General features: G+C 70.7%; 103 protein-coding genes and 1 tRNA gene (2 of these 104 only partly in view). 69 read left to right on the top strand and 35 right to left on the bottom strand.

Annotated elements, in window-relative coordinates; translation table 11 throughout:
- Window positions 1-60, bottom strand: partial view of a beta-class carbonic anhydrase gene (locus ACFQ6S_RS31050; protein WP_383416991.1) — the 5' end (the start) only. 489 nt of this gene lie to the left of the window's left edge; 60 of the gene's 549 nt are visible here — the first part of the coding sequence; its start codon is at window positions 58-60; the stop codon falls past the left edge of the window.
- 438 nt (window positions 61-498) lie between these two features.
- Here ACFQ6S_RS31050 and rsmH point away from each other — a divergent pair, with 438 nt between their 5' ends.
- From rsmH to ACFQ6S_RS30970, 16 genes are all read left to right on the top strand, one after another.
- Entirely contained in the window at window positions 499-1455 is a 957-nt protein-coding gene (gene rsmH, locus ACFQ6S_RS31045; RefSeq protein WP_383416988.1) for a 16S rRNA (cytosine(1402)-N(4))-methyltransferase RsmH, read from the top strand.
- Between the two features lie 78 nt (window positions 1456-1533).
- On the top strand, window positions 1534-2136 hold the full coding sequence (locus ACFQ6S_RS31040) for a septum formation initiator family protein (protein WP_383416985.1): 603 nt from the start codon (window positions 1534-1536) through the stop codon (window positions 2134-2136).
- 5 nt (window positions 2137-2141) lie between these two features.
- Window positions 2142-4106, top strand: a complete 1965-nt coding sequence (locus ACFQ6S_RS31035) for a peptidoglycan D,D-transpeptidase FtsI family protein (protein ID WP_383416982.1) — start codon at window positions 2142-2144, stop codon at window positions 4104-4106.
- A 172-nt stretch (window positions 4107-4278) separates the two neighbouring features.
- Window positions 4279-5808, top strand: a complete 1530-nt coding sequence (locus ACFQ6S_RS31030; RefSeq protein ID WP_383416979.1) for a UDP-N-acetylmuramoyl-L-alanyl-D-glutamate--2,6-diaminopimelate ligase — start codon at window positions 4279-4281, stop codon at window positions 5806-5808.
- Between the two features lie 4 nt (window positions 5809-5812).
- Window positions 5813-7219, top strand: coding sequence for a UDP-N-acetylmuramoyl-tripeptide--D-alanyl-D-alanine ligase (murF, locus tag ACFQ6S_RS31025; protein ID WP_383416976.1), 1407 nt, complete (start codon window positions 5813-5815; stop codon window positions 7217-7219).
- A complete protein-coding gene (mraY, locus tag ACFQ6S_RS31020) occupies window positions 7216-8289 on the top strand; it encodes a phospho-N-acetylmuramoyl-pentapeptide-transferase (protein WP_383416973.1) in 1074 nt (357 codons plus the stop codon). The genes murF and mraY overlap by 4 nt, the downstream gene beginning before the upstream one ends.
- A complete protein-coding gene (murD, locus tag ACFQ6S_RS31015) occupies window positions 8271-9695 on the top strand; it encodes a UDP-N-acetylmuramoyl-L-alanine--D-glutamate ligase (protein ID WP_383416970.1) in 1425 nt (474 codons plus the stop codon). Before mraY ends, murD begins: the two co-directional genes overlap by 19 nt.
- A 103-nt stretch (window positions 9696-9798) precedes the next feature.
- Window positions 9799-11160 carry a putative lipid II flippase FtsW gene (gene ftsW / locus ACFQ6S_RS31010; RefSeq protein WP_383416967.1) on the top strand — a complete coding sequence of 454 codons (1362 nt, stop codon included), beginning with the start codon at window positions 9799-9801 and terminating at the stop codon, window positions 11158-11160.
- 6 nt (window positions 11161-11166) lie between these two features.
- Complete coding sequence (murG, locus tag ACFQ6S_RS31005; protein ID WP_383416964.1) at window positions 11167-12258, top strand: undecaprenyldiphospho-muramoylpentapeptide beta-N-acetylglucosaminyltransferase; 1092 nt, start codon at window positions 11167-11169, stop codon at window positions 12256-12258.
- Window positions 12259-12284: 26 nt separating this feature from the next.
- Complete coding sequence (locus ACFQ6S_RS31000; RefSeq protein WP_383416961.1) at window positions 12285-13082, top strand: cell division protein FtsQ/DivIB; 798 nt, start codon at window positions 12285-12287, stop codon at window positions 13080-13082.
- 287 nt (window positions 13083-13369) lie between these two features.
- Window positions 13370-14566, top strand: a complete 1197-nt coding sequence (gene ftsZ / locus ACFQ6S_RS30995; RefSeq protein ID WP_383416958.1) for a cell division protein FtsZ — start codon at window positions 13370-13372, stop codon at window positions 14564-14566.
- Between the two features lie 10 nt (window positions 14567-14576).
- Window positions 14577-15305, top strand: a complete 729-nt coding sequence (gene pgeF, locus ACFQ6S_RS30990; RefSeq protein ID WP_383416956.1) for a peptidoglycan editing factor PgeF — start codon at window positions 14577-14579, stop codon at window positions 15303-15305.
- 6 nt (window positions 15306-15311) lie between these two features.
- Window positions 15312-16031: a YggS family pyridoxal phosphate-dependent enzyme gene (locus ACFQ6S_RS30985; protein WP_383416953.1), complete on the top strand. Its 720-nt coding sequence runs from the start codon at window positions 15312-15314 to the stop codon at window positions 16029-16031.
- Window positions 16032-16156: 125 nt separating this feature from the next.
- The gene (locus ACFQ6S_RS30980; protein ID WP_383416950.1) at window positions 16157-16798 is read left to right on the top strand and encodes a cell division protein SepF; all 642 of its coding nucleotides are present in this window, start codon (window positions 16157-16159) and stop codon (window positions 16796-16798) included.
- 58 nt (window positions 16799-16856) lie between these two features.
- Window positions 16857-17144 (top strand): YggT family protein, encoded by a 288-nt coding sequence (locus ACFQ6S_RS30975; protein WP_383416947.1) that lies wholly within the window; start codon window positions 16857-16859, stop codon window positions 17142-17144.
- Window positions 17145-17199: 55 nt separating this feature from the next.
- Window positions 17200-18378 carry a DivIVA domain-containing protein gene (locus tag ACFQ6S_RS30970; protein WP_383416944.1) on the top strand — a complete coding sequence of 393 codons (1179 nt, stop codon included), beginning with the start codon at window positions 17200-17202 and terminating at the stop codon, window positions 18376-18378.
- Window positions 18379-18587: 209 nt separating this feature from the next.
- On the opposite strand, the gene ileS is transcribed toward ACFQ6S_RS30970, so the two are convergent.
- Entirely contained in the window at window positions 18588-21725 is a 3138-nt protein-coding gene (gene ileS, locus ACFQ6S_RS30965; protein ID WP_383416941.1) for an isoleucine--tRNA ligase, read from the bottom strand.
- Window positions 21726-22343: 618 nt separating this feature from the next.
- Between ileS and ACFQ6S_RS30960 the strand changes: the two genes are divergently transcribed.
- The 6 genes from ACFQ6S_RS30960 to ACFQ6S_RS30935 all read left to right on the top strand — a co-directional run bounded on the left by ACFQ6S_RS30960 (window position 22344) and on the right by ACFQ6S_RS30935 (window position 28102).
- Window positions 22344-23486: a TraR/DksA family transcriptional regulator gene (locus ACFQ6S_RS30960; RefSeq protein ID WP_383416938.1), complete on the top strand. Its 1143-nt coding sequence runs from the start codon at window positions 22344-22346 to the stop codon at window positions 23484-23486.
- Between the two features lie 70 nt (window positions 23487-23556).
- Window positions 23557-24174: a signal peptidase II gene (gene lspA / locus ACFQ6S_RS30955; RefSeq protein WP_383416935.1), complete on the top strand. Its 618-nt coding sequence runs from the start codon at window positions 23557-23559 to the stop codon at window positions 24172-24174.
- A gap of 51 nt (window positions 24175-24225) precedes the next feature.
- Window positions 24226-25170: an RluA family pseudouridine synthase gene (locus ACFQ6S_RS30950; RefSeq protein ID WP_383416932.1), complete on the top strand. Its 945-nt coding sequence runs from the start codon at window positions 24226-24228 to the stop codon at window positions 25168-25170.
- Entirely contained in the window at window positions 25167-25649 is a 483-nt protein-coding gene (locus tag ACFQ6S_RS30945) for a GNAT family N-acetyltransferase (RefSeq protein ID WP_383416930.1), read from the top strand. The genes ACFQ6S_RS30950 and ACFQ6S_RS30945 overlap by 4 nt, the downstream gene beginning before the upstream one ends.
- 88 nt (window positions 25650-25737) lie before the next feature.
- A complete protein-coding gene (locus tag ACFQ6S_RS30940) occupies window positions 25738-27324 on the top strand; it encodes a Na+/H+ antiporter (RefSeq protein WP_383416927.1) in 1587 nt (528 codons plus the stop codon).
- Between the two features lie 37 nt (window positions 27325-27361).
- A complete protein-coding gene (locus ACFQ6S_RS30935; RefSeq protein WP_383416924.1) occupies window positions 27362-28102 on the top strand; it encodes an SDR family NAD(P)-dependent oxidoreductase in 741 nt (246 codons plus the stop codon).
- Between the two features lie 15 nt (window positions 28103-28117).
- On the opposite strand, the gene ACFQ6S_RS30930 is transcribed toward ACFQ6S_RS30935, so the two are convergent.
- Window positions 28118-29239 carry a mechanosensitive ion channel family protein gene (locus ACFQ6S_RS30930; protein ID WP_383416921.1) on the bottom strand — a complete coding sequence of 374 codons (1122 nt, stop codon included), beginning with the start codon at window positions 29237-29239 and terminating at the stop codon, window positions 28118-28120.
- Window positions 29240-29334: 95 nt separating this feature from the next.
- On the opposite strand from ACFQ6S_RS30930, the gene ACFQ6S_RS30925 reads away from it, so the two are divergent.
- Window positions 29335-29904 (top strand): dienelactone hydrolase family protein, encoded by a 570-nt coding sequence (locus tag ACFQ6S_RS30925; protein ID WP_383416918.1) that lies wholly within the window; start codon window positions 29335-29337, stop codon window positions 29902-29904.
- A gap of 26 nt (window positions 29905-29930) precedes the next feature.
- Here the strand turns inward: ACFQ6S_RS30925 and ACFQ6S_RS30920 are convergent, their stop codons facing one another.
- From ACFQ6S_RS30920 to ACFQ6S_RS30905, 4 genes are all read right to left on the bottom strand, one after another.
- Window positions 29931-31592, bottom strand: a complete 1662-nt coding sequence (locus tag ACFQ6S_RS30920) for an alkaline phosphatase D family protein (protein ID WP_383416916.1) — start codon at window positions 31590-31592, stop codon at window positions 29931-29933.
- A gap of 93 nt (window positions 31593-31685) precedes the next feature.
- Window positions 31686-32525, bottom strand: a complete 840-nt coding sequence (locus ACFQ6S_RS30915) for a thioredoxin domain-containing protein (RefSeq protein ID WP_383416913.1) — start codon at window positions 32523-32525, stop codon at window positions 31686-31688.
- Between the two features lie 76 nt (window positions 32526-32601).
- Window positions 32602-33300 (bottom strand): hypothetical protein, encoded by a 699-nt coding sequence (locus tag ACFQ6S_RS30910; protein ID WP_383416911.1) that lies wholly within the window; start codon window positions 33298-33300, stop codon window positions 32602-32604.
- 88 nt (window positions 33301-33388) lie between these two features.
- Window positions 33389-34714, bottom strand: coding sequence for a DUF2252 domain-containing protein (locus tag ACFQ6S_RS30905; protein ID WP_383416909.1), 1326 nt, complete (start codon window positions 34712-34714; stop codon window positions 33389-33391).
- Window positions 34715-34915: 201 nt separating this feature from the next.
- On the opposite strand from ACFQ6S_RS30905, the gene dnaE reads away from it, so the two are divergent.
- Window positions 34916-38455 (top strand): DNA polymerase III subunit alpha, encoded by a 3540-nt coding sequence (dnaE, locus tag ACFQ6S_RS30900; protein ID WP_383416906.1) that lies wholly within the window; start codon window positions 34916-34918, stop codon window positions 38453-38455.
- Window positions 38456-38540: 85 nt separating this feature from the next.
- Here dnaE and ACFQ6S_RS30895 read toward each other — a convergent pair whose 3' ends face one another.
- On the bottom strand, window positions 38541-38705 hold the full coding sequence (locus tag ACFQ6S_RS30895; protein WP_383416903.1) for a hypothetical protein: 165 nt from the start codon (window positions 38703-38705) through the stop codon (window positions 38541-38543).
- 247 nt (window positions 38706-38952) lie between these two features.
- On the opposite strand from ACFQ6S_RS30895, the gene ACFQ6S_RS30890 reads away from it, so the two are divergent.
- The 4 genes from ACFQ6S_RS30890 (at window position 38953) to ACFQ6S_RS30875 (ending at window position 43038) form a co-directional block, all read left to right on the top strand.
- Window positions 38953-40173: an NYN domain-containing protein gene (locus ACFQ6S_RS30890; protein WP_383416900.1), complete on the top strand. Its 1221-nt coding sequence runs from the start codon at window positions 38953-38955 to the stop codon at window positions 40171-40173.
- Between the two features lie 187 nt (window positions 40174-40360).
- Window positions 40361-41335 (top strand): ABC transporter ATP-binding protein, encoded by a 975-nt coding sequence (locus ACFQ6S_RS30885; RefSeq protein ID WP_383416897.1) that lies wholly within the window; start codon window positions 40361-40363, stop codon window positions 41333-41335.
- 88 nt (window positions 41336-41423) lie between these two features.
- Window positions 41424-42248 carry an ABC transporter permease gene (locus ACFQ6S_RS30880; RefSeq protein ID WP_383416894.1) on the top strand — a complete coding sequence of 275 codons (825 nt, stop codon included), beginning with the start codon at window positions 41424-41426 and terminating at the stop codon, window positions 42246-42248.
- 34 nt (window positions 42249-42282) lie between these two features.
- Entirely contained in the window at window positions 42283-43038 is a 756-nt protein-coding gene (locus ACFQ6S_RS30875) for an AAA family ATPase (RefSeq protein WP_383416891.1), read from the top strand.
- A gap of 170 nt (window positions 43039-43208) precedes the next feature.
- Here ACFQ6S_RS30875 and ybaK read toward each other — a convergent pair whose 3' ends face one another.
- The 4 genes from ybaK to ACFQ6S_RS30855 form a co-directional block, all read right to left on the bottom strand.
- Entirely contained in the window at window positions 43209-43712 is a 504-nt protein-coding gene (gene ybaK, locus ACFQ6S_RS30870) for a Cys-tRNA(Pro) deacylase (protein ID WP_383416888.1), read from the bottom strand.
- A 40-nt stretch (window positions 43713-43752) separates the two neighbouring features.
- Entirely contained in the window at window positions 43753-44490 is a 738-nt protein-coding gene (locus tag ACFQ6S_RS30865; protein ID WP_383416885.1) for an LON peptidase substrate-binding domain-containing protein, read from the bottom strand.
- A gap of 11 nt (window positions 44491-44501) precedes the next feature.
- Window positions 44502-45545 carry a hypothetical protein gene (locus ACFQ6S_RS30860; protein ID WP_383416882.1) on the bottom strand — a complete coding sequence of 348 codons (1044 nt, stop codon included), beginning with the start codon at window positions 45543-45545 and terminating at the stop codon, window positions 44502-44504.
- Window positions 45546-45705: 160 nt separating this feature from the next.
- On the bottom strand, window positions 45706-47283 hold the full coding sequence (locus ACFQ6S_RS30855) for an oxidoreductase (RefSeq protein ID WP_383416879.1): 1578 nt from the start codon (window positions 47281-47283) through the stop codon (window positions 45706-45708).
- A 171-nt stretch (window positions 47284-47454) separates the two neighbouring features.
- Here ACFQ6S_RS30855 and hisD point away from each other — a divergent pair, with 171 nt between their 5' ends.
- The 10 genes from hisD to ACFQ6S_RS30805 all read left to right on the top strand — a co-directional run bounded on the left by hisD (window position 47455) and on the right by ACFQ6S_RS30805 (window position 55186).
- Window positions 47455-48780: a histidinol dehydrogenase gene (gene hisD / locus ACFQ6S_RS30850; RefSeq protein ID WP_383416876.1), complete on the top strand. Its 1326-nt coding sequence runs from the start codon at window positions 47455-47457 to the stop codon at window positions 48778-48780.
- Window positions 48777-49913 carry a histidinol-phosphate transaminase gene (locus tag ACFQ6S_RS30845; RefSeq protein ID WP_383416874.1) on the top strand — a complete coding sequence of 379 codons (1137 nt, stop codon included), beginning with the start codon at window positions 48777-48779 and terminating at the stop codon, window positions 49911-49913. The genes hisD and ACFQ6S_RS30845 overlap by 4 nt, the downstream gene beginning before the upstream one ends.
- Complete coding sequence (gene hisB, locus ACFQ6S_RS30840) at window positions 49910-50503, top strand: imidazoleglycerol-phosphate dehydratase HisB (protein WP_026246354.1); 594 nt, start codon at window positions 49910-49912, stop codon at window positions 50501-50503. The genes ACFQ6S_RS30845 and hisB overlap by 4 nt, the downstream gene beginning before the upstream one ends.
- Before the next feature lie 3 nt (window positions 50504-50506).
- Window positions 50507-50671, top strand: a complete 165-nt coding sequence (locus tag ACFQ6S_RS30835) for a hypothetical protein (protein WP_320776246.1) — start codon at window positions 50507-50509, stop codon at window positions 50669-50671.
- Window positions 50668-51309: an imidazole glycerol phosphate synthase subunit HisH gene (gene hisH / locus ACFQ6S_RS30830; protein ID WP_383416869.1), complete on the top strand. Its 642-nt coding sequence runs from the start codon at window positions 50668-50670 to the stop codon at window positions 51307-51309. Before ACFQ6S_RS30835 ends, hisH begins: the two co-directional genes overlap by 4 nt.
- A gap of 4 nt (window positions 51310-51313) precedes the next feature.
- The gene (gene priA, locus ACFQ6S_RS30825; protein ID WP_383416866.1) at window positions 51314-52036 is read left to right on the top strand and encodes a bifunctional 1-(5-phosphoribosyl)-5-((5-phosphoribosylamino)methylideneamino)imidazole-4-carboxamide isomerase/phosphoribosylanthranilate isomerase PriA; all 723 of its coding nucleotides are present in this window, start codon (window positions 51314-51316) and stop codon (window positions 52034-52036) included.
- A gap of 16 nt (window positions 52037-52052) precedes the next feature.
- Window positions 52053-52448, top strand: coding sequence for a RidA family protein (locus ACFQ6S_RS30820; protein ID WP_383416864.1), 396 nt, complete (start codon window positions 52053-52055; stop codon window positions 52446-52448).
- A 13-nt stretch (window positions 52449-52461) separates the two neighbouring features.
- A complete protein-coding gene (gene hisF, locus ACFQ6S_RS30815) occupies window positions 52462-53217 on the top strand; it encodes an imidazole glycerol phosphate synthase subunit HisF (RefSeq protein WP_383416861.1) in 756 nt (251 codons plus the stop codon).
- 117 nt (window positions 53218-53334) lie between these two features.
- On the top strand, window positions 53335-53925 hold the full coding sequence (locus tag ACFQ6S_RS30810; RefSeq protein ID WP_383416858.1) for an ArsR/SmtB family transcription factor: 591 nt from the start codon (window positions 53335-53337) through the stop codon (window positions 53923-53925).
- Window positions 53926-53935: 10 nt separating this feature from the next.
- The gene (locus tag ACFQ6S_RS30805) at window positions 53936-55186 is read left to right on the top strand and encodes an MFS transporter (protein WP_383416855.1); all 1251 of its coding nucleotides are present in this window, start codon (window positions 53936-53938) and stop codon (window positions 55184-55186) included.
- 2 nt (window positions 55187-55188) lie between these two features.
- Here ACFQ6S_RS30805 and ACFQ6S_RS30800 read toward each other — a convergent pair whose 3' ends face one another.
- Window positions 55189-55824, bottom strand: a complete 636-nt coding sequence (locus ACFQ6S_RS30800; protein ID WP_383416852.1) for a TIGR03085 family metal-binding protein — start codon at window positions 55822-55824, stop codon at window positions 55189-55191.
- Between the two features lie 74 nt (window positions 55825-55898).
- On the opposite strand from ACFQ6S_RS30800, the gene hisI reads away from it, so the two are divergent.
- The 11 genes from hisI to lgt all read left to right on the top strand — a co-directional run bounded on the left by hisI (window position 55899) and on the right by lgt (window position 64694).
- Window positions 55899-56306 (top strand): phosphoribosyl-AMP cyclohydrolase, encoded by a 408-nt coding sequence (gene hisI, locus ACFQ6S_RS30795; RefSeq protein ID WP_383416849.1) that lies wholly within the window; start codon window positions 55899-55901, stop codon window positions 56304-56306.
- Window positions 56307-56317: 11 nt separating this feature from the next.
- Window positions 56318-57805, top strand: coding sequence for an anthranilate synthase component I (locus tag ACFQ6S_RS30790; RefSeq protein WP_383416846.1), 1488 nt, complete (start codon window positions 56318-56320; stop codon window positions 57803-57805).
- Window positions 57806-57871: 66 nt separating this feature from the next.
- Window positions 57872-58504, top strand: coding sequence for a TIGR02234 family membrane protein (locus ACFQ6S_RS30785; protein ID WP_383416844.1), 633 nt, complete (start codon window positions 57872-57874; stop codon window positions 58502-58504).
- A gap of 112 nt (window positions 58505-58616) precedes the next feature.
- Window positions 58617-58868, top strand: coding sequence for an HGxxPAAW family protein (locus ACFQ6S_RS30780; RefSeq protein ID WP_383416841.1), 252 nt, complete (start codon window positions 58617-58619; stop codon window positions 58866-58868).
- Window positions 58869-58946: 78 nt separating this feature from the next.
- Complete coding sequence (locus tag ACFQ6S_RS30775; RefSeq protein ID WP_383416838.1) at window positions 58947-59411, top strand: DUF2752 domain-containing protein; 465 nt, start codon at window positions 58947-58949, stop codon at window positions 59409-59411.
- A 133-nt stretch (window positions 59412-59544) separates the two neighbouring features.
- Window positions 59545-60354, top strand: a complete 810-nt coding sequence (gene trpC, locus ACFQ6S_RS30770) for an indole-3-glycerol phosphate synthase TrpC (protein ID WP_383416835.1) — start codon at window positions 59545-59547, stop codon at window positions 60352-60354.
- Between the two features lie 21 nt (window positions 60355-60375).
- Window positions 60376-60543 carry a tryptophan biosynthesis modulator TrpM gene (gene trpM, locus ACFQ6S_RS30765; RefSeq protein ID WP_164932276.1) on the top strand — a complete coding sequence of 56 codons (168 nt, stop codon included), beginning with the start codon at window positions 60376-60378 and terminating at the stop codon, window positions 60541-60543.
- Between the two features lie 108 nt (window positions 60544-60651).
- Complete coding sequence (trpB, locus tag ACFQ6S_RS30760; protein ID WP_383416832.1) at window positions 60652-61938, top strand: tryptophan synthase subunit beta; 1287 nt, start codon at window positions 60652-60654, stop codon at window positions 61936-61938.
- Window positions 61935-62753, top strand: a complete 819-nt coding sequence (gene trpA, locus ACFQ6S_RS30755; protein ID WP_383416830.1) for a tryptophan synthase subunit alpha — start codon at window positions 61935-61937, stop codon at window positions 62751-62753. The genes trpB and trpA overlap by 4 nt, the downstream gene beginning before the upstream one ends.
- Before the next feature lie 112 nt (window positions 62754-62865).
- Window positions 62866-63639, top strand: coding sequence for a DsbA family protein (locus tag ACFQ6S_RS30750; RefSeq protein ID WP_383416827.1), 774 nt, complete (start codon window positions 62866-62868; stop codon window positions 63637-63639).
- A gap of 98 nt (window positions 63640-63737) precedes the next feature.
- Window positions 63738-64694, top strand: a complete 957-nt coding sequence (gene lgt, locus ACFQ6S_RS30745) for a prolipoprotein diacylglyceryl transferase (protein ID WP_383416824.1) — start codon at window positions 63738-63740, stop codon at window positions 64692-64694.
- Between the two features lie 76 nt (window positions 64695-64770).
- On the opposite strand, the gene ACFQ6S_RS30740 is transcribed toward lgt, so the two are convergent.
- The 7 genes from ACFQ6S_RS30740 to ACFQ6S_RS30710 are packed head-to-tail and all read right to left on the bottom strand — an operon-like array spanning window position 64771 to window position 72597.
- On the bottom strand, window positions 64771-65622 hold the full coding sequence (locus ACFQ6S_RS30740; RefSeq protein WP_383416821.1) for an HpcH/HpaI aldolase/citrate lyase family protein: 852 nt from the start codon (window positions 65620-65622) through the stop codon (window positions 64771-64773).
- The gene (locus tag ACFQ6S_RS30735) at window positions 65619-66818 is read right to left on the bottom strand and encodes a CaiB/BaiF CoA transferase family protein (protein ID WP_383416818.1); all 1200 of its coding nucleotides are present in this window, start codon (window positions 66816-66818) and stop codon (window positions 65619-65621) included. Before ACFQ6S_RS30735 ends, ACFQ6S_RS30740 begins: the two co-directional genes overlap by 4 nt.
- The gene (gene rbsK / locus ACFQ6S_RS30730; RefSeq protein ID WP_383416815.1) at window positions 66815-67708 is read right to left on the bottom strand and encodes a ribokinase; all 894 of its coding nucleotides are present in this window, start codon (window positions 67706-67708) and stop codon (window positions 66815-66817) included. The genes ACFQ6S_RS30735 and rbsK overlap by 4 nt, the downstream gene beginning before the upstream one ends.
- Window positions 67705-69087 (bottom strand): ADP-ribosylglycohydrolase family protein, encoded by a 1383-nt coding sequence (locus ACFQ6S_RS30725; RefSeq protein ID WP_383416812.1) that lies wholly within the window; start codon window positions 69085-69087, stop codon window positions 67705-67707. Before ACFQ6S_RS30725 ends, rbsK begins: the two co-directional genes overlap by 4 nt.
- Window positions 69075-70250, bottom strand: a complete 1176-nt coding sequence (locus ACFQ6S_RS30720; RefSeq protein WP_383416810.1) for an ADP-ribosylglycohydrolase family protein — start codon at window positions 70248-70250, stop codon at window positions 69075-69077. Before ACFQ6S_RS30720 ends, ACFQ6S_RS30725 begins: the two co-directional genes overlap by 13 nt.
- Window positions 70251-70258: 8 nt before the next feature.
- A complete protein-coding gene (locus ACFQ6S_RS30715) occupies window positions 70259-71533 on the bottom strand; it encodes an ADP-ribosylglycohydrolase family protein (RefSeq protein ID WP_383416807.1) in 1275 nt (424 codons plus the stop codon).
- Window positions 71530-72597 carry an ADP-ribosylglycohydrolase family protein gene (locus tag ACFQ6S_RS30710; RefSeq protein ID WP_383416804.1) on the bottom strand — a complete coding sequence of 356 codons (1068 nt, stop codon included), beginning with the start codon at window positions 72595-72597 and terminating at the stop codon, window positions 71530-71532. Before ACFQ6S_RS30710 ends, ACFQ6S_RS30715 begins: the two co-directional genes overlap by 4 nt.
- A 271-nt stretch (window positions 72598-72868) precedes the next feature.
- Between ACFQ6S_RS30710 and ACFQ6S_RS30705 the strand changes: the two genes are divergently transcribed.
- The 3 genes from ACFQ6S_RS30705 to ACFQ6S_RS30695 all read left to right on the top strand — a co-directional run bounded on the left by ACFQ6S_RS30705 (window position 72869) and on the right by ACFQ6S_RS30695 (window position 80023).
- Window positions 72869-73600: a VIT1/CCC1 transporter family protein gene (locus tag ACFQ6S_RS30705; RefSeq protein ID WP_383416801.1), complete on the top strand. Its 732-nt coding sequence runs from the start codon at window positions 72869-72871 to the stop codon at window positions 73598-73600.
- Window positions 73601-73971: 371 nt separating this feature from the next.
- Window positions 73972-78570: a glutamate synthase large subunit gene (gene gltB, locus ACFQ6S_RS30700; protein ID WP_383417263.1), complete on the top strand. Its 4599-nt coding sequence runs from the start codon at window positions 73972-73974 to the stop codon at window positions 78568-78570.
- On the top strand, window positions 78563-80023 hold the full coding sequence (locus ACFQ6S_RS30695; RefSeq protein ID WP_383416799.1) for a glutamate synthase subunit beta: 1461 nt from the start codon (window positions 78563-78565) through the stop codon (window positions 80021-80023). The genes gltB and ACFQ6S_RS30695 overlap by 8 nt, the downstream gene beginning before the upstream one ends.
- Before the next feature lie 165 nt (window positions 80024-80188).
- Here ACFQ6S_RS30695 and ACFQ6S_RS30690 read toward each other — a convergent pair whose 3' ends face one another.
- Window positions 80189-81097, bottom strand: a complete 909-nt coding sequence (locus ACFQ6S_RS30690; protein ID WP_383416797.1) for a chitosanase — start codon at window positions 81095-81097, stop codon at window positions 80189-80191.
- Entirely contained in the window at window positions 81094-82032 is a 939-nt protein-coding gene (locus ACFQ6S_RS30685) for a rhomboid family intramembrane serine protease (protein ID WP_383416794.1), read from the bottom strand. Before ACFQ6S_RS30685 ends, ACFQ6S_RS30690 begins: the two co-directional genes overlap by 4 nt.
- 146 nt (window positions 82033-82178) lie before the next feature.
- On the opposite strand from ACFQ6S_RS30685, the gene ACFQ6S_RS30680 reads away from it, so the two are divergent.
- Both ACFQ6S_RS30680 and ACFQ6S_RS30675 read left to right on the top strand, forming a co-directional pair.
- Window positions 82179-82904 (top strand): vWA domain-containing protein, encoded by a 726-nt coding sequence (locus ACFQ6S_RS30680; protein WP_383416792.1) that lies wholly within the window; start codon window positions 82179-82181, stop codon window positions 82902-82904.
- A gap of 85 nt (window positions 82905-82989) precedes the next feature.
- Window positions 82990-84639 carry a cytochrome bc complex cytochrome b subunit gene (locus ACFQ6S_RS30675; RefSeq protein WP_383416789.1) on the top strand — a complete coding sequence of 550 codons (1650 nt, stop codon included), beginning with the start codon at window positions 82990-82992 and terminating at the stop codon, window positions 84637-84639.
- On the opposite strand, the gene ACFQ6S_RS30670 is transcribed toward ACFQ6S_RS30675, so the two are convergent.
- Window positions 84614-85588 carry an acyl-CoA dehydrogenase family protein gene (locus ACFQ6S_RS30670; protein ID WP_383416786.1) on the bottom strand — a complete coding sequence of 325 codons (975 nt, stop codon included), beginning with the start codon at window positions 85586-85588 and terminating at the stop codon, window positions 84614-84616. The genes ACFQ6S_RS30675 and ACFQ6S_RS30670 overlap by 26 nt on opposite strands.
- A complete protein-coding gene (locus ACFQ6S_RS30665) occupies window positions 85588-86763 on the bottom strand; it encodes an acyl-CoA dehydrogenase family protein (RefSeq protein ID WP_383416783.1) in 1176 nt (391 codons plus the stop codon). The genes ACFQ6S_RS30670 and ACFQ6S_RS30665 overlap by 1 nt, the downstream gene beginning before the upstream one ends.
- Before the next feature lie 65 nt (window positions 86764-86828).
- Between ACFQ6S_RS30665 and ACFQ6S_RS30660 the strand changes: the two genes are divergently transcribed.
- From ACFQ6S_RS30660 to ACFQ6S_RS30650, 3 genes are read left to right on the top strand one after another with little or no spacing between them, the layout of a single operon-like run.
- The gene (locus tag ACFQ6S_RS30660; protein ID WP_383416780.1) at window positions 86829-87614 is read left to right on the top strand and encodes an SDR family oxidoreductase; all 786 of its coding nucleotides are present in this window, start codon (window positions 86829-86831) and stop codon (window positions 87612-87614) included.
- A 15-nt stretch (window positions 87615-87629) separates the two neighbouring features.
- Window positions 87630-88241 (top strand): TetR/AcrR family transcriptional regulator, encoded by a 612-nt coding sequence (locus ACFQ6S_RS30655; RefSeq protein ID WP_383416777.1) that lies wholly within the window; start codon window positions 87630-87632, stop codon window positions 88239-88241.
- A gap of 26 nt (window positions 88242-88267) precedes the next feature.
- Window positions 88268-89425 carry an acetyl-CoA C-acetyltransferase gene (locus ACFQ6S_RS30650; RefSeq protein WP_383416774.1) on the top strand — a complete coding sequence of 386 codons (1158 nt, stop codon included), beginning with the start codon at window positions 88268-88270 and terminating at the stop codon, window positions 89423-89425.
- A gap of 64 nt (window positions 89426-89489) precedes the next feature.
- Here the strand turns inward: ACFQ6S_RS30650 and ACFQ6S_RS30645 are convergent, their stop codons facing one another.
- The 4 genes from ACFQ6S_RS30645 to ACFQ6S_RS30630 are packed head-to-tail and all read right to left on the bottom strand — an operon-like array spanning window position 89490 to window position 92856.
- Complete coding sequence (locus tag ACFQ6S_RS30645) at window positions 89490-90536, bottom strand: NAD(P)H-dependent flavin oxidoreductase (protein ID WP_383416771.1); 1047 nt, start codon at window positions 90534-90536, stop codon at window positions 89490-89492.
- On the bottom strand, window positions 90536-91255 hold the full coding sequence (locus ACFQ6S_RS30640) for a CoA-transferase subunit beta (RefSeq protein WP_383416769.1): 720 nt from the start codon (window positions 91253-91255) through the stop codon (window positions 90536-90538). The genes ACFQ6S_RS30645 and ACFQ6S_RS30640 overlap by 1 nt, the downstream gene beginning before the upstream one ends.
- A gap of 8 nt (window positions 91256-91263) precedes the next feature.
- The gene (locus tag ACFQ6S_RS30635; protein ID WP_383416766.1) at window positions 91264-92097 is read right to left on the bottom strand and encodes a CoA transferase subunit A; all 834 of its coding nucleotides are present in this window, start codon (window positions 92095-92097) and stop codon (window positions 91264-91266) included.
- Window positions 92098-92856: an enoyl-CoA hydratase family protein gene (locus tag ACFQ6S_RS30630; protein WP_383416763.1), complete on the bottom strand. Its 759-nt coding sequence runs from the start codon at window positions 92854-92856 to the stop codon at window positions 92098-92100. It abuts the gene before it with no gap.
- A 54-nt stretch (window positions 92857-92910) separates the two neighbouring features.
- On the opposite strand from ACFQ6S_RS30630, the gene ACFQ6S_RS30625 reads away from it, so the two are divergent.
- Window positions 92911-93651, top strand: a complete 741-nt coding sequence (locus tag ACFQ6S_RS30625; RefSeq protein ID WP_383416760.1) for an SDR family oxidoreductase — start codon at window positions 92911-92913, stop codon at window positions 93649-93651.
- 1 nt (window position 93652) lies between these two features.
- Window positions 93653-94558, top strand: coding sequence for an SDR family oxidoreductase (locus tag ACFQ6S_RS30620; protein WP_383416757.1), 906 nt, complete (start codon window positions 93653-93655; stop codon window positions 94556-94558).
- 93 nt (window positions 94559-94651) lie between these two features.
- On the opposite strand, the gene ACFQ6S_RS30615 is transcribed toward ACFQ6S_RS30620, so the two are convergent.
- On the bottom strand, window positions 94652-95545 hold the full coding sequence (locus ACFQ6S_RS30615) for a hypothetical protein (protein WP_383416754.1): 894 nt from the start codon (window positions 95543-95545) through the stop codon (window positions 94652-94654).
- A gap of 160 nt (window positions 95546-95705) precedes the next feature.
- On the opposite strand from ACFQ6S_RS30615, the gene ACFQ6S_RS30610 reads away from it, so the two are divergent.
- Window positions 95706-96503 (top strand): S1 family peptidase, encoded by a 798-nt coding sequence (locus ACFQ6S_RS30610; protein ID WP_383416751.1) that lies wholly within the window; start codon window positions 95706-95708, stop codon window positions 96501-96503.
- 22 nt (window positions 96504-96525) lie between these two features.
- On the opposite strand, the gene ACFQ6S_RS30605 is transcribed toward ACFQ6S_RS30610, so the two are convergent.
- Window positions 96526-98301 carry a beta-galactosidase family protein gene (locus tag ACFQ6S_RS30605; protein WP_383416748.1) on the bottom strand — a complete coding sequence of 592 codons (1776 nt, stop codon included), beginning with the start codon at window positions 98299-98301 and terminating at the stop codon, window positions 96526-96528.
- A gap of 103 nt (window positions 98302-98404) precedes the next feature.
- On the opposite strand from ACFQ6S_RS30605, the gene ACFQ6S_RS30600 reads away from it, so the two are divergent.
- The 6 genes from ACFQ6S_RS30600 (at window position 98405) to ACFQ6S_RS30575 (ending at window position 106060) form a co-directional block, all read left to right on the top strand.
- The gene (locus ACFQ6S_RS30600) at window positions 98405-99310 is read left to right on the top strand and encodes a helix-turn-helix domain-containing protein (protein ID WP_383416745.1); all 906 of its coding nucleotides are present in this window, start codon (window positions 98405-98407) and stop codon (window positions 99308-99310) included.
- A 6-nt stretch (window positions 99311-99316) separates the two neighbouring features.
- A complete protein-coding gene (locus ACFQ6S_RS30595; protein WP_383416742.1) occupies window positions 99317-99664 on the top strand; it encodes a chorismate mutase in 348 nt (115 codons plus the stop codon).
- Between the two features lie 139 nt (window positions 99665-99803).
- Complete coding sequence (locus tag ACFQ6S_RS30590; RefSeq protein ID WP_383416740.1) at window positions 99804-100349, top strand: two-component system response regulator; 546 nt, start codon at window positions 99804-99806, stop codon at window positions 100347-100349.
- Window positions 100350-100472: 123 nt separating this feature from the next.
- On the top strand, window positions 100473-102977 hold the full coding sequence (gene pepN / locus ACFQ6S_RS30585) for an aminopeptidase N (protein WP_383416737.1): 2505 nt from the start codon (window positions 100473-100475) through the stop codon (window positions 102975-102977).
- Window positions 102978-103169: 192 nt separating this feature from the next.
- Window positions 103170-104609 (top strand): pyridoxal phosphate-dependent decarboxylase family protein, encoded by a 1440-nt coding sequence (locus tag ACFQ6S_RS30580; protein WP_383416735.1) that lies wholly within the window; start codon window positions 103170-103172, stop codon window positions 104607-104609.
- Window positions 104606-106060 (top strand): lysine N(6)-hydroxylase/L-ornithine N(5)-oxygenase family protein, encoded by a 1455-nt coding sequence (locus tag ACFQ6S_RS30575; RefSeq protein ID WP_383416732.1) that lies wholly within the window; start codon window positions 104606-104608, stop codon window positions 106058-106060. The genes ACFQ6S_RS30580 and ACFQ6S_RS30575 overlap by 4 nt, the downstream gene beginning before the upstream one ends.
- 95 nt (window positions 106061-106155) lie before the next feature.
- On the opposite strand, the gene ACFQ6S_RS30570 is transcribed toward ACFQ6S_RS30575, so the two are convergent.
- Entirely contained in the window at window positions 106156-107961 is a 1806-nt protein-coding gene (locus tag ACFQ6S_RS30570) for a bifunctional metallophosphatase/5'-nucleotidase (protein WP_383416729.1), read from the bottom strand.
- Between the two features lie 150 nt (window positions 107962-108111).
- Between ACFQ6S_RS30570 and ACFQ6S_RS30565 the strand changes: the two genes are divergently transcribed.
- On the top strand, window positions 108112-108825 hold the full coding sequence (locus ACFQ6S_RS30565) for an SIMPL domain-containing protein (protein WP_383416726.1): 714 nt from the start codon (window positions 108112-108114) through the stop codon (window positions 108823-108825).
- 155 nt (window positions 108826-108980) lie between these two features.
- Window positions 108981-110417, top strand: a complete 1437-nt coding sequence (gene pyk / locus ACFQ6S_RS30560; protein ID WP_383416723.1) for a pyruvate kinase — start codon at window positions 108981-108983, stop codon at window positions 110415-110417.
- A gap of 88 nt (window positions 110418-110505) precedes the next feature.
- On the opposite strand, the gene ACFQ6S_RS30555 is transcribed toward pyk, so the two are convergent.
- Window positions 110506-110580, bottom strand: a tRNA-Leu gene (locus tag ACFQ6S_RS30555).
- Between the two features lie 101 nt (window positions 110581-110681).
- Between ACFQ6S_RS30555 and ACFQ6S_RS30550 the strand changes: the two genes are divergently transcribed.
- The gene (locus ACFQ6S_RS30550) at window positions 110682-111338 is read left to right on the top strand and encodes an ANTAR domain-containing response regulator (RefSeq protein ID WP_383416720.1); all 657 of its coding nucleotides are present in this window, start codon (window positions 110682-110684) and stop codon (window positions 111336-111338) included.
- A gap of 67 nt (window positions 111339-111405) precedes the next feature.
- Here ACFQ6S_RS30550 and ACFQ6S_RS30545 read toward each other — a convergent pair whose 3' ends face one another.
- The 3 genes in view from ACFQ6S_RS30545 to ACFQ6S_RS30535 are tightly spaced (at most 5 nt apart) and all read right to left on the bottom strand, a layout consistent with a single transcriptional unit that may run on beyond the window.
- Window positions 111406-112122, bottom strand: a complete 717-nt coding sequence (locus tag ACFQ6S_RS30545) for an ABC transporter ATP-binding protein (RefSeq protein WP_383416717.1) — start codon at window positions 112120-112122, stop codon at window positions 111406-111408.
- Window positions 112119-112988: an ABC transporter ATP-binding protein gene (locus ACFQ6S_RS30540; protein WP_383416714.1), complete on the bottom strand. Its 870-nt coding sequence runs from the start codon at window positions 112986-112988 to the stop codon at window positions 112119-112121. The genes ACFQ6S_RS30545 and ACFQ6S_RS30540 overlap by 4 nt, the downstream gene beginning before the upstream one ends.
- Window positions 112989-112993: 5 nt before the next feature.
- On the bottom strand, window positions 112994-113488 hold the final stretch of the coding sequence (locus ACFQ6S_RS30535) for a branched-chain amino acid ABC transporter permease (RefSeq protein WP_383417260.1). 1317 nt of this gene lie beyond the right edge of the window; only the last 495 of its 1812 coding nucleotides appear in the window; the start codon falls outside the window, past its right edge; the stop codon is at window positions 112994-112996.

Genomic DNA, 113488 nt, shown 5'->3' with positions numbered 1-113488 from the left:
CGTGCCGCGGTGGACTATCGCACTGTCGGGGCCTGTGGGAACCGATGCAGAAGTCGTCATAGCCATGACGTTACTGGTCACGTCCAGACCGGGCCTGTTGTGAGAGGGGACAAAGAACGCCATCGAGGCTTGTTGTGAGCTAACCCACAGGGGTGGTGTGACTACGCCCGTACGAGCCAATTTCGGCGCCGGACGCCTCCGGCGGAACCCGAAGCGGCGACGCGCAGGCCGGTTGATTGACCGCGCGACACCGTGGACTAAAGTGACGCGAAGCGGGAGGCGAGTCTCCCTGCTGGACTGTTTTCCCCGGAGACCCCGGCGATTTTTCCGGAGATCTCCCCGCGTGCGCGGCGCGTACGTACGGCTCGGCCTCCTCCCGCTCCCGGTCGGCTGACGCTTCCGGCGCCGGCAGGCCTCCCTTTCACTGGGGGTCCCCCAGTTTGTCGGGGGAGGGTGGGGACCCGGCGGTGCGTACGGCGCCGGATCAGAGAGGGTCCCTTGAGTCAGAGTCGACATGTCCCGGTGATGCTCCAGCGGTGCCTGGACCTGTTGGCCCCCGCCCTCAGGCGGCCGGGAGCGGTCGTCGTCGACTGCACGCTCGGGCTCGGCGGCCACAGCGCGGCGCTCCTCGATCAGTTCCCCGAGGCCCGGCTCGTCGCCCTCGACCGCGACAAGGAGGCCCTGCGCCTGTCCGGTGAGCGGCTCGCCCCGTACGGAGAGCGCGCGACCCTCGTGCACGCCGTCTACGACGAACTGCCGGACGTCCTGGCAAGGCTCGGCCTCCCGCGCGTGCAGGGCGTCCTGTTCGACCTCGGCGTCTCCTCCATGCAGCTCGACGAGGCCGACCGGGGGTTCGCGTACGCCCAGGACGCCCCGCTCGACATGCGCATGGACCAGACCACCGGGATGAGCGCCGCCGAGGTCCTCAACACCTACCCGCCCGGCGAGCTGGTCCGCATCCTGCGCGCGTACGGCGAGGAGAAGCAGGCCAAGCGGATCGTCTCGGCGGTCGTCCGGGAGCGCGAGAAGGAGCCCTTCAGCAACAGCGCCCGGCTGGTCGAGCTGATCCGCGACGCGCTCCCGCAGGCCGCCAAGCGCACCGGCGGCAACCCGGCCAAGCGCACCTTCCAGGCGCTGCGCATCGAGGTCAACGGCGAGCTCTCCGTGCTGGAGCGGGCGATCCCGGCCGCCGTGGCGGCACTCGACGTCGGCGGGCGGATCGCCGTCCTGTCGTACCACTCGCTGGAGGACCGGCTGGTCAAGCAGGTGTTCGCGGCCGGCGCCGCCAACACCGCGCCGCCCGGACTGCCGGTCGTGCCCGAGCAGTACCAGCCCCGGCTCAAGCTGCTGACGCGCGGTGCCGAACTTCCCACCGAGGAAGAGGTCGCCGAGAACCGGCGCGCGGCACCGGCGCGCCTGCGCGGTGCCGAGCGCATCAGGGAGTCCATCGAATGAGGGACGTGAGGCAGGGGCGGGCGTCCCGGTCCGGGATTCGAACCCGTGAGTTGGAGAACCGGACTCTGGGGAGGGTGAGTGAGTAGGAAACCCGAACTGAGGGGGCGGGCCGCCCGGCTCGCGCGGCTCTTCCCCCCGGGCGCCGGGCAGGCCGCCCGTGCCCCCTTCGTCCTCCTCGTCGTCCTGCTGCTCGGAGGCGGCCTCATCGGGCTCCTCGTGCTGAACTCGGCTCTCAGCGAGGGCGCGTTCCAACTCGACGACATCAAGCGGGAGACGAAGTCCCTCACCGACGAGGAACAGTCCCTCCAGCGGGACATCGACGCCTACTCCGCACCCGACGCCCTCCAGCGCCGGGCCCGTGAACTGGGCATGGTCCCGGGCGGTGACCCCGCCTTCCTGAACCCGGACGGCACGGTCAAGGGCGTCCCCAGTGCCGCGCCCACCGGGCAGCTCCTCGGGCGCAGCCCTCTCGTCCTCGCCCCCGAAGCCCTCGCAGGCGAGCCCGCGACAGCGACGGCGCCCAGCCCGACGTCCACCACGCCGGCCGCCGCGACCACGCCGGACGCGTCCCAGCCCACGGCCACCCAGGGCACCTCCCGGTCCGCGCCCGAGTACGCGCCCCCCGTCCAGCAGTCCGCCCCGTCCGCCCAGTCCTCCACGTACCCGACCCCCGGCAGGTGACGGAAGTGTCCGACAGGGAACCGCCGCGCCGCCGCGTGCCCGGACCCGCCAAGCCCGCCCGCTCCGGCGGCGGTGCCCAGCGGCGCCCGGGTCCCGGCGCACGCCCGGCCCGCCGCCCGGCACGACCCCGCCCCGGTGCCACCGGCACCCTCCGGCTCGGCAGTCCGCGTCCCCGGCTGCGGATGGTCGGCCTGGCCCTGACCCTCGTCCTGAGCGCCTTCGTCGTACGGCTGCTCCAGGTGCAGGGCGTCGACGCGAGCACCTATGCCGCCAAGGCCCAGAAGAACCGCTACGTCGGATACACCCTGGCCGCCGAGCGCGGCGGTATCACCGACCGCAACGGCGTGGCGCTCGCGGCCAGCGTGGACGCGTACGACATCACCGCGGACCCCACGCTCTTCTCCCGCGAGCAGCTGAAGATCGACGACGGCCCCGAGCAGGCGGCCGCCCTCCTCGCGCCGATCCTCGGCCAGGAGCAGGAGGCGATCGCCAAGAAGCTCCGGCCCGCGAACAAGAACCTGCGCTACACCCTGCTGGCCAGCCGCCAGACCCCGCAGGTCTGGAAGCAGATCAAGGACCTGAAGAGCGCGCTGGCCACCAAGGCCGAGACGGACAAGGGCACGGTCAACGTCCTCGGGGGCGTCCTGTCCGTCGCCAGCAGCAAGCGCGTGTACCCGAACGGCGATCTCGCCGCCGGGATACTGGGCTGGGTCAACGCGGACGGCAAGGGCGGCGGCGGGATCGAGCAGCAGCTGAACAAGGAGCTGTCCGGCAAGGACGGTGAGATCCGCTACGCCCAGTCCGGCGGCCGTCAGGTCCCCACCGTGGGCTCCACCGAGACGCCCGCCGTGCCCGGCAGCGACGTCGAGCTCACCATCGACCGCGACATCCAGTGGGCCGCGCAGAACGCGATCACCAAGCAGGTGGAGGAGTCCCGGGCGGACCGCGGCTACGTGATCGTCCAGGACACCCGCACCGGCGAGATCCTCGCCATGGCCAACTCACCCGGCTTCGACCCGAACGACCTCTCCGAGGCCAGCAGCGCCAACATGGGCAACGCGGCCCTCCAGGACGCCTACGAGCCCGGCTCCACCGCGAAGGTCATGTCGATGGCCGCCGTACTGGAGGAGGGCGTGGCCTCGCCCGGCACGCATGTCATCGTGCCCAACCGGCTGCACCGCGGCGACCGGCTCTTCAAGGACGACATCGACCACGACACCTGGTACCTCACGCTCAACGGCGTGCTCGCCAAGTCCAGCAACATCGGCACCATCCTCGCCACCGGCCAGCTCGGCAAGACCCAGCCGTCGTCCAACAAGGTCCTCTACGACTACCTGCGCAAGTTCGGTCTCGGCAGCTACACCGGCCTCGGCTTCCCCGGCGAGACGCGCGGCATCCTGGCCGCCCCGGACAAGTGGTCGACGTCGCAGCAGTACACGATTCCTTTCGGCCAGGGCCTGTCCCTCAACGCGCTGCAGGCGGCCTCGATCTACTCGACCATCGCCAACGGCGGCGTACGGATCGAACCCACGCTCGTGCGCGGGACCGAGGGGCCCGACGGGCAGTTCACCGAGACGGCGAAGCCCAAGAAGACGCGGGTCGTCAGCGCCGGGACGGCGAGAACCCTCGCCCAGATGCTGGAGTCGGTCGTGGACGACCGGGAGGGCACCGGCACCAAGGCGCGCATCCCCGGCTACCGAGTCGCGGGCAAGACGGGTACGGCGAACCGCGTGGATCCGGCCACCGGGAAGTACCGCGGCTACACGTCGTCGTTCGCCGGCTTCGCGCCCGCCGACAACCCCAGGGTCACGGTCTACTGCGCCATCCAGAACGCCACCCAGGGCAACTACTTCGGCGGCCAGATCTGTGGCCCGATCTACAAGCAGGTGATGGAGTTCGCGCTGAAGACCCTCCAGGTCCCGCCGACCGGGGCCAAGGCCGCCAAGCTCCCGGTCGCCTACAAACCCTGACCCCCCTGATCAGCACCGAGCAGCCAGGAACCACCTCGTGACAACGATCACCCCCGACTCCGGGAACCAGGGCGAGCCCCGCCCCTCACTTCGCTCTCATGCCGGTGCGCCCGGTACGCTCACCGCCGTGCCACACGCTGATCAGTCCCAAACCACCCAGAAGGGGCACCCCGTGACATATCCGGGACCGCCCAGGCCGGCCCAGGTCTCCGCCACACCCCTCGCGGAGCTCGCCGACCAGCTGGGTGCCCCCGCGCCTGCGGGCACCTACGGCTCCGCCGAGGTCACGGGCATCACCCATGACTCGCGCGCCGTCCGCCCCGGCGACCTGTACGCCGCCCTCCCGGGCGCCCGCCTGCACGGCGCCGACTTCGTCACGCAGGCCGCCGGCCTCGGCGCGGCCGCGGTGCTGACCGACCCGACCGGCGCCGAACGCGCCGCGGAGACCGGCCTGCCGGTCCTGGTCGTCGAGGACCCGCGCGGGCAGATGGGCGAACTGGCGGCCACGATCTACGGCCATCCCGGCCGCGATCTGCTCCAGATCGGCATCACCGGCACCTCCGGCAAGACCACCACCGCCTACCTCGTCGAGGGCGGCCTGAAGACCCTCAGGTCGACCGGCCTGATCGGCACCGTCGAGATGCGCATCGGCGACGAGCGCATCAAGTCCGAGCGCACCACGCCCGAAGCGACCGACCTGCAGGCCCTGTTCGCCGTCATGCGCGAACGCGGCGTCGACGCGGTCGCCATGGAGGTCTCCAGCCACGCGCTGGTCCTCGGCCGGGTCGACGGCTGCGTCTTCGACATCGCCGTGTTCACCAACCTCAGCCCGGAGCACATGGAGTTCCACTCCGACATGGAGGACTACTTCGGGGCCAAGGCGCAGCTGTTCACGCCGAACCGCAGCAGACTCGGCGTCGTCAACCTCGACGACGAGTACGGCCGCAGGCTCGCCGAGGAGGCCACCGTCCCGGTCGTCACCTTCTCCGCCGAGGGCCACCCCGACGCCGACTGGCGCGCCGAGGACGTCCAGGTCGGACCGATGGACGCCACGTTCACGGTGATCGGCCCCAAGGGCGAGCGGATCGCCGCCACTTCGCCGCTGCCGGGTCCCTTCAACGTGGCGAACACCCTCGCCGCCATCACCGCCCTGGCCGCCGCCGGCCTCGACGCCCAGACCGCCGCCGACGGCGTCGCCGCCGTGCCGGGTGTGCCGGGCCGCCTGGAGCGCGTGGACGCCGGGCAGCCGTATCTCGCGGTCGTGGACTACGCCCACAAGACCGACGCCGTCGAGTCGGTCCTCAAGGCGCTGCGCAAGGTCACCGAGGGCAAGGTGCACGTGGTGCTCGGCTGCGGAGGGGACCGCGACAAGACCAAGCGGGAGCCGATGGGCGCCGCCGCGGCGCGGCTCGCCGACACCGCCGTACTGACCTCCGACAACCCCCGCTCCGAGGACCCCCTCGCGATCCTTGCAACCATGCTCCAGGGCGCGGCGTCCGTGCCGGTACACGAGCGTGGCGAGGTCCAGGTCTTCGAGGACCGGGCCGCCGCGATCGCCGCCGCCGTCGCGCGCGCACAGCCCGGGGACACCGTGCTGGTCGCGGGCAAGGGCCATGAGCAGGGCCAGGACATCGCCGGAGTGGTCCGTCCCTTCGACGACCGCCAGGTACTTCGCGAAGCTATCCAGAAGACCCAGGGATGAACTTGTGATCGCCCTCTCTCTCGCCGAGATCGCAGAAGTCGTCGGCGGGCAGACGCACGACATACCGGATCCGTCGGTCCAGGTCACCGGATCCGTCGTCCGGGACTCCCGTGAGGTGGAACCCGGCAGCCTCTTCGTCGCCTTCGTCGGTGAGCGCGTGGACGGCCACGACTTCGCCGAGGCCGTCGTGGCGGCCGGCGCGGTAGCCGTCCTGGGCTCGCGTCCCGCGGGTGTCCCCACGATCGTCGTGGCGGACGTCCAGAAGGCCCTCGGCGCCCTCGCCCGGCATGTGGTCCAGCGGCTCGGCGCGACCCTCGTGGCCCTGACCGGCTCGGCGGGCAAGACCAGCACCAAGGACCTGATCGCCCAGGTGCTCCAGCGCAAGGCACCTACCGTCTGGACGCCGGGCTCGTTCAACAACGAGATCGGACTGCCGCTCACCGCCCTCAGCGCCACCGACGAGACGGGGTTCCTCGTCCTGGAGATGGGCGCCCGGGGTATCGGCCACATCCGCTACCTCACCGATCTGACGCCCCCGAAGATCGGCCTCGTGCTCAACGTCGGCACCGCCCACATCGGCGAGTTCGGCGGCCGTGAGCAGATCGCACAGGCCAAGGGCGAGCTGGTGGAGAGCCTTCCGGAGGACGGCGCGGCCATCCTCAACGCCGACGATCCCCTCGTACGGGCCATGGCGTCCCGTACGAAGGCGAAGGTGATCCTTTTCGGAGAGTCCGGCGAAGCGGACGTTCGCGCCGAGAACGTGCGACTCACGGACAGCGGACAGCCTTCCTTCATGCTTCACACACCCTCCGGGTGCAGCGATGTGACCATGCGCCTGTACGGTGAGCACCACGTGTCGAACGCGCTCGCCGCGGCCGCCGTCGCCCATGAGCTGGGCATGTCCGCAAGTGAGATCGCCACAGCGCTCTCCGAGGCGGGCTCCCTCTCCCGCTGGCGTATGGAGGTCACTGAGCGCCCGGACGGCGTGACCGTCGTCAACGACGCCTACAACGCGAACCCCGAGTCCATGCGGGCCGCCCTCAGGGCGCTGGCGGCCATGGGCAAGGGACGTCGCACGTGGGCGGTGCTCGGCAAGATGGCCGAGCTCGGGGACGAGGCGCTCGCCGAGCACGACGCGGTCGGACGGCTCGCCGTCCGGCTCAATGTCGGCAAGCTCGTCGCGGTCGGGGGCAGGGAAGCGTCCTGGCTGCAACTGGGCGCATATAACGAGGGTTCGTGGGGTGAGGAGTCGGTGCACGTGTCCGACGCACAGGCGGCGGTCGACCTGTTGCGCAGCGAGTTGCGCCCAGGGGACGTCGTGCTCGTGAAGGCGTCCCGTTCTGTCGGTCTGGAGGGCGTCGCCGAGGCGCTGCTCGCGGGCGGTACCGAGGGTGAGGTTGCCGCCCGATGATGAATCAGATCCTGTTCTCAGGAGTCATTGGCCTCTTCCTGACCCTGATCGGCACTCCGCTGCTGATCAAGCTGCTGGCCCGCAAGGGCTACGGCCAGTACATCCGTGACGACGGCCCGCGCGAGCACCATGCCAAGCGCGGTACGCCGACGATGGGCGGTATCGCCTTCATCCTGGCGACGATCGCCGCGTACTTCCTGTCCAAGCTGATCACCGGCAAGCCGCCGACGTTCTCCGGCGTCCTGGTCATCGGGCTGATGGCCGGCATGGGCCTGGTCGGCTTCCTGGACGACTACATCAAGATCGTCAAGCGCCGCTCGCTGGGTCTGCGGGCCAAGGCCAAGATGGCCGGCCAGCTGTTCGGCGGTATCGCCTTCGCGGTGCTCTCGCTCCAGTTCGCGGACAACCGTGGCAACACCCCGGCGTCCACGAAGCTCTCCTTCGTGCAGGACTTCGGCTGGTCCATCGGCCCGGTGCTGTTCGTGGTCTGGGCGCTGTTCATGATCCTCGCCATGTCGAACGGCGTGAACCTGACGGACGGTCTGGACGGCCTCGCCACCGGCGCCTCCGTGCTGGTCTTCGGCGCCTACACCTTCATCGGCGTGTGGCAGTTCCAGGAGTCCTGCGCCAACGCGCAGACGCTGACCAACCCGGGCGCCTGTTACGAGGTACGAGATCCACTCGACCTCGCCGTCGTCTCCTCGGCGCTGATGGGCGCCTGCCTCGGCTTCCTGTGGTGGAACACCTCGCCCGCCAAGATCTTCATGGGCGACACCGGTTCACTGGCCCTCGGCGGCGCGCTGGCCGGTCTCGCCATCTGCTCGCGCACCGAGCTGCTGCTCGCCATCCTCGGCGGCCTGTTCGTGCTGATCACCATGTCGGTGGTCATCCAGGTCGGCTCCTTCCGGCTCACCGGGAAGCGCGTCTTCCGCATGGCGCCACTCCAGCACCACTTCGAACTCAAGGGCTGGTCAGAAGTGCTCGTAGTGGTCCGCTTCTGGATCATTCAGGGCATCTGTGTGATCGTCGGACTGGGCCTCTTCTACGCGGGATGGGCAGCGGACAAGTGACCGACTGGCAGGGGAAGAACGTCACCGTCGCCGGGCTCGGCGTCTCCGGGATCCCGGCGGCCAAGGTGCTGCACGGCCTCGGCGCGAAGATCACCGTCGTCAACGACGGCGACGACGCAAGCGCGCGTGCCCAGGCCGCGGAACTGGAGGCGCTCGGTATCACCGTCCGCCTCGGCGACGGGGCGACCCTGCCCGAAGGCACCGAACTGATCGTCACCGCGCCCGGCTGGAAGCCGGACAAGCCGCTCTTCGCGGCGGCCCGGGAAGCGGGCCTCGAGATCTGGGGCGACGTCGAGCTCGCCTGGCGGCTGCGCGGCCCCGACGCCGCGCCCTGGCTCGCCGTCACCGGCACCAACGGCAAGACCACGACCGTCCAGATGCTGGCCTCGATCCTCAAGGCGGCGGGCCTGCGCACCGCCGCCGTAGGCAACATCGGCGTCTCGCTGCTCGACGCGGTGCTCGGCGAGGAGCAGTACGACGTCCTCGCCGTCGAGTTGTCCAGCTACCAGCTCCACTGGGCGCCTTCGCTGCGCGCCCACTCGGCCGCCGTGCTCAACCTCGCGCCCGACCACCTCGACTGGCACGGCTCCATGGAGGCGTACGCCGCCGACAAGGGCCGTATCTACGAGGGCAATCACGTCGCCTGTGTCTACAACGTCGCCGACAAGGCCACCGAGGACCTGGTGCGCGAGGCGGACGTCGAGGAGGGCTGCCGGGCCATCGGCTTCACGCTGGGCGCCCCGGCCCCGTCCCAACTCGGTGTCGTCGACGGCATCCTCGTCGACCGCGCATTCGTCGAGAACCGGCAGAAGAGCGCCCAGGAGCTCGCCGAGGTCTCCGACGTCAACCCGCCGGCCCCGCACAACATCGCCAACGCCCTTGCGGCGGCGGCCCTCGCCCGCGCCTACGGGGTGCCCCCCACGGCCGTACGGGACGGGCTGCGTGCCTTCACGCCGGACGCCCACCGCATCGCGCACGTGGCGGACGTGGACGGGGTCGCGTACGTCGACGACTCCAAGGCCACCAACACGCACGCGGCGGAAGCGTCGTTGGCTGCGTACGAGTCCATCGTGTGGATCGCGGGCGGGCTCGCCAAGGGTGCCGTCTTCGAGGAGCTGGTCGCCAAGTCGGCCGAGCGGCTGCGCGCGGTCGTCCTGATCGGCGCCGATCGTGGCCTGATCCGTGAAGCCCTGGCGCGACACGCGCCGGAAGTACCCGTCGTCGACCTCGACCGGACCGACACTGGGGCGATGCTCGCGGCAGTCCAGGAGGCCCGGCGACTCGCTGTTGCCGGAGACACGGTGCTCTTGGCACCTGCTTGTGCCTCGATGGACATGTTCGCCAACTACAACCAGCGCGGTGACGCGTTCGCGGAGGCGGTTCGCGAACTCGGCGCGGGCGCCTGACGGCGGGTCTCGGCCACAGCGGGTGCTTCGGGACCCTTGGAGGGACGCGTGACTCGGATGTGGCCGGACGGTTCGTACGCCCACGGCGAAGCGGTGAGCGCCGATGCCCGGTAGCCGTACAGGACGGCCGCCCGTTCAGCGAGCCGTTCGCCGGCCCGTCACTCCGGGGCCGTCGCGCGAGAACGCCGTACGACGGCTCCACACGCGTCTGCAGCGAGCCTGGGACCGGCCGCTGACCGCGTACTACCTCATCCTCGGCGGCAGTCTGCTGATCACGGTGCTCGGTCTGGTGATGGTCTACTCGGCCTCACAGATCACCGCGCTCCAGCTGTCCAAGCCGGGGTCGTACTTCTTCCGCAAGCAGCTCCTGGCGGCCGTGATCGGCAGCGTGCTGATGTTCGTGGCCTCGCGCATGCCGGTGAAGCTGCACCGTGCGCTGGCCTACCCGATCATCGCGGGCGCCGTCTTCCTGATGGCGCTGGTGCAGGTGCCCGGGATAGGAGTCGCGGTCAACGGCAACCAGAACTGGATCGCCCTCGGCGGCTCCTTTCAGATCCAGCCCAGTGAGTTCGGCAAGCTCGCGCTGGTGCTGTGGGGCGCCGACCTGATGGCCCGCAAACATGACAAGAAGCTGCTGACCCAGTGGAAGCACATGCTGGTGCCGCTGGTGCCGGTCGCCTTCATGCTGCTCGGGCTGATCATGCTCGGCGGTGACATGGGTACGGCGATCATCCTGTCGGCGATCCTGTTCGGCCTGTTGTGGCTGGCGGGGGCGCCGACCCGGCTGTTCGTGGGCGTGCTGTCGGTCGCCGGTCTGATCGGCCTGGTGCTGATCAAGACCAGCGCGAACCGGATGGCCCGCCTCCAGTGCCTCGGTGCCACCGAACCGCGCAGCGGCGCCGTCGACTGCTGGCAGGCCGTGCACGGCATCTACGCGCTCGCCTCCGGCGGAATTTTCGGTTCCGGGCTGGGTGCGAGTGTGGAGAAATGGGGCCAACTCCCCGAAGCCCATACCGACTTCATCTTCGCCGTCACCGGTGAGGAACTGGGCCTGTCAGGGACGCTGTCGGTGCTCGCCCTCTTCGCGGCTCTAGGCTATGCGGGTATCCGCGTGGCCGGACGCACGGAGGACCCCTTCGTGAGGTATGCCGCGGGAGGCGTGACCACCTGGATCACCGCGCAAGCAGTGATCAACATCGGTGCGGTGCTCGGTCTGCTGCCGATCGCCGGGGTCCCCCTCCCGCTGTTCTCATACGGAGGGTCAGCCCTGCTGCCGACCATGTTCGCCATCGGGCTGCTGATCGCCTTCGCACGCGACGAGCCCTCTGCGCGGGCAGCGCTTTCCGTGCGGCAACCCCGCTTTGGTAGAAAGCGTGCGGGAGGCGCCGCGCGAGACCGGGGGCCTCGGAGATGGAACACGATGCGACGGCGTGCCTCGGTGGCGCGCTCGTCCGGAGAGCGGTGAATTTCGGTGCATGTCGTACTCGCCGGTGGGGGGACCGCCGGCCACATCGAGCCCGCGCTCGCCCTCGCGGACGCCCTGCGCAGGCAGGATCCGACCGTGGGGATCACGGCCCTGGGCACGGAACGCGGCCTGGAGACCAAGCTCGTTCCACAGCGGGGTTATGAGCTCGCGCTGATCCCGGCGGTACCGCTGCCGCGCAAGCCCACCCCCGAACTGATCACCGTCCCGGGCCGGCTGCGCGGCACGATCAAGGCGACCGAGCAGATCCTGGAGCGGACCAAGGCGGACGCCGTCGTCGGCTTCGGCGGCTATGTCGCCCTGCCCGGCTACCTGGCCGCCAAGCGCCTGGGCGTGCCGATCATCATCCACGAGGCCAACGCCCGTCCGGGCCTGGCCAACAAGATCGGTTCGCGATACGCCAGCCAGGTCGCCGTCTCCACGCCGGACAGCAAGCTGCGCAACGCGCGTTACATCGGCATCCCGCTGCGCCGCACCATCGCCACCCTCGACCGGGCCGCCGCCCGCCCCGAGGCCCGCGCGATGTTCGGGCTCGACCCGAACCTGCCGACGCTGCTGGTCTCCGGCGGCTCGCAGGGCGCCCGCCGCCTCAACGAGGTCGTCCAGCAGGTCGCGCCCTGGCTCCAGCAGGCCGGGATCCAGATCCTGCACGCGGTCGGTCCGAAGAACGAACTGCCGCAGGTGCAGCAGATGCCGGGAATGCCCCCGTACATCCCGGTACCGTACGTGGACCGGATGGACCTCGCGTACGCCGCGGCCGACATGATGCTCTGCCGCGCGGGCGCGATGACCGTCGCCGAACTCTCCGCCGTCGGACTCCCGGCCGCCTATGTCCCGCTGCCCATCGGCAACGGCGAACAGCGGCTGAACGCCCAGCCGGTGGTCAAGGCCGGCGGCGGACTGCTCGTCGACGACGCGGAACTGACGCCCGACTGGGTGCGGACGAATGTCCTGCCCGTGCTCGCCGACCCGCACCGGCTGTACGAGATGTCCCGCGCCGCCGCCGAGTTCGGCCGCCGGGACGCCGACGACCTGCTCGTCGGCATGGTGTACGAGGCGATCGCCTCGCAGCGCCGTTAGGAACCGTATGACGGAGGGCAGGGAGCGTGGCCGGACCGACGACCGCCGAGCGCGGTGAACGCCAGCAGGAGTCGTCCGACCCGCCCCTCGCCCGGCGGAGGTTGAGACTGCGCCGTCTTCGTACGATGATCATTCTTCTCGGGGTCCTCGTACTCCTCGGCGCCGGCACCGTCTGGGCGCTCTACGGCTCCCAATGGCTGCGCGTCGAGCGCGTATCGGTCGCCGGGACCCGGGTTCTGACGCCGGAGCAGGTCCTCGAGGCGGCCGACGTCCCCGTCGGGGCACCGCTGATTTCCGTCGACACCGGTGCGATTGAAGCCCGACTGGGCCGGAAATTGCCGCGAATTGACGAGGTCGACGTCGTCCGCTCCTGGCCTCATGGAATCAGCCTGAAAGTGATGGAGCGTACTCCGGTTCTGGTCGTTCAAAACGGCGGAAAGTTCATCGAAGTAGACGATGAAGGTGTCCGTTTCGCCACGGTTTCTGCGGCCCCGAAAGGCGTTCCGTCACTGGAATTGACGGTGTCCCGGTCGAGCTCCGCCGCCGCGAGCCTGCGTCGTTTCGGCGAGGCCCGTCTGGTGCGCGAGGCCGTGCGGGTCGCCGACGCCCTTCCGGCCGCCGTCGCGCGAGGCACCCAGGTCGTCAAGGTCCGTTCCTACGACGACATCTCGCTGGTGTTGAGCGGTGGCACGACCGTCGACTGGGGAAGCGGGGAGAAGGGCGCCGCGAAAGCTCGCGCACTCAACGCTCTCATGAAAGCCTCGCCGGATGCTCGGCACTTCGACGTGAGCGTTCCCACCGCCCCTGCGTCAGCAGGGAGTTGACGCACATTCGCGCAGGCCAGCACCCTGGTTGGGCAGCGACATGGCTGATCACATAGGGTGAAAAGAAAAACGGGAGGTTCGGCGTGTTCGTTGAACGTGCGCCACTTGTCGACTTAGTGTCCTGTTCAGAAGACTTCAAGGAACAGACACACTGGTAACCCTAAACTTCAGGGTTAGGGTTCGGGTCGGCGCTACGGACCGTCCCATTCGGCATCAGTCGCCGGTTCGCGAAGCACATCGCTCCCCGCGTTCCGACGACCCGTAACTCGAGGCGAGAGGCCTTCGACGTGGCAGCACCGCAGAACTACCTCGCAGTCATCAAAGTCATCGGTGTCGGCGGCGGTGGTGTCAATGCCATCAACCGGATGATCGAGGTCGGTCTCAAGGGTGTCGAGTTCATCGCCATCAACACTGACGCGCAGGCGCTGTTGATGAGCGACGCCGACGTCAAGCTCGACGTCGGCCGCGAACTCACCCGCGGACTCGGCGCCGGAGCCAACCCGGCCGTCGGCCGCAAGGCCGCCGAGGACCACCGCGAGGAGATCGAGGAGGTCCTCAAGGGGGCCGACATGGTCTTCGTGACGGCCGGTGAAGGCGGCGGCACCGGCACCGGCGGCGCGCCCGTCGTGGCCAACATCGCCCGCTCCCTGGGTGCCCTCACCATCGGTGTGGTCACGCGGCCGTTCACCTTCGAGGGACGGCGCCGCGCCAACCAGGCCGAGGACGGCATCGCCGAGCTCCGCGAAGAGGTCGACACCCTCATCGTCATCCCGAACGACCGGCTGCTGTCCATCTCGGACCGCCAGGTCTCGGTCCTCGACGCCTTCAAGTCGGCCGACCAGGTCCTCCTCTCGGGTGTCCAGGGCATCACCGACCTCATCACCACCCCTGGCCTCATCAACCTCGACTTCGCCGACGTCAAGTCGGTCATGTCCGAGGCCGGTTCGGCGCTGATGGGCATCGGCTCGGCCCGCGGCGACGACCGCGCGGTGGCCGCGGCCGAGATGGCGATCTCCTCGCCGCTGCTGGAAGCCTCCATCGACGGCGCCCGGGGCGTGCTGCTCTCCATCTCCGGTGGCTCGGACCTCGGTCTGTTCGAGATCAACGAGGCCGCCCAGCTGGTCAGCGAGGCCGCCCACCCCGAGGCCAACATCATCTTCGGCGCCGTCATCGACGACGCCCTCGGCGACGAGGTCCGGGTCACGGTGATCGCGGCCGGCTTCGACGGCGGCCAGCCGCCGGCCCGCCGGGACACCGTCCTCGGCTCCACCTCGTCCTCGGCCCGCCGCGAGGAGCCCACTCCGGTACGGCAGCCCGAGAGCCGCCCGTCCTTCGGCTCGCTCGGAAGCGTCACGCCGAAGGAGGAGCCGGAGCCCGCGCCCGAGCCGGTGGCCGACATCCCGGTCGCCCCGCCGGTCCCGCCGTCGCGGAGCTACGCCGACAGCGCGGCCGAGGAACTGGACGTCCCGGACTTCCTTAAGTGATCCTTCAGACGTGATAGGACAGCGCGACACCGTGAGCGGCGCGCACTTCGCTTTCACCGACCGGTGGGGCGGGGTGAGCGCCGCTCCGTATGAGGAGCTCAACCTCGGCGGTGCGGTCGGCGACGACCCCGAGACGGTACGGACCAACCGCGAGCTGGCCGCCAAGTCGCTCGGGCTCGCTCCGGGCGACGTCGTCTGGATGAACCAGGTGCATGGCGACGACGTCGTCGTGGTCGACGAACCGTGGCGGGATCGTCCGGTGCCCGAAGTCGACGCGATCGTCACGGCGCGGCGGGGTCTCGCCCTCGCCGTTCTCACGGCCGACTGTGTGCCGGTCCTGCTGGCCGACCCGGTCGCCGGGATCGCCGCGGCGGCCCACGCGGGACGGCCCGGCATGATCGCCGGGGTCGTCCCGGCCGCGCTACGCGCGATGACCGAACTCGGCGCCGACCCGGCCCGGATCGTCGCCCGCACCGGCCCGGCCGTCTGCGGCCGGTGCTACGAGGTGCCGGAGGCGATGCGCGCCGAGGTGGCCGCCGTGGAGCCGACGGCGTACGCCGAGACGAGTTGGGGCACGCCCGCGGTGGACGTGGTCGCCGGTGTGCACGCCCAACTCGCGCGCCTCGGAGTGCACGACCGGGCACAGTCCCCGGTGTGCACCCTGGAGTCGAGCGATCACTTCTCGTACCGCCGCGAGCGCACCACAGGGCGACTCGCGGGATATGTCTGGTTGGACTGAGAGAGCATGACGGACCGCAAGGGCGAAATCGCCGCAAACCTGGCGAGGGTGGAGGAACGAATCGCCGCCGCGTGCACCGCCGCCGGGCGCAAGCGCGAGGAGGTGACCCTCATCGTGGTCACCAAGACCTACCCGGCGAGCGATGTACGGATCCTGTCGGAGCTCGGTGTGCGCCACGTCGCCGAGAACCGCGACCAGGACGCGGCACCGAAGGCCGCCGTCTGCTCGGATCTGCCCCTCGTCTGGCACTTCGTCGGCCAGCTGCAGACCAACAAGGTGCGATCCGTGGTCGGTTACGCGGGTCTCGTGCAGTCCGTCGACCGTTCCAAGCTGGTGACGGCCCTGTCGAAGGAGGCCGTGCGGCAGGAGCGTGAGCTGGGCTGCCTCCTCCAGGTGGCCCTGGACGCGGGAGCGAGCGAGCGGGGCGAGAGGGGCGGCGTGGCGCCCGGAGGCATCGAAGAGTTGGCCGACGTCGTCGCGTCGGCTCCGGGGCTGCGGCTCGACGGGCTGATGACCGTCGCTCCGCTCGCCGGGGAGTACGCGGGGCGCCAACAGGCGGCGTTCGAGCGGTTGATGGATTTGTCGACGGACCTGCGCCGGGGCCATCCGGCTGCGAACATGGTGTCGGCAGGAATGAGTGCGGATCTCGAAGAGGCGGTGGCGGCGGGTGCGACACATGTGCGCGTCGGCACTGCGGTACTCGGAGTCCGCCCCAGCCTCCGGTAACGTCGCCAAGAAGTCGGACCACAGCAGAAAATATGGTCAATGTCGCCGAAAGGCGGGCGTAACGACCGTGTGGATCACAGGCACTTGGCAGTCGCCGATCCACCACAGAGCGGAGGACTCAGAGCATGGCCGGCGCGATGCGCAAGATGGCGGTCTACCTCGGCCTCGTGGAGGACGATGGGTACGACGGCCGGGGGTTCGACCCCGATGACGACTTCGAGCCCGAACTGGACCCGGAGCCCGAGCGGGACCACCGACGGCACGAGCCGTCGCATCAGTCACACAGTGCACATCAGTCCCAAAGGGACGAAGACGTGCGAATCGTTCAGCCGCCCGCGCAGCGCGAACCGCTGGCTCGTGCGACTTCGCTACCCGCGGAATCCGGCCGCCCGGCGCGTATTGCGCCCGTGGCGTCCATCACACAAGAACGCGCAAGCCTGGAGAAGAACGCACCGGTGATCATGCCCAAGGTCGTGTCTGAACGAGAGCCGTACCGGATCACCACACTTCACCCGCGGACCTACAACGAGGCCCGTACCATCGGGGAACACTTCCGTGAAGGCACCCCGGTGATCATGAATCTGACTGAGATGGATGACACAGACGCGAAGCGACTTGTCGACTTTGCGGCCGGTTTGGTGTTTGGTCTTCACGGCAGCATCGAGCGGGTGACCCAGAAGGTGTTCCTGTTGTCTCCTGCTAACGTCGATGTCACGGCGGAGGACAAGGCCCGCATCGCAGAGGGCGGGTTCTTCAACCAGAGCTGAGACGCACCACCGGAAGAACAGCACGGAACTGGGAACAGGGGAGAGGGAAGCACCAGTCATGAGCGTGGTCATGCAAGTTCTCTATATCGCGCTGATGGTGTTCCTCATCGTGCTCATCTTCCGGTTGGTCATGGACTACGTCTTCCAGTTCGCCCGCTCATGGCAACCCGGCAAGCCGATGGTGGTCGTTCTTGAGGCCACCTACACTGTCACTGATCCACCGTTGAAGCTTCTGCGGCGGTTCATCCCGCCGCTGCGTCTCGGGGGCGTGGCGCTCGACCTGTCCTTCTTCGTACTGATGATCATCGTCTACATCCTGATCACCGTTGTACGGAGCGCGATGTGAACGATGTGACAGATACGGTCTTGCCGACTGCCGACGACTACGTTGAGGTGAAGAGATGCCGTTGACCCCCGAGGACGTGCGGAACAAGCAGTTCACGACCGTCCGCCTCCGAGAAGGCTATGACGAGGACGAGGTCGATGCCTTCCTCGATGAGGTCGAAGCCGAACTGACGCGCCTGCTCCGCGAGAACGAGGACCTGCGCGCCAAGCTGGCCGCGGCCACGCGTGCTGCTGCCCAGAACCAGCAGAACATGCGCAAGCCTCCGGAGGGTCCCGGCGGTCCGCAGGACCAGCAGCAGGGCGGCATGCCCCAGCAGGGCGGCATGCCCCAGGGCGGAATGCCTCAGCAGGGCGGTATGCCCCAGCAGGGCATGCGCGGTCCCGGGGCTCCCGTACCCGCCGGCATATCGGGCCCGCCGCAGCAGCAGATGGGTGGCCCCATGGGTGGTCCGCCCCAGCTGCCGAGCGGTGCCCCGCAGCTGCCCGCCGGTCCCGGCGGTCAGGGTGGCCATCAGGGTCCCGGTCCGATGGGCCAGGGTCCGGGGCCGATGGGCCAGCCCCCCATGCAGCAGATGGGCGGCCCCATGGGCGGTCCTATGGGTGGCCCGATGGGCGGTCCCGGTCAGGGCGGCCCCGGCGGCGACAGCGCCGCGCGCGTTCTGTCGCTCGCGCAGCAGACCGCCGACCAGGCGATCGCCGAGGCCCGTTCCGAGGCCAACAAGATCGTCGGCGAAGCGCGTTCGCGTGCCGAGGGTCTTGAGCGTGATGCCCGTGCCAAGGCCGACGCCCTGGAGCGGGACGCGCAGGAGAAGCACCGCGTCGCGATGGGCTCCCTGGAGTCCGCCCGCGCCACGCTGGAGCGCAAGGTCGAGGACCTGCGTGGCTTCGAGCGCGAGTACCGCACGCGGCTGAAGTCCTACCTCGAGTCCCAGCTGCGCCAGCTGGAGACCCAGGCGGACGACTCGCTCGCCCCGCCGCGCAACCCGGCCGCCGCGTCTCTCCCGCCGTCCCCGGCGCCCTCCATGGCACCGGCCGGCGCGAGCGCCCCGTCCTACGGTGGCGGCCAGACGATGGGCGGCGCCCCGTCCCCGGCTGCTCCGTCCTACGGCGGTCAGCAGCAGATGTCCCCGGCGATGACCCAGCCGATGGCTCCGGTCCGGCCGCAGGGTCCGGGCCCCATGGGTCAGGCCCCGTCGCCGATGCGCGGGTTCCTCATCGACGAGGACGACAACTGACGGTTGGTAGTACGCCTCAGGCGTCGGCAGCGTTCAGGGCGGGGCCCCGGATTTCGATCCGGGGCCCCGCCCTTTTGCCACGCGTGTGCACGGCGTCTGCGGTGTTTGTTCGGCGTTGAGTGGGGTGTCCGACGTACACAACGCCGAAGGCCCGGGACCACCAAGATTCTTTGGTGGTCCCGGGCCTTCGGTCGTCCGGCTGAGGCTCGCTACTGCTTGCGCAGGCGGAACGTCAGGGTCAGGCCCTCGTCCGTGAACGGGGAGCCGTAGCTGTCGTCCGCCTCGCCCTGGGCGAAGTCCGTCGCCAGGACCTCGTCGGCGATGAGCTCGGCGTGCTCGGTGAGCGCCGCGATCGTCGCCGGGTCCGTCGCCGTCCAGCGCAGGGCGATCCGGTCGGCCACGTCCAGGCCGCTGTTCTTGCGGGCCTCCTGGATCAGGCGGATCGCGTCACGGGCGAGGCCCGCCCGGCGGAGCTCCTCCGTGATCTCCAGGTCGAGGGCGACCGTCGCGCCGGCGTCCGACGCCACGGACCAGCCCTCGCGCGGGGTCTCGGTGATGATCACCTCGTCCGGAGCGAGGGTGACCGTCTCACCGTCGACCTCCACCGACGCCGTGCCCTCGCGCAGGGCCAGGGACAGCGCGGCCGCGTCCGCGTTCGCCACAGCCTTCGCCACGTCCTGGACGCGCTTGCCGAACCGCTTGCCCAGGGCACGGAAGTTGGCCTTGGCGGTGGTGTCCACCAGGCTGCCGCCGACCTCGGAGAGCGACGCGAGCGAACTCACGTTCAGCTCCTCCGTGATCTGTGCGTGCAGCTCACGGTCGAGGGCGCCGAAGCCCGTCGCCGCGATGAGCGCCCGGGACAGCGGCTGGCGGGTCTTCACGCCCGACTCCGCGCGGGTGGCGCGGCCCAGCTCGACCAGCCGGCGGACCAGGACCATCTGCTTGGACAGCTCCGGGTCGATCGCCGTCAGGTCGGCCTCCGGCCAGGAGGAGAGGTGAACCGACTCCGGGGCGCCGGGGGTCACGGGGACGATCAGGTCCTGCCACACCCGCTCGGTGATGAACGGGGTCAGCGGGGCCATCAGCTTCGTGACCGTCTCGACGACCTCGTGCAGCGTGCGCAGCGCCGCCTTGTCGCCCTGCCAGAAGCGGCGACGCGAGCGGCGTACGTACCAGTTCGAAAGATCGTCGACGAACGCCGAGAGGAGCTTGCCGGCGCGCTGGGTGTCGTACGCGTCCAGGGACTGGGTCATCTGGTCGACCAGCGCGTGCAGTTCGGACAGCAGCCAGCGGTCCAGGACCGGACGGTCGGCCGGGGCCGGGTCGGCCGCGGACGGCGCCCAGTTCGACGTGCGGGCGTACAGGGCCTGGAAGGCGACCGTGTTCCAGTACGTCAGGAGCGTCTTGCGGACGACCTCCTGGATGGTGCCGTGGCCCACGCGGCGTGCCGCCCACGGGGAGCCGCCGGCCGCCATGAACCAGCGCACCGCGTCAGCGCCGTGCTGATCCATCAGCGGGATCGGCTGCAGGATGTTGCCCAGGTGCTTGGACATCTTGCGGCCGTCCTCGGCGAGGATGTGGCCTAGGCAGACGACGTTCTCGTAAGAGGACTTGTCGAAGACCAGAGTGCCGATCGCCATCAGCGTGTAGAACCAGCCGCGGGTCTGGTCGATGGCCTCGCAGATGAACTGCGCCGGGTAGCGGGCCTCGAACAGCTCCTTGTTCTTGTACGGGTAGCCCCACTGCGCGAACGGCATGGAACCCGAGTCGTACCAGGCGTCGATGACCTCCGGCACGCGCGTGGCCGTCTTGGCGCACTGCGGGCAGGCGAAGGTGACGTCGTCGATGAACGGGCGGTGCGGGTCGAGGCCGGACTGGTCGGTGCCGGTCAGCTCGGTGAGCTCCGCGCGGGAGCCGACGACCGTGAGGTGGTCGTCCTCGCAGCGCCAGATCGGCAGCGGGGTGCCCCAGTAGCGGTTGCGGGACAGCGCCCAGTCGATGTTGTTGTTGAGCCAGTCGCCGTAGCGGCCGTTCTTGACCGTCTCCGGGAACCAGTTGGTGTCCTCGTTCTCCTGGAGGAGGCGGTCCTTGATGGCGGTGGTGCGGATGTACCAGGACGGCTGCGCGTAGTAGAGCAGCGCGGTGTGGCAGCGCCAGCAGTGCGGGTAGCTGTGCTCGTACGGGATGTGCTTGAAGAGGAGGCCGCGCTGCTGGAGGTCCTCGGTGAGCTTTTCGTCCGCCTTCTTGAAGAAGACGCCGCCGACCAGCGGGACGTCCTCCTCGAAGGTGCCGTCCGGGCGGACCGGGTTCACCACCGGCAGGCCGTACGCGCGGCAGACCTTGAGGTCGTCCTCACCGAAGGCGGGGGACTGGTGGACCAGACCCGTACCGTCCTCGGTCGTGACGTACTCGGCGTTGACCACGTAGTGGGCCTCGGCCGGGAACTCGACCAGCTCGAAGGGTCGTTGGTACGTCCAGCGCTCCATCTCGGCGCCCGTGAAGGACTGGCCGGTGGTCTCCCAGCCCTCGCCGAGCGCCTTGGCGACGAGCGGTTCGGCGACGACGAACTTCTCCTCGCCGTTCGTGGCGACGACGTAAGTGACCTCGGGGTGCGCGGCCACGGCCGTGTTGGAGACGAGCGTCCAGGGCGTGGTCGTCCACACCAGGAGCGCGGCCTCGCCGGCGAGCGGACCGGAGGTGAGCGGGAAGCGGACGAACACCGAGGGGTCGACGACCGTCTCGTAGCCCTGCGCCAGCTCGTGGTCGGACAGGCCGGTGCCGCAGCGCGGGCACCAGGGGGCGACGCGGTGGTCCTGGACCAGCAGGCCCTTGTTGAAGATCTCCTTCAGCGACCACCAGACGGACTCGATGTACTCGGGCTCCATCGTGACGTAGGCGTCGTCGAGGTCGACCCAGTAGCCCATGCGCGTCGTCAGGTCGGAGAAGGCGTCCGTGTGGCGCAGCACGGAGTCGCGGCACTTGGCGTTGAACTCGGCGATGCCGTACGCCTCGATGTCCTTCTTGCCGGAGAAGCCGAGCTCCTTCTCGACCGCCAGCTCCACCGGCAGACCGTGGCAGTCCCAGCCGGCCTTGCGGGCCACGTGGTAGCCGCGCATGGTGCGGAAGCGGGGGAAGACGTCCTTGAAGACGCGGGCCTCGATGTGGTGGGCGCCGGGCATGCCGTTGGCGGTGGGCGGGCCCTCGTAGAACACCCATTCGGGGCGGCCCTCGGACTGCTCCAGGCTCTTGGCGAAGATCTTCTGCTCGCGCCAGAAGTCGAGCACCGCGTGCTCGAGTGCGGGCAGGTCGACCTGGGCGGGCACCTGGCGGTACGTCGGCGTTGTCATCAGCGAGCTTCCTCCGGCGGACTTGCTGCCTTCCGTCCGGAGGGACGAGAGCCGAGTCATTCCCTACGCCGGTTTCGGCGCGCTCCCGCGGTACCACCCTCCTTGGCCCTCCGACGCGGGGTGTGCGTCGGCGAGCCCCCTCATTGGGGTCGCGATACCGGCTCTACTTGCCTGGAGCCTGTGGGCGGGGCCCACGGTCCAAGGCGTTCTTCCGGCGGCTCCGGGGTGATCTTCACGTCGCGCTCGCCCCCGGGCTTCCACCGTCCCCGGGTCGCTCTGGGCTGCGTACGTCGCTACTCGTCCCCATCCACGCTTTTCGCTCCGCCCAGTGTACGGCTCCCCACGGACAGCGGCCGACCGGATTTCCGGGGCCGTGCGGGCGGGGCGGGGCTTCGGGCTGCGGTGACCCGAATGGTGCGGTACGCCTGTTCGGATTCTGGGACGTCCGGCTCGGCGGCATACCCGGCGGGGAGCTGGGCACAACGCATGCAGGTCTGTCGCGCGACATGCGCGAGGCGGGCGAATCGGGCGGTGTGCCCCGTTGCCGCGGGACTCAAGTCGATTTATCGTCCCAGCACGATTCGCGAGCAAGATCACAATATGTGAAGGGGCCGCGGCATGGTGGCGAAGAAGACCGCCGTACAGCAGTCGGCGTCGAGCAGATCCACACATGCGCGTGCGGATGCCTCCGGCGGGGCGGCCAAGGATGCGGGTGCGAAGAAGGGCGCGCAGGGGGGTACGGAAGGGGCGCGGGACGGGAAGCCGGTGAAGACGGTCCAGCGGGCTGTCGTGGGCGGGACGGCCGGGAAGGGGGCCGCGAAGCCCTCCGGGAAGGCGGCTGGGAAGAAAGCGGTCGCTGCCGAGGCGGAGGCCGGCAAGGGGGCAGGGAGGAAGAAGGCCGCCGGATCGAAGAGCGCTTCCGGGGAAGCCCCTGCCGGGAAGGGCGGTGCCGAGAAGGCCGCCAAGAAGGCGACTGTGGCCAAGGGCGCTGCCAAGGACAAGGCGGCCGAGCCGGACAAGGAGAGCGTCGCCAAGAAGACGGCCGGCAAGAGGGCCTCCGGTGAAGAGGGCGCCGGCGCCTCCAAGCCGAGCGCAGCCAAGCAGAGCGCCTCCAAGCCGAGCGCGGCCAAGAAGAGCGTGGCCAAGAAGAGCGCCTCGAAGAAGAGCGCGGCCAGGAAGAGCGTGGGCGGGCACCAGGCGGCCGGGTCCGGTGCGGTCGCCGAGAGCAGGGTCAAGAAGGTGGGCGCGGCGCAGGCCGCGGAGCAGACAGGAGCCACGACCGTGGTTGCGAAGAAGACCCCTGGCACGGCCACGGCGGCGAAGACCGCTGTTCCCAAGGCACGCCTCGCCGCGGCGGTGGAGCCCGGCGAGCTCGCGGTGCGCCCCGGTGAGGACCCCTGGACCCCGGAGGAGGTCGAGGAGGCACGCGCCGAGCTGATGGCCGAGGTGATGCGGCTCCGCGAAGAGATCACGTCCTCCGAGCAGTCCCTGGTCGGCCTGATGCGGGATTCCGGGGACGGCGCGGGCGACGACCAGGCCGACACCGGCGCCAAGAACATCACGCGCGAGCACGAGCTGGCGCTCGCCGCCAATGCGCAGGAGATGCTCACCCAGACCGAGCGGGCCCTGGAGCGGCTGGACGCGGGCACCTACGGACTGTGCGAGAACTGCGGCAACCCGATCGGCAAGGCCCGGATGCAGGCCTTCCCGCGCGCGACCCTGTGCGTGGAGTGCAAGCAGAAGCAGGAGCGGCGGTACTGACCGGTACCCGTGTGCCGCGGGACGTGTCGTACTCTCGTCCTCAGTCAGGTACCTAGGTTGAGGGACTCACGTGGCAGAGGCGGAGCGCATCATCGGTACGCCGGATACCCCAGAGCCGGCGGGAGCCGAGCCGGAGCAGTCCGACGCGGGCGCGAAGGCCGACGGTGACGCCGCGCAGGCCGCTCCGGACGAGCGGCCCCGTGGCAAGCGCCGGATCGCAGTGCTGTTCTGGGTCGCCGTGTTCGCGTACGCCCTCGACCTGGTCAGCAAGATGATCGTGGTCGCCAAGCTGGAGCACCACCCGCCGATCGAGATCATCGGGGACTGGCTCCAGTTCGAGGCGATCCGCAACGCGGGCGCGGCCTTCGGCTTCGGCGAGGCCTTCACCGTGATCTTCACGGTGATCGCGGCGGCCGTGATCGTGGTGATCGCCCGGCTCGCCCGCAAGCTGTACAGCCTGCCCTGGGCCATCGCGCTCGGCCTGCTGCTGGGCGGCGCGCTCGGCAATCTCACCGACCGGATCTTCCGTTCGCCGGGTGTCTTCGAGGGCGCTGTCGTGGACTTCATCGCGCCCAAGCACTTCGCCGTGTTCAACCTCGCCGACTCGGCGATCGTGTGCGGCGGCATCCTGATCGTGCTGCTGTCGTTCCGGGGGCTGGACCCCGACGGCACCGTGCACAAGGACTGAGCGCACAGGCTGGCGTACGGCGTTGTCGGACCCGTCCGGCATACTCGTCGGGTGAGTACGATTCCCGAGATCCGCACCCTGCCCGTGCCCGACGGCCTGGAGGGCGAGCGCGTCGACGCCGCCATTTCCCGGATGTTCGGCTTCTCCCGTACGAAGGCCGCGGAGCTTGCCGCTGCGGGGAAGGTCACGGTCGACGGCTCGGTGGTCGGCAAGTCCGAGCGGGTGCACGGCGGGGCCTGGCTGGAGGTCGAGATGCCGGGCGCGCCCGCGCCGGTGCAGATCGTCGCCGAGCCGGTCGAGGGCATGGAGATCGTGCATGACGACGATGACGTGGTCGTGATCGTCAAGCCGGTCGGCGTCGCGGCCCACCCGAGCCCCGGCTGGTCCGGGCCGACGGTCATCGGCGGGCTGGCAGCTGCCGGGTACCGGATCTCGACGTCCGGGGCCGCCGAGCGCCAGGGCATCGTGCACCGGCTCGACGTGGGCACCTCCGGGCTGATGGCCGTCGCCAAGTCCGAGCGCGCGTACACCTCGCTCAAGCGCCAGTTCAAGGAGCGCACGGTCGACAAGCGGTACCACACGCTCGTCCAGGGCCACCCCGACCCGACCAGCGGCACCATCGACGCACCGATCGGCCGCCACCCCAACCACGACTACAAGTGGGCTGTCACGGCCGACGGCAAGCCGTCGATCACGCACTACGACCTCATCGAGGCCTTCCGCGCGGCCTCCCTGCTCGACGTGAAGCTGGAGACGGGCCGCACCCACCAGATCCGCGTCCACATGGCAGCCCACCGCCACCCCTGCGTCGGCGACCTGACCTACGGCGCCGACCCCACGCTCGCCAAGCGGCTCCGGCTGACCCGCCAGTGGCTGCACGCCGTGCGGCTCGGCTTCGAGCACCCGGGGGACGGGACATGGGTCGAGTTCGAGAGCGACTACCCGGCCGATCTCCAGAAGGCCCTGGACCAGGTCCGCGAGGAGACGTGGGCATGACCTCCGCGCCGAAGGTCCCGTCGTACGCCGTGCGGGTCGCCGAGGACCCGACCGACCGTGAGGCGTGCTTCGCCGTGCGCAAGGAGGTCTTCGTCGTCGAGCAGGGCGTCCCGCAGGAGATCGAGTACGACGCCCATGACGCCGATGCCGTGCATGTGCTGGCGGTCCGGGAGGACGGGCTGCCGCTCGGGACCGGACGGCTGCTGTACGGCGAGGCCGCCGCGGCCAAGGTCAACGGCGACCCGTCGGTCGGCTCGCTGGGCCGGCTCGCGGTGAACCAGGCCGCCCGTGGGCTCGGCGTCGGGGCGGCCCTGGTGCGGGCGATCGAGGAGGCGGCGCACGCGCGCGGCCTGAGGGCCGTGGATCTGCACGCGCAGACGCATGCGCTGGGGTTCTACGAGCGCCTGGGGTACGTGGCGTACGGGCCGGAGTTCCCCGACGCGGGGATGCCGCACCGGGCGATGCGGCGCGCTCTGTAGCCGAGGGGCCCGTACCCGTTGGTGAGAAGGGCGGCGTGGCAGGCTTGAGGCCTGCCTTGTGGATGCCGATGTCACCGGAGCGCTGACCGTGGATCAGTTGGCCCTGCTGTTCGTGCTGTTGCTCGGGGCCGTGGTGAGTGTCCCGGTGGGGGATCGGTTCGGGTTGCCCGCGCCGGTGTTGATGACCCTGCTCGGGATCGTCCTCGCGCTGCTCGACTTCGTGCCGAACGTCGACGTACCACCGGATCTGATCCTCCCGCTGCTGTTGCCGCCGTTGCTGTACGCGGCCGTGCGGCGGACCTCGTGGCGGCAGTTCGCGGCGAACGTACGGCCCATCTTCCTGCTGGCCGTGGCGCTGGTGTTCGTCACGACGCTGTGCGTGGCCGCGGTCGCCCATGCGATCGTGCCGGGGCTGCCGGTCGCCGCCGCGGTGGCGCTGGGCGCGCTCGTCGCGCCGCCCGATCCGGTCGCCGCGACCGCCGTCGCCGGGCAACTCGGGCTGCCCAGGCGCCTGGTGTCCATCCTGGAGGGCGAGGGGCTCTTCAACGACGTGACGGCCATCGTGCTGTACCACGTGGCCATCGCCGCAGCCGTCAGTGGCAGCTTCACCGCGTGGGAGGCGGGACTCGACCTCGTGCTGTCCGCCGTCGTCGCGCTGGCCGTCGGGCTCGCCCTCGGCTGGGGCGCCTACAAGCTGATGGACCTGCTGGGGGACGCCACCCTCCAGATCGGGCTCTCGCTGCTGGTGCCGTACGCCTCGTATGTGCTGGCGGAGGAACTGCACGGCTCCGGTGTGCTCGCCGTGCTCGTCACCGCCATGTTCCTCGCCGAGTACGCCACCGACGCCGACGACGTGATGACACGGCTCGCCGGGCACACCTTCTGGGACATCGTCGACACGCTGGTCACCGGCGTCGCGTTCGGGCTGATCGGGCTCGAACTGCACATCGCGCTGGGCACGGCGGCGGGGCGCTGGCAGGAGATGCTCGGGTGGGCGGCCACGGTGGTCGGGGTCGTCGTGGTGGTACGGCTGCTGTGGCTGCTGCCGGCCACCTGGCTCACCAAGCGGCTGCACGCCAAGCGGGACGTCGACGAGGAGATCCCGGTGAGCTGGCGCGAGACCGTCGTGATGTGGTGGTCGGGGATGCGCGGCGTGGCGTCCGTGGCCCTGGCGCTGGCCATCCCCCTGGAGACCGACTCGGGTGCCCCCTTCCCCGACCGGAACGAGATCGTGTTCATCGCGTTCGGGGTGATCATGGCGACGCTGGTGGTGCAGGGACTGACCTTGCCGTGGCTGGTGAAACGGCTCGGGGTGCGCGCCGACAGCGAGCGGGAGAAGGAGTTCGAGAAGCAGCTGGCGGTGCGCGCGGCCAAGGCGGCGAAGCGGAGGCTGCGGGAGATCGAGGCCGTCGAGGATCTGTCGGAGGAACTGTCCGAGCAGATGCTGCGGCGGGCGTTCGACATCGGGCTGCGGATCAGCCCGGACATGGGCGAGGACGAGCGGCGCGAGGCGCATCAGCAGCGGGCGCGGCGGCTGAAGCGGGTGCGGCGGATCCAGGGCGAGCTGCTGAGCGCGGCACGCCACGAGGTGCTGGCGGCGCGCAGCGAGCCGGGGGCCGACCCCGAGGTGGTGGACCGGGTGCTGCGGCATTTGGACGTGCGCAGCCTGAGGTGATCGCGCTGCCGGTGCCGCCCTTTCGTAGGATCTGATCATGGCTCGCAACGTGGTGATCAGTGGAGGCGGTACGGGAATCGGGCTCGCGGCGGCGCAGCTGTTCGCGGCGGACGGGGACCGGGTGCTGCTGCTCGGCAGACGTGCCGAGGTGCTGGAGCAGGCCGGCGTGCCGGGTGCCCTCATCTACGCGGCGGATCTGAGCAGGCCGCGTGGTGCGCGGGGCGTGGAGCGGTTCGTGGCGTCGGAGTTGGGCACCGTGGACGTACTGATCCACAGCGCGGGCGGTTCCGGATACCTGGAGCCCAAGGTGGACAGCGACGAACCCCTCGACGTCGTCCTGCACAACTGGACCCTGAACTTCGGTCTCAACACCCTGACGGCGGCCCTGCTCACCGAGGCCCTGAAGGACCGGCTCGCCGACCCCGGCGGGCGGGTGCTGTTCCTCAGCTCCATCGCCGCCTTCCGGGGGTCCGGCAGCGGGGCGTACGCGGCGTCCAAGGCGGCCCTGCATCCGTACGCCCATGATCTGGCCCGGCAGTTGGGGCCGCGCGGCATCACCGTGAACGTGGTCGCGCCCGGCTATGTCGAGGACACCGAGTTCTTCGGCGACGGCATGGACGAGGAGCGGCAGGCACGGCTCGTCGCGGAGACCTCGACCGGGCGGGCCGCTGCGCCGGGGGACGTCGCCGCGACTCTGCACTGGCTGGCGTCCCACGGCGCCGGGCACATCACCTCGCAGATCATCCAGGTCAACGGTGGGGCCGAGCGCGGCCACTGACTCGGTCGGAGGCGGTCAGGGGCGCTCCGGGCGGGCCACCGGCTGATGGTCGTGCTGATGGGTGCGGCGGGCCGTCGGTATCCGCCCGGGGACGGGGAAGCCCGGCGGCAGGGCCGCGTCCGTGGCGTTGACGCGCGGCAGCGCGTAGGGGTGCTTCTCGGTCAGCCAGCGGATCAGCTGCTCGCGCACCGCGACCCGCACGGTCCACAGGTCGTCCGCGTCCTTGGCGGTGACCAGCGCCCGCACCTCCATGGTGCTCGGCGTGGAGTCGGTGACGACCAGGCCGTAGTCGCGGCCGTCCCACGCCGGGCACTCGCGCAGGATGTCGCGCAGCTGCTCGCGCATCGCCTCCATCGGGGCCGAGTGGTCGACGTGGAGGAAGACGGTGCCGGTCATCTGGGCGCCGCCGCGCGACCAGTTCTCGAAGGCCTTCGACGTGAAGTACGACACGGGCATCGTGATCCGGCGCTCGTCCCACGTCCGCACGGTCAGGAACGTCAGCGTGATCTCCTCGACGGTGCCCCACTCGCCGTCCACCACGACCGTGTCCCCGATGCGCACCATGTCGCCGAAGGCGATCTGCAGCCCGGCGAACATGTTGCTCAGCGTGGACTGGGCCGCCACACCGGCGACGATGCCGAGGATGCCGGCCGAGGCCAGCAGCGAGGCGCCGGCCGCGCGCATCGCCGGGAACGTCAGCAGCATCGCCGCGACGGCCACCACGCCGACCACCGCCGACACGACGCGCATGATCAACGTCACCTGGGTGCGCACCCGTCGCACCCGCGCGGGATCCCGGTGAACACGGGCGTAGCGGCTGTACGTCGTCTCCACGATCGCCGCGGCGATGGCGATCGCCAGCCAGGCGGCCGCCCCGATCAGCACCAGCGTCAGCACCCGGCCGATCGCGACCCGGGACTCCTGGAACAGCTGGGCCTCGTCGTAGGACCCTCTGAGCAGGGCCGTGCACAGCACGAGCTGGTAGGGGACGCGGCCGCGGCGCAGCAGATCCCACAGCGGGGTCTCGCCGTGCCGTTCGTCGGCCTTGCGCAGCAGGCGGTCGGTGGCCCACCCGATGATCAGGGTGAGCAGGACCGAGCCGCCGATCACGATCAGCGGGCGGAGTATGTTCTCCATGCCTCCGAAAGTAACCACTCGAGAGGGGTCATGAACATCCGCGCTCGTGAGGCGGTGGTCACGGTGTTGTCGTACCCGGCTGGCACCATGGCCTCATGAACATCATGTTGTTTCACTCGACCTTCGGACTCAGGCCCGCGGTGCGCCAGGCCGCGGACCGGCTGCGCGCCGCCGGACACGAGGTGTGGACGCCGGACCTCTTCGAGGGGCGCACGTTCGAGACGGTCGAGGATGGCATGGAGTTCAACGAGTGGATCGGCAAGGACGAGCTGCTGAAGCGGGCGGTGCTCGCCGCCGCTCCCTACTCCGAGCGAGGCCTTGTGTACGCCGGGTTCTCGCTCGGCGCGTCCGTCGCCCAGACCCTCGCGCTCGGCGACGACAAGGCGCGCGGGCTGCTGCTCCTGCACGGCACTTCGGACATCGCGGCGAGCGCCTCGGTGGACGATCTGCCGGTGCAGTTGCATGTCGCCGAGCCGGACCCGTTCGAGACGGACGACTGGCTGAGCGCCTGGTATCTCCAGATGGGGAAAGCAGGCGCCGATGTCGAGGTGTACCGATACGCCGGGGCGGGCCACCTCTACACGGACCCCGATCTGCCGGACTACGACGAGGAGGCCGCCGAGGCCACCTGGCGGGTGGCGCTCGGCTTCCTCGAGACCCTGTAGATCCGAGGAGGGCTCCAGGGGAGCCCTCAGACGGGGTCGTACGTCCGCTCCACCTTCTGCGTGCCGCTGCGCGTGCGGTAGGAACGCGCCCAGGACGCGGTGGCGGTCTGCTTCGTCTTGTCGGACAGGACGTAGTAGTCCATCTGCGCGCGGTCGGCCGTGATGTCCAGGATGCCGTAGCCGTGGCGGTCGGTGTCGACCCAGTGGACGTGCCGGTTCGCGGCCCGGATGATCGGCGACGCGAGGGCGGAGACCGTGCCCTCGGGGAGCTTCACGATGTCGTCGAGGTTGTCGGAGGTGACCGACGTGACGACGAACTCCGTGGCGGCGGAGGCCGACAGCGGGTAGGTACCGGCGTCCACGGGCACGTCGTTGGCCCACGCCATGTGGATGTCGCCGGTCAGGAAGACGGTGTTGCGGATCGCGTTCGAGCGCAGGTGCGCCAGCAGCTCACGGCGGTCGTCCGTGTAGCCGTCCCACTGGTCGGGGTTGAGGGCGAGACCCTCCTGCGGCAGGCCCAGCAGCTTGGCGAGCGGCTTCAGCAGGTCCGCGGTGAGGGAGCCGACGGCGAACGGCGAGATCATCACCGAGTTGCCGACCAGCCGCCAGGTGGTGTCGGAGGACGTCAGCCCGGCCTTCAGCCAGTCGAGTTGGGCGCGGCCGGTGAGCGTACGGTTCGGGTCGTCGACGTCGCCGTTGCCGACGGACACCTGCTGCGAGCGGAACGAGCGCAGGTCGAGCAGGGAGAGGTCGGCGAGCTTGCCGAAGCGCAGGCGGCGGTAGGTGGTGCCGGCGATCGCCGGGCGCACCGGCATCCACTCGAAGTAGGCCTGCTTCGCGGCGGCCTGACGTGCGGCCCAGGCACCCTCGGCGCCCTCGGTGTGGTTCTCGGCGCCGCCCGACCAGGCGTCGTTGGCCACCTCGTGGTCGTCCCAGATCGCGATGGTGGGCGCCTTGGCGTGCAGGGCCTGCAGATCCGGGTCCGTCTTGTACTGGCCGTGCCGGATGCGGTAGTCGGCGAGCGTGAGGATCTCGTGGGCCGGCGAGGTCTGCCGTACGGACTTGCCGCGCGTGCCGTACTGGCCGGCGCCGTACTCGTAGATGTAGTCGCCGAGGTGCAGCCAGGCGTCCAGGTCGCCGCGGGCGGCGAGATGACGGTACGAGGCGAAGTAGCCGGCCTCCCAGTTGGCGCAGGAGACCACGCCGAAGCGCAGTCCCGCGACGGACGCGCTCGCCGCCGGCGCGGTGCGGGTGCGCGCCACCGGGGAGTCCGTGCCGCCGGCCGAGAAGCGGAACCAGTAGTCCGTGGCCGGTTCCAGGCCGCGTATGTCCGCCTTGACGGTGTGGTCGGAGGCGGCGGTCGCGGTGGTCGAGCCTTTGGCGACGATGTTCGTCAGCGCCTTGTCCCGGGCCACGATCCAGCTGACCTCGGTGTTCGGCCCGAGCCCGGAGCCGGGCGTCGCCTCGGCGCTCGGCGTCACCCGGGTCCACAGCAGGACGCCGTCGGGCAGCGGGTCACCGGAGGCGATGCCGTGCAGGAAGGCGGGAGCCGCTTCGGCGGCGCCGGCGGGCAGCGCGGCGGCGAGCGGACCGGCCAGGACAGCCGTCGCCGCCGCGGCCTTGACGACCGTACGGCGGCGCGGGGTAAGGGAGTTGTGCTGCTCGGATGATCTGTATCGACTGGTCACAGCCGATCAGGTTACTGACTGGTATGAACAAGAGCGGGCGAACTGGCAAAAGTTCGCCCGCTCTTCACGCGGTCGCTGGGTTCCCGGCCGGGGTCAGCCCTTGAGGGCCGCGTCGACCACCTGGTTGTACTCGGCCACCGTCATCGGCTGGCGGTCCTCGGAGGTCTTGAGGATCTTGCCGTCCATGACGAAGCTCGGGGTGCCCGTCACGCCGTCCTTGTTGGTGTCGAAGAGCTTCGACATGGACAGCGCCCAGGCGTCGTAGGTGCCCTTCTTCACGGCGTTCTCGAACTTGGCGTTGTTCTTCAGCGCGGGGACGGTGTTCGCGACCTCGATCAGGAAGCTGTCGTCCTTGAACTTGTCCTCCGTCTCCGCCGGGTGGTACTTCGCCGAGTAGAGCGCGCTCTTGTACTCCAGGAACGCCTCGGGGCTCACGTTCAGCGCGGCGCCCATGGCGCTCATCGCGTTCTTGGAACCCTCGCCGTTGGCGCCGATCTTGCCGTCCTTCAGCTGATCGCCGTCGATGAACGTGCCGCCGATGTACTCGAGCTTGTACTTGCCGTCCTCGACGTCCTTGTCGACGGTCGAACCGACGGCCTGCTCGAACGAGGCACAGACGGGGCAGCGCGGGTCCTCGTAGATCTTGAGGGTCTTCTTGGCGCTGCTCTTGCCGATGACGACGGTCGTGCCGTTGGTGCCGGTGGTGTTGGCCGGCGTGACGACCTTGTCGTCCTTCGCCGACTCCCAGTGGGTGGGCTTGTTGGCCTGGACGACGGCGTAGCCGATACCGCCGGCCGCCGCCAGGACGCCGACGACCGAGGCGGCGACGATGATCTGCCGCCTCGCCTTCGCCCGCTTCGCCTCGCGCTCGCGTTCGACGCGCAGCCGCTCTCGGGCCGCCGACTTCGCGGCCTGGCTGTTCCGCTTGCTCATGCTGATGATCTCCATGGGGACGCGCACAGGTCGTGTGCGCAATACGTACAGGTGGGCTGTGGTGCTCAGATGCTGTTCACGCGCCGGTGAAGGCGGGCGAGCACGGCGGTCCACGGCGTCCCAGGGAGTGCACGAGGAGGCGGCTGCGGGCGGAGGTCGTACGGCGGGCGGGGCGCAGCAGACGGCGGGCCGGCGCGGCCGTACGCACCGTCACCGCCGCGACCGCCAGCAGCAGCGGCCGGAACGTGGTGGCCGCGACCGCGCGCAGCAGTTGGGCCAGGGCCCGCTCGCCGCGGCGCAGCCAGGCGGCGGCGAGGAGGCCGACGCCGATGTGGGCGCCGAGCAGGAGCCAGGCGGTGACCGGGTCGACATGGGCGAGGAGACCGCCGAGCCGGTCGGGGTCGGTGCCGGTGACCTGGGCGAGCGGGGCGCCGACCTGGGTGCCGTCGCCGCACAGCACGTCCCAGCCGACGGAGGCCAGCGGGCCGGCCACCGGTCCGCCCGCCCTGCCGTAACAGACGTGCTGGCCCGTGGTGAGGATCGTGTCGGCGGCCAGCTCCAGCGGGATCAGCAGGGCGGCGATCCGCCCGAAGCTCCGCTCACGGCCGGCCAGGGCGTACGCGAGGGCGAACACGGCGGCCGTGAGCAGGGCCACCGTGTTCAGCGGCAGGGGCGCGCGGGACAGCAGCACGTGCGACGCGGTGCTGAGCGTCACGACGAGTGACGTGAACAGCGCCGCGCGTACGGCGCGCAGCTGGGTCCCGGATATGTCCATAGCGGTGAGAGTGTGTCACGTGCTCCTGTAAGAGACCCCTAAAGGTTGTCTGTGAGCGGACCAGGAGCGCCGGTGAGCGGCCCTTTCGTCACAGGCCCGGGATCCGGCCGTTGCGGAACAGGTCCACGAAGGTGTGGTGGTCGGCACGCGCGCGTGCGCCGTACTCGTGCGCGAAGTCGACCAGGAGCTCGGCGAAGCCGTCCTCGTCGGCCGCGATGGCCGCGTCGATGGCGCGCTCGGTGGAGAACGGCACCAGGGACTCGCCGGAGGTGTCGTCCGCCGCCGCGTGCATCGTGGCCGTGGCCCGGCCGAGGTCGGCGACGACCGCCGCGATCTCCTCAGGGTCGTCGATGTCGCCCCAGTCCAGGTCCACCGCGTACGGCGAGACCTCGGCGACCAGCTGGCCCGCGCCGTCCAGCTCGGTCCAGCCCAGCCACGGGTCGGCGTGGGCCTGGAGGGCGCGCTGCGAGATCACCGTGCGGTGGCCCTCGTGCTGGAAGTAGTCGCGGATCGCCTGGTCGGTGAGGTGGCGGGAGACGGCCGGGGTCTGGGCCTGCTTGATGTAGATCACGACGTCGTTCTCAAGAGCGTCGGTGTGGCCCTCCAGCAGGATGTTGTACGACGGCAGCCCGGCCGAGCCGATGCCGATGCCGCGGCGGCCGACGACGTCCTTCACGCGGTAGGAGTCCGGGCGGGCCAGGGACGCGTCCGGCAGCGTCTCCAGGTAGCCGTCGAAGGCCGCGAGCACCTTGTAGCGGGTGGCCGCGTCCAGCTCGATGGAGCCGCCGCCGGGGGCGAAGCGGCGCTCGAAGTCGCGGATCTCCGTCATCGAGTCCAGCAGCCCGAAGCGGGTCAGCGCGCGGGCGTCCCGCAGCGCGTCCAGGAGCGGGCCCTGAGCGCTGTCCAGCGTGAAGGGCGGCACCTCGTCGCTCTTGGCGCCGGTCGCCAGCGCGTGCACGCGCTCGCGGTACGCGCCGGCGTAGATCCGCACCAGCTCGGTGATCTGCTCGTCGCTGAACGCCTTGGCGTACCCGATGAGGGCGACGGAGGCGGCGAAGCGCTTGAGGTCCCAGGTGAAGGGGCCGACGTAGGCCTCGTCGAAGTCGTTGACGTTGAAGACCAGGCGGCCGTTGGCGTCCATGTACGTGCCGAAGTTCTCCGCGTGCAGGTCGCCGTGGATCCACACGCGCGAGGTGCGCTCGTCGAGGTACGGTCCGCCGCGCTTCTCGGCGTCGAGGTCGTGGTAGAAGAGGCACGCCGTGCCGCGGTAGAACGCGAACGCCGAGGCCGCCATCTTCCGGAACTTCACGCGGAACGCGGCCGGATCGGCGGCCAGGAGCTCGCCGAAGGCGGTGTCGAAGACGGCGAGGATCTCGTCGCCGCGCTGCTCGTCGTTGAGCTGGGGGACCGACATCGCTGGGTGCCTCCTGGTGCATGTGTACGACAGCGTTTCTGTCGTATTCAACGGGCGGGCCCGCGGGAAAGTGCCCGTGGCCCTCGCTGTGAAGGTACGCGGGGGAGCCCCGCGAGTGTCAGTACCGAGGCATAGACTTCGACGCTGTCCCCAGAAGTGTCCGTCCACCTGTCACCGAGCGTTTTCCATGGAGGCCAAGCCGTGTCAAAGCCGCCGTTCACGCACTTGCACGTCCACACCCAGTACTCCCTGCTGGACGGCGCCGCGCGGCTGAAGGACATGTTCGACGCGTGCAACGAGATGGGCATGACGCACATCGCCATGTCCGACCACGGCAACCTCCACGGGGCGTACGACTTCTTCCACACCGCGAAGAAGGCCGGGGTCACCCCGATCATCGGGATCGAGGCGTATGTCGCCCCCGAGTCCCGGCGCAACAAGCGCAAGATCCAGTGGGGCCAGCCGCACCAGAAGCGGGACGACGTCTCCGGTTCCGGTGGTTACACCCACAAGACGATGTGGGCGGTGAACAAGACGGGCCTGCACAACCTCTTCCGGCTGTCCTCGGACGCGTACGCCGAGGGCTGGCTCCAGAAGTGGCCCCGGATGGACAAGGAGACGATCTCCCAGTGGTCCGAGGGGATCGTCGCCTCGACCGGCTGCCCCTCCGGCGAGGTGCAGACCCGGCTGCGGCTCGGCCAGGAGGAGGAGGCCCTCAAGGCCGCCGCCGACTACCAGGACATCTTCGGCAAGGACCGCTACTTCCTGGAGCTGATGGACCACGGGATCGAGATCGAGCACCGGGTGCGCAAGGGCCTCCTGGAGATCGGCAAGAAGCTCGGCATCCCGCCGCTGGTCACCAACGACTCGCACTACACGTACGCGCACGAGGCGACCGCCCATGACGCGCTGCTGTGCATCCAGACCGGCAAGAACCTCTCCGACCCGGACCGCTTCAGGTTCGACGGCACCGGCTACTACCTGAAGTCCACGGACGAGATGTATGCCGTCGACTCCTCGGACGCCTGGCAGGAGGGGTGCGCCAACACGCTCCTGGTGGCGGAGATGGTCGACACCACCGGCATGTTCGAGGCGAAGAACCTCATGCCGAAGTTCGACATCCCCGACGGCTACACCGAGGTCACCTGGTTCAAGGAGGAGGTCCGGGTCGGCATGGAGCGCCGCTTCCCGGGCGGCGTCCCCGACGACCGCCAGAAGCAGGCGGACTACGAGATGGACGTCATCATCCAGATGGGGTTCCCGGGCTACTTCCTCGTCGTCGCCGACTTCATCATGTGGGCCAAGAACAACGGCATCGCGGTCGGCCCCGGCCGAGGCTCCGCGGCCGGCTCGATCGTCGCCTACGCGATGGGCATCACCGACCTCGACCCGATCCCGCACGGCCTGATCTTCGAGCGGTTCCTCAACCCCGAGCGCGTCTCCATGCCCGACGTCGACATCGACTTCGACGAGCGCAGGCGCGTCGAGGTGATCAGGTACGTGACGGAGAAGTACGGCGCCGACAAGGTCGCCATGATCGGCACCTACGGCAAGATCAAGGCGAAGAACGCCATCAAGGACTCCGCGCGCGTGCTGGGCTACCCGTACGCGATGGGCGACCGCCTCACCAAGGCGATGCCCGCCGACGTCCTCGGCAAGGGCATCGACCTCGACGGCATCACCAACCCCTCGCACCCGCGCTACAGCGAGGCCGGCGAGATCCGCGGGATGTACGAGAACGAGCCGGACGTCAAGAAGGTCATCGACACCGCGAAGGGCGTCGAGGGCCTGGTCAGGCAGATGGGCGTGCACGCCGCCGGCGTGATCATGTCCAGCGAGCCCATCGTCGACCACGCCCCGATCTGGGTGCGGCACACGGACGGCGTGACCATCACGCAGTGGGACTACCCGCAGTGCGAGTCGCTCGGCCTGCTGAAGATGGACTTCCTCGGCCTGCGCAACCTGACGATCATGGACGACGCCAACAAGATGGTGAAGTCCAACAAGGGCATCGATCTCGACCTGCTGTCCCTGCCGCTCGACGACCCGACGACCTTCGAACTCCTCCAGCGCGGCGACACCCTGGGCGTCTTCCAGTTCGACGGCGGTCCGATGCGTTCGCTGCTGCGGCTGATGAAGCCCGACAACTTCGAAGACATCTCCGCCGTGTCGGCGCTGTACCGTCCGGGCCCGATGGGCATGGACTCGCACACCAACTACGCCCTGCGCAAGAACAAGCTCCAGGAGATCACCCCGATCCACAAGGAGCTGGAGGAGCCCCTCGAAGAGGTCCTGGCCGTCACCTACGGCCTGATCGTCTACCAGGAGCAGGTGCAGAAGGCCGCCCAGATCATCGCCGGGTACTCGCTCGGCGAGGCCGACATCCTCCGCCGCGTGATGGGCAAGAAGAAGCCCGACGAGCTGGCGAAGAACTTCGTCCTCTTCCAGAAGGGCGCCCGCGACAAGGGCTACAGCGACGAGGCCATCCAGTCCCTGTGGGACGTGCTGGTCCCGTTCGCCGGCTACGCGTTCAACAAGGCGCACTCCGCCGCGTACGGCCTGGTGTCGTACTGGACCGCCTACCTCAAGGCGAACCACCCCGCCGAGTACATGGCCGCCCTTCTGACCTCCGTCAAGGACGACAAGGACAAGTCGGCCGTCTACCTCAACGAGTGCCGCCGCATGGGCATCCGGGTGCTCCCGCCGAACGTCAACGAGTCGGTGCACAACTTCGCCGCCCAGGGCGACGACGTGATCCTCTTCGGCCTCGAGGCCGTGCGCAACGTCGGCACGAACGTGGTCGAGTCGATCATCAAGAGCCGCAAGGCCAAGGGCAAGTACGGCTCCTTCCCCGACTACCTCGACAAGGTCGACGCGACCGCGTGCAACAAGCGCACCACGGAATCGCTGATCAAGGCGGGCGCGTTCGACAGCCTCGGACACACCCGCAAGGGCCTCACCGCGCACTTCGAGCCGATGATCGACAACGTGGTCGCGGTCAAGCGCAAGGAGGCCGAGGGCCAGTTCGACCTCTTCGGCGGCATGGGCGAGGAGGAGAGCGACGAGCCCGGCTTCGGACTCGACGTCGTCTTCACCGACGAGGAGTGGGACAAGACCTATCTGCTCGCCCAGGAGCGGGAGATGCTCGGTCTGTACGTCTCCGACCACCCGCTCTTCGGTCTGGAGCACGTGCTGTCCGACAAGGCGGACGCGGGTATCGCCCAGCTCACCGGCGGTGAGCACGCGGACGGCGCGGTCGTCACCATCGGCGGCATCATCTCGGGCCTGCAGCGCAAGATGACCAAGCAGGGCAACGCCTGGGCCATCGCCACCGTCGAGGACCTCGCCGGTTCCATCGAGTGCATGTTCTTCCCGGCGACGTACCAGCTCGTGTCGACCCAACTCGTCGAGGACGCCGTCGTGTTCGTCAAGGGCCGCCTCGACAAGCGCGAGGACGTGCCGCGGCTGGTCGCGATGGAGCTCCAGGTCCCCGACCTGTCCAACGCGGGCACCAACGCGCCCGTGATCCTCACGATCCCGGCCACCCGGGTCACCCCGCCGATGGTCAGCCGCCTCGGCGAGATCCTCACCCATCACAAGGGCGAGAGCGAGGTCCGCATCAAGCTCCAGGGCCCGACCAGGACGACGGTGCTCCGGCTGGACCGGCACCGGGTGAAGCCCGACCCGGCGCTGTTCGGTGACCTGAAGGTGCTGCTCGGACCGTCCTGCCTGGCCGGCTGAGCCAAGTCGTGCGAGAGGGGCGCACCCCGCGCGTCGGGTGCGCCCCTCTTCGTGTGCCTGGGCTGCAACAGCCCGTATGCAGATGTCAGTTGTGGCCGAAGCGCTTCTGCTTGCCCTTGCGTGCCATGTCGGCGGGAGTCACCTGCGGCATGTGCTGCTCGGTCTGCGCCTCCATCGAGGAGCGCTGCGCCTGCTGCTGAGCACGCTCGGACTGCGGCTGCTTCCGGTCCTGCTTCTTGTTCTTGGCCATGGTGATCTGCCTCCTGTGGGGGATCTAGGGGCCAGGGCCGCGACCAGACTCACATAGGCTGATAAAGAACGCATTTCGGATAATTACCGTGTGTGACAGCGGTTGTCGGGGCGTGAGGCGCGGCGCGCCGTCGAGCCGATACCCCGAAACGCCACGCCGAAGATCGAGTTCGGCCCGTTAACCCCCGTGCGGTCGGGCAGACTCGAAGGAAGCCTGAAGCAAACCTCCCGGGAAGAGGGTGAGTCGTGTGGACCGCTGCATCGTCCTGGTGGACGCCGGGTATCTGCTGGGGGCCGCCGCCAGCCTGCTCGCCGGGGAACCCTCCCGGTCCCGGATCACCGTCGATCACACCGCCCTCATCCAGGGGCTGCGCGAGCGCGCCGAGTCCGACACGGAACGGCCCCTGCTGCGCATCTACTGGTTCGACGGCGCCCCCGACCGCGTCCCGCAGCCCGAGCACCGCAGGCTGCGCGTCATGCCCCGGGTCACCGTCCGGCTCGGCGCGCTGACCCGGAGCGACGGCCGCTGGGCGCAGAAGGGCGTGGACGCCGCGATGCACGCCGAGCTGACCGAGCTGGCCCGCAACCGCGCCTGCTCCGACATCGTGCTGGTGACCGGCGACGGCGATCTGCTGCCGGGCATGATGGCCGCCAAGGAGCACGGGGTCGCCGTACACCTGTGGGCGGTGCAGGCCGCCGACGGCGACTACAACCAGTCCGAGGACCTGGTCGCCGAGGCCGACGAACGACGCGTGCTCGACCGTACGTGGATCACCAAGGCCGTACGCGCCAAGGAGCTCACCGGGGTGTGCGCGCCGCCTCCGGTGCCCCGGCCCGAGATCGCCGCGATCCTTTCCGCGCCGCTGCCCGACTCCGCGCTGGGCGCCACCGCCCAGCGGCCCCCCGAGGAGCGCGAGCACGCGCAGGCGGGCACCGCCTCGGAGAACGGCACACAGGAACGGGTGCCGGCACCCAAGGGCGTGCCCACGCCGAAGGACCTCGCCGCACTGCGCCCGCCCGGCGTCCAGCCGGCCCAGCACCCGGCGAGCGCGACGCTGCGGTGGTCCTCCGACAAGGGCTGGGTCGACCGGCCCGGGGCCACCGCCGAGGCGCCCGACGCCGCCTCCATGCCGACGCTCGCGCAACTGACCACGGCGGAGCAGCGATGGGCCGACCGGGAGGAGGACATCACCACGGTCGGCGGGGATCCGTACGAGGTGGGACAGGTGTTCGCGCGGCGGTGGATGGGGCGGCTGGGGGACCAGAGCCATCTGCACAAGCTGTCCGGGATGTACCCGCGGATTCCGCATCGGATCGACGGTGAGCTGCTGCGGTACGCGGCCCGGTTCGGGTTGCTCGCGCACAAGGACGATCAGATCGACGAGCACGACCGGTATGCGATCCGGGCCGGCTTCTGGCGCGAGATCGATGTGCGGACGGCCGCGGAACACGCTCCCGCGGGAGAGTGACCCCGTCACGCGCCGTCGTGCTTGAGCGTCGTTGCGGTGGATTTACCGGGACCGGGAGTTTTACGGCCACCAGCAGTCGGTTTGTACCGAGTGGCCGACCCGAGGACGGGAGCAGGGTCCGGACCCCGTAGTCTCGTCCCTTGTGAGTACGCGCGCGGCACAGGTATTTCGGCACGGTGGTGACGTCGTGTGTGCCGTGCGCGGGCTGACCAAGACCTATCCGGCCGTACGCGGGCGGCGCGGGACCCCCGGCACCCCCGAGGTGCGCGCCACCGACGACGTACGGCTGGACATCCGGCGCGGCGAGATCTTCGGACTGCTCGGTCCGAACGGCGCCGGCAAGACCACTCTCGTACGACAGCTCACCGGGCTGATGCGGCCCGACACCGGCAGCGTGGAGATCCTCGGGCACGACGTCGTGCGGCACCCGGAGCGGGCCGCGCGGATCCTCGCCTACCTGGGGCAGGAGTCGACCGCCCTCGACGAGCTGACCGTGTCGCTCGCCGCCGAGACCACCGGGCGGCTGCGCGGTCTGGAGGCCCGGCAGGCGCGGGACGAGCGGGACGCCGTACTCGACGAGCTGGGCCTCGGGCCGCTCGCCGGGCGGCCGATCAAGAAGCTGTCCGGCGGGCAGCGGCGGCTGGCCTGCTTCGCCGCGGCGCTCGTGGGGGAGCGGCCGCTGCTCGTGCTGGACGAGCCGACCACCGCGATGGACCCGGTGGCGCGGCGGGCCGTGTGGTCGGCCGTGGACCGGCGGCGGGCCGAGCGCGGGACGACCGTCCTGCTCGTCACCCACAACGTCATCGAGGCCGAGACCGTGCTCGACCGGGTCGCCGTGCTCGACCGGGGGCGCGTGATCGCCTGTGACACACCGTCCGGGCTCAAGGAGCGGGTCGCCGGCGAGGTACGGGTCGAGCTGCTGTGGCGGGAGCGGGCGCCGCTGGACGTGCCCGAGGTCGCCGCGCTGCAGGACCGGGTCGTGGAGTCCGGGCGGCGCTGGACGCTGCGGCTGGCCCCCGAGGAGGCCCGAGCGGTCGTCGCCACCGTCACCGGCGGGGCCGCGTTCGCCGCGCTGGACGACTTCACGCTTGCCACGCCGAGCCTGGAGGACGTGTATCTGGCGCTGGGCGGCGCCGCACAGCAGGGGCTGGTGAAGGCTTGAGCACGCAGACCGCCGTATCCGTATCCGTATGCGTACGGAACAGGGCCACCTCCCGAGTGATCCCCAGTGCGAAAGGGAGCAGCGCCACGTGAGTGTCGTACCCGCCGAGGTTCTGCCGGGCAGCGCCCTGGCCGTGGACGAGACGGCCGGACCGGTCGCGGCCGAGCTCGGGCCGCGTGCGCGGCTGTGGCCGTCGCTGTGCGCCGTGTACCGGGCGCAACTGTCCCGGGCGCGGGTCGCGCGCATCCCGCTGCTGTTCGTGGCGACCTTCCAGTCGGTCGGGATCATGATCCTGATGCGCGGGGTCGTGGACGGCGGGGCCGAGGCCCAGGCCGTGGTGGCCGGGTCGGCGGTGCTCGTGGTCGCCTTCGTCGCGCTGAACCTGCTCGCGCAGTACTTCGGACAGCTGCGGGCCAGCGGTGGGCTCGACCACTACGCCACGCTGCCGGTGCCGCCCGCCGCGGTGGTGCTCGGGGCGGCGGGGGCGTACGCCTCCTTCACCGTGCCGGGGACCGTGGTGACGGCCGTGTTCGGGTGCGTGCTGTTCGGGCTGCCGATGGCGCATCTGTGGGTGCTCGTCGCGGTGATCCCGCTGGCGGGGGCCGCGCTCGCCGGGCTGGGCGCGGCGCTCGGGCTGCTCGCGCCGCGGCCCGAACTGGCCACGCTGCTCGGTCAGTTGGGGATGTCCGCGGCGCTGCTGCTGGGGGTGCTGCCCGCCGACCGGATGCCGGAGGCGGTGCGGTTCGCGCGGGATCTGGTGCCCTCGACGTACGGGGTGGAGGCCTTCGCGCGCACCTTCGAGGAGCGTCCGGACTGGGCGTTCGTGCTCGGGGACCTGGCCGTGTGCGCTGTCGTCGGCGTCGTCTCGCTGGGTGTCGCCACCTGGGCGTACCGTCGGGCGGCCGTCCGGTGACGCGCCGCACAGGTCGGCCTGGCACGATGGCAGTGTGACCGCTCCGCTGACTCCGCCACCGCCGCCGCGTGAACCGTCCCCCAACGGGGGGTGGCAGCCGCCCGCTGCCGGGCACGCGGCCGCTCTTCCGCATGACGCCATATCCGAGGCCCCGCCCGGGGCACAGGGGCCGTACGGCTCTCCCGGTCCGTACGGCATGTATGGCTCGTACGAACAGGACGGTCCTGGAATGAAGACCGAAGTGCGAGAGGCCGGCCTGGTCGCGGTGGTGGTGGCGCTCTTCGGTGCGCTGCTCGGGGTGCTGTGGTGGTGGCTGGCGCCGAGTGTGCCGCTGGTCGGGGATGTCGTCGACAACGGGTGGGTCGTCTACTTCAAGGACTCCGAGGGGGAGCAGGCCGTCGGGGTCGACGGAACGTTCACTCTGCTAGCGCTCGCGTTCGGGCTGGTCAGTGCCGTTGCCGTGTTTCTGTGGCGGCGGCGTGGAGGCGTGCCGCTGGTGGTCGCGCTGGCCGTCGGGGGGTTTCTGGGGTCGCTGCTGGCCTGGCGGGTCGGGGTGTGGCTCGGGCCCACGGACGATGTGATCGCCCACGCGAAGGAAGCGGGCAAGGGGGTCGCCTTCTCGGCGCCGTTGAAGTTGGGGGCGAAGGGGGCGTGGCTGGCGTGGCCGTTGGCCGCGTTGGTGGTGCATCTGGGGCTGACGGCGTTGTTCGGGCCCCGGGATGCGGATCCGTATCAGCAGGATCCGGCCGGGGGGCATGGCTCGGGGCCTCATGGGGTGCCGCCGGCGTAGGCGTGCCCTTCCGGGGGCTGCCGCCCCCGGACCCACGCCGTCGGCCCTGAACCTCTATGCCGGGCGGCGTCCGTGGTTCGAACGGCCCTTCTTGACGCGCCACTTTCGTTTCCGCGTTTTCTTCGACATGTTCCTCGTACTTAACCGAGGACATCGCCGCCGTCGAGAGGTCACGCACGCCCGATGGAGGCGAGGACCGCCTGGGTGAGGCTGGTGAGGTCCTCGGGGGAGAGTTCGACCTCCAGGCCGCGGCGGCCCGCCGAGACGCAGATCGTGGGGTGGGCGGAGGCCGAGGCGTCCAGGACCGTGGGGAGCTTCTTGCGCTGGCCCAGGGGGGAGATGCCGCCCCGGACGTAGCCCGTGGTGCGTTCCGCCAGAGCCGGGTCGGCCATCGTCGCGCGCTTGCCGCCGACCGCCGATGCCAGGGCCTTGAGGTCCAGCTGGCCCGCCACCGGCACCACCGCCACCGTGAGGCTGCCGTCCACGTCCGCCACCAGGGTCTTGAAGACCCGCTCCGGTGACACACCCATCGCCTCCGCGGCCTCCTCGCCGTAGGAGGGGTGGGAGGGGTCGTGGTCGTAGGAGTGGATCGTGTACGTGATGCCGGCCGCCGTGAGCGACACCGTCGCGGGTGTGCCGCCGGATTGCTGGTTCTTCTTCGGCTTCTTCGCCATGGTGGCCGGTTCCCCAGAGTCGTGCGTCGTGTGGCGTGCGTCAGTTCAGGCTCGTCGGGCCGCGCGTCAGGTCCGACGCCGGCAGCGACGGCAGCGTACGGATGATCGAGGTCTCGGCGCGAAGGAGTTTCAGCTCGTCGCGCAGCCGGGACGCGGTGTCCGGGGCCTGGAGCAGGCGCTGCTTGGTCGGGGTGTCCAGCATCATCGCGGCCGCCACCAGGTAGGAGACCACGGAGGGCTGGTCCGGCAGGTCGGCCGTCGTGGACAGGGAACGTTCACGGGCGCCCGCCAGACGCTTCTGGTACTGCCGGAACGCGCGTAGCACCCCCTCCGCCAGCGCGCCCGCCTCGTCGCCCGGCTCCTCGGTGAGTTCCTCCAGTTCCGCCGTCAGGAACGGCCCTGAAGTGTCCACCGACACCAGCCGCACCCGCGTCGTCCCCGTCGCCAGCACCTCGAAGGTGCCGTCGGCCCGCTCCCGGATCGTCGCCGCGTCCGCCACACAGCCCACGCCGTGGAAGGACTTCGCCGGGTCGGGGCCGAAGCCCGCCGCCGGCCCGCGGTCGGGCTCGGCCGTCGGGTCCGGCATGCCGGGTGCGCTCGGGGCCACCTCGTGGCCGTCGCGGATGGCCAGGACGGCGAAACGGCGCGGCTCCTCCTCGGGAGTCTTGAGCAGCTCGCGCATCATGGCGCGGTAGCGCTCCTCGAAGACGTTGAGCGGCAGCACGAGGCCCGGGAAGAGCACCGAGTTCAGGGGGAAGAGCGGAAGACGGACGGTCACGGCGTCAAAGCCTAATGGTCACCGGAGTGAACGCGTTCCGCCCGCCCACTCCGTGGATGGCCACCGCGCGCATCCCGCTCGACGCCGGCCGTCCGCAGCCGGACCTCTTCGCGCACTTCGAGGAACCGGCCCAGCGGATCTTCCGAGCTCCGGCTCCACGGGAAGGACGTGGCGTACGGCCCGATCAGACGCAGCTGCCCCAGGGCGTCCTCCCAGCGGCCCAGCCGCACCAGGACGTACGTCAGCTTGTTGCGGATCGCGGCCGGCCACAGGTCGGCCGCCGGGAACCGGGCGGACAGCGCGAGGGCCCGGTCGGCCGCCGCGTCGAGCCGGGCGCGCGGCACGCCCGGACCGCAGTCGTCGTCGAGGTAGGCGAGGGCGGCCCGGGTCGGCAGCGCCTGGACCAGGGAGCCGGCCGGAGCGTCCTGTGCCGCCCGGTCGGCGAAGTCGAGGCACTCCCGGTGCGAGCCGTGCCAGGCGGAGCCCAGATAGCGCAGGGCGGCCACATGGCAGCCGTAGTGGCGCGGGGCGCGGCGCAGTGCCGCCTCCCACAGTTCCCCGAAGTAGGTGTGCCCGGCGCGGGAGCCGCGCGCGTGGTCCAGGGCGATCCGCCACGGCACCGGGTCGCGGTCGTCGGCCCGCGCGGCGGCGGTGATCATCGGGCTCACCCCGCGCAGCACCTCGGCGCGCGCCGGTGAGCGCCAGGCGTGGTCCACCGCGACCTGGGCCCTGATCAGCAGCGCGTCCGGATCGTGCGGGGCCGCCGCGTACCAGGCCTCCAGCCACTCCGGGCGGGAGCGCGCGAAGGCCGCGAGGTGCAGGGCGTATCTGTCGCGGTACTCCCACTGCGCCTGCTGCCGCGTGACGGCGAGCAGTGCAGCGGCCGGCTCGTACGCGCCCCGCCCGGCCGCGACCAGCGCGGGGCCCAGGCGGTCGTCGGGCGCGTCGAGAAGCACCTCGTCGTCGGAGGGGAGACCGACGGCGGGGCGCTGCGCGGTCCTTGCCGACCGGGACGCCCGGCCGAACGGCAGCATGAGAGCCATGGTGTCGACCATTGAAGGACCGCTGGTCACGCCCGCGCCAGAGGGAACGGGCAAGACGTGGAAAGTTGTACGCGGATCGGTCAAGAACGGGTAAAGGTCCACTGTTCAACAACTGTCGGATATCCATGAAATCGACTCAGTTGTCACATGATCCTCACCGGTCTCGACGGCCTCAGCTCCGGCGCAGCATGCGCGTCGCCCCGGTGGCCACCGTCGTCGCCAGGATCCAGCCCAGCAGGATCATCGCCGCGGCCAGCCACTGCCAGGCGCCGCTGAGCTGCCAGAACCCGACCTGGCCCAGATCGATGACCGGCAGCAGCAGGTCGAGGGCGAACAGGGGCGGGTTCCAGGTCGGATGCTCGGTCCCCTTGAGCGGCGGCGGGTCGGCGTACGCGAAGGCCACCGAGCTCGCCGCCCACAGCACCGCCATCCACACGGCCGCCCGGCCCGGCCGGTAGCCGTAGGCGACCATCCAGTCCTGTGCGTAACCCCACATCTTGGCCGCCGGCGGCAGGGTCTCGCGACGCCGGCGCTGTTTGGCGAGCAGCACCTCGCGCGCGTCCTCGTCCTCACCTCCGTTGCGCAGGACGGCGGCCAGCCGCTCGTACGGCTCCGGGTTGTACTCGGCGGTCGCGGCCGCCACCCACTCCAGCCGGCGCTCCAGCGGGAACGGCCCGCGCGGCACGAGGTTCTCGTAGGTGAACCCGCCCATGTGCAGCAGCCCGGGGTCCGGCCAGGCGTCCGCCCGGTCCATCAGGTTGACGACCCGCGCCCCCGAGAGCACCACCCCGCCGCGCTCCGGCCGCTCCCCGAGGAAGCGCAGCTCGGGCGTCTGGATGCGGCGCAGCGACAGCTCCTGATCGTCCGTGAAGGCGAACCGGGCCCGCTCCAGGTCGACCGCGTCCCCGAACCGCCCGTCGTCCAGCCGTACCCCGCCCTGGCACGCGAACCGCTGGATGCGCGTCCCGCGTGCGGGAGTACGGCCGCTCAGCATCGGGCTCCCGACGCCCGCCGGGGTCAGGTAGAGGGTGCGCCCGACGGTCAGCTGGGGCGCGTTCAGCGCGAGCCGCGTGTACGGGTTGACCAGCCGTGCGCCCCGCAGACTCAGCGACACGCCGATGCTGGCACCGCGCAGACTCAGCTCGCCGTGCGACTCCAGCATCTCGGCCTGGAGGTCCTGGCCGACGCTGATGCCGTCCGCCGCGATCGAGCGGCCGCTGCGGTCCCGGTAGACGATCGCCTGGTTGAGCAGCAGATCCGTGCCGATGTGGGCGTCGGTGAGCCGTACGCCGTTGTGGAACCGGCAGCGCGGCAGATGCAGATCGCCCTCGGTGTGCACCCGGGCGGCCTCCAGGCGCGGCACCGCGCAGTCCACCAGCCGCAGGGTCGTGAAGCGGGCCTCCGGCAGCCGGACCTCCCGGTCGAAGCGGCAGCCGCGCAGCTCGACGTACGGCACCACCGTGCCGCCCGCCAGGTCCATCGTGTCGCTGATGCGCACGCCGACCAGCTTCAGTGAGGACACCCGGCCCGCGAGCGCGGGCGGCCCGTCCAGCAGCAGCCAGCAGACGATGCGCGCGCGTACGGTCCGCTCCTCGTCCCAGGGGTGCCCGCCGTGCGGATCGTCGACGACGGTGTCGCCGCTGCTCAGGTCGTACACGCTGCCGTTGCGGAAGGCCTGCCACATGCCTATCTCGGCGGCGGTCAGATCGTCCGGCGGGTCCCCGTCCCGGATGCCGGCCCCCTCGGTCACGTCTCTTTCATCCCTCTCAACTACTCGCGGGTTTAGTACAACCGTTCATGCCCGCTGAGTGACGCCCCGAACGCTAGACGTGAAGGTGATCTTCCGGGTTCCCGCAGGGTTCTGTATCAGCCATTGATACGCGCGAACGACGCCGGACCCGGGTCTGAGAGAATTGAGCCCGTGATCTCCCGAATCGATCTGCGCGGCGACGCCCTTCCCGAGGGCCCCGCCCTGCGCGACCTGCTGCCCCGAGCCGACTTCGACGTCTCGGCCGCCCTGGAGAAGGTGCGTCCGATCTGCGAGGCCGTGCATCATCGGGGCGACGCGGCGCTGATCGACTTCGCCGAGAAGTTCGACGGGGTCAGGCTGGACCAGGTGCGGGTGCCGGCCGAGGCGCTGGAAAAGGCCCTCGCCGAGCTGGACCCGGCCGTGCGCGCGGCCCTGGAGGAGTCCATCCGCCGCGCCCGTCTCGTCCACCGCGCGCAGCGCCGTACGACGCACACGACCCAGGTCGTGCCGGGCGGTTCCGTGACCGAGAAGTGGGTGGCGGTCGACCGCGTCGGGCTGTACGCGCCCGGCGGCCGGTCCGTCTACCCGTCCTCCGTGATCATGAACGTGGTGCCCGCCCAGGAGGCCGGCGTCGAGTCGATCGCGCTCGCCTCCCCGGCCCAGGCCGAGTTCGGGGGCCTCCCGCACCCGACGATCCTCGCCGCGTGCGCGCTGCTCGGCGTCGACGAGGTGTACGCCGCCGGAGGCGCGACCGCCGTCGCGATGTTCGCGTACGGCACCGAGTCCTGCCCGCCCGCCAACATGGTCACCGGCCCCGGCAACATCTGGGTCGCCGCCGCCAAGCGCTACTTCACCGGCAAGATCGGCATCGACGCCGAGGCGGGCCCGACCGAGATCGCGGTCCTGGCCGACTCCACCGCCGACCCGGTGCACGTCGCCGCCGACCTGATCAGCCAGGCCGAGCACGACCCGCTCGCGGCAGCCGTGCTCGTCACCGACTCCGTGGAGCTCGCGGACGCCGTGGAGAAGGAGCTGGAACCGCAGGTCGCGGCCACCAAGCACATCGAGGACCGGATCGTGCCCGCCCTGAAGGGCCGGCAGTCCGCGATCGTCCTGGTCGACGGTGTCGACGAGGGCCTGAAGGTCGTCGACGCATACGGCGCCGAGCACCTGGAGATCCAGACGGCCGACGCGGCCGCCGTGGCCGACCGGGTACGCAACGCCGGCGCGATCTTCATCGGCCCCTGGGCGCCGGTCTCGCTCGGCGACTACGCCGCCGGGTCCAACCACGTGCTGCCCACCGGCGGCTGCGCCTGCCACTCCTCGGGTCTGTCCGTCCAGTCCTTCCTGCGCGGCATCCACATCGTCGACTACACGAAGGACGCGCTGGCCGAGGTCGCGCATCACGTGGTGACGCTGGCGGAGGCGGAGGACCTGCCCGCGCACGGCGCGGCGGTCAAGGCGAGGTTCGGTTGGAAGGTTCCAGAAGGCAAGTGACAGGCATCGACGATCTCCCCGTACGGGACGAGCTGCGCGGCAAGTCCCCCTACGGCGCGCCCCAGTTGGACGTCCCCGTACGGCTGAACACCAACGAGAACCCCTACCCGCTGCCCGAGCCGCTGGTCGAGCGGATCGCCGAGCGCGTCCGTGCGGCGGCCCGCAACCTCAACCGCTACCCGGACCGGGACGCGGTGGAGCTGCGCACCCAGCTCGCGAAGTACCTGACGGACACCTCCGGCCACGAGGTGGGCCTCGCCAACGTCTGGGCGGCGAACGGCTCCAACGAGGTCATCCAGCAGCTGCTGCAGACCTTCGGCGGTCCTGGCCGCACGGCGATCGGCTTCGAGCCGTCGTACTCGATGCACGGACTCATCTCGCGCGGCACCGGCACCGGCTGGATCTCCGGCCCCCGCAACGACGACTTCACCATCGACGCCGTGGCCGCCGAGAAGGCGATCGCCGAGCACCGGCCGGACGTCGTGTTCATCACCACGCCCAACAACCCCACGGGCAACGCCGTCCCGCCCGAGACCGTTCTCGCGCTGTACGAGGCCGCGCAGGCGGCGAAGCCGTCGATGGTCGTGGTCGACGAGGCGTACATCGAGTTCAGCCACGGCGACTCGCTGCTGCCGCTGCTCGAAGGTCGGCCGAATCTCGTCGTCTCCCGGACGATGTCGAAGGCCTTCGGCGCCGCCGGCCTGCGCCTCGGCTATCTCGCCGCGGACCCGGCGGTGGTGGACGCCGTCCAGCTCGTACGGCTGCCCTACCACTTGTCGGCCGTCACCCAGGCGACCGCCCTGGCCGCCCTGGAGCACACCGACACGCTGCTGAAGTACGTCGAGCAGCTGAAGTCGGAGCGGGACCGGCTGGTGGGCGAGTTGCGCGCGGTCGGCTACGACGTCGTCGAGTCCGACGCGAACTTCGTGCAGTTCGGCCGGTTCGAGGACTCGCACACCGCCTGGCAGAAGATCCTCGACCGAGGTGTCCTGGTCCGGGACAACGGCATCCCCGGGTGGCTGCGGGTGTCCGCCGGAACCCCCGAAGAGAACGACGCGTTCCTCGACGCGGTACGTGAGTTGCAGTGTCTTGTGGGGGGCGCCCCCACACCCCCGAAGGAGCAGAGCGCATGAGCCGCGTAGGCCGCATAGAGCGGGTGACGAAGGAGACCTCGGTCCTCGTCGAGATCGATCTCGACGGGTCCGGGAAGGTCGATGTGTCGACAGGCGTCGGCTTCTACGACCACATGCTCGACCAGCTCGGCCGGCACGGTCTGTTCGACCTGACCGTGAAGACCGAGGGCGATCTGCACATCGACTCCCACCACACCATCGAGGACACCGCCCTCGCGCTCGGCGCCGCCTTCAAGCAGGCGCTCGGCGACAAGGTGGGGATCTACCGCTTCGGCAACTGCACGGTCCCGCTGGACGAGTCGCTCGCCCAGGTCACCGTCGACCTCTCCGGCCGCCCCTACCTGGTGCACACCGAGCCCGAGAAGATGGCGCCGATGATCGGCGAGTACGACACCACGATGACCCGGCACATCCTGGAGTCCTTCGTCGCCCAGGCCCAGATCGCGCTGCACGTGCACGTGCCGTACGGGCGCAACGCCCACCACATCGTGGAGTGCCAGTTCAAGGCGCTGGCGCGGGCCCTGCGCTACGCCTCCGAGCGCGACCCGCGCGCGGCGGGCATTCTTCCCTCGACGAAGGGTGCCCTGTAACCCATGAACGGGCTGTCCACCGTCCTGATCGTCGTCGGCCTCTTCCTCGTCGGCGGCATCATCTCCTTCGCCAAGCAGCAGATGCCGAAGAGCCTCATCGTGCTGCTGTCGATAGGCGCCGCGATGTGTCTCGTCGCGGGCGTCCTGAGGCTGGAGGTGTGGAATTGACCGACTCCAAGAAGGTCGTGGTCTTCGACTACGGCTTCGGCAATGTGAGGTCCGCCGAACGCGCCCTCGCGCGCGCGGGCGCCGACGTCGAGATCACGCGTGACTACGACAAGGCCATGAACGCCGACGGCCTGCTGGTACCGGGCGTCGGCGCGTTCGCCGCCTGTATGCAGGGACTGAAGGAGGCCCGCGGCGACTGGATCGTCGAGCGCCGGCTGTCCGGCGGGCGCCCCGTGATGGGCATCTGCGTCGGCATGCAGATCCTGTTCGCGCGCGGCATCGAGCACGGGGTCGAGACCGAGGGCCTCGGCGAGTGGCCCGGCTCGGTCGAGCCGCTGCAGGCCGAAATCGTGCCTCACATGGGCTGGAACACCGTGGACGCGGCGCCCGGCTCCGAGCTGTTCGCCGGCCTGGACGCGGACGCGCGCTTCTACTTCGTGCACTCCTACGCCGTCCACGACTGGACCCTGGAGACCGAGAACCCGCTGATGACCGCGCCGCAGGTCACCTGGTCGACGCATGGCAAGCCCTTCGTGGCCGCCGTGGAGAACGGCGCCCTGTGGGCCACGCAGTTCCACCCCGAGAAGTCCGGCGACGCCGGAGCGCAGCTGCTCACCAACTGGATCGGAACCCTGTAGAGACATGGCCAAGCTCGAACTCCTCCCCGCCGTAGACGTCCGCGACGGCCAGGCCGTCCGCCTCGTGCACGGCGAGTCCGGCACCGAGACGTCCTACGGCTCCCCGCTGGAGGCCGCCCTGGCGTGGCAGCGTTCCGGCGCCGAGTGGCTGCACCTGGTCGACCTGGACGCCGCCTTCGGCACCGGCGACAACCGCGACCTGATCGCCGAGGTCGCGAAGGCGATGGACATCAAGGTCGAGCTGTCCGGAGGCATCCGCGACGACGCCTCCCTCGCCGCCGCGCTCGCCACCGGCTGCACCCGTGTGAACCTCGGCACGGCCGCCCTGGAGACCCCGGACTGGGTCGCCAAGGTCATCGCCGAGCACGGCGACAAGATCGCCGTCGGCCTCGACGTACGGGGCACGACCCTGCGCGGCCGTGGCTGGACCCGTGACGGCGGCGACCTCTACGAGACGCTGGAGCGCCTCAACAACGAGGGCTGCGCCCGCTATGTCGTCACCGACATCGCCAAGGACGGCACGCTCCAGGGCCCGAACCTGGAACTGCTGCGGAACGTCTGCGCGGCGACGGACCGCCCGGTCGTGGCCTCCGGCGGCGTGTCGTCGCTGGACGACCTGCGGGCCATCGCCGAGCTGGTCCCGCTCGGTGTCGAAGGCTCCATCGTCGGGAAGGCCCTGTACGCGAAGGCGTTCACCCTTGAAGAGGCCTTGGAGGCCACATCTTGAAAAAGGACACGGTGCGATGACGTCCGATGCCGTACGGCGCTCGCAGAGCGGTAGTCCCTGGGAAGAGTCCTTCGGGTTCGCGCGCGCCGTCGCGGCGGGCGATCGTGTGCTGGTGGCGGGCACGACGTCCTTCAAGGGCGATGTGCTGTACGGCGAGGGCGACCCGTACGAGCAGGCCAAGGTGGCCTTCACCAGCGCGATCGAGGCGATCGGCGAGTTCGGGCTGGACGTCGGGTCCGTGGTCCGGACGCGGATGTACCTGACCCATGCGCGGGACGTGGACGCCGTGGGCCGGGCCCACAAGGAACTCTTCGACGCGGTGCGCCCGGTCTCGACGTTGCTCGTCGTGGAGGGCTTCGTGGACTCGCGCATCCTGGTCGAAGTGGAAATAGAAGCATTCACAGGACGTTAGAGGAGCCGGTTTCATGACCCTGGCGGTCCGAGTCATCCCCTGCCTGGACGTGGACAACGGCCGGGTCGTCAAGGGCGTCAACTTCCAGAACCTGCGCGACGCGGGCGACCCCGTCGAGATGGCCAAGGTGTACGACGCCGAGGGCGCCGACGAACTGACGTTCCTGGACATCACCGCCTCGTCGGGCAACCGCGAGACGACGTACGACGTGGTGCGCCGCACCGCCGAGCAGGTGTTCATCCCGCTGACCGTCGGCGGCGGCGTCCGCACGGCCGAGGACGTGGACAAGCTGCTGCGCGCCGGCGCCGACAAGGTGGGCGTCAACACGGCGGCCATCGCGCGCCCGGACCTCATCCGGGAGATCGCCGAGCGCTTCGGCCGGCAGGTGCTGGTCCTCTCGGTGGACGCGCGGCGTACCGCCGAAGGCACCTTCGAGGTCACCACCCACGGCGGCCGCAAGGGCACCGGCATCGACGCCGTGGAGTGGGCGCACCGCGCGGCCGAGCTGGGTGCGGGCGAGATCCTGCTCAACTCGATGGACGCGGACGGCACGAAGGACGGCTACGACCTGGAGATGATCCAGGCCGTACGCAAGCACGTGACGGTCCCGGTGATCGCCTCCGGCGGCGCGGGCAAGCTCGCCGACTTCTCGCCGGCCATCGGGGCGGGAGCGGACGCGGTGCTCGCCGCGTCGGTGTTCCACTTCGGGGATCTGCGGATCGGCGAGGTGAAGGACGCGTTGCGGGGGGCGGGCCACCCCGTCCGCTGACACCGGACCGGGCCCCGGTCGCCCTTGCGGTGGCCGGGGCTTTCTCATGGGCAGATGCAAAAGAGAAGTTGCGCAAAATATGTTGCGCAATTTTTCTTTCGTATCTACGGTCAAGGCATGACGGACAAGGAGAGGGACCGCAGGATCACGGACCTGGGCACGCTCAAGGCGCTCGCCCACCCCCTGCGGATGCGGCTGCTGCGAGGGCTGACGATCGCCCAGGTCGCCACCGCCTCACAGCTGGCGGAACAGGTCGACGAAGCGGTGTCGCTGGTCAGCTACCACCTGCGCAAGCTCGCCGAACACGGACTCATCGAGGAGGCCGAGCCGCGCAGCGCGGACGGCCGGGAACGCTGGTGGCGGCCCGCCTCGGACGGGGTGAGGATCCGCGACGAGGACTTCCGCGACGCGCCCGAGAAGGCGGCCGCGCACACGGCGGCGAGCAGGCTCTTCGCCGAGCAGCGCACGGACATGTACCGGCGCTGGCTCGACGAGCGCGCCCACTGGGGCCCCGAGTGGAACCGGGCGGCCGAGTCCTCGGAGTCCGCCCTGCGGCTCACGGCGGACGAACTGGCGGAGCTGAACAAGGAGTTGCTCGCTCTGCTCCGCCGCTACGACGAGCAGGGCCGTGCCGCCGAAGCCGCAGGAGAGACCGAGGGACGCGAGAACGTCGCGGTGCACACGTACGCCTTCCCGTTCCGGCCCTGAGAGGACCGACGTGACATCGACGCAGACCGGCTCCGCGAACGCCGCCGTCACGGAGCGCGCCGCCCACCGCGACCCCAACGTGCTGCGCTGGCTCGGCGCGTACGCCTCGTCGGCCGTCGGCGACAACGTCTACTACCTCGCCCTGTCCTGGGCCGCCGTCCAGGCCGGAACGCCCGCCCAGGCCGGGCTGGTCACCGCCCTGAGCGCGGTCCCGCGGGCCGTACTGATGCTGGGCGGGGGAGTGGTCGCCGACCGCCTCGGCCCCCGCAGGGTGCTGATCGGCAGTGACGCCGTGCGCTGCGCGGCCGTCCTCGGGGTCGCCGGGCTGCTGCTCGTCGGCCGTCCCGGACTGTGGCCACTGGCGGTGCTGGCGCTGGTCTTCGGGGCCGTCGACGCCGTCATGATGCCCGCCCTCGGCGCGCTGCCGAGCCGGATCACCGGGCGCGGACAGCTCGCCCGCGTGCACGGCATGCGGGGCCTCGCCGTCCGGCTGGCCAATGTCGTCGGGGCCCCGCTCGGCGGCCTCGGCGTCGCGCTCGGGGGCACCGCGGCGGCGTTCGGGCTGGCCGGGCTGCTGTTCGCGGCCTCCCTGCCGCTTCTCATCGCCCTACGCGTGGGACGGCTGCCCGCGGACGACGCACGCGCGCGTGGCAGCGCGTGGAGCGATCTGACCGGCGGCCTGCGCTATCTGCGCGGCCACCGCATCCTGGCGCCGCTGATCGTCGTCATCGCGCTCAGCGACCTCGGTTTCGTCGGCCCCCTCAACGTCGGCCTGGCCCTGCTCGCCGACGAGCGCGGCTGGGGAGCGGGCGGCGTCGGATGGGTGCTCGCCGGCTTCGGCACCGGGGCCGGGGCGGCCTCGCTGCTGCTCACCGCCCGTGGCCGCGTCCCGCGCGCGGGGCTCGTGCTGTCCCTGTCCGGCGTGGTCAGCGCGGTCGCGATCGGCGCCCTCGCGTATGTGCCGCATCTCGCGGTCGCCGTCGCCGTGGCCCTGTCCGTCGGGCTGATCTCGGGGCTGAACGGCGTCCTGTGCGGGGCGCTGCTCCAGGCCGAGTCCGACCGGGCCTACGTCGGCCGTGTCACGTCCGTGTCCACCTTCTTCAGCCTCGGCGTCGCCCCGCTCACCTTCCCGCTGACCGGCGCCGCGATCGGCCTGTGGGGCACCGGCCCGGTCTTCGCCGCCAGCGCGGCCGTCTGCGGCCTGGCCGGGGTGGTCGGCCTGTGCGCGCGGGACCTGCGCCGGGCGGAACTGCCGGGCTGAGCTCAGATGCCGAGCTGCTTCGACTCGTGCAGCTTGGCGATGGCGTTCTCGTCGCCATCCAGCTCGACCTTGGCGGCGCTCTGCCGGCCGTAGGAGAACATCAGCAGCTCCGACGGCTCGCCGGTCACCGTGACCACCGGCGCGCCCTTGTGGGCCACCGCCGTCTGGCCGTCGGGACGGCGCAGCACCAGGCCGGTGGGGGCGCTGCGGCCCATCAGCCGGGCGGAGCGCTCCAGGCGGGACCACAGGGCGTCCTGGAAGACCGAATCGAGTTCACGGGGTGTCCAGTCCGGCTGGGCGCGACGGACGTCCTCCGTGTGGACGTAGAACTCGATCGTGTTCGACGCCTCGTCGATCTGCTTGAGCTGGAAGGGCGAGAAGCGCGGCGGACCGGTGCGGATGAGCTGGATCAGCTCCTCGTACGGCTTCGCCGCGAACTCCTGCATCGCCTTGTCCAGGCGCGACGCGAGCTGCTTGATCAGCAGACCGGCGGCCGCGTCCGCACGCCGCTCGCGCACCACCACGTGTGCGGCGAGCTCACGGGTCCGCCAGCCCTCGCAGAGGGTGGGGGCTTCGGGGCCCTCGGCCTCCAAGAGGTCGGCGAGGAGAAGTCGTTCACGCTGCGCGAAGGTCGACATACAGTCAGCCTAAGGCCACCCTCGAAGTCCGCCCAGTGGACATCGAACCGTCACTGTCAGTGGCAGGCGGCACAATGGCAGGCATGACCACGAGCACGCCCCGGCCCGGCCGACTGGACCCCGAGATCGCCGCGCGCCTCAAGCGCAGCGCGGACGGGCTCCTGCCCGCCATCGCCCAGCAGTACGACACCAAAGAGGTGCTCATGCTCGGCTGGATGGACGACGAGGCGCTGCATCGCACGCTCACCACCGGCCGCTGCACCTACTGGTCGCGCAGCCGCCAGGAGTACTGGGTCAAGGGCGACACCTCCGGCCACTTCCAGTGGGTGAAGTCCGTCGCCCTGGACTGCGACGCCGACACCCTGCTCGTCCAGGTCGACCAGGTCGGCGCCGCCTGCCACACGGGCGCGCGCACCTGCTTCGACGAGGACGTGCTGCTCAAGGACGGCGCCGATTCCGGCGTACCGGCCGCGGATCAGTAGGGTCAGCCGCCATGGACCTCGAGACCTTCCGCAAGCTCGCCACCGACCGGCGCGTCATCCCGGTCACGCGCAAGCTCCTCGCCGACGGCGACACCCCGGTCGCCCTCTACCGCAAGCTCGCCGCCGAGCGCCCCGGCACCTTCCTGCTGGAGTCCGCGGAGAACGGCCGCTCCTGGTCCCGTTACTCGTTCGTGGGCGTACGCTCCGCGGCGACGCTCACCGAGCGCGACGGACAGGCCCACTGGCTAGGCGCCCCGCCCGTCGGCGTCCCCGTCGAGGGCGACCCGCTCGCCGCCCTGCGCGCCACCATCGAGGCGCTGCACACTCCGCGTGACCTCGCCCACGACCTGGGCCTGCCGCCCTTCACCGGCGGCATGGTCGGCTATCTCGGCTACGACATCGTGCGCCGCCTGGAGAATATCGGCCCCGGCGAGCGGGACGACCTGAAGCTGCCCGAGCTGACCATGCTGCTCACCAGCGACCTCGCCGTCATGGACCACTGGGAGGGCTCCGTCCTGCTGATCGCCAACGCGATCAACCACAACGACCTCGACACCGGTGTCGACGAGGCCTACGCCGACGCGGTCGCCCGCCTCGACGCCATGCAGGCCGACCTCTCCCGCGCGGTCGCCCAGCCCCCGGCGGTGCTGCCGCCCTCGGAGCTCCCCGAGTACTCCGCCCTGTGGGGCGGCGAGGACTTCCAGGAGGCCGTCGAGGACATCAAGGAGCGCATCCGGGCCGGCGAGGCCTTCCAGGTGGTCCCCTCCCAGCGCTTCGAGACGCCCTGCACGGCAAGCGCGTTGGACGTCTACCGCGTGCTCCGCGCGACCAACCCGTCGCCGTACATGTACCTGTTCCGCTTCGACGGCTTCGATGTCGTCGGCTCGTCCCCCGAAGCCCTGGTGAAGGTCGAGGACGGACAGGCCATGGTCCACCCCATCGCCGGGACCCGGTGGCGCGGGGCGACCCCGCAGGAGGACCAGGCCCTCGCCGACGAACTGCTCGCCGACCCCAAGGAGCGCGCCGAGCACCTGATGCTCGTCGACCTCGGCCGCAACGACCTGGGCCGGGTCTGCGAGCCGGGTTCCGTCGAGGTCGTGGACTTCATGTCCATCGAGCGCTACTCCCACGTGATGCACATCGTCTCCACGGTGACGGGACGCGTCGCGCCGGGCCGCACGGCCTTCGACGTCCTGACGGCCTGTTTCCCGGCCGGCACCCTCTCCGGCGCCCCCAAGCCGCGCGCGATGCAGATCATCGACGAACTCGAACCGTCCCGGCGCGGGCTGTACGGCGGCTGCGTCGGCTACCTCGACTTCGCGGGCGACTCCGACACCGCCATCGCCATCCGTACGGCCCTGCTGCGGGAGGCCACGGCATACGTCCAGGCGGGCGCGGGCATCGTCGCCGACTCGGACCCGGTCGCCGAGGACACCGAGTGCCGTAACAAGGCGGCCGCGGTACTGCGTGCGGTGCACACGGCGAACCGGCTCGGCTGAACCGCACGGCCCTCTCACCTGAACCCCGGGTGACTGATCGTTCGGGGTTCGGGTGATAGTGGAGTGGTGACTGCTGTTCCGCACCCCCGTTCCGAAGCCCCCGCCGCCGCCCGGGCCGGCCGTACGAGTCTCGCCGTCGCCCTGCTGTGCGGCGCGCTCGGCGCGGCCGTGGCGCTGCTCGCCACCCGGCAGCGCTGGTCCGAGGGCACCGTGACGGTGGCGGGCGGCCCGTTCCCCCTGATCGCCAAGGGCAGCGACGTCACCGGCGTCCCCGCGGCCCTGGCCATAGTGGGGCTCGCCGCGCTCGTCGCCGTCTTCGCCGTCCGCCGGGCCGGCCGCTTCATGGTCGCCGCTCTGCTCGCGCTCTCCGGCGCCGGCACCGTCGCCGCGGCCCTGCTCGGCGCCTCCGACAGCTCCGCGCTCGACGAGAAGGCCGCCCAGGCCTCCGGCGACACCGCGGCCACCGTCGACGCCCTCACCCACACCGCCTGGCCTTATGTCGCGGCCGTCGGCGGCGTCCTGCTCCTGCTCGCCGGACTGCTGGCCCTGCGCTACGGCCGGCTGTGGCCCGGCATGTCCGGCCGCTACGAGCGCGGCGGCGCACCCCGCCCGCGCCGCAGGGCCCAGGCCGCCGACCCCGACCGGCCCGAGGAACTGTGGAAGGCCCTCGACCGGGGCGAGGACCCGACCGGCGGATAGTCCACGGCCGCGTCGTGACCCCCGATCACCGCACGCGTACGCGTGCGGGACAATGACAGCGAGCGACCGGCTCACCCACGTACGACACGTACACAGCAACGAGGAGCAAGCAATGGCGGGCAGCAGCCACGGTCACACCCCGGCCGCCTGGACCGGTGTCACGATCGCCTTCATCGGGTTCTGCGTCTCGGGCGCCTTCATGGTGCTGGCCGAGCCCGCGGGCTTCTGGGCGGGCATGGGCGTCGTGGTCCTCGGCGGCATCGTCGGCTGGGTCATGAGCTCGATGGGGCTCGGCCAGCCGAAGGACGCCCACAACGCGCTGCTCATGTCGCAGGAGCGTGAGCCGGCGGGCGCCAAGGGCTGAGCTCGTACGACCTCGCTGAGGGGCGACCCGGCACCGATGGGTGCCAGGGGACGCCCCTCACGCGCGTGCGGGGGCACAATGCATGACGTGAACGCCGACAGCCCGAGGGCGAGCGACAGCCAGGGCCCGACGCAGTCCGGTGCCGGCGTCCTCCTGGGCCGGCTGGCCGTACCGGCGGGGATCCTCGCGGCCGTCGTCGGCGCCTTCGCGTACGTGGGCGCGGTGGACCCGAACGAACCCGGCCACTACCCCGCCTGTCCGCTTCTGCAGTACACCGGCCTCTACTGCCCCGGCTGCGGCGGTCTGCGCAGCGCGCACGCCGTGGTCCACGGGGACCTCCTCGCGGCGCTCCAGGACAACGCGCTCGCCGTCGCCGGCTATGCGCTCTTCGCCGTGCTGTGGACCTTCTGGGTGATCCGTTCGGTGCGCGGGCGCCCGGTCAGGCTCGATCTGTCGCCCTTGCAGCTGTGGACCGCGGGGGCGTTGCTGCTGGTCTTCACCGTTGTCCGGAACCTGCCCTTCGGTGGCTGGCTGCACCCTTGATCAATTGGTGAACGTCCAGGTACTGGGACCGGCGTCAACCGGATGCGAGGCCTACGCCCACCTCCGGATACCATCGCAGTGACCACCGTTTCCGTAGGCTTTACAGGCCACCGTCCGAAAGGGGGCCGCTCGCGTGAGTGTGCTCGACGAGATCATCGACGGAGTCCGTGCCGACCTCGCGGAGCGGCAGGCGCGCGTCAGCCTCGACGAGCTCAAGGAGCGCGCGGCGAAGGCTCCCGCGGCGAAGGACGGGGTCGCCGCCCTCAAGGGCGACGGCGTCAAGGTCATCTGCGAGGTCAAGCGGTCCAGCCCCTCCAAGGGCGCGCTGGCCGCCATCGCCGACCCGGCCGGGCTCGCCGCCGACTACGAGGCGGGCGGCGCGGCCGTCGTCTCCGTCCTCACCGAACAGCGCCGCTTCGGTGGCTCGCTCGCCGATCTGGAGGCGGTCCGCGCACGCGTGGACATCCCGATCCTGCGCAAGGACTTCATCGTCACGTCGTACCAGCTCTGGGAGGCCCGGGCCTACGGCGCCGACCTCGTCCTGCTGATCGTCGCGGCCCTCGACCAGCCCGCCCTGGAGTCCCTCATCGAGCGGGCGGTGTCCATCGGCCTCACGCCCCTCGTCGAGGTGCACGACGAGGACGAGGTCGAGCGCGCGGTGGACGCCGGAGCCAAGGTGATCGGCGTCAACGCGCGCAACCTCAAGACCCTCGAGGTCGACCGCGGCACCTTCGAGCGCGTGGCCCCCGAGATCCCCGACCACATCGTCAAGATCGCCGAGTCCGGCGTACGTGGTCCGCACGACCTCATCGCCTACGCCAACGCCGGCGCCGACGCGGTCCTGGTGGGCGAGTCCCTGGTGACCGGCAAGGACCCGAAGTCCGCGGTCTCCGACCTGGTCGCGGCGGGCGAGCACCCCGCACTGCGGCACGGCCGCAGCTGATCACCCGATAGAGTTGCCCCGATGACGCTCACTACGACGACCACGGACAGGTACGCCCGCCTCGCGCGCGGCTGCCGCCCCCGTGGCTGCCGCGCGCCCGCACGTCGGGTGCACGGCCGCCGAGTGCGATACGTCATCGGTGACGAACCTGGCCAGGTAAACGGCCGTCGATGGCAGCGCGCCCTTTAGGGGCGCGGGGAACTGCGCGAGCAACCACACACGGCCCGCAGCCGAGCGATCACCCCCCGCCCCACGGCGAATAGTGTCTTTTCCACGCACTCACCGTGAGGTATCCGCATGCCCAGCGACTTCTTCATCCCCGACCCGGAGGGTCAAGTCCCCAGCGCCGAAGGCTACTTCGGCGCGTTCGGCGGCAAGTTCATCCCGGAGGCCCTCGTCGCCGCCGTGGACGAGGTGGCCGTCGAGTACGACAAGGCCAAGCACGACCCCGAGTTCGCCCGCGAGCTCGACGACCTGCTGGTCCACTACACCGGCCGCCCCAGCTCCCTCACCGAGGTGCCGAGGTTCGCCGAACACGCCGGCGGCGCCCGGATCTTCCTCAAGCGGGAAGACCTCAACCACACCGGCTCCCATAAGATCAACAACGTCCTCGGCCAGGCCCTGCTCACCAAGCGCATGGGCAAGACCAGAGTGATCGCCGAGACCGGCGCCGGCCAGCACGGCGTGGCGACGGCGACGGCCTGCGCACTCTTCGGCCTCGAGTGCACGATCTACATGGGCGAGATCGACACCCAGCGCCAGGCCCTGAACGTGGCCCGCATGCGCATGCTCGGCGCCGAGGTCATCGCCGTGAAGTCGGGCTCGCGCACCCTCAAGGACGCCATCAACGAGGCGTTCCGCGACTGGGTCGCCAACGTCGACCACACCCACTACCTCTTCGGTACGGTCGCCGGTCCGCACCCCTTCCCCGCCATGGTCCGCGACTTCCACCGCGTGATCGGCGTCGAGGCCCGCCGCCAGCTCCTGGAGAGGGCCGGGCGGCTCCCCGACGCGGCCATCGCCTGCGTCGGCGGCGGCTCCAACGCCATCGGCCTCTTCCACGCCTTCATCCCCGACACGGACGTACGCCTCATCGGCTGCGAGCCCGCCGGGCACGGCGTGGAGACCGGTGAGCACGCGGCCACCCTCACCGCCGGCGAGCCCGGCATCCTGCACGGCTCCCGCTCCTACGTCCTCCAGGACGACGAGGGCCAGATCACCGAGCCGTACTCGATCTCGGCCGGTCTGGACTACCCCGGCATCGGGCCCGAGCACTCCTACCTCAAGGACAGCGGCCGCGGCGAGTACCGCGCGGTCACCGACGACGCCGCCATGCAGGCGCTGCGTCTGCTGTCGAGGACCGAGGGCATCATCCCGGCCATCGAGAGCGCCCACGCGCTCGCCGGCGCCCTGGAGGTCGGCCGGGAGCTGGGCAAGGACGGGCTGATCGTCGTCAACCTGTCCGGGCGCGGCGACAAGGACATGGACACGGCCGCGCGGTACTTCGGCCTCTACGACACCGACGCCGAGGTCGCCGCCGACGCAGGTGGCGGTGCCGCCGAGATCCAGGGGGACGCCAAGTGAGCGGAAACATCCAGCTGTTGACGGACACCCTGAACGCCGCCAAGGCCGAGGGCCGCTCCGCGCTCATCGCCTACCTGCCGGCCGGGTTCCCGACCGTGGACGGCGGCATCGAGGCGATCAAGGCCGCGCTCGACGGGGGTGCGGACGTCGTGGAGGTCGGGCTGCCGCACAGCGACCCCGTCCTCGACGGCCCGGTCATCCAGACCGCCGACGACATCGCCCTGCGCGGCGGCGTCAGGATCGCGGACGTCATGCGCACGGTCCGCGAGGCGCACGAGGCCACCGGTAAGCCGATCCTCGTCATGACGTACTGGAACCCGATCGACCGCTACGGCGTCGAGCGCTTCACCGCCGAGCTCGCCGAGGCGGGCGGCGCCGGGTGCATCCTGCCCGACCTGCCCGTTCAGGAGTCGGCGCTGTGGCGGGAACACGCCGAGAAGCACGGGCTCGCGACGGTCTTCGTCGTGGCACCGAGCAGCAAGGACGAGCGGCTCGCCCGGATCACCGCGGCGGGCAGCGGTTTCGTCTACGCCGCCTCGCTGATGGGCGTCACCGGCACCCGCGAGTCGGTGGGCGCGCAGGCCCAGGACCTGGTGGAGCGCACCCGGGCCAGCGGCACCGAGCTGCCCGTCTGCGTCGGACTCGGCGTCTCCAACGCCACGCAGGCCGCCGAGGTCGCCGGCTTCGCCGACGGCGTGATCGTCGGCTCGGCCTTCGTCAAGCGGATGCTGGACGCGCCGGACGACGCGGCGGGCCTCGAGGCCGTGCGCGCGCTCGCCGGTGAGCTGGCGAAGGGCGTGCGCGGGAAGGCGTAACACCTTCGAGGGTGAACGATCTTCAGAAGAAGGGCCTTCCGTACGAGTCGCTCGAACGGGTGGACCTGGGGCCGGGGAGGCGCGCTGCGCCTCCCCGGTTCGTTCTGCGGGTGTGAGCGAAAAGAATCGTGACGGAAAGCGGACCGCCCGGGAGCGGCTGGCGGTCGAGCGAGAGAAGCAGAAGTCGGCCGACAAGCGGCGCCGTGCGCTGATCGTGGGCGCGAGCGTCGTCTGCGTGCTGGGACTCGCGGCGGTCATCGGAGTCGTCGCGGCGAACGCCGGCAAGGACGACAGCAGTGACGCGGGACCGGTCGTCGGTCCCTCGGGCGCACAGGGCAAGGACGGTCTCGCGATCCCGGTGGGCGAGGAGAACGCCAAGTCCACGCTCACGGTCTGGGAGGACTTCCGCTGCCCGGCCTGCAAGTCCTTCGAGGACGCCTACCGCTCGACGATCCACGAGCTGACGGACTCCGGCAAGCTCAGGGTCGAGTACCACCTGGCGACGATCATCGACGGCAACATGGGCGGCACCGGTTCCCGGAACGCCGCCAATGCCGCGGCCTGCGCCCAGGACGCCGGGAAGTTCACGGCGTACCACGACGTGCTGTACGAGAACCAGCCCCCTGAGGTCGACGACGCCTTCGCCAAGAACAGCAAGCTGTTCGAGCTCGCGGCCAAGGTCAAGGGCCTGGACACGCCCGCCTTCCGCAAGTGCGTCGAGGACGGCACGCACAACAGCTGGGTGGAGAAGTCCAACGACGCGTTCAAGAAGGGCGGGTTCAGCGGCACACCGACGGTCCTGCTGAACGGCAAGAACATCTACCAGGACCAGACGATGACCCCCGCCAAGCTGAAGCAGATGGTGGAGGAGGCCGCCAAGGGGTGAGCCCGGCGGGCGGGCCCGCCAGGGGTGCTGCCCGTTATGGACCCGTAGCCGGGCTGCCTGACATCGGTGCCGCCCGGCAGGGTAGCGTCGACCTTGCCATGGAACTTGCCTACATTCCCAGCCCGTCGCGCGGGGTGATCCACCTCGGCCCCATTCCGCTGCGCGGCTACGCCTTCTGCATCATCATCGGTGTCTTCGTAGCCGTCTGGCTCGGCAACAAACGCTGGGTCGCCCGGGGCGGGCGATCCGGCACGGTGGCCGACATCGCGGTCTGGGCCGTGCCGTTCGGACTGGTCGGCGGGCGCCTGTACCACGTGATCACGGACTACGAGCTGTACTTCAGCGAGGGCCGTGACTGGGTGGACGCCTTCAAGATCTGGGAGGGCGGCCTCGGCATCTGGGGCGCCATCGCGCTGGGCGCGCTGGGCGCGTGGATCGGCTGCCGCCGCCGGGGCATCCCGCTGCCCGCGTACGCCGACGCCGTCGCCCCCGGTATCGCCTTCGCGCAGGCCATCGGGCGCTGGGGCAACTGGTTCAACCAGGAGCTGTACGGCCGGTCGACCGACCTCCCCTGGGCCCTGAAGATCACGTCCTCGACGGACGGCCGGGTGCCGGGCACCTACCACCCGACGTTCCTCTACGAGTCGCTGTGGTGCATCGGCGTCGCGGTGCTGGTGATCTGGGCCGACCGCCGCTTCAAGCTGGGCCACGGACGGGCGTTCGCGCTGTACGTCGCCGCGTACTGCGTGGGCCGGTTCTGGGTCGAGTACATGCGCGTCGACGACGCCCATCACATCCTCGGGCTGCGGCTGAACAACTGGACCGCGCTGATCGTGTTCCTGCTCGCGGTGGTGTACATCGTGGTGTCGGCGAAGAAGCGGCCCGGCAGGGAAGCCGTGGTGGAGCCGGGCGTCGAGGGTTCTGTCGAGGCCGCCGACGCCGAGGTCGAAGACGGCGACGCGGATGCCGATGCCGATGCGAAGGACGACGGCATCGAGGACGAGGCCAGGGACGAGGCCAAGGACGAGGCCGGGTCGGCGACCAAGAAGACCTGAGGCTCGGTTCTACGACTATGAAGGCGCCCGGAGTTTTCCGGGCGCCCTCGCTGTATGTGGACGGAAAACGGCGTGGTCAGCGCCGGCGCGCCAGCGACAGGGTCCGCTGGGCCGCCGCCACCACCGCCGCGTCGACGAACGTTCCGTCCTGCAGGGCCTGGGCGCCCTGTTGTGTCGTGGCCGCCTTGATGATCGTCTCCGCCTGTTCGAGCTCCGCCTCCGTGGGGAGATAGGCCCGTTCGATCACCGGGAGCTGGCGCGGGTGGATGGCGGCACGGCCCAGGAAGCCCAGGGTGCGGCCATGGGCGCAGGACGCGATCAGGCCCTCCAGGTCACGGATGTCCGGATGGATCGACTGGGACGGCGGGGGCAGATCCGCCGCCCGCGCGGCCACGACGACGCGGGAGCGGGACCAGTCGAGGCCCGCGTCGCCGCGTACGCCCAGGTCGGCCCGTAGGTCCGCCTCGCCGAGGGAGATGCCGTGGAGGGAGGAGTGGGCGGCGGCGATGGCGTACGCGTGCTCGATGCCCAGGGCCGATTCGATGAGGGCGTGCAGCGGCGTGCTGCCCGGCGCGACGGGCGGGGTGGTCTCGGCGAGGTGGATGATCTGCTCGGCGGAGGTCACCTTGGGCAGACGCAGACCGGACAGGCCCGGCAGGGCGGCCAGTGCGGCGAGGTCCTGCGCCGCCTGCGGGGTGTCCAGGGCGTTCACGCGGACGTGGACGGGGACCGGGTGGTCCGGTTCGGAGAGCAGGTCGGCAGTGGCCGAGCGCGCGTAGTCCTTGCGCTCCGGGGCCACCGCGTCCTCCAGGTCGACGATGACGATGTCGGCACCGGACGTCAGGGCCCCGGCCACCACACGGGGGCGGTCGCCGGGGGCGTACAGCCAGGTCAGGGGGTACGGGACGGTCTGTGCAGGGCGCGTCACAGGGCGCCTTCCTCGCGCAGGGCCGCCAGTTCGGCGGGGGTCAGACCCAGGTCGGTGAGGATCTCTTCGGTGTCCGCGCCGTGCGGTCGGCCGGTCCAGCGGATGGTGCCGGGGGTGGCGGAGAGGCGGAACAGGACGTTCTGCATGCGGAGCGGTCCCAGCTCGGGGTCGTCGACGGTGGTGATCGTGTCCAGGGCCGCGTACTGCGGGTCCGTCATCACGTCCCGTACGTCCTGGATCGGGGCCACCGCGGCCTCCGCCTTCTCGAAGGCGGCGAGGACGTCGGCTCGGGTGCGGCGGGCGATCCAGTCGCCGACCGCGTGGTCGAGGACGTCGGCGTGGCGGGCCCGGTCGGCGCCCGTCGCGAACCACGGCTCGTCGATCAGCTCGGGGCGCCCCACCAGGTGCATCACGCGCTCGGCGATCGACTGGGCGGAGGTGGAGACGGCGACCCAGGTGCCGTCGGCGGTGCGGTAGGTGTTGCGCGGGGCGTTGTTGGCGGAGCGGTTGCCGGTGCGTTCCTGGACATGGCCGAGCTGGTCGTACCAGGTCGCCTGAGGGCCGAGGGCGAGCAGCATCGGTTCGATGAGGGCCATGTCGACGACCTGGCCCTCGCCGGTGCGCTCCCGCGCGGCGAGTGCCGTCATCACCGCGTACGCGGTCGCGAGGCCCGCGATCGAGTCGGCCAGGCCGAACGGCGGGAGTGTCGGGGGCGCGTCCGGTTCGCCGGTGAGGGCGGCGAAGCCGCTCATCGCCTCGGCGAGGGTGCCGAAGCCGGGGCGGTGGGCGTAGGGGCCGAACTGGCCGAAGCCGGTGACACGGGTGAGGATCAGACGGGGGTTGGCGGCGGTGAGCTCCGGCCAGCCGAGGTCCCATTTCTCCAGGGTGCCGGGGCGGAAGTTCTCGATGACGACGTCCGCGGTCGCGGCCAGGCGCAGCAGGGTGGCGCGGCCGCCCGGCTTGGAGAGGTTCAGGGTGATCGTGCGCTTGTTGCGGCCGAGCACCTTCCACCACAGGCCCACACCGTCCTTCGACGGGCCGTGACCGCGGGAGGGGTCAGGTTTCCCGGGGTGCTCGACCTTGACGACCTCAGCGCCGAAGTCGCCGAGCATCGTGGCGGCCAGCGGGCCGGCGAAGAGGGTGGCCAGGTCGAGGACGCGGATGCCGGTCAGGGGGGCCTTGGCGGCTTCGGTCATGACGCGTACCGCTCGTCGATCTCGGGGCGGTACGGCATCGACACGGTGGCGCCCTCCCGCTGGACCGACAGCGCGGCCGCCGCGGCCGCCCAGGCCAGCGCGTCCGGCATCGGGCGTCCCTCACCGAGCGCCACCGCGAGGGCACCGACGAAGGTGTCGCCGGCGCCGGTGGAGTCGACGGCGGTGACCTTCGGGGCGGGGACGGTCAGGGGATCGGCGCCGCGGGCGGCGTACAGGCTGCCGGCGGCGCCCAGGGTGACGACCACCTCGGGCACCCGGTCGAGCAGCGCGAGGGCGGCCTCGCGGGGATCGGTGCGGCCGGTGAGAGTGGTGGCCTCGTGCTCGTTGGGGACCAACAGGTCGATGGTGGCGAGGAGTTCGTCCGGCAGCGGCTGGGCGGGGGACGGGGTGAGGACCGTACGGACGTCGTGGCGGTGGGCCGCCTGCGCGCCGGCGAGCACCGCGGCCAGCGGGATCTCCAGCTGGAGCAGCAGAGTGCCGGCGACGGCGATGACGCCCTCGTCGCCGGGGCTGAGGTGGTCGAGGGTGCCGTTCGCGCCGGGGATCACGACGATCGCGTTGCCGCCCTGGTCGTCCACGACGATGTGCGCGGTGCCGGAGGGGCCCTCGACCGTGCGGAGGTCGTCGGTGTCCACGCCGGAGTGTTCGAGCGTGGAGCGCAGGCGGGTGCCGAAGGGGTCGTTGCCGACGGCGCCGATCATCGAGACGAGGCCGCCCGCGCGGGCCGCCGCGATGGCCTGGTTGGCGCCCTTGCCGCCGGGGATCGTACGGAACTCCCGGCCCGTCACGGTCTCGCCGCGCTGTGGGGCCTTCTCGACATAGGTGACGAGATCCATGTTCGTGCTGCCGAGCACGACGATGTCGGTCATGGGCGGGCTGCCTCCAAGGGGGTGAGCCGGTGGCTGAGGTCGTGGGTGAGATGGGCCGGCGCATCGAAGCCGGTGCCGTTGAAGTCGGCGACGGAGGTGGCGAGACGGTTCTTGAGGGGGGCCGTCCAGCGGTGGGGGAGCGCGGCGGGGGAGCCGGCGAGGAGGGCGGCGATGCTGCCGGCCGTGGCTCCGTTGGAGTCGGTGTCCCACCCTCCCGAAACGGCACGGCAGATGGAGCCGGTGAAGTCACCGTTCGCATGGGTGAGTGCGGCGGCGATCAACGCGGTGTTGGGCACGGCGTGCACCCAGTGATGGGTGTGCGCGTGGGTGGCGTGCAGTGCGTCGACGACCGTGTCGAAGTCCTCGTGGGTGTGGGCCAGCCGGACGGCGTGGTGGACGGCCTGGGCGAGCCGGGACTTCGGGGGGATCACCGTGAGGCCGGTGCGCAGGCAGGAGTGGATGTCGGCGGAGCCGGTCGCCGCCCGGGCGATGACCGCCGCCGTGAACATCGCCGCGTAGACGCCGTTGGCCGTGTGGGTCAGGGTGGCGTCGCGGTGGGCCTGTTCGGCCGCGGCGGCCGGGTCGCCGGGGTTGGTCCAGCCGTGCACGTCCGCGCGGATGAGGGCGCCGATCCATTCGCGGAAGGGGTTGCGGTGGCGCGCCGTGTGCGGGGGCTCGATGCCGAGGAGGAGGTTGCGGCAGGCGATGCGTTCGGCGGTGAAGGTACGCCCCGCCGGGAGCTCGTCGAGCCAGAGACGGGCCACGTCGGTGGTGGTGAAGTCCCTGCCGTGGCGTCGGAGCAGGAGAAGGTTCAGAAGGGGGTAGTTGAGGTCGTCGTCCTCGGGCATGCCGTCGATGTTCTCGGCGAGGGACGTGCGGGCCGAGCGGCGGTTCCAGGGGTGGGCCGCCAGGAGTTCCTCGGGGACCCCCTCGGCTGTGAAGTACGTGTTCAGGGGCCAGTTGCCGGTGGATCCGGCCAGTCGGCGGATGGCTTCGAGGGGGAGCTTCTCGACCGGTTTGCCGAGCAGACAGCCGACGGCCCGGCCCAGCCATGCGGCCTCGTAGTTCTGCGGTGTGGGGGCAGCCGGGGCCGGCGCGGGCCAGGACGGGCAGCTTGCCCGGATCTTCGTGAGGTCGGTGGGTTCGCTGTCCGCCAACCGGCTCGGCAGGTCCGCCAGTTCGTCCAGCAGGTCCTCTGCCAGCGTCCGCAGATAGCGAGACGCGGGCCCCGGTGACGCCCCTGCGCACGAGGGCGCTTCCCCGCCGCCGGCCGCCCTCCAGCGCGCCGCGATCGCCGACGGCTCCCGGCCGTCCAGGGCCGCCTGGCGCAGCTCATGGCCGATCAGGTCCTCCGGCTGGACCCAGGTCAGTCGGAGCATCCACGGCCCCCAAGCGCGGTGAACGCCGCCTCATGCGCCCGGCGTCGGCGTACGTCCCTCTCGTGGATCTCCCCGGCCACCCCGGCCAGCGTGCGGGCCGGCTCCCACAGGTCCAGTCGGCTGGCCTCCGCGACCGCCTTCGACCAGTCCTGTGGGGCCGGTGAGCCGAGGGCGCCGGACAGGGCGCCCGCCATCGTCGCGGTCGAGTCGCAGTCGCGGCCGTAGTTCACTGCGCCCAGGACCGCCTGGCGATGGTCGCCGTTCGCGATCAGCAACATGGCCAGGGCGATGGGGAGTTCCTCGATGGTGTGCAGACGGGAGGGGCGGCGGGCGCCGAGGGAGGGCCGGCGGTAGTCGGAGCCGACCGTGTCGAACGGGGTGACCGCCTCGCGGAGCGGGACCAGGGCCGATTCGAAGTCCGTGTGGGCGCCCGCCACTTCGCAGACCTTCTCGATCGCCGTCCTCGTGCCGTCCTTGGCCAGGGACAGACAGGCCGCGACGATCGAGTCCGGTGTCGCCCCGGGGGTGCACGCCGCCGCCACCGCCGCGGCGAAGACGCCCGCCGCCTCACGGCCGTACGACGACTGATGGGCGCCCGCGATGTCCAGCGCCTCCGCGTACGCGCCCCTCGGGTCGGCCGCGTTGACCAGGCCGACCGGGGCCATGTACATCGCCGCGCCGCAGTTGACGATGTTGCCGACGCCGGCCTCGCGTGGGTCCACATGGCCATAGTGGAGGCGGGTGACCAGCCATTTCTCGGCCAGGAAGACGCGGTGGAGGGGAAGGGCCTCCGACTCCAGTTCCGGGATCCAGCGCGGGTTCGTCATCAGGTCCGGGACCAGGTGGTCGGCGATCGCGTACGCGTCGAGGTGGTCGCGGACCTGGGCATAGACCCGGATCAACGCGTGCGTCATCAAGGTGTCGTCGGTGACGTGCCCGTCGCCCTTGTGGTACGGCGCGATGGGGCGGGCCGTACGCCAGGCGTCACCGTTCCAGGGGCCGACGATGCCGTGCACCCGGCCCCCGTGGCGCTGAAGGATCTGGTCGGGGGAGTAGCCCTCCACCGGGCCGCCGAGGGCGTCGCCGACCGCCGCGCCGACCAGGGCGCCGGTGATCCGCTCGTCGAGACTCGGACCACTGCTTTCTTGTGCTTTGGGCGTCATGCCCCAAATCATCCTCCTGGTCGGGCCGGTTGTGTGGCTTCCAGGAGTTCGGCGAGTTCCACCAGGTCGGTGCCGGTGAGCCGGGGAAGTACGCAGCCGGAGAGGGTGCGGCAGGTGTCGCGCCAGGACGCCGGGATCGCCGTACCGCCGCCCAACGCGCCGGTCAGCGCGCCCGCCAGGGCCGGTGCCGAGTCCGCGACGCGGGAGAGACACGCGGCGGCGGGGACGGCCTCGGCGATACGGCCGTGCGCGGCGACCGTGAGGGCGAGGGCGACCGGGACGGTTTCGGCGGCGGCGATGCCGTAGCTGTAGACGTGGTCGACGATTTGGTGTTCGAGGAGAGGGATCAGGGCGAAGGCGCTGTCGGCGGCCCCGGCGAGCTTCAGCGCGTGGCGGGCGTTGCGGCCGATCTCCGTCTCCTCGGGGAGTTCGGCGAGCGCGGCCGTCACGCAGGCCTCGGTGTTCGCGCCGGCCAGGGCCAGGGCGAGGGCCGCCGCCATCGCCCGCGCGCCGTGCACGCCGTCGCCGTCCTGGGTGTAGCGGGCGTCGAACTCGGCGAGGTCGGCGGCGCGATGGGGGTCGCCGGGGTGCGCCACGGCGAGGACGCAGGCGCGTACGCAGGCCGCGTCGTCGAAGTAGTGCGGGTTGTCGTGGCCGGTGGCGGGCGGGCGCAGGCCGGTGGCGAGGTTGCCGAGGCCGGCGCGGACGGAGATGCGGGCGCGCAGGGGGAGGATCGCCGACTCGACCTCGGGCGCGCGGTCCGCCGCAGCGGCGACCTCGCTGGCCACGGCGTTCCAGGTGAGGTCGATCGCGGCTCGGGTGCGGCGTTCTCGGCTCAGGTCGCCGAGGACGGTGTCGTCGCCGGCTCTCAGGAGTGCCTCGGCTGCGAAGGCCGCCCATTCCGCGTCGTCGGAGGGGCCCAGGCGCAGCGGCTCCGGGGGTTGGTTCAGGGCCAGGGGGAGGGGGAGGGTGGTGGTGGCGTTCTGTTCGGCGAAGGTGTCCAGTTCGCGGGTGAGGCGGCGGGTCCATTCGGGCATGCGGGCGGCTCGGTGGCGGGCGGCGGGCCAGCCGGCGGCGTCACCTGCGGCCAGGCCGAGCAGGAGGCCGGCGATGCGGCTGCCCTCCGGAGGGAGCGCCGTGCCGGCCTCGGCTACCGGTGGCCCCAAGGGGGCGCGCTCGCCGTCGGCGGTCGCGGGTTCGGGTGGTTGTGTGAGGAGCGTGGGCCCGGGTTCGGGGGGTGTCGTCGTCGGGGTGCCCTCGTCCCAGGGGGTGGGCGGGTTCATCGTCGGACTCCTGCGCGTGGCGTCGGTGCCTCAGCTGCCGTGAGTCCTCCTGCCACCCACTTCCTGTCCTCCCCCGGCACCAGCAACTCGGCCACATCCAGCACGTGATGCCCGGCCATCGACGGCAGACAGCTCCCTCGTGCCTGCCCGATCGCCGCCCCCCACTCCGCCGGGATCGCCGACTCCCCCTGTGTCGCCCCGGCCAGCGCCCCCGCCACCGCCGCCGTCGTGTCCGCGTCCCGGCCCATGTTGACGGCCGTAAGGACCGCCTGGACGAAGTCGCCGTCCGCTGCCGCGTACGCCCCGAAGGCGAGGGCGACCGCCTCGGGCGCCAGGTCGGTCCATGGGTAGCCGCCGATGACCACCGCGGAGCGGACCGCGCGTTCGCCCCGGTGGGCCACCGCCACCGCCCGCCTCAGCGATCTGGCCGTCCAGGAGTCGTCCGGGACCACCGCGAGCGCCGAGGCCACCACCGCGATGGTCGGCGCCCCCGCCATCGCCGCCGCCACACCCGCCGCCACCGCCTGGCCGCCGTAGATGCCCTCGCCGTCATGGCTCACCGAGCCGTCGATCGCCACCAGCCGGGCGGCCTCCGACGGCCGGCCCGCCGCGAAGACGCCGAAGGGGGCCGCCCGCATGGCGAGGCCGTCGCTCCAGGCGTGCCGGTGCTGTGCGGAGATGGGGGCGGCCAGGCCGCGGCGGAGGTTCTCCAGCGTGCCGCGTTCGCTGAAGCCCGCGCCCCTGAACGGACCCTCCGCCCGGTCCGCGATCCACTCGTGCCAGGCGGCCTCCACATGGGCCGCGGTGAGGGCCGATCCGTGGCGGGCGAGAAGGAGGCCCGAGAAGATCGCGTACTCGGTGTCGTCCGTGCCGGAGGGGTTGTCGGACACGTAGCCCGTGATGCGGCCCCAGCGGGCGCGGATCTCGGACGGCTTCATGTTCTCCGCGGGGGCGCCGAGCGCGTCGCCGACCGCCAGGCCCAGCAGCGCGCCGCGCGCCCGTTCGCGGAGTTCGGCGGCGTCCCCGGGCGCCGGAACCGAGGGGATGCAGGCGATCGATGCCATACGCGGCCTCTCCTCCGGGGGCTCCGCCCAGGGCGCGGACCCCTTTGCGGATGTGTCCCACCGTCGGCGGTTGACCTGAGCCTCGGAAGCCCCGGTGTCACCCGGTCGACATCTGTGCGGGGTCACACACGAATGAGCGTTCTAAGGGAAAACCGCAGGTTAGCCCAGCCTTTCCTTGCTGGCGGGCAGGAATTTCCGGGCGTAGATTTGGCGTTGTCGAAGAATAGAACGTGTCTAAAGACAGCCTTACCTGAGTTCCTGGGGGACCTTCATGGCCATCATCGAGACCGAGGCGCCACTGCACGAGGCGCACCGCGACAACCACACCCACCGCGATGTGAACGGCGGCTGGCTGCGGCCCGCGGTCTTCGGTGCGATGGACGGGCTGGTCTCCAACCTCGCCCTGATGACCGGCGTCGCGGGCGGTGCGGTCGCCCAGCAGACCATTGTGCTGACCGGGCTCGCTGGGCTCGCGGCCGGGGCCTTCTCCATGGCCGCCGGCGAGTACACCTCCGTCGCCTCGCAGCGCGAGCTCGTCGAGGCCGAACTGGACGTCGAGCGGCGGGAGCTGAGAAAGCACCCGAAGGACGAGGAGGCCGAGCTCGCGGCGCTGTACGAGGCCCGGGGCGTCGAGCCGGAGCTCGCGCGTGCCGTGGCCGAGCAGCTCTCCCGCGATCCGGAGCTCGCGCTGGAGATACACGCCCGCGAGGAACTCGGCATCGACCCCGGTGATCTGCCGTCACCGCTGGTCGCGGCCGTCTCGTCGTTCGGGGCGTTCGCGCTGGGCGCCCTGCTGCCCGTACTGCCGTATCTGCTCGGTGCGACCGCGCTGTGGCCGGCCGTGCTGCTCGCGCTCGTCGGGCTGTTCCTGTGCGGTGCGGTCGTGGCCAAGGTGACCGCGCGCACCTGGTGGTACAGCGGGTTGCGGCAGCTCGCGCTGGGTGGTGCCGCGGCCGGTGTGACGTACGCCCTGGGGGGTTTGTTCGGAACGGCCGTAGGATAGGTCGCTGGAACTTATGCGACGGGCCGCATAAGTAGCCGTTACTCGCTGGTTTCGGATGCGTGACCACCGGGCATGAGCCGTAAGCGCTGTGGGCAATGAAGCCTGCGGCACACTCGCGGGGTCGGCGACGACGCCTCCTCCGCCCCCTGGATCGTCGGACATCGACCTGTCCCGCTCGGTCCCCACATACTTTCAAGCCATGTGCGCGGAACCCTTGTCGCAACCCATGGTGTCCGCATGGTGGAACGGATTATCCCGCTTCCCGAGAACCGCCCCATCATGTAACCTGCACGAAATTTTGCACTCACGCAGAGGGCCAACGTCGTCCCTCGGCAATCTGCATATGCCACATGACGACGACGGGAGAGCCGATGCGTACGCCGCGCCAGCCGTCCCAGCACTCCACGAATGGCCAGAACTGGTCGTTCATGGATGCTCGCCCTGCTGCGCAGGGTATGTACGACCCCCGCAACGAGCACGACGCCTGTGGCGTCGGCTTCGTGGCCACCCTCACCGGCGAGGCGAGCCACACGCTGGTCGAGCAGGCGCTCACCGTTCTGCGCAATCTCGAACACCGCGGCGCCACGGGCTCCGAGCCCGACTCGGGCGACGGCGCGGGCATCCTCTCCCAGGTGCCGGACGCCTTCCTCCGTGAGGTCGCCGGATTCGAGCTCCCCGAGGCCGGTGCGTACGCCGTCGGTATCGCCTTCCTGCCGGAGGAGGGGACCCAGGACGCCATCTCGCAGATCGAGACGATCGCGTCCGAGGAAGGTCTCACCGTCCTCGGCTGGCGCGAGGTTCCCGCCGCCCCCGAGCTGCTCGGTGCCACCGCCCGCTCGACGATGCCCGCCTTCCGGCAGATCTTCGTCACCGACGGCGCTTCGGAGGGCATCGCCCTCGACCGCAAGGCCTTTGTGCTGCGCAAGCGCGCCGAGCGCGAGGCCGGCGTCTACTTCCCGTCGCTGTCGGCCCGCACGATCGTCTACAAGGGCATGCTGACCACCGGCCAGCTGGAGCCCTTCTTCCCGGACCTGTCCGACCGCCGCTTCGCCTCGGCCGTCGCGCTCGTCCACTCGCGCTTCTCCACGAACACCTTCCCGTCGTGGCCGCTGGCGCACCCGTACCGCTTCGTCGCGCACAACGGTGAGATCAACACCGTCAAGGGCAACCGCAACTGGATGCGGGCCCGTGAGTCGCAGCTCGTCTCCGAGCTGTTCGGATCCGACGGCAAGGCCCTGGAGCGCATCTTCCCGGTGTGTACGCCGGACGCCTCCGACTCGGCGTCCTTCGACGAGGTGCTGGAGCTGCTCCACCTCGGTGGCCGCTCGCTGCCGCACTCCGTGCTGATGATGATCCCGGAGGCGTGGGAGAACCACGACTCCATGGACCCGGCCCGGCGCGCCTTCTACCAGTTCCACTCCACGATGATGGAGCCCTGGGACGGCCCGGCCTGTGTCACCTTCACCGACGGCACCCAGGTCGGCGCCGTGCTCGACCGCAACGGTCTGCGCCCCGGCCGCTACTGGGTCACCGACGACGGCCTCGTCGTCCTCGGCTCCGAGGTCGGCGTCCTCGACATCGACCCCGCCAAGGTCGTCCGCAAGGGCCGCCTCCAGCCCGGCCGCATGTTCCTCGTGGACACCGCCGAGCACCGCATCATCGAGGACGACGAGATCAAGGCCCAGCTCGCGGCGGAGAAGCCGTACGCCGAGTGGCTGGAAGCCGGCGAGATCGAGCTCTCCGACCTGCCCGAGCGCGAGCACATCGTGCACACGCACGCCTCGGTCACCCGCCGTCAGCAGACCTTCGGTTACACCGAGGAGGAGCTGCGCATCATCCTCGCGCCGATGGCCAAGGCCGGTGCCGAGCCGATCGGTTCGATGGGCACCGACTCGCCGATCGCCGCGCTGAGCGACCGCCCGCGGCTGCTGTTCGACTACTTCACCCAGCTGTTCGCGCAGGTCACCAACCCGCCGCTGGACGCCATCCGCGAGGAGCTCGTCACCTCGCTGAACTCCTCGCTGGGCCCGCAGGGCAATCTGCTCGACCCGACGGCCGCCTCCTGCCGCTCGGTCACCCTGCCCTTCCCGGTGATCGACAACGACGAGCTGGCCAAGCTCATCCACATCAACGCCGACGGCGACATGCCGGGCTTCAAGGCCGCGACCCTGTCCGGTCTGTTCCGGGTGCACGGTGGCGGTGACTCCCTCGCCGCGCGGATCGAGGAGATCTGCGCCGAGGCCGACGCCGCCATCGAGAACGGCGCCCGTCTGATCGTCCTGTCGGACCGGCACTCGGACGCCGAGCACGCGCCGATCCCGTCGCTGCTGCTCACCGCGGCCGTCCACCACCACCTCATCCGCACCAAGCAGCGCACCCACGTGGGCCTGCTGGTCGAGGCCGGTGACGTCCGCGAGGTCCACCACGTCGCCCTGCTCATCGGCTTCGGCGCCGCGGCCGTGAACCCGTACCTGGCGATGGAGTCCGTCGAGGACCTCGTCCGCGCGGGCACCTTCCTCTCGGACATCGAGGCCGAGAAGGCGATCCGCAACCTGATCTACGCCCTCGGCAAGGGCGTCCTGAAGGTCATGTCCAAGATGGGCATCTCGACCGTCGCCTCCTACCGCGGCGCCCAGGTCTTCGAGGCCGTCGGTCTCGACGACGCCTTCGTGGAGAAGTACTTCAACGGCACGGCCACCAAGATCGGCGGCGTCGGCATCGACGTCATCGCCAAGGAGGTCGCCGCCCGCCACGCCAAGGCGTACCCGGCCTCGGGCATCGCGCCCGCGCACCGCGCGCTGGAGATAGGCGGCGAGTACCAGTGGCGCCGTGAGGGTGAGCCGCATCTGTTCGACCCGGAGACGGTCTTCCGCCTCCAGCACTCGACGCGTGCCAACCGCTACGACATCTTCAAGAAGTACACGGACCGTGTGAACGAGCAGTCCGAGCGCCTGATGACGCTGCGCGGTCTGTTCGGCTTCAAGTCCGACCGGCAGCCGATCTCCATCGACGAGGTCGAGCCGGTTTCCGAGATCGTCAAGCGCTTCTCCACCGGCGCCATGTCGTACGGCTCCATCTCCAAGGAGGCGCACGAGACCCTCGCCATCGCCATGAACCAGTTGGGCGGCAAGTCCAACACCGGTGAGGGCGGCGAGGACCCGGACCGTCTGTACGACCCGGCGCGCCGGTCGTCCATCAAGCAGGTCGCCTCCGGCCGCTTCGGTGTGACCTCCGAGTACCTGGTCAACGCCGACGACATCCAGATCAAGATGGCCCAGGGCGCCAAGCCCGGTGAGGGCGGCCAGCTGCCCGGCCACAAGGTCTACCCGTGGGTCGCGAAGACGCGTCACTCGACGCCGGGCGTGGGCCTGATCTCCCCGCCGCCGCACCACGACATCTACTCCATCGAGGACCTGGCCCAGCTGATCCACGACCTGAAGAACGCGAACCCGCAGGCGCGGATTCACGTCAAGCTGGTCTCCGAGGTCGGCGTCGGCACGGTCGCCGCGGGTGTCTCCAAGGCACACGCGGACGTCGTACTCATCTCGGGTCACGACGGCGGTACGGGTGCCTCCCCGCTCACCTCGCTGAAGCACGCGGGCGGCCCCTGGGAGCTCGGTCTCGCCGAGACCCAGCAGACCCTGCTGCTCAACGGCCTGCGCGACCGTATCGTCGTGCAGACCGACGGCCAGCTGAAGACCGGCCGTGACGTCGTCATCGCCGCGCTGCTCGGCGCCGAGGAGTTCGGTTTCGCGACCGCGCCGCTCGTCGTCTCCGGCTGCGTCATGATGCGCGTCTGCCACCTGGACACCTGCCCGGTCGGCATCGCCACCCAGAACCCGACGCTGCGCGACCGGTTCACCGGCAAGGCCGAGTACGTCGTGAACTTCTTCCAGTTCATCGCCGAGGAGGTCCGCGAGATCCTCGCCGAGCTGGGCTTCCGCACCATCGAGGAGGCCGTCGGACACGCCGAGACGCTGGACGTCGCGCGTGCCGTCGACCACTGGAAGGCGCAGGGCCTGGACCTGGAGCCGCTGTTCCACGTGCCCGAGCTGCCCGAGGGCGCGGTGCGTCACCAGCTGATCGAGCAGGACCACGGCCTGGAGAAGGCGCTCGACAACGAGCTCGTCAAGCTCGCCGCCGACGCCCTGGCCGCGGACTCCGCGACCGACGCCCAGCCGGTGCGTGCCCAGGTCAAGGTCCGCAACATCAACCGCACGGTCGGCACCATGCTCGGCCACGAGGTCACCAAGAAGTTCGGTGGCGCGGGCCTGCCCGAGGACACCATCGACATCACCTTCACCGGCAGCGCGGGCCAGTCCTTCGGCGCCTTCCTCCCGCGCGGTGTCACGCTGCGTCTGGAGGGCGACGCCAACGACTACGTCGGCAAGGGTCTCTCCGGCGGCCGTGTGATCGTCCGCCCGGACCGGGCCGCCGACCACCTCGCCGAGTACTCGACGATCGCGGGCAACACCATCGCGTACGGCGCGACCGGCGGCGAGCTGTTCCTGCGCGGTCGTACGGGCGAGCGGTTCTGCGTCCGCAACTCCGGCGCGACGGTCGTCTCCGAGGGCGTGGGCGACCACGGCTGCGAGTACATGACCGGTGGCCACGCGGTGGTCCTGGGCGAGACGGGCCGTAACTTCGCGGCCGGTATGTCCGGCGGTATCGCGTACGTCATCGACCTCGACCGCGACAACGTCAACGTCGGCAACGTGAGCGCCGTCGAGGCCCTCGACGACACCGACAAGCAGTGGCTGCACGACGTGGTACGCCGCCACCAGGAGGAGACCGGCTCCACGGTCGCCGAGAAGCTCCTGGCCGAGTGGGAGACCGCCGTCGAGCGCTTCAGCAAGATCATCCCCAGCACGTACAAGGCAGTGCTCGCCGCCAAGGACGCCGCCGAGCGAGCCGGTCTCTCCGAGACCGAGATCACCGAGAAGATGATGGAGGCGGCGATCAATGGCTGACCCGAAGGGCTTCCTCAACCACGGGCGCGAGGTCGCCAAGTCCCGCCCCGTCGACGTACGCCTCAAGGACTGGAACGAGGTCTACGTCCCCGGCTCCCTGCTGCCGATCATCAGCAAGCAGGCCAGCCGCTGCATGGACTGCGGCATCCCGTTCTGTCACAACGGCTGTCCGCTCGGGAACCTCATCCCCGAGTGGAACGACTACGCCTACCGCGAGGACTGGACCGCCGCGTCGGAGCGCCTGCACGCCACGAACAACTTCCCGGAGTTCACGGGCCGCCTGTGCCCCGCTCCGTGTGAGTCGGCGTGTGTGCTCGGCATCAACCAGCCGGCCGTCACCATCAAGAACGTCGAGGTCTCGATCATCGACAAGGCGTGGGACAGCGGTGACGTCGAGCCGCAGATCCCGGAGCGCCTGTCCGGCAAGACCGTCGCCGTCATCGGCTCGGGCCCGGCGGGCCTCGCCGCCGCCCAGCAGCTGACCCGGGCCGGCCACACCGTGGCCGTGTACGAGCGCGCGGACCGCATCGGCGGCCTCCTGCGCTACGGCATCCCCGAGTTCAAGATGGAGAAGCGGCACATCAACCGCCGTATCGAGCAGATGCGCGCGGAGGGCACCCGCTTCCGTACCGGCATCGAGATCGGCAAGGACCTCAAGGCGACCGACCTGAAGAAGCGGTACGACGCGGTCGTCATCGCCGCCGGTGCCACGACCGCCCGTGATCTCCCGGTCCCCGGCCGCGAGCTCAAGGGCGTCTACCAGGCGATGGAGTACCTGCCGCTGGCCAACAAGGTCCAGGAGGGCGACTACGTGGTGTCGCCCATCTCGGCCGAGGGCAAGCACGTCGTCGTCATCGGCGGCGGCGACACCGGCGCCGACTGCGTGGGCACCGCCCACCGTCAGGGCGCTGCCTCGGTGACGCAGCTGGAGATCATGCCGAGGCCGGGCGAGGACCGTGCCGCGAACCAGCCGTGGCCGACCTTCCCGATGCTGTACAAGGTCACGTCCGCGCACGAGGAGGGCGGCGAGCGGGTCTACTCCGTCTCCACCACCCACTTCGAGGGCGACGAGGACGGCAACGTCCAGTGGCTGCATCTCACCGAGGTGGAGTTCATCGACGGCAAGCTGACCCCGAAGCCGGGCACCGAGCGCAAGATCCCGGCCCAGCTGGTCACCCTGGCCATGGGCTTCACCGGCACCGACCGCGAGAACGGCGTGGTCGAGCAGTTCGGCCTGGACCTCGACGAGCGCGGCAACGTCGCCCGCGACGCCGACTTCCAGACCAATGTGCCGGGCGTCTTCGTCGCCGGTGACGCGGGCCGCGGTCAGTCCCTCATCGTGTGGGCCATCGCGGAGGGCCGCTCGGCCGCCCGCGGCTGCGACCGCTTCCTGACCGGCGCGAGCGAACTTCCGGCCCCGATCCGCCCGACGGACCGCTCACTGATGGTCTGATCCGAAGGATCGAAAGACGTCCCGTACAAAGGCGTACGGGCGGGATATCTGGGGACAGAAAAATCAGCGGCTCCGCCGCGGGCCCCAGACCCCCGCGACGGCGCCTGCCCCTTGTCCCCGACCGGACGAATGGGCAGGCGCCGTCAACTTTTCGCCGTTCGCCGCCTACGGCACCCGGTACGTCTCCCCGTACACCCGCCACTCCAACGGCGTCCGCAGCCGCAGGTTCCCGTCGTAGAGGAACTGCCGCTGGGCCGTGTCGATGCGGGTGGTATCGGTGCCCGGGCGCTTCTCCCGCATGGCCCCCCGCCGGATGTCGAGGAAGATGTCCAGGTACGCCTTCTCCGAGCCGCCCTGGGACGGGGAGTTCGCCTCGCGCAGGGCGCGTTCCCGCAGGACATAGAAGCCGTCCTCGTCGATGCCGGGACCGTGGAAGACCATCGCGTCGAAATAGATGAACTGGCCCAGAGTGCCGAGGCCGTCGAGTTTGGCGAGGCGGACGGCCGGGTCGAAGTAGGCGCGGTCCCGCTCGGCGAGCTGGGCCTGCTGGAAGGCCGGCAGCTCGGCCTCCGCCTTCCAGGCGGCCGTGAAACCGGGGTCGAGTCCCTCGTGGGAGTCGGTGCCGTCGACGGCGCGCAGGGCCGGCAGGTACTGCGCGAGTCCGTTGTCCGGGTGGTCGGCGGTGTAGCGCTCGACCAGGGTGAGCAGGTCGTTCGTGCCGGTGCAGAAGCCGATGATGCCGGCCGTGTAGCCCTGGCCGTCCCCGATGTCCTCGATGTAGGCGAAGGCGCTGCGCCAGTCCAGCGTCGAGTTCTCGGCGCTGGACACGAGCTGCTGGGCCAGCTCCTTCTTCGCCGGGGCGGCCAGCCCCGGCGGCAGGCTCGCGAGCAGCTTGTCGTCCGCCGACCGCTCCTGCTCGGCGCGGCTCTTGGCGTCCTGGCGGGTAGCCTGCTGCGAGGAGGCGACGGAGGGCTCGGCCGGGCTCTCGGCGGAGTCGGTGGGGGCGAGGAAGTAGGCGGCCGCGGTGATGACGACGGGGACCGCCGCGAAGAACAGGATTCCGGTACGTCTCACTGGGCCATCCCTCCACCCGTCAGCTCCGCCACCTTGGCGAACGCGACCATCGTCAGCAGCACCAGCACACCCACACAGGCGACCACTTGGATCACGGTCTGGCGCGGTCCGCGCGGGGCGTAAGCGTAGGCCAGCGTCACCGCGGCCCCGGTCAGCAGGCCGCCCAGGTGGCCCTGCCAGGAGGTGAGGCCGGCGGAGAGCAGCAGCCACAGGAGCAGGAACACCATGAAGCGGTTGACGGCGCGCATGTCGGCGCCGACCCGGCGGGCCAGGACGTAGTAGGCGGCACCCAGGCCGAAGATCGCGCCCGACGCGCCGACCGACTCGACGTTGATGTCGGTGAGCAGCAGTTCGAACACCGAACCGCCCAGGGTCGCCAGCAGATAGAGGGCGACATAGCGGATCCGGCCCAGCATGGGCTCCACGATCCGGCCGAGCTGCCACAGCGAGACCATGTTCATCACGATGTGCAGCAGTCCGAAGGTGCCCTCGGTCGGCGGCAGATGCAGGAAACCGCCGGTCAGCAGCCGCTCCCACTGCCCCGCGACCACGCCCTCGGCATGGAAGTCGGACGGGTACCCGCTCTGGTAGACGTAGTGGCCGCCGTCCGGCCCGACCAGCCGGGCGCTGAGCATCGCGAACCGGTCCAGGATCTCCGGGCGCACCACCTCGGCCAGATAGGCGAGGACGTTCAGCCCGATGAGCACCGAGGTCACCAGCGGCGTCGCCGCGATCCGGCCGCCGACGACGGTCCGGGCCTGCCGCACCGACCGCGAGCCCTCCTTCACGCACTCCACGCACTGATGGCCGACGGACGCCTCCCGCATGCAGTCCGGGCAGATGTACCGGTCGCAGCGGGTGCAGCGGACGTAGGACTCCACCTTGGGATGGCGATAGCAGGTGGTTACGGCGGACTCGGTGGACTCGGGCTCCACAACCGGCTCCTCGGAGGACTGGACGAACGGTGAGCCGGTGGGGACGGCGACGGATAAAAATATCGAACACCTGTGGGTGGGGGGAGAGGCGGGGCCGGTGGTGTCGTAATCTCGGCACCCGGTGTGCTGTGCGAGGGGGAGAACGGATGGCGGCGATCAGTCTCAGCAAGGTGGAGGAGACCGCGCCCGCGCTGGTCAGCCTGTACAAGAGCGCCGGGGTGTCGCTCCGCAAGCACGGGCTGGACGGGGCGCGGGCCGCGGTCTATCTGGTGGTCGACTACTCCGGGTCGATGAAGCCGTACTACAAGGACGGCAGCGTGCAGGCGCTCGCCGACCGGGTGCTCGGCCTGTCGGCGCACCTCGACGACGACGGGACCGTGCCGGTGGTGTTCTTCTCCACCGACGTCGACGCCGTCACCGACATCGCGCTGGCCGATCACCGCGGGCGGATCGAGCGGATCGTGTCCGGGCTCGGCCACATGGGCAAGACCAGCTACCACCTGGCCATGGACGCCGTCATCGACCACTACCTGGACAGCGGCTCGCAGGAGCCCGCCCTGGTCGTGTTCCAGACCGACGGCGGCCCCATCAACAAGCTCGCCGCCGAACGGTACGTGTGCAAGGCCGCCCGGCTCCCGCTGTTCTGGCAGTTCATCGGGTTCGGGGACGCCACCAGCAAGCAGTTCGACTTCCTGCGCAAGCTCGACGAGCTGGCGGTGCCGGACAAACGGGTGATCGACAACGCGGGGTTCTTCCACGCCGGTTCCGATCCGCGGACCGTCTCCGACGCCGAGCTGTACGACCGTCTCATCGGGGAGTTCCCGAAGTGGCTGGTGGCGGCGCGGGCGCAGGGCATCGTCCGGACGCACTGACGTCCGAGCCGGGGTGGCCGCCCCCGTTGGCTCAGCCCGCACCCCCATGTCACCCTGAGGTGATCCGGCGGGGAGGCGACGACGTATGGACGGCGCACGAACGGGGAACGAGTCGGCGGCGGCGCGGCGGTCCGCGCCGCCGGGCAAGGGCGAGCGGGTCGCCGACTGGGCCGACGGACGGCTCGGGCTCTACGCGCTGGCCAAGGCCAACATGCGCAAGGTCTTCCCGGACCACCCGTCCTTCATGCTGGGCGAGGTCTGCCTCTACAGCTTCCTCGTGCTGATCCTCACCGGCGTCTACCTCACCCTGTTCTTCGACCCGAGCACCAACGAGGTCGTCTACAACGGCGGCTACGAGCCCCTCAACGGCGTCCTGATGACCAGGGCGTACGAGTCCACGCTCGACATCAGCTTCGATGTGCGCGGCGGGCTGCTCATCCGGCAGATCCACCACTGGGCGGCACTGGTCTTCGTCACCGGCATGCTCGTGCACATGATGCGGGTGTTCTTCACCGGCGCCTTCCGCAAGCCGCGCGAGCTGAACTGGGTGTTCGGCTGGACCCTGCTGATGCTCGGCATCATCACCGGCCTGACCGGCTACTCCCTCCCCGACGACCTGCTGTCCGGCACCGGTCTGCGGTTCGCGCACGGCGCGATCCTGTCCATCCCGATCGTGGGGACGTATGTGGCGTTCTTCCTCTTCGGCGGGGAGTTCCCCGGGGAGGACTTCATCGCGCGGCTGTACCCGGTCCACATCCTGCTGCTGCCCGGGATCATGCTGGGACTGGTGGTCGCCCATCTGATCCTGGTCTTCTACCACAAGCACACGCAGTACCCGGGCCCCGGCCGCACCCAGAAGTCGGTCGTCGGCATGCCCTTCCTGCCGGTGTACATGGCCAAGGCGGGCGGCTTCTTCTTCCTCGTCTTCGGTGTGCTGGCGTTCATGGGCGGCGTCGCCAGCATCAACCCCGTCTGGGCCTTCGGGCCCTACCGCCCCGACCTGGTGACCACGGGCGCCCAGCCCGACTGGTACCTGGGCTTCTCCGAGGGACTGATCCGGGTGATGCCGGGATGGGAGCTCAACGCCTGGGGCCACACCCTGGAACTGGGCGTCTTCATCCCCTTCTCGCTCTTCCCGCTGATCCTGCTCGCGCTCGGCCTGTACCCCTTCCTGGAGGCGTGGGTCACCGGCGACAGACGTGAGCACCACATCCTCGACCGGCCCCGCAACATGCCCGTGCGCACCGGGCTCGGCGCGGCCTGGCTGAGCCTGTACGCCGTGCTGCTGATCGGCGGCGGCAACGACATCGTGGCCACGCATCTGCATCTGTCCATCAACTCGATCACCTGGTTCGTGCGGGTCGCGGTCTTCGTGGTGCCGGTCGTCACCTACTCGGTGACCAAGCGCATCTGTCTCGGACTGCAGCGCCGGGACCGGGCCAAGGTGCTGCACGGCAGGGAGACCGGCACCATCAAACGGCTGCCGCAGGGCGAGTACATCGAGGTCCACGAGCCGCTCGCGCAGGGGGAGCTGTTCACCCTCACCCAGCACGAGGAGCATCCGCCGTACGAGATCGGCCCGCGCGTCGACGCGAACGGCGTCCGGCGGCGGGTCACCGCCTCCCAGCGGGTGCGGGCACGGCTGGCGGAGGCGATGTTCGGTACTCGGTCGCGGATCCCCAAGCCGACGGCGGAGGAGTACCGCGAGATCACCAGCGGCGATCACCACCACTGAGCACCGTGTCCCTGCAGGCGTCCGGGCTGCCCCAGGCGGTCCGCAGGGCACGGGCCTTGGTCAGCCACAGCGACAGGTCGTACTCCGCCGTGTAGCCGATCGCGCCGTGCAACTGGAGGGCCGTACGGGCCGTCGCGTACGCGGCCTCGCAGGCGGCGACCTTGGCGGCGGCGACATCGGCCGGGTCCATCGTGAGCCCGGCGCCGAGGACGAGGGGCCGGGCGAACTCCAGGCCGATCTTCGCGTCGGCGAGGCGATGCTTCACGGCCTGGAACGAGCCGATGGGGACACCGAACTGGGTGCGCTGCTTGACGTAGGCGACCGTTCTGTCGAGGAGCGTCAGACCGACGCCGAGGGCTTGGGCGGCGGTGGTCAGCCGGGCATGGGCGAGCGCGTGGGCGTGGGCGGTGGGCGGGTCGGGGCTGAGGAGCTCGCCGCCGGGGGCGAGGGGGGTGAGGCGGCGGGCCGGGTCCAGGGAGGAGCGCACGGGGCCATGGCCGGGGGAGAGGTACAGGCCGTCCGGGGTGAGCGCGAGGTGGGTGGTGGCCGCGTCGCCGTCCAGCGCGTACGGCGCCGTCCACGCCAGCGTCGCCATGGCGTCCCCGGCGGCCAGCGCCGGCAGGAGCCGCTTGGCCGGGCCGGGGTCCGGCAGCCCGGCGAGCAGGGCCGCCGCCGTGACCGTCTCCACCAGGGGCCCCGGAACCGCGTGGCGCCCCAATTCCACGAAGGCGAGGGCGAGTTCGACGGGCCGGGGGCCCAGTCCTTCGCAGGTCTCGGGAACGGCCAGCGCGAACACCCCCGCCTCGGCGACCCGGGACCACAGCGCACGGCCACCGGCATGGTCGCCCAGGCTCCACTCCCGTACGACCGACGGTGTGTCCGACGCCGTCAGCATCGCGTCCAGCGAGTCGGCGAAGGCACGCTGCTCGGCGTCGAGGAGGAACCTCATCAGCGGCGCCCCTTCGGCAGGCCGAGCAGGCGCTCGGCGATGATGTCGCGCTGGATCTCGTTCGTCCCCGCGTAGATGGGGCCGGCCAGGGAGAAGACGTAGCGCTCGGACCAGTCGGTGTCCGCCGTCTCGCCCTCGGCGCCGAGGAGATCGAGGGCCGTCTCGTGCAGGGCGATGTCGTACTCCGACCAGAAGACCTTGTTCAGGCTGGACTCCGGGCCGATCTCCCCCACGCTCGAATCCGCTCGCGCGGGGGGACCCCCACCGCTGTCGAGGAAGCGGCAGGCGGCGGCGTAGGTGAAGAGCTGGTAGGCGCGGGCACCGATCAGGGCGTCGGCCACGCGGGTCCGCGCGCTCTCCGGGGTGCCCTGGGAGCGCCAGAGGCGGTGCAGGCGGCCGGCGCTCGCCAGGAAGCGGCCCGGGGAGCGCAGCATCAGTCCGCGTTCGTTGCCCGCCGTCGACATCGCGATCCGCCAGCCCTGGCCCGGTGCGCCGATCACGTCCTCGTCCGGCACGAAGACCTCGTCCAGGAACAGCTCGGCGAAGGCGGGCTTGCCGTCGAGGCGGGCGATGGGACGGACCGTGACGCCGGGGGCGCGCAGATCGAACATCAGGTAGGTCAGGCCCTGGTGGGGCTTCGGGGCGTCCGGATCGGTGCGGAACAGGCCGAAGGCGCGGTCGGCGAAGGCGGCGCGCGAGGACCAGGTCTTCTGGCCGGACAGCAGCCAGCCTCCGTCGGTGCGCACGGCCTTCGACCGGAGCGAGGCCAGATCGGAGCCCGCCTCCGGCTCGGACCAGGCCTGCGCCCAGACCACCTCGCCGGTCGCCATCGGCGGGAGCACACGGGCGCGCTGCTCCCGCGTGCCGTGGTCGAAGAGGGTCGGGGCCAGGAGGCTGACGCCGTTCTGCCCGACGCGGCCCGGTGCGTCCGCCGCGTAGTACTCCTCCTCGAACAGCAGCCACCGTAGGAGTGAGGCGTCCCGGCCGCCGTACGCCGCCGGCCAGTTCACCACCGACCAGCGGTCCGCGGCCAGCTCGGCCTCCCACGCCCGGTGCGCCGCGAAGCCCTCCTCGGTCTCCAGGGAGGGGAGCGGATCGGGCGGCACATGCGCGTGCAGCCAGGCACGGGCCTCGGCGCGGAACGCCTCGTCGGCGCTCGAGTGGGTCAGGTCCACCGTCGCCCTCCCTCGGAGCCTTGCGAGTCTTCCCTAACAAGTGTTTGGTAGGTTAGCGTGCTGCTATGACAAACGTCGAGGCGCCGACGTACGTTCCCGGGCACGGACTGCTTCGCGGGCGCACGGCCGTCATCACCGCGGCGGCCGGTGCCGGCATCGGCGGGGCGACCGCGCGCCGCTTCCTCGAAGAGGGCGCGCACGTGCTGATCAGCGACACGCACGCGCGTCGGCTGAAGGAGTGCGAGGCGGAACTGGCCCGGGACTTCGAGGGCGCGGTCACGTCCGCGGTGTGCGACGTCACCGACGAGACCCAGGTGCGCGCGCTGTTCGACACCGCCGTGCAGCAGCACGGCAGGCTCGACATCGTCGTCAACAACGCGGGCCTGGGCGGGACTTCGCCGCTCGTGGACATGACCGACGAGCAGTGGTCGAAGGTCCTCGACGTGACCTTGAACGGCACCTTCCGATGCACCCGGGCCGCCCTGCGACACCTGCGGGACACCGGCGGCGGTGTGATCGTCAACAACGCCTCCGTCGTCGGCTGGCGCGCCCAGGCCGGGCAGGCGCACTACGCGGCCGCGAAGGCGGGGGTGATGGCGCTGACCCGGTGCGCGGCGATCGAGGCGGCCGAGTACGGCGTACGGGTCAACGCCGTCTCGCCGAGCCTCGCCATGCACCCGCACCTGGCCAAGGTGACGACCCCCGAACTGCTTGAGGAACTGACCGCCCGCGAGGCCTTCGGACGGTACGCCGAGCCCTGGGAGGTGGCCAATGTGATCGTCTTCCTGGCCTCGCCCTACTCCTCGTACATGACCGGGGAGATCGTCTCCGTCAGCAGCCAGCACGCCTAGGACGACAATGGACCCGTGCCGACCAAGAAGAAGCCCCAGGTGACCGCCGCGGCCGCCCGGCGTCGCGAACTCCTCGAAACCGCCGCCGAGGTCTTCGCCGAGCAGGGCTACAACGCCACCACCGTCCGCAAGATCGCCGACCACGCGGGCATGCTCGCGGGCAGCCTCTACTACCACTTCGACTCCAAGGAGTCGATGCTCGAGGAGATCCTGCGGACCTTCCTCGACGAGCTGTGGCACGGCTACGACGCCGTCCTGGAGGCCGAATCCGGCCCGCGCGAGACGCTGGAGGCCCTGGTCACCGAGTCGTTCCGGGAGATCGACCGGCATCGGGCCGCCGTGGCGATCTACCAGAAGGAGAACCGGCAGCTCGTCGCGCAGGAGCGGTTCGCGTTCCTCGCCGAGTCGCAGCGCAAGTTCGAGAAGGCGTGGCTGTCCACGCTGGAGCGCGGGGTCGCGGCCGAGGTCTTCCGGGCCGACCTCGACGTCCGGCTCACCTACCGGTTCGTGCGGGACACGGTGTGGGTCGCCGCGTCCTGGTACCGGCCCGGCGGACAGCACACCCCCGAGGAGATCGCCCGGCAGTACCTGTCGATGGTGCTGGACGGGATCGCCGTACGCACATAACCCACCGTTCCCATTGGGGAGTTGCCATGGCCGAGGCCTACATAGTCGAAGCGGTCCGTACGCCCGTGGGGCGGCGCAAAGGAGGGCTCAGCGCGGTCCACCCGGCCGACCTGGGCGCGCATGTGCTGAAGGAACTGGTGGCGCGCGCGGGCATGGACCCGGCCGCCGTCGAGGACGTCGTCTTCGGCTGTCTGGACGCCGTCGGGCCGCAGGCCGGGGACATCGCGCGGACCTGCTGGCTGGTCGCGGGGCTGCCCGAGGAGGTGCCGGGGGTGACCGTGGACCGGCAGTGCGGGTCCTCGCAGCAGGCCGTGCACTTCGCCGCGCAGGGCGTGCTGTCCGGCACCCAGGACCTCGTGGTCGCGGGCGGCGTGCAGAACATGTCGATGATCCCCATCGCCTTCGCCACCCGGCAGGCCGCCGAGCCGCTGGGGCTCACCGCGGGGCCCTTCGCGGGCAGCGAGGGCTGGCGGGCACGGTACGGGGAGAAGCCGGTGAACCAGTTCGCCGGCGCCGAGATGATCGCCGCCAAGTGGGGGATCAGCCGGCAGGACCAGGAGGAGTTCGCGCTGCGCTCGCACCGGCGGGCCCTGCGGGCCATCGACGAGGGGCGCTTCGAGCGGGAGGTCGTCCCTTACGGGCAGGTCGCCGTGGACGAGGGGCCGCGGCGGGACACCTCGCTGGAGAAGATGGCCGGGCTGAAGCCGGTCATCGACGGCGGCACGATCACGGCGGCCTGTTCCTCACAGGTCTCCGACGGCGCCGCGGCGATGCTGCTGGCCTCGGAGCGGGCGGTGCGCGAGCATGGGCTCACGCCCCGGGCCCGGGTGCACCATCTCTCGGTGCGCGGTGAGGATCCCATCCGCATGCTCACCGCCCCCATACCGGCCACTGCCCACGCCCTGAAGAAGACCGGCCTGTCCATCGCCGACATCGACCTCGTCGAGATCAACGAGGCCTTCGCGCCGGTCGTCCTGGCCTGGCTGAAGGAGACCGGCGCGGATCCTGACAAGGTCAATGTCAACGGCGGAGCGATCGCTCTGGGGCATCCGCTGGGGGCGACCGGGGTCAAGCTGATGACGACCCTGCTGCATGAACTGGAGCGTACGGGCGGCCGGTTCGGGCTTCAGACGATGTGCGAGGGCGGCGGACAGGCCAATGTGACGATCATCGAGAGGTTGTGAGACGCCTCCGGGACTGCCGGGAGTGCCGGGACGGGGAGGAGCGCCGGGAGGGGGCCGCGGGAGCCTAGAAGCCCGCCAGCCCCTCTCGCGCCTCCTCCGCCTCCTTCATGATCCGCTCCACCAGCTCCGCGCACGACGGCAGGTCCGCGATCACCCCGGCCACCTGCCCGGACGCCATCACCCCCAGATCTGTACGGCCGTCCACCATGGACGCTTTCAGCAGCATCGGCGTGTTCGCGGCGAGCAGGACCTGGCTCCAGGTCAGGTCCTTGCCGTGTCTGAGCGCACGGCCGTCCTGGATCATCCGGCGCCAGCTCGTGCCGGACAGCTTCCGGTAGCCCACCGCCCTGCGGACCGCCTGAAGGAGAGCCCTCGTTCGGCCGGAGCGCTCCAGGGCGTCGACCAGGTCCGTGCGCAGCATGCGGTGGGGCAGGCCGTCCACGGCCGTGGTGACCGTGACGTCCCGGACGGTCGCCGCCAGATACCGCGCCTTCACGGGGTCCGGCACCGTCGAGTCCGACGTCAGCAGGAACCGCGTGCCCATGGCGATACCAGCCGCCCCGTAGGCCAGCGCCGCGACCAGTCCCCGCCCGTCGAAGAAGCCGCCCGCCGCCACGACCGGTATGTCCACGGCATCCACCACCTGCGGCAGCAGCACCGTCGTCGCCACCTCGCCGGTGTGCCCGCCGCCCTCGCCGCCCTGCACGATCACCGCGTCCGCGCCCCAGGCGGCGACCTTCTCGGCATGCCGCCGGGCGCCGATCGAGGGGATCACGACCACGCCCGCGCCCTTGAGCTCGGCCATCAGCTCACGGGAGGGCGCGAGGGCGAAGCTGGCGACCCGCACACCCTCGGCGATCATGACGCTCACCCGGTCGCCGGCGTCCAAGGCATCCGCCCGGAGGTTCACCCCGAACGGCGCGTCCGTACGGGACTTGACCTCCCGTATCGCCGCACGCAGCCGGTCGACCGTCATCGTCGCGGAGGCCAGCATGCCCAGCGCTCCCGCGTTCGCCGTCGCCGAGACCAGCCGTGGGCCCGCCACCCAGCCCATGCCCGTCTGCACGATCGGATGGCGGACCCCGACCAGCCGGGTCAGCGGTGTCTCCATCACGCGGCCACCTCCCGGGCGCGCGTGTTCCCCGGATCGATCACCTCGCGGATGAGCCGTAGTTCCTCGGCGGTGGGTGGCCGGGACTCCGCCACGTCGTCCGGGACGGTCAGCTCGAACGCCGTCGCCTCCCTGATCTGATCCAGGGTGACTCCAGGGTGGAGCGAGACCAGGCGCATGGAGTGGTCGGGTGTGCCGAAGTCGAAGACGCCCAGATCGGAGACGACCCGGGGGATGCGGTGGTGGCGGGCATCGCCGGCGTGGTCGTATCCGACACCGCACACCATGTCGACCTTCTCGACGAAGACCCGCCGGGAGTGCTTCGGGATCCAGTAACTGGTGGGGTTGTTCAGCGTGTTGACCGGTGCTCCGCGCACGCCGAGCAGCTGGCGTCTCGGCTTCGCCCAGTCGCCGATGCAGGAGATGTTCTGGTTGCCGTACCGGTCGATCTGGCTCGCGCCCATCATCACGTGCCGTCGGCCGCCGGTGACCAGGGCGAGATGCTGCCGGTACGGCAGCCAGCCCTCGACGGTGCCGTCCGGGGCGACCAGCATCGCCTCGCCGTCGGTCATCAGCAGGTCCGGCGAGAAGGTGCGCCGCGCGAGCCGGGCACCGATGGACGGGATCAGACCCATCGGGCTGGCCAGCACCTCCCCGTTGTCGCGCCAGGCCTCGGCGCAGGCGATCACGCAGTGCTCGGCGCGGGTGACCTCCGTCATGGCTCTGCCTACCTCTCCCTGACCGCCGACTGGTACGCCTGTTCGTCCCCGCCGAGGAACCGCTCCGCGAACTCGGGCCAGGGCGTGGTCGCGTACGTCTTCTGGAAGGCCTCGTCCCGGCCGTAGTCGGGTGCGCAGGACGTGAAATGCGCGCCGTTCGGGGCCTCGACGACCCCCGTCACCGTGTGCCGCTTGATCAGCAGCGACTGCGGGGCCGCCTCCTTCGTCAACTCGGCTGTGTCGACGATCCGTTCGCACGAGAGATAGGCCGCGTCCGCCGCCTCGCAGAAGAGGTCGTCGAAGTACGGGTCGGGGCCGAGGCACTGGCCGTTGCCCCGTCGGTCGGCGCGGCTCACATGCACCAGGGCCGCGTCGAGGCGCAGGGCCGGCATGGCCACGAACGTCTCCCCGTCGTCGTACGGCGAAGTCACCGTCCGCAGGCCCGGGTTGACCCGCATGACGTCCGAACCGATCCCCGCCCGCACCGGCAGGAACGGCAGCCGGTGCGCGGCGGCGCGCAGCCCCCACATGAACATCGCCTCGTCGATCTCCATCAGCTCGAGGTCGCCGCGCTCGCGGACCGCGCGGTAGTGCGGTTCCAGCGGGATCGAGTCGAGGGTGACGAAGGCGGTGACCAGCTTCCGGACCCGTCCGGCGGCCGCCAGCATGCCGACGTCGGGGCCGCCGTACGAGACGATCGTGAGGTCGGTGACGTCGGAGCGCAGCAGTGCGCGCACCAGGGCCATCGGTTTGCGGCGCGAGCCCCAGCCGCCGATGCCGAGCGTCATGCCACTGTGCAGCCGGGACACGACCTCGTCCGCGGTCGTCGTCTTGTCGCTCACTCAGCCACCGTCCCTTCCGAAGGTGTCCCGGACCCGGTCGGCCACGCCACTGAGGCCCGCCTCGAAGGTGAAGCCCTGCTCGAAGCGGTAGCCGCGGCGGACGTCGACCGGGTCGATGCCGTTGATCGCGGCCTTGGCCAGGCGCAGCAGCTGCCCGTCCTTGGCGGCGATCTCGCGCGCCAACTCCAGTGCGGCGGCGCACAGTTCCGCGCGCGGTACGACCCGCCACACCGAGCCGTGTGTGTGCAGCTCGGCCGCGGTCGCCGTGCGCGAGGTGTAGTACAGGGCGCGCATCAGGTGCTGGGGGACCAGCCGGGCCAGATGGGTGGCCGCGCCCAGGGCTCCCCGGTCCAGCTCGGGCAGTCCGAAGGTGGCGTCCTCGCTCGCCACGATCGCGTCCGCGTTGCCGACCAGGCCGATGCCGCCGCCCAGGCAGAAGCCGTGCACCGCGGCGACGACCGGGACCTCGCAGTCGTAGACCGCGGCGAAGGCGTCCGCGCAGGCACGGTTGACGCCGATCAGCGCACCGTGCCCGTCCCGCTGCAACTCCTTGATGTCCACGCCCGCGTTGAACCCGCGTCCCTCCGCCATGAGGACGACACACCGGACGTCCGGATCGCGGCCCGCCGCCCGCACCGCGTCGGCCAGGGCGGACCAGCCGGCCACCGGCAGGGCGTTCACCGGTGGGAAGTCGACCGTGACGACGGCGATTCCCTCTTTTTCGGATCCCTTTTCCGGGGACGAGGTGGAGACACCCATGGTCGCATCAGCTACCTTTCCACCAAACATTTGTTAGGTGGAGGGTAACCGCGAATGGGGCTGGACGGGAAGGCAGTTGTCGTCACGGGGGGTACGCGGGGTGTCGGCGCCGGGGTGGCGAAGGCCTTCGCCGAGGCCGGCGCGGCGGTCGTGGTCTGTGCGCGCAGGCCGCCCGAAGTCCTCCTCGCCGGGGCCGAGTTCAGACCGCTCGACCTTCGCGACCCGGACGCCGTACGGGCCTTCTTCGCGGACCTGCCCCGCGTGGATGTCCTCGTCAACAACGCGGGCGGCACACCGTACCGACGGTTGACGGACGCGGATGCCGAGCGGCACGCGCGCGTCATCGAGCTGAACCTTCTCGCTCCGCTGACGGCGTCCCTGGCCGCGTACGAGCAGTTGAAGCGCGTGCGGGGCTCGGTGGTGATGATCGGCAGCGTCAGCGGGGACCGGCCGTCGCCCGGTTCGGCGGCGTACGGGGCGGCCAAGGCCGGGCTGGAGAACCTGGCCCGTTCGATGGCGGTGGAGTGGGCGCCGGAGGTCAGGGTCAACACGCTGGTCGTCGGCATGGTCCGCACCGAGCTGGCCCACCTCCACTACGGCGGCGACGACGGCATCGCCGGCGTCTCCCGCACCGTTCCGCTCGGCCGCCTCGCCGAACCGGCCGACGTCGGCGCGGCCGCCGTCTTCCTCGCCTCCGATGCCGCCGCGTACATCAGCGGGGCGAGCCTGCTCGTGCACGGCGGGGGCGAGCGGCCCGCGTTCCTGGACGCCGCAACGGTCAACAAGGAGGCATGACATGAGCCGGATGTGCGAAGGACGGGTGGTCGTCGTCACCGGGGCGGGCCGGGGGCTCGGGCGCGCGCACGCGCTCGCGTTCGCCGCGGAGGGGGCGAGGGTCGTCGTCAACGACCTCGGCGTCGGGCTGGACGGAGCACCGGGTGCCGACAGCCCCGCCGGGCAGGTGGTCGACGAGATCCGCGCGGCGGGCGGCGAGGCCGTCGCCCACGGCGGCGACGTGGCGACCGGAGCCGGGGCGGCTTCCCTGGTGGCGGCAGCGGTGGAGACGTACGGCCGTCTCGACACGCTCGTCAACAACGCCGGGTTCCTGCGCGACCGGATGCTGGTCAGCCTCGACGAGGACGACTGGGACGCCGTCGTACGCGTTCACCTCAAAGGGCACTTCCTCCCGCTGAAGCACGCGGCCGCGCACTGGCGTGGGGAGGCGAAGGCGGGCCGCACTCCGGTCGCCCGGATCGTCAACACGAGCAGCGGGGCGGGGCTGCTGGGCTCGCTCGGGCAGGCGAACTACAGCGCCGCGAAGGCCGGGATCGTCGGCCTCACCCTGGTCGCGGCGGCGGAACTGGCCCGCTACGGCGTCCAGGTCAACGCGATCGCCCCGGCGGCCCGCACCCGCATGACGGAACGCACCTTCGCGGCCACGATGACGGCCCCCGAGTCCGGCTTCGACGCCATGGCCCCGGAGAACGTCTCCCCACTGGTCGTCTGGCTGGGCTCGGAGGCGTGCGAAGGGGTCACGGGCCGCGTCTTCGAGACGGAGGGCGGCCGGATCACGGTGATGGAGGGCTGGCGGGCGGGGCCGACGGCGGACAGGGCGGCGCGGTGGACGCCGGAGGAGGCGGGGGAGGCGGCGCGGAAGCTGTTGGGAGAAGCGGAGGCTCCGGGACTGGTATACGGGGCTTAGCCCGGATGCCTTTTAGGGGCGCGGGGAACTGCGCGACCAGCCACAACGAGCCCGCAGACGCCCCACAACACAACGAGGCACCCCACTAGGCGCTCACGTATCACATTCCAGCACCGTCCGGCACAACCCGCACCGCGCCCGAACCCGCCCCTTCACCGGCACCCGAATCCGCTGCTGACAGGTAGGACAAGGAAACGACACCCGCAACGGCCCCCGCCCGTCCGGCGTGAACGCGTACGGCACCCCCGGCGGGCGCCCGGCGCCATGGTCCTGCGCATGCCGCCGGTCACGGGCGTAGCGGCGGCGGCCCGCCCAGCCGGCCGCCGTCAGCGGGGGCTGCTGTTCGTCGCGGCGGGCCTCGGCCATGCCCTTCACATACGCCGTGTACGCCTGGGGGCTGGTGAACCACACCGACGGGTCCTCGGCGAAGACCAGCGCCCGCTTGGCGAGCACGTACCCGAACTCCTCCGGCGTCAGATAGCCCAGCTTCTGCGAGGACGCCGAGTCCTCCCGGTACGCGTCGAGGAGCAGCCAGCCCGCGCCCAGATACGTCGTCGCGGTGTCCGTGAGGATCTCGTTGTCGCGGGTGCCGGGGAAGGACAGATCGAGGCGATGCAGATACACATGCATCACCTCGTGGGCGAGGGCCGCGCCGATGTCCCGGCGATGGGTGCGGAAACGGTCGTTCAGCTCGACGAAGTACTCCGGCCCGGCGGCGAGTTCGACGTTCGCCGCGTGGGACATCTCCCGGAAGCTGACGATCAGCCGGGCGTCCGGCAGCCGGTAGTGCCGCACCAGCTCATGGGCCACCCGCTGCGCGCCGAGATAGAGATCGTCCGTGTCGCAGAAGGCCACGTCGGCGGGCGCCACACTGGTCGCGAAGGTCTGGACGGTGTCGTACGAAAGCCGTCTGTAGAGCGCGGTGATCGAGGCCCGCACCGTCTCCAGGTGCGGGAAGCCGTGCTGGACCGGTCCGCCGTTCGCCACGCCCGTACCCCCAAGACGCCGTGAACCCGATTCCACTCTACGGGGATGTGAGGGGATTTTCCCTGGTGAGGTTCCATGCCCGGGACGTGAGATCCGTCCTTGTCATGAACGCCCTTTGATCTTCATACTCCGGGTCGCTCAACCCCCCACGAAAGGACCAATGTTGAGCCATCACATATCCCGGAGAAGCGGCATCACCCTGGTGAAGAGAGCCGCGGCGGTCGGCGCCGTCGCCCTCGCGGTCGCCTCCCTTCAGCCGCTCAGCGCGCAGGCCGCGTCCACCCGCATCGTCGGTGGAACGACTGCCGCACAGAACGAGTTCCCGTTCATGGTCCATCTGTCGATGGGCTGCGGCGGGGCGCTCTACAAGAAGGACGTGGTGCTGACCGCGGCCCACTGCATGGAGGGCTCTGGCAACAACACCAGCATCACCGTCACCGCGGGTGCCAACGACCTCAACTCCTCCGCCGCGATCAAGGTCAAGTCGACCAAGGTCAAGGTGGCCCCGGGGTACAACGGCACCGGCAAGGACTGGGCGCTCATCAAGCTCGCCCGGCCCATCGACAAGCCGACGCTCAAGATCGCCACCACGGACCAGTACAACCGTGGGACGTTCACGATCGCCGGATGGGGCGACACCGAGGAGGGCGCGGGCACGGGCACGACCAAGCTCCGTAAGGCCACGGTTCCCTTCGTCGCCGACCGCACCTGCAAGCGTCACTACGGAAACCGGCTGGTGTCGAAGGAGGAACTGTGCGCCGGCTGGCAGAGCGGCGGCATCGACACCTGCCAGGGCGACTCCGGTGGCCCCATGTTCCGCAAGGACGACGCCGGTAAGTGGATCCAGGTCGGCATCGTCAGCTGGGGCGACGGCTGCGCCCGGCCCGGTGTGCCCGGCATCTACACCGAGGTCAGCCACTTCGCGGCGGACATCGCCCGGGCGGCGTCCGCGCTGTAGGCAACCGGCGCACCTCGGTGCGTCAGACGGCCCGGAGCACCGGGGCACCCGCCTCGCCGGGACCCCACCGGGCCGTCCCCTCCAGCTCCAGCACCCACACCTCGTTGCGGCCCTCGCGCAGCACGGGCCCCGGGACGTACAGCGAGCGCTGTGGACCGGCCGACCAGTAGCGGCCGAGGTTGAAGCCGTTGATCCACACGAAGCCGCGGGTCCAGCCGGGCAGCTCCAAGCGGCCGTCCCCGGCGCCCCGTACCGTGACGGTTCCCCGGTACAGCCCCGGAGCGCCGTCCTCGGGCAGCTCCCGCGCCGGCACCGCCCGGACCCTCCCGACGTCGTCCAGGGCCTCCAGCCGCAGCCCACGCGCGCGTACGTCGTGCAGATACTGCCGCTCGTGCAGCACGCCCCCGGTGATCCCCTTGCGCTCGCCCAGCCGTGGCCCGTAGTTGACCCGCCCCAGGGACTCCACCCACAGCTCCACGCGCGCGTGCCCGGCGACGGGCTCCTTGAGACACACGTCGTCCTCGCCGAGCACCCCGGCCCGCTCCCCGTCGACGTACACCACGGCGAGATCCCGCAGCCCGCGCACGGTCAGCGGAAACGGCTGCCGCGGCCCCGGCACCGTCACCTCGTACCGCACCAGCCCCCGCTCGACGCCCAGGTCCTCGAAGGCGGGCGGGACGGGACCGAACGCCTCAGGGCCGCCCAGCGCCTGAAGTACGTCGTCCAGGGGCGCCCAGGCGGCCAGGGCCACCTCGGCCCCGGCGCCCAACGGCTCGGGGGCGGGCGGGACTTCGGGCAGGGGGCCGTCGGCGTACTCGGCGAGGACCTCCCGGAAGGCCCGGAACTTCGGCGTGGGGCGGCCGTGCTCGTCGATCGGGGCGTCGTAGTCGTACGACGTCACATCCGGTTCCAGGGGGCCGTCGTGCAGCGCGCCGCCGCCCCGGTTGGCGCCCGCCCAGCCGGCGAAGTTCGTGCCGCCGTGCGCCATGTACAGGTTCACCGAGGCCCCGCACTCCAGGATCTCCCGCAGGGCCGCCGCCGCGTCCCCGGGATCCCGTACCGCGTGCTCGCCGCCCCAGTGGTCGAACCAGCCGCACCAGAACTCCATGCACATCAGCGGGCCTTCGGCGCGGTGCCGGCGCAGTGTTCCGAACGCCTCGCGCGCGTGCGAGCCGAAGTTCACCGTCGCAAGGACCCCCGGGATGGAGCCGCCGGAGAGCATGTGGTCCTCGGGGCCGTCCGAGGTGACAAGCGGGACCGTCACGCCGTGCTCGCGCAGCAGGCCGGCCAGGCGGCGCAGATACTCCGCGTCCGAGCCGTAGCTGCCGTACTCGTTCTCGACCTGCACCATGAGCACCGGTCCGCCGCGGTCGATCTGCCGGGGCGCCACCTCGCTCAGCAGCCGCCCGAACCAACGCGCCACGTGGCCCAGATAGCGTTCGTCACGGGTACGCGCGCGTGCGCCCACCTCAGCCGTCAGCCAGTACGGCAGCCCGCCGTTCTCCCACTCGGCGCAGATGTACGGCCCCGGACGCACGATCGCCCACAGCCCCGCCTCCCGGGCCGCGTCCAGGAACCGGCCGAGCGCGGCCACGTCCCGGTTCCGGCCCGGCGCCGGCTCGTGCAGGTTCCACGGCACATACGTCTCCACGCAGTTGAGGCCCATCGCCCGCAGCATCGCCAGCCGGTGGCCCCACTGCGCCTCGTGCACCCGGAAGTAGTGCAGCGCGCCGGACAGCAGCCGCACCGGCCGGCCGTCCAGCAGGAAGTCTTCGTCCCCCACCGTGAACTCGCTCATGCGCCCCACCCTCGCCTCTGGCGCAGGTCAGGGTCCATGGACAAAGATCAGCGCTGCTTGGACCGAAGGACTTGCATCCAAGGACGGGCAGGGAGGCGGGCGGATGTACCACACCTGGATGCGCTTCTTCACCCCCGGCCCCGCCCACCACCGCCTCGGCCTCGTCTGTCTCGGCGTCGGCCTCCAGTACGGCGCCCTGCCCACCGTCGGACCCAGGGTCCTGGACCATCATGTCGCCGTCGTGATCAGCACCGGCGGCGGGTGGTACGCCGACCCTGAGGGCCGCCGTACGACCGTCACCGCGCCCGCCCTGCTGTGGCTCACCCCCGGCGTCCCGCACCACTACGCGCCCGATCCCGGCACCGGCTGGGACGAGGGCTTCGTCGACTTCACCGGGCCCGCCACCGTCCCGTACACCGAACTCGGCTACATCGAGCCGGACCGCCCCGTCGTGCCCCTCTCCGACGCCTCCGGACCGCGTGCCGTCATCGGGCGCATGGCCCGCGCCGCCCGCCGCGACAACCCCCTCCTGGAGGCCGAGACCGGCGCCGCCGTCCATGAACTCCTCGTCGTCCTGCGCCGCGCGCGTGCCGACCTCGCCCCGGACGGCGACCTCGTCCTCAAGGCCCTCGCCCGCGACGCCTGTCTGCCGCTGACGGTCGCCGACCACGCCGCCCGGCACGGCATGACGCCCGCCGAACTGCGCACGGCCGTGCGGCGCGGTGCCGGTTGCAGCCCCAAGGACTATCTGCTCGGCATCCGCTTGGGCCGCGCCAAGGAACTCCTCGCCGCCACCGAGCTCCCCGTCGCCGCCGTCGCCCGCCGCGTCGGCTACGACGACCCCGCCTACTTCTCCCGCCTGTTCACCCGCCGGGTCGGCATGGCACCGGTCCGCTTCCGCGCCCAGCAGGGCCGCGCCGTGCCCGGCGGCTGGAGCAACCAGGTCCCCGACCCCGACGACCCGCCCAGGATCGAACGAACGACCGGCCCAGGCGGCCCCGTAGGCTGAGCCCTCATGACCAGCAACACGCCCCCGGGCGACGCCGACCCCGCTGTCCGCGAGGAACTCGCCCGGCTGCGCGACAGCATCGACAACATCGACGCCGCTGTCGTCCACATGCTCGCCGAACGCTTCAAGTGCACCCAGCAGGTCGGCCATCTCAAGGCCCGGCACCAGCTCCCGCCCGCCGACCCCGACCGCGAGGCCCGTCAGATCGCCCGGCTGCGCACCCTTGCCGAGAACGCCAAGCTCGACCCGGCGTTCGCGGAGAAGTTCCTAAACTTCATCATCGCCGAGGTGATCCGGCACCACGAGAGCATCGCCGAGGACGCCGTCAACGGCGCTGCGCCCACGGCGAACTGACGCCCCCCGGCCCACCCGAGGGAGTGACACGGCGGCCCGCGGGGGGCATGCTGCGCTGTGCACTCCAAGTCAACTGACACGCACTCCCCGTCAGCGCCCGGACATACCCTGGATGTCCACGCGGGAGGGACGTCGGGCCATGCCGTCGGATGCCAAGATCCTCATCGTCGACGACCACGAGGAAACCCTGTACGCCCTGGAGAGCGCCCTGGCCCCGCTGGGCTACCGGCTCGCCCGCGCCACCAGCGGCGACGAGGCGCTCAAGCAGGTGCTGCGCGGCCAGGTCGGTCTGCTGCTCCTGGACGTCCGGATGCCCGGCGTCAGCGGCCTGGACGTGGTCCGGTACATGCGGCGCGTGGAACAGACCCAGAACATACCGGTCATCCTGCTCACCGGCTTCGGCGTGGACCATGAACTGACCGCCACCGCCTTCGGACTCGGCGTCGCCGACCTGGTCATGAAGCCCACCGACCCCTGGGCGCTGCGCACCAAGGTCCGCTACCTGTACGACGCCTACCAGCGCCACCGCGCCCTGGAGGAGGAGATCCGCGAGCTGCGTGCCCTGGTCAAGGGCCACACCGACGTCCGGCCGCCTCCGCCGCGCCCCACCCTGCCGCACCCCGACGCCCTCGTCCCGCCCCAGCGGGACAGCCCCGCCGCGACATCGGCCAAGGACCTGACCTGACACCGGCCGGGCGGCACGGGACGCCGGTCGAGAACCGGACAGAACGGCCGCAAGGAATCGGACATAGCGCACGTAGTGATCCACCCCTGTGCCTTGTCCGTGGCATCAGGCAGCATGTCCTGCATGTCCGTACTCACGCGCGACGAAGCGCAGACCCGTGCCCAGCTCCTCGACGTCCATGGCTACACGATCGAACTCGATCTGACGACCGGGCACGAGACCTTCGACTCCCGTACCGTCATCGCGTTCACGGCGCGCGCCGACGCGGACACGTTCGTCGAGATCAAGCCGGCCGAGCTGCGCTCCGTCACGCTGGACGGTCAGCCCCTGGACCCCGAGACCCTGGACGGGAACAGGCTGGCCCTGAAGAACCTCACCGCCGGTGAGCACGAACTGCGCTTCGACGCGGCCATGCGCTACTCCCGCACCGGCGAGGGCATGCACCGTTTCACCGACCCCACCGACGGCGAGACGTACGTCTACACCCAGCTGTTCATGGAGGACGTCCAGCGCGTCTTCGCCGCCTTCGACCAGCCCGACCTCAAGGCCGTCTTCGAGCTGTCCGTCACCGCCCCCGAGGGCTGGACCGTCCTCGCCAACGGCATCACCGAGCAGCTCGGCGACGGCCGCTGGCAGGCCGCGGCCACCCCGCTGATCTCCACCTACCTCGTCGCGGTCGCCGCGGGACCCTGGCACTCGGTGCGCACCGAGCACCGCGGCCTGCCCTTCGGCATCCACTGCCGCCAGTCCCTGGCCCCCCACCTGGACGCGGACGCCGACGAACTGCTGCAGGTCACCCGGCAGTGCTTCGACCGCTTCCACGAGAAGTTCGACGAGCCCTACCCCTTCGACTCCTACGACCAGGCCTTCGTGCCCGAGTTCAACGCCGGCGCCATGGAGAACCCCGGACTGGTCACCTTCCGCGACGAGTTCGTCTACCGCTCCGCCGTCACGGACACCGAGCGGCAGACCCGCGCCATGGTCATCGCCCACGAGATGGCCCACATGTGGTTCGGCGACCTCGTCACCCTGCGCTGGTGGGACGACATCTGGCTGAACGAGTCCTTCGCCGAGTACATGGGCTACCAGATCTGCGCCGAGGCCACCCGCTTCACCGACACCTGGGTCGACTTCGGCGTCGCCCGCAAGTCCTGGGGCTACGACGCCGACCAGCGGCCCTCCACCCACCCGGTGGCCCCCGAGGCCGTCGACGACACGGCCTCGGCCATGCTCAACTTCGACGGCATCTCCTACGCCAAGGGCGCCTCCGCACTGCGCCAGCTCGTCACCTGGCTCGGCGAGAAGGACTTCCTGGCCGGCATCAACACCCACTTCGCCCGCCACAAGTTCGCCAACGCCACCCTCGCCGACTTCATCGACTCCCTCGCCGCGGGCACCGAGCGCGATGTGCACGGCTGGGCCGACAGCTGGCTGCGCACCACCGGCGTCGACACCCTCACCCCGACCGTCACCGCCGGCGACAACGGCACGTACACCCTCACCGTCGACCGCGCGGGCAGCCGTCCGCACCGCGTCGCCGTCGGCCTGTACACCGAGGACCTCGGCGACAACGAGGGCCACCTCACCCTGCGCGAACGCCTCGAACTCGACATCCCGCAGACCGCCCCGCAGCCCATCGGCAAGCGCCCGGCTCTGCTGCTGCTCAACGACGGCGATCTGACCTACGCCAAGGTCCGCTTCGACCCCGAGTCCTTCGAGACCGTCCGGGGGAGCCTCGCCGGCCTGCCCGACCCGCTCACCCGCGCGGTCGTCTGGAACGCCCTCAGGGACGCCGTCCGCGACGGCGAACTGGCCGCCACCGCCTATCTGGAGGCCGCCCGCACCCACCTGCCGCGCGAGCGGGACCTCGCCGTCGTGCAGGGCGTCCTCGCCTTCGCCACCGCCCAGGTCGCCGACCGCTACCTCACCCCCGAGGAGCGGCCCGCCGCCCTGGCCACCCTCTCCGCCCTGTGCCGCGACCTGATCCGCCGCACCGAGGACGGCGACAACCCCGGTCTGCGCCTGATCGCGGTGCGTCACTTCATCGACGCAGCCGCCCACCCCGACACGATCGACGCCTGGCTCGCCGAGGGCACCGTGCCCGGCGGACCCGAGCTCGACCCCGATCTGCGCTGGCGTGTCCTGGGCCGGCTCGCCGTGCTCGGCGCCGTCGACGAGGCCGCCATCGCCGCCGAACTGGAGCGCGACCCGAGCGCCACCGGCCAGGAGGGCGCCGCCCGCTGCCGGGCCGCCCTGCCCGACGAGGCGGCCAAGGCGCGGGCCTGGGAGGCCATGTTCGCCACCGACGAGAGCACCGACCTGTCCAACTACCTCTTCACCGCGACCGCCCAGGGCTTCTGGCAGCCCGAACAGGCCGATCTGGTACGGCAGTACGTGCCGCGCTACTACAAGGACGCGGTCACCCTCGCCGCTCGCCGCGGCCCTGCCATCGCCGACGCCGCCGGCCGCTACGCCTTCCCGGCGCACGCCGTCGACCCCGACACCCTGCGTCTGGGCGAGAAGTGCCTGCGCGACGGCGACCCGATCCCGGCGCTGCGCCGCAGGCTGGCCGACCAACTCGACGATCTGGCACGGGCGTTGCGGGTCCGGGAGGACCGGCAGGCCTAGTACCTCCGTGGTAGGGGGCTGCCCGTTCCCACGGCCGCCCCCTACTCCGGCAACCTCCGTACGCCCGGTCCGACACGCTTTCCCCGCACGAAAGTACCCCCTTTCGGGTTCCGGTCATTGGGCTTTTCGGGCGCCATCGTCCATCCGGGTACAAGCTGGAAGTCCCTCTTGCCCAGCGCCCGGGAGGACACGATGAGCACCTCGCCGCCGCTCGCGTCAGGCCCTGAAGGTCCGCACGCCCTGCGGCCGTCGCTCGACACCGTGCTCGACGCGCTGAGCGAGGGCACCCGGGCCCGCAAGGGACCCTTTCCCTCGGGCGGACCGGAGGCGGTGGCCGCGCGCGTACGGGCCGCCGTCGGGGACGTACTGCCGGACCAGGGCGACCCGAACGCCCTCCACACCGTCGTGCGGGCCCTGACGGAGGGCTCGGCGGACCCGGCCGACCCCTTCTGCGCCGCCCACCTCCACTGCCCGCCCCTCACCGTCGCCGTCGCGGCCGACCTCGCCGTGTCGGCGCTCAACCCGTCGATGGACTCCTGGGACCAGGCACCGGCGGCCTCGGAGCTGGAGGGACTGGTGACACGGGTACTCGCGAGCGAGGTGTACGCCCAGACACCCAGGGGGGCGGGGAACAGCGCGGCGAGCCAGGCCGCACCCGCGGTCGGCCACCCACTGCGCGCGCCCCGACCCGACGCCCTGATCACCACCGGCGGCACCGAATCCAACCAGCTCGCCCTGCTCCTCGCCCGCGAAGCGCACGGCGCCGGAGTCCGGCTGGTGCACGGTGCCAACGCCCACCACTCGCTGCCCAGGGCCGCCTGGCTGCTCGGGCTGCCCGAGCCCGTCGTCGTGCCCGCCCCCGCCGGCGCCCTCGACCCCGCCGCCCTCGACGAGGCCCTCACCGAACTGCCCGGCCCGCATCTCGTCGCCGCCACCGCCGGTACCACCGACGCCGGGATCATCGACCCCCTCCCCGAGATCGCCGCCCTGTGCGCCGCTCACGGCGCCCGGCTGCACATCGACGCCGCCTATGGGGGAGCCCTGCTCTTCAGCGGCCGGTACCGCGAACGGCTGAGGGGGCTCGACGCCGCCGACACCGTCACCCTCGATCTGCACAAGCTCGGCTGGCAGCCGGTCGCCGCGGGCCTCCTCGCCGTCCGCGACCCGCGCGATCTCGCCGTGCTCCACCATCGCGCCGACTATCTGAACGCCGACGACGACACCGAAGCGGGCCTGCCCGACCTGCTGGGCCGCTCCCTGCGCACCAGCCGCAGGCCCGACGTCCTGAAGATCGCCGTCACCCTCAAGACCCTCGGCCGCAGCGGCCTCGGCCGACTCGTCGAGCAAGTCTGCGACAGCGCACGTGAGTTCGCCGCCCTCGTCCACGACCACCCCGGCTTCGAGCTCTACGACCGGCCCACCCTCAGCACGGTCCTGTTCCGGCCCGCCCACGCCGCCGACGACACCGTCGCCGCCGTACGCCGCAGGCTCCTCACCGACGGCCGCGCCGTCCTCGGCCGGGCCCGCATAGACGGGCGCCTGTGGTTGAAGACGACCCTCCTCAACCCCCGCACGCGCCCGGACGACCTGGCCGCCCTCCTGAAACTGGTGGAAGGAAACACCCCCGGATGAGTCCGCAGTCGAACCCCCTTGCCGAGGCGCACCCCAACCCCCCGCGCCAGGACCCCGACACCCCCCGAGACCTCGTCGGCATCGGCATCGGCCCCTTCAACCTCTCCCTCGCCGCCCTCGCCGAGCCCCTCGCCGAACTCGACGCCGTCTTCTACGAACAGCGCACCGCGTTCGCCTGGCACCCAGGGCTCCTCATCGACGGCTCCCGTGTCCAGGTCCCCTTCCTCGCCGACCTGGTGACCCTCGCCGACCCCGCCAGCCCCTGGTCGTTCCTCAACTACCTCAAGGCCCGCGACCGGCTCTTCCCCTTCTACTTCGCCGAGCACTTCCACATCCAGCGCGCCGAGTACGACGCCTACTGCCGCTGGGTCTGCGAGAACCTCACCGGACTGCGCTTCGGCCACCAGGTCGACGCGGTCCGCTTCAACCCCGAACGCGACGTCTTCGAGGTCGACTTCACCCGCATCACCCCGGACGGAGAGGCCGAGGCGCTCGGCCGTACATACGCGCGGAACATCGTCCTCGGCATCGGCACCGAGCCCTATGTGCCCGACCCGCTGCGACCCCTGGTGGAGGCGCCCGCCGTGCCCGTCATCCACGCCGCGGACTACCTCGACCACCGCGAGGCCCTGCTCGCCGCCGAGCACATCACCGTCATCGGCTCGGGACAGTCGGGCGCCGAGATCTTCCTGGACCTGCTGCGGCACCGCCCCACGGGCCGCGAGAGGCTCCACTGGCTCGGGCGCAGCGAGGCCTTCGCGCCCATGGAGTACTCCAAGCTCGGCCTGGAGCACTTCACCCCCGACTACACCCGCTACTTCCACGCCCTCGCCGAACCGGTGCGCGACAGGCTCGTCGCCTCGCAGTGGCAGCTCCACAAGGGCATCGACGCCACCACCCTGGCCGCCATCCACGACGAGCTCTACCGCCGCACCCTGCACGGCGGCTGGCCCGACACGGTCCTGACGCCGGGTGTGCGGGTCCGCACCGCGGGCCGTGTTGCCACGACCAAGGTGGAGCTCCACCTGGAGCACGTCCACCAGAACACCCGCTCGCGCATGACCACCGACGCGGTCGTGCTGGCCACCGGCTACCGCGAGCGCTCGCTGGACCGCATCCTCGCCGGCCTCGACCCCTACATGCGCCGCGACAGCCGGGAGCGACCCCGGATCGACGACCAGTACCGCCTGGTCATGGACCCGTCCGTCACCGGCTCCGGCTGCCATGTCTACGTCCAGAACGCCGAACGCCACACCCACGGCATCGGCACCCCCGACCTCGGCCTCGCGGCCTGGCGCAGCGCCGGCATCCTCAACTCCTTGACCGGCAAGGAGACCTATTCCCTCCCCACCCGTACGGCGTTCACCACCTTCGGCCTGCAACGGCAGGAGCCCAAGATCCCCTCCGCGCGCAGGCCGCCGGTGCTGACACCGCTCATGGAAGGGATCTGAGGCTCCTGACGAAGGCCTCCAGGTCCTAGGCCGTGTCCGCAAAGTCCCGCCTGCCCCGCGACGCCTGGCGGACGACGGGACTTTGCGGACACGACCTAGAAGACGGGCGTGCCGTTCCGCGTCAGCTTCCAGTCCACCGACGCGAACTCCTTCGGGTCCAGCACGCCCTTCGCGGTCACCCACTCCGCGATCCGGGTGCGGATCTCCGTGGACTCCGACCACAGCTCCTGAGCCGACGCCACATGCGGGAAGGCGCCACCGCCGTTGGCCCGGTAGTTGTTGACCGCGAGAACGAACTTCCGGGTGTCGTCGAGGGCGGCACCGTCGTAGGCCAGGTTCTTGATCCGCGATCCCGGCGCCTGCGCGATGTCGATCTCGTACGACAGCCCGGACACGTAGTCGTAGTTGTAGTCCGGGCGGTTGTTCGCGTTCGTCAGCTTGTCCACGTCGACGGCCGAGTCGGCGGCGGTCTGCACGAAGTACTCCGCCGAGTACTCCAGGTACGCCTTGAGCTGCGCGCCCGTCATCAGCTTCGCGACCAGCGTGTTGTCGTAGACGTACAGGCTCGACAGGTCCCGGATCGTCACCTCGCCGGCCGGGATCTGAGAGGTGCGCGAGAAGGGCGAGGCCTGCGCGATGACGGGCAGCGAGGCGTACTCGGTGCCCGCCAGCGCCGCCTTGACCACGTCCTCCTGGACCTTGGTGATCAGGTCGATGATCGGGGCGTCCTTGTAGCGGGCGTCGACCGTGGTCAGCGTCTCGGTCGCGGTGCCGACGACCTGGTTGACGTACTCCACCACGATGTCGTGGTCGTCCTTGAGCAGCTTGGTGATCTTCGGGTCGTCGGCGACCGTCTTCGAGTCGCGCACCGTCGCCTTCACCGACTCGACCTTCCAGCACCCCTTGTCGAGCACCAGGTCGAAGTCGAACAGCGTCAGTCGCTGGGCGTAGCACAGCGGCTCGGACAGCACGACGGTCCTGCCCGTCTTCTCGTTCGTGACCAGCAGCTCCGCGATCTCCGTGTGCGCGTGCCCGACGAGGATCGCGTCGATGCCCGGCACCTGCTGGGCGACCAGAGCCGCCGAGTTCTCGATGTACGGCAGCTGGTCACCGTACGACGACGTCCCGGACGAACCGGAGTGCGCCGACACGATCACCACGTCCGCACCCATCGAGCGCAGCTTCGGCACCCACTTCGCGGCCTGCTCCTCCAGACCCGGGAACACCATCTTGCCCTCGACGTACGCCTTGTCCCAGATCGCGATGCCGGGGTTGGTCAGACCGAGGACCGCGACCTTGACCGAGGGAGCGCCCGGCACATGGAACTTCTTGATGAAGTACGGCGGGAAGGCGGGCTTCAGCGTCTTCGCGTCCAGCGCGTTGGCACCCAGCAGCGGGAAGCGGCACTGGTCCTCGAACTTGCGCAGCGTCTCGATGCCGTAGTTGAACTCGTGGTTGCCGAGGGCCACCGCGTCGTACCCGATCGCGTTCATCGCCGCCGCCATCGGGTGGATCGGACCACCCTTGGCGGTGATCGGGTCGACCTTCGCGTAGTAGTACGTCAGCGGGGTGCCCTGGATCGTGTCGCCCGCGTCGATGAGCAGCGTGTTGCGGCGCCCCTTCTCCTCGCGGACCTGGTTCACCAGCGTCGAGACACGGGACAGGCCCTTCGCGTTGCCCTTGGCGTCGGAGTACTCCGCGTCCTTGAAGTAGTCCCAGTTGAACACGTTGCCGTGCAGGTCGGTCGTGCCCATCACCGTCAGCGCGTACCGCTTCTTCGGCCGGGAGCCCTTCGCCGGCTGCGCGGCCTGCGCCGCCGGGGCACCCACCGCACCGGCCACGGCCACCCCCGCTCCGGTCACGGCGGACTTCTTCAGGAACTTCCGGCGGTTCAACGGCATGAGTGCTTCTCCCGAGCGAATGGTCAACAACGCGCGTAGATTCTGACCTGCCCATGGCGAGTTGCAACAGACCCCGCACGTTTCGATCTGGTGACCGAAGCTGTGAACTGCCGGGGTCCCGGCCGGTCAAGCGATGACAGAGTGGGGCGTATGACCTCCCCCTCAGGAGAACTTCAGCCCGCCGTCCCCTACGGCACCCCCGACGCCCCTCGCATCGCCGTCCGCGGTGAGGCCCACCTCGAGGTCGACCCCGAGATCGCCCGCATCGGCGTCACCGTGGCCTCCCGCGGCAAGGACCGCCGCGCCGCCCTGGACGATCTGACCCGCCGCAACGCCGCCGTCCTCGACCTCATCAAGACCTACGGCAACGCGGTCGAGCGCCTGGAGACCGGCGCCTTTTCCATCAGCCCCGAACTGAAGGACAAGGGTCGCGGCGAACGCATCCACGCCCACCACGGCCGCGTCCACATCACCGCCGAACTCACGGACTTCACGGCGCTCGGCGAACTCACGACACGCCTGGCCGACTTGGAGCTCACCCGCGTGGACGGCCCCTGGTGGGCCCTGCGCCCCGACTCGCCGGCCCACCGGGAGGCGCGGCAGCAGGCGGTACGGGAGGCCGTGCAGCGCGCGCGGGAGTACGCGGAGGCACTGGGGACGTCCCTGGCCGCGCTGGTGGAACTCGCCGACATCGGCGCGGAGAACGCCCCGCCGGCCTATCCGCAGAGCCGCGGTGGCCGGATGCGCTCGATGGCCTACGCCGCGGAAGAGGACTCCGCCGCCCCGCTCGACCTCGAACCCGAGCGGCAGCACGTCCATGCCGAGGTCAATGCGCGATTCACCATGGCGCCGCCGCATCTGTGAACGCTTCTGTGAATAGCTCTTCAGGGGTGCTTCGAACGCTCATCGGAGCACCCCGGTGCACAATTCAACACTTGTCAATAGCCCTTCACGCAAAGGTTGTTGAGTAGTCATGCGGCGCCAATTCACTACCCGCCGGTAAGTCATAGAGTCGAAACATGCGCCGAGCGAAAATCGTCTGCACCCTGGGCCCCGCCACCGACTCGTACGACCAGATAAAGGCACTGGTCGACGCCGGAATGGACGTCGCCCGATTCAACCTCAGCCACGGCGGCCACGCCGACCACGAGGAGCGCTACCAGCGCGTGCGGAAGGCCTCCGACGAGACCGGCCGCAGCGTCGGCGTCCTCGCCGACCTTCAAGGCCCGAAGATCCGCCTCGGCCGCTTCACCGAAGGACCTGTACTCCTTGAACGCGGAGACACCTTCACCATCACCGTCGAGGAAGGCGCCGAAGGCGACCGCCAGCAGTGCGGCACCACCTACTCCGGCCTCGCCGCCGACGTCACCCCCGGTGAGCGCATCCTCGTCGACGACGGCAAGGTCTGCCTCGAGGTCACCTCAGTCGACGGCCCGCGCGTGCGGACCACCGTCGTCGAAGGCGGCATGGTCTCCGACAACAAGGGCCTCAACCTCCCCGGCGTCGCCGTCTCCGTCCCCGCCCTCTCCGAGAAGGACGAGGCGGACCTGCGCTGGGCGCTGCGCACCGGATTCGACGTCATCGCCCTGTCCTTCGTGCGCAGCGGCCGCGACATCGAGGAAGTCCACCGCATCATGGACGAGGAGGGCCGCCGCCTCCCGGTGATCGCCAAGGTGGAGAAGCCGCAGGCGGTCGACGCGATCGACGGCATCGTCGCCGCCTTCGACGGCATCATGGTCGCCCGCGGCGACCTGGGCGTGGAGATGCCGCTGGAGCAGGTCCCGATCGTCCAGAAGCGCGCGATCAAGCTCGCCAAGCGCAACGCCAAGCCGGTCATCGTCGCCACCCAGATGCTCGACTCGATGATCGAAAACTCCCGCCCGACCCGCGCCGAGGCCAGCGACGTGGCCAACGCCGTCATCGACGGCACCGACGCGGTGATGCTGTCCGGCGAGACCAGCGTGGGCAAGTACCCGATCGAGACGGTCCGGACGATGGCGAAGATCGTCGAGGCGGCCGAGGAGGACCTGCTCGCCAAGGGCCTCCCGCCCCTGACGGACCGCAACAAGCCCCGCACCCAGGGCGGCGCGGTCGCCCGCGCGGCGGCCGAGATCGGCGACTTCCTGGGCGCGAAGTTCCTGGTCGCCTTCACCCAGTCCGGCGACACCGCCCGCCGCCTGTCCCGCTACCGCTCGCCGATCCCCCTGCTGGCCTTCACCCCGGAACCGGCGACCCGCTCCCAGCTGAACCTGACCTGGGGCGTGGAGACGTTCCTCGGCCCGCATGTGGACTCCACGGATGCGATGGTCGAGCAGGTCGACGAACTGCTGCTGAAATACGGCCGTTGCCAGAAGGGCGACACCGTCGTCATCACCGCCGGTTCGCCTCCCGGGGTATCCGGCTCGACGAACATGGTCCGCGTCCACCACATCGGCGAGGACGACAGCCCCCGATAGAAAAGCACGGGAAACCGAAGGGCCCCTCCATTGGAGGGGCCCTTAATGGTGAACTTCGAATCGCGTGACCTTGGAATCTAAGGAAAAGTGCCCCGGGTCGGACTCGAACCGACACTGTATGGGTTTTGAATCCATTGCCTGCTGCCAATTGGGCTACCGGGGCCCAGTGAATCGAAGGTTTACCTCGACCCGCTGCCCGTCCACCATACCGTAGCTAGGTAGGCTCTTGGGAGCAGCACCCATGCCCCTGAACGAGGAGCCCCCGTGACCGCCCCCGAGTCGCCCCAGCCCGTAGACGCGCCCGACGAGGACAAGTCGCATGTGCCTCCGCTGACGACCCGTGTCGTCATCGCCGAGGACGAGGCGCTGATCCGGCTCGATCTCAAAGAGATGCTCGAAGAAGAGGGGTACACCGTCGTCGGAGAGGCCGGTGACGGTGAGCAGGCCGTGGAGCTGGCCCGCGAGCACAAGCCCGACCTCGTCATCCTCGATGTCAAGATGCCGAAGCTGGACGGCATTTCGGCGGCCGAGAAGATCGCCGAGGAGAGCATCGCTCCGGTGCTGATGCTGACCGCGTTCTCGCAGCGCGACCTCGTCGAGCGGGCCCGGGACGCCGGTGCGATGGCGTACCTGGTCAAGCCGTTCAGCAAGAGCGATGTCGTGCCGGCGATCGAGATGGCCGTATCGCGGTTCACGGAGCTGAAGGAGCTGGAGAAGGAGGTCGCCGACCTCACTCTGCGCCTGGAGACCCGCAAGCTGGTGGACCGGGCCAAGTCCGTGCTCCAGACCGAGTACGGACTGACCGAGCCCGCCGCGTTCCGGTGGATCCAGAAGACCTCCATGGATCGCCGGATGTCGATGCAGCAGGTCGCCGAGGCCGTCATCCAGGACGCCGACGAGAAGAAGGCCGCCAAGGGCTGACGCGCCCCGTGCGCATGAGAGAGGCCCGCGCCCCCGGCTGGGGACGCGGGCCTCTTCGCGTGGGTGATCAGTCCTCGCCGAGATAGGCCTTGCGCACCGACTCGTCGTGCAGGAGGTCCTGCCCCGAGCCGGAGAGGACGATCTTGCCGACCTCCATGACGTGGCCGTGGTCGGCCAGGGAGAGCGCGGCCTGGGCGTTCTGCTCGATGAGCAGAATCGTGGTGCCCGCGGACTTGAGCTCCTTGATGGTCGCCATGATCTTCTGCATCATGATCGGCGACAGACCCATGGAGGGCTCGTCGAGCATGAGCAGCTTCGGCTTGGACATCAGCGCCCGTCCCATGGCGAGCATCTGCTGCTCACCGCCGGACAGGGTGCCCGCGGCCTGCTTCCGGCGTTCCCCGAGGATGGGGAACAGGTCGTAGGCGCGCTTGATGTCCTTCTCGATGCCCTCCTTGTCGGTGCGCAGGAACGCGCCGAGGCGGAGGTTGTCCTCGATCGTCATGCGGGGGAAGATGTGCCGCCCCTCGGGGGAGTGGGCGAGTCCCAGCGAGACGACCTTGTGGGCGGGGATCTTCTTGAGCGACTTGCCCTCGAACCTGATGTCCCCGGACAGCGGCTGGAGCAGACCCGACAGCGTGCGCAGGGTCGTGGTCTTGCCGGCGCCGTTGGTGCCGATGAGGGTGACGACCTCGCCCGCGTTCACCTTGAACGAGATGCCCTTGACGGCCTCGATCTTGCCGTAGGCGACCCTGAGGTCCTCGACCTCGAGCAGTGCGGTCACTTGTCATCCCCTTCCGTGGTGCTCTGCGCGTCAGCCTCCGCGGCCTCGACTTCGGCAGCCTCCGCCGCGCCGGGCTCGCCCTCGAAGGGCGTGCCCAGGTAGGCGGCGATGACGCGCTCGTCGGCCTGGACGACCTCGGCGGGGCCCTCGACGATCTTCTCGCCCTGGACCAGCACGGCCACCCGGTCGCAGAGGTTCATGATGAACCGGATGTCGTGCTCGATGACGAGGACGGCGATGCCCTGGTCCCGGATCGCGAAGATGAGCTCCTCGGCCGCCCGCGTCTCCTGCGGGTTCATACCGGCGGTCGGCTCGTCGAGGAGGAGCAGACCGGGCTCGCTCGCCAGCGCCCGGGCGATCTCCAGCTTGCGCTGCTCGCCGTAGGGCAGGTTGCGGGCGAGGTGGTCGGCCTTGGCGGCGAGACCGGTGAACTCCAGGAGCTCCATGGCGCGTGCCCTGGACGCATCCTCGGCCTTCTTGAAGCCGGGCAGGCGCAGGAGGGCCGACCAGAGGCCTTCCTTGGTCCTGGTGTGCCGTCCGACCAGCACGTTCTCCAGAACGGTCATGTTGGCGAAGAGCCGGATGTTCTGGAACGTACGGGCGATGCCGGCCTGGGTGACCAGGTGCGGCTTGGGCGGCAGGACGGTGCCCTTGTAGGCGACCTTGCCCTCGGTCGGCACGTACAGGCCGGTGAGGCAGTTGAAGAAGGTCGTCTTGCCGGCGCCGTTGGGGCCGATGAGGCCGACGATCTCGCCGGTGTTCACCGTGAGGTTCACGTCGCGTACGGCGGTCAGACCGCCGAAGCGCATCGTGACACCGGTGGCGTCGAGCACCGTGGTGGTCGGTGCGGTCGTGGTGGTGGTCATGGCGGTCACGCCCCTGCCTTCGCGACGCCGGTCGCGCCTTCGGGCAATGGCTTGTCCTCCGGTACGTCGAGCTGTCCGGTCTCGTGGAATTCGAGCTGCTTCCTGCGGTCGGCGACCAGGCCCTCGGGACGGAAGCGCATCAGCAGCATCAGCGCGAAGCCGAAGAGCAGCAGCTGGTACTCCGCCATGAACTGGAGCTTGGCCGGGATCAGGTAGAGCAGCGCGGCGCCGATCAGCGGGCCGCTGATGGTACCCATGCCGCCGAGGATGACGGCGGCGAGCAGGAACGCCGAGTTCGGCGGTACGGAGCCGGCGAACTGGTACTGCTCGGGGGTGACGCTGTAGGACACGTGCGCCTGGACGGTGCCGGCGAGGCCGGCGAGGGAGGCGCCGAGCGCGAAGGCGAGGAGCTTGAGGCGGAAGCCGTTGATGCCCATCGCGGTCGCGGCGGTCTCGTCCTCGCGGATGGCCACCCACGCGCGGCCGATGCGGGACTCCGC

Origin of the sequence: Streptomyces sp. NPDC056479 (genome assembly GCF_042795335.1) — a bacterium.
Classification (GTDB): Bacteria; Actinomycetota; Actinomycetes; order Streptomycetales; family Streptomycetaceae; genus Streptomyces.
Note: the sequence above shows the minus strand (reverse complement) of the source record. Positions and strands in the feature narration are given on the sequence as shown.

What these genes read in the sequence shown, in the direction of transcription:
- mraY (WP_383416973.1), top strand. Translation starts at nt 7,216, where the DNA reads ATGATGAATCAGATCCTGTTCTCAGGAGTCATTGGCCTCTTCCTGACC.
- pyk (WP_383416723.1), top strand. Translation starts at nt 108,981, where the DNA reads ATGCGCCGAGCGAAAATCGTCTGCACCCTGGGCCCCGCCACCGACTCG.
- ACFQ6S_RS30600 (WP_383416745.1), top strand. Translation starts at nt 98,405, where the DNA reads ATGTACCACACCTGGATGCGCTTCTTCACCCCCGGCCCCGCCCACCAC.
- ACFQ6S_RS30620 (WP_383416757.1), top strand. Translation starts at nt 93,653, where the DNA reads ATGAGCCGGATGTGCGAAGGACGGGTGGTCGTCGTCACCGGGGCGGGC.
- ACFQ6S_RS30810 (WP_383416858.1), top strand. Translation starts at nt 53,335, where the DNA reads ATGACGGACAAGGAGAGGGACCGCAGGATCACGGACCTGGGCACGCTC.
- ACFQ6S_RS30970 (WP_383416944.1), top strand. Translation starts at nt 17,200, where the DNA reads ATGCCGTTGACCCCCGAGGACGTGCGGAACAAGCAGTTCACGACCGTC.
- hisF (WP_383416861.1), top strand. Translation starts at nt 52,462, where the DNA reads ATGACCCTGGCGGTCCGAGTCATCCCCTGCCTGGACGTGGACAACGGC.
- ileS (WP_383416941.1), bottom strand. Translation starts at nt 21,725, where the DNA reads ATGACAACGCCGACGTACCGCCAGGTGCCCGCCCAGGTCGACCTGCCC.
- ACFQ6S_RS30670 (WP_383416786.1), bottom strand. Translation starts at nt 85,588, where the DNA reads ATGAGGTTCCTCCTCGACGCCGAGCAGCGTGCCTTCGCCGACTCGCTG.
- murD (WP_383416970.1), top strand. Translation starts at nt 8,271, where the DNA reads ATGGGCAGCGGACAAGTGACCGACTGGCAGGGGAAGAACGTCACCGTC.
- hisB (WP_026246354.1), top strand. Translation starts at nt 49,910, where the DNA reads ATGAGCCGCGTAGGCCGCATAGAGCGGGTGACGAAGGAGACCTCGGTC.
- rbsK (WP_383416815.1), bottom strand. Translation starts at nt 67,708, where the DNA reads ATGACCGACATCGTCGTGCTCGGCAGCACGAACATGGATCTCGTCACC.
- ACFQ6S_RS30650 (WP_383416774.1), top strand. Translation starts at nt 88,268, where the DNA reads ATGGCCGAGGCCTACATAGTCGAAGCGGTCCGTACGCCCGTGGGGCGG.
- priA (WP_383416866.1), top strand. Translation starts at nt 51,314, where the DNA reads ATGGCCAAGCTCGAACTCCTCCCCGCCGTAGACGTCCGCGACGGCCAG.
- ACFQ6S_RS30630 (WP_383416763.1), bottom strand. Translation starts at nt 92,856, where the DNA reads ATGGGTGTCTCCACCTCGTCCCCGGAAAAGGGATCCGAAAAAGAGGGA.
- ACFQ6S_RS30660 (WP_383416780.1), top strand. Translation starts at nt 86,829, where the DNA reads ATGACAAACGTCGAGGCGCCGACGTACGTTCCCGGGCACGGACTGCTT.
- ACFQ6S_RS30775 (WP_383416838.1), top strand. Translation starts at nt 58,947, where the DNA reads ATGCATGACGTGAACGCCGACAGCCCGAGGGCGAGCGACAGCCAGGGC.
- ACFQ6S_RS30860 (WP_383416882.1), bottom strand. Translation starts at nt 45,545, where the DNA reads ATGGTCGACACCATGGCTCTCATGCTGCCGTTCGGCCGGGCGTCCCGG.
- ACFQ6S_RS30675 (WP_383416789.1), top strand. Translation starts at nt 82,990, where the DNA reads ATGGACGGCGCACGAACGGGGAACGAGTCGGCGGCGGCGCGGCGGTCC.
- ACFQ6S_RS30935 (WP_383416924.1), top strand. Translation starts at nt 27,362, where the DNA reads ATGGCTCGCAACGTGGTGATCAGTGGAGGCGGTACGGGAATCGGGCTC.
- ACFQ6S_RS30695 (WP_383416799.1), top strand. Translation starts at nt 78,563, where the DNA reads ATGGCTGACCCGAAGGGCTTCCTCAACCACGGGCGCGAGGTCGCCAAG.
- ACFQ6S_RS30715 (WP_383416807.1), bottom strand. Translation starts at nt 71,533, where the DNA reads ATGAACCCGCCCACCCCCTGGGACGAGGGCACCCCGACGACGACACCC.
- ACFQ6S_RS30595 (WP_383416742.1), top strand. Translation starts at nt 99,317, where the DNA reads ATGACCAGCAACACGCCCCCGGGCGACGCCGACCCCGCTGTCCGCGAG.
- ACFQ6S_RS30645 (WP_383416771.1), bottom strand. Translation starts at nt 90,536, where the DNA reads ATGGAGACACCGCTGACCCGGCTGGTCGGGGTCCGCCATCCGATCGTG.
- ACFQ6S_RS30590 (WP_383416740.1), top strand. Translation starts at nt 99,804, where the DNA reads ATGCCGTCGGATGCCAAGATCCTCATCGTCGACGACCACGAGGAAACC.
- ACFQ6S_RS30725 (WP_383416812.1), bottom strand. Translation starts at nt 69,087, where the DNA reads ATGCTCCGACTGACCTGGGTCCAGCCGGAGGACCTGATCGGCCATGAG.
- ACFQ6S_RS30975 (WP_383416947.1), top strand. Translation starts at nt 16,857, where the DNA reads ATGAGCGTGGTCATGCAAGTTCTCTATATCGCGCTGATGGTGTTCCTC.
- ACFQ6S_RS30605 (WP_383416748.1), bottom strand. Translation starts at nt 98,301, where the DNA reads ATGAGCGAGTTCACGGTGGGGGACGAAGACTTCCTGCTGGACGGCCGG.
- lgt (WP_383416824.1), top strand. Translation starts at nt 63,738, where the DNA reads ATGGAACTTGCCTACATTCCCAGCCCGTCGCGCGGGGTGATCCACCTC.
- ACFQ6S_RS30710 (WP_383416804.1), bottom strand. Translation starts at nt 72,597, where the DNA reads ATGGCATCGATCGCCTGCATCCCCTCGGTTCCGGCGCCCGGGGACGCC.
- ACFQ6S_RS30565 (WP_383416726.1), top strand. Translation starts at nt 108,112, where the DNA reads ATGACCTCCCCCTCAGGAGAACTTCAGCCCGCCGTCCCCTACGGCACC.
- ACFQ6S_RS30790 (WP_383416846.1), top strand. Translation starts at nt 56,318, where the DNA reads ATGGACCTCGAGACCTTCCGCAAGCTCGCCACCGACCGGCGCGTCATC.
- ACFQ6S_RS30985 (WP_383416953.1), top strand. Translation starts at nt 15,312, where the DNA reads ATGACGGACCGCAAGGGCGAAATCGCCGCAAACCTGGCGAGGGTGGAG.
- ACFQ6S_RS30735 (WP_383416818.1), bottom strand. Translation starts at nt 66,818, where the DNA reads ATGACCGAAGCCGCCAAGGCCCCCCTGACCGGCATCCGCGTCCTCGAC.
- ACFQ6S_RS30800 (WP_383416852.1), bottom strand. Translation starts at nt 55,824, where the DNA reads ATGTCGACCTTCGCGCAGCGTGAACGACTTCTCCTCGCCGACCTCTTG.
- ftsW (WP_383416967.1), top strand. Translation starts at nt 9,799, where the DNA reads ATGCCCGGTAGCCGTACAGGACGGCCGCCCGTTCAGCGAGCCGTTCGC.
- gltB (WP_383417263.1), top strand. Translation starts at nt 73,972, where the DNA reads ATGCGTACGCCGCGCCAGCCGTCCCAGCACTCCACGAATGGCCAGAAC.
- hisI (WP_383416849.1), top strand. Translation starts at nt 55,899, where the DNA reads ATGGCAGGCATGACCACGAGCACGCCCCGGCCCGGCCGACTGGACCCC.
- ACFQ6S_RS30835 (WP_320776246.1), top strand. Translation starts at nt 50,507, where the DNA reads ATGAACGGGCTGTCCACCGTCCTGATCGTCGTCGGCCTCTTCCTCGTC.
- ACFQ6S_RS30910 (WP_383416911.1), bottom strand. Translation starts at nt 33,300, where the DNA reads ATGGACATATCCGGGACCCAGCTGCGCGCCGTACGCGCGGCGCTGTTC.
- trpB (WP_383416832.1), top strand. Translation starts at nt 60,652, where the DNA reads ATGCCCAGCGACTTCTTCATCCCCGACCCGGAGGGTCAAGTCCCCAGC.
- ACFQ6S_RS30540 (WP_383416714.1), bottom strand. Translation starts at nt 112,988, where the DNA reads ATGACCACCACCACGACCGCACCGACCACCACGGTGCTCGACGCCACC.
- ACFQ6S_RS30925 (WP_383416918.1), top strand. Translation starts at nt 29,335, where the DNA reads ATGAACATCATGTTGTTTCACTCGACCTTCGGACTCAGGCCCGCGGTG.
- ACFQ6S_RS30580 (WP_383416735.1), top strand. Translation starts at nt 103,170, where the DNA reads ATGAGCACCTCGCCGCCGCTCGCGTCAGGCCCTGAAGGTCCGCACGCC.
- ACFQ6S_RS30640 (WP_383416769.1), bottom strand. Translation starts at nt 91,255, where the DNA reads ATGACGGAGGTCACCCGCGCCGAGCACTGCGTGATCGCCTGCGCCGAG.
- ACFQ6S_RS30980 (WP_383416950.1), top strand. Translation starts at nt 16,157, where the DNA reads ATGGCCGGCGCGATGCGCAAGATGGCGGTCTACCTCGGCCTCGTGGAG.
- ACFQ6S_RS30930 (WP_383416921.1), bottom strand. Translation starts at nt 29,239, where the DNA reads ATGGAGAACATACTCCGCCCGCTGATCGTGATCGGCGGCTCGGTCCTG.
- ACFQ6S_RS30915 (WP_383416913.1), bottom strand. Translation starts at nt 32,525, where the DNA reads ATGAGCAAGCGGAACAGCCAGGCCGCGAAGTCGGCGGCCCGAGAGCGG.
- ACFQ6S_RS30570 (WP_383416729.1), bottom strand. Translation starts at nt 107,961, where the DNA reads ATGCCGTTGAACCGCCGGAAGTTCCTGAAGAAGTCCGCCGTGACCGGA.
- pepN (WP_383416737.1), top strand. Translation starts at nt 100,473, where the DNA reads ATGTCCGTACTCACGCGCGACGAAGCGCAGACCCGTGCCCAGCTCCTC.
- ACFQ6S_RS30575 (WP_383416732.1), top strand. Translation starts at nt 104,606, where the DNA reads ATGAGTCCGCAGTCGAACCCCCTTGCCGAGGCGCACCCCAACCCCCCG.
- ACFQ6S_RS30610 (WP_383416751.1), top strand. Translation starts at nt 95,706, where the DNA reads ATGTTGAGCCATCACATATCCCGGAGAAGCGGCATCACCCTGGTGAAG.
- ACFQ6S_RS30895 (WP_383416903.1), bottom strand. Translation starts at nt 38,705, where the DNA reads ATGGCCAAGAACAAGAAGCAGGACCGGAAGCAGCCGCAGTCCGAGCGT.
- ACFQ6S_RS30780 (WP_383416841.1), top strand. Translation starts at nt 58,617, where the DNA reads ATGGCGGGCAGCAGCCACGGTCACACCCCGGCCGCCTGGACCGGTGTC.
- ACFQ6S_RS30705 (WP_383416801.1), top strand. Translation starts at nt 72,869, where the DNA reads ATGGCCATCATCGAGACCGAGGCGCCACTGCACGAGGCGCACCGCGAC.
- ybaK (WP_383416888.1), bottom strand. Translation starts at nt 43,712, where the DNA reads ATGGCGAAGAAGCCGAAGAAGAACCAGCAATCCGGCGGCACACCCGCG.
- ACFQ6S_RS30960 (WP_383416938.1), top strand. Translation starts at nt 22,344, where the DNA reads ATGGTGGCGAAGAAGACCGCCGTACAGCAGTCGGCGTCGAGCAGATCC.
- ACFQ6S_RS30680 (WP_383416792.1), top strand. Translation starts at nt 82,179, where the DNA reads ATGGCGGCGATCAGTCTCAGCAAGGTGGAGGAGACCGCGCCCGCGCTG.
- ACFQ6S_RS30945 (WP_383416930.1), top strand. Translation starts at nt 25,167, where the DNA reads ATGACCTCCGCGCCGAAGGTCCCGTCGTACGCCGTGCGGGTCGCCGAG.
- ACFQ6S_RS30625 (WP_383416760.1), top strand. Translation starts at nt 92,911, where the DNA reads ATGGGGCTGGACGGGAAGGCAGTTGTCGTCACGGGGGGTACGCGGGGT.
- trpM (WP_164932276.1), top strand. Translation starts at nt 60,376, where the DNA reads ATGACGCTCACTACGACGACCACGGACAGGTACGCCCGCCTCGCGCGC.
- ACFQ6S_RS30820 (WP_383416864.1), top strand. Translation starts at nt 52,053, where the DNA reads ATGACGTCCGATGCCGTACGGCGCTCGCAGAGCGGTAGTCCCTGGGAA.
- ACFQ6S_RS30905 (WP_383416909.1), bottom strand. Translation starts at nt 34,714, where the DNA reads ATGTCGGTCCCCCAGCTCAACGACGAGCAGCGCGGCGACGAGATCCTC.
- ACFQ6S_RS30720 (WP_383416810.1), bottom strand. Translation starts at nt 70,250, where the DNA reads ATGACGCCCAAAGCACAAGAAAGCAGTGGTCCGAGTCTCGACGAGCGG.